The organism is Pseudomonas sp. FFPRI_1, from assembly GCF_055384485.1.
Window position 1 is genome coordinate 6,890,469 of the sequence record NZ_AP029168.1, and the last position, 113,800, is coordinate 7,004,268.

Annotated in this window: 112 protein-coding genes and 2 pseudogenes (1 of these 114 running past the window's edge); 51 read left to right on the plus strand and 63 right to left on the minus strand. The window is 62.1% G+C overall.

Annotated features, from left to right (window positions below):
* Positions 1–52 precede the first annotated feature (52 nt).
* From eutH to ACZ5BO_RS31000, 14 genes are all read left to right on the plus strand, one after another.
* Positions 53–1,333 carry an ethanolamine utilization protein EutH gene (eutH, locus tag ACZ5BO_RS30935; protein ID WP_464697357.1) on the plus strand — a complete coding sequence of 427 codons (1,281 nt, stop codon included), beginning with the start codon at positions 53–55 and terminating at the stop codon, positions 1,331–1,333.
* 25 nt (positions 1,334–1,358) lie between these two features.
* Positions 1,359–2,789: an ethanolamine ammonia-lyase reactivating factor EutA gene (locus ACZ5BO_RS30940; RefSeq protein ID WP_464697358.1), complete on the plus strand. Its 1,431-nt coding sequence runs from the start codon at positions 1,359–1,361 to the stop codon at positions 2,787–2,789.
* A gap of 27 nt (positions 2,790–2,816) precedes the next feature.
* Positions 2,817–5,012 carry an ethanolamine ammonia-lyase gene (locus ACZ5BO_RS30945; protein ID WP_025129321.1) on the plus strand — a complete coding sequence of 732 codons (2,196 nt, stop codon included), beginning with the start codon at positions 2,817–2,819 and terminating at the stop codon, positions 5,010–5,012.
* Positions 5,013–5,063: 51 nt separating this feature from the next.
* Positions 5,064–6,458, plus strand: a complete 1,395-nt coding sequence (locus tag ACZ5BO_RS30950; protein WP_025129322.1) for an ethanolamine ammonia-lyase subunit EutB — start codon at positions 5,064–5,066, stop codon at positions 6,456–6,458.
* A gap of 11 nt (positions 6,459–6,469) precedes the next feature.
* Positions 6,470–7,294 (plus strand): ethanolamine ammonia-lyase subunit EutC, encoded by an 825-nt coding sequence (eutC, locus tag ACZ5BO_RS30955; protein ID WP_025129323.1) that lies wholly within the window; start codon positions 6,470–6,472, stop codon positions 7,292–7,294.
* A gap of 106 nt (positions 7,295–7,400) precedes the next feature.
* Positions 7,401–7,859 (plus strand): GNAT family N-acetyltransferase, encoded by a 459-nt coding sequence (locus ACZ5BO_RS30960; RefSeq protein WP_025129324.1) that lies wholly within the window; start codon positions 7,401–7,403, stop codon positions 7,857–7,859.
* 371 nt (positions 7,860–8,230) lie between these two features.
* Complete coding sequence (locus tag ACZ5BO_RS30965) at positions 8,231–8,887, plus strand: DedA family protein (protein WP_025129325.1); 657 nt, start codon at positions 8,231–8,233, stop codon at positions 8,885–8,887.
* 4 nt (positions 8,888–8,891) lie between these two features.
* Positions 8,892–9,704, plus strand: coding sequence for a M90 family metallopeptidase (locus ACZ5BO_RS30970; protein ID WP_464697359.1), 813 nt, complete (start codon positions 8,892–8,894; stop codon positions 9,702–9,704).
* Between the two features lie 238 nt (positions 9,705–9,942).
* Positions 9,943–10,470, plus strand: coding sequence for an inorganic diphosphatase (gene ppa / locus ACZ5BO_RS30975; protein WP_011063696.1), 528 nt, complete (start codon positions 9,943–9,945; stop codon positions 10,468–10,470).
* Positions 10,471–11,026: 556 nt separating this feature from the next.
* Positions 11,027–11,476, plus strand: coding sequence for a hypothetical protein (locus tag ACZ5BO_RS30980; RefSeq protein ID WP_464697361.1), 450 nt, complete (start codon positions 11,027–11,029; stop codon positions 11,474–11,476).
* Positions 11,428–11,991: a GTP-binding protein gene (locus ACZ5BO_RS30985; RefSeq protein ID WP_464701412.1), complete on the plus strand. Its 564-nt coding sequence runs from the start codon at positions 11,428–11,430 to the stop codon at positions 11,989–11,991. The genes ACZ5BO_RS30980 and ACZ5BO_RS30985 overlap by 49 nt, the downstream gene beginning before the upstream one ends.
* 66 nt (positions 11,992–12,057) lie before the next feature.
* A complete protein-coding gene (locus ACZ5BO_RS30990; protein ID WP_464697362.1) occupies positions 12,058–12,819 on the plus strand; it encodes an adenylyl-sulfate kinase in 762 nt (253 codons plus the stop codon).
* The gene (locus ACZ5BO_RS30995) at positions 12,749–12,901 is read left to right on the plus strand and encodes an adenylyl-sulfate kinase (protein WP_464697363.1); all 153 of its coding nucleotides are present in this window, start codon (positions 12,749–12,751) and stop codon (positions 12,899–12,901) included. The genes ACZ5BO_RS30990 and ACZ5BO_RS30995 overlap by 71 nt, the downstream gene beginning before the upstream one ends.
* Positions 12,876–12,998 (plus strand): hypothetical protein, encoded by a 123-nt coding sequence (locus ACZ5BO_RS31000; protein WP_464697364.1) that lies wholly within the window; start codon positions 12,876–12,878, stop codon positions 12,996–12,998. The genes ACZ5BO_RS30995 and ACZ5BO_RS31000 overlap by 26 nt, the downstream gene beginning before the upstream one ends.
* Here the strand turns inward: ACZ5BO_RS31000 and ACZ5BO_RS31005 are convergent.
* From ACZ5BO_RS31005 to ACZ5BO_RS31035, 7 genes are all read right to left on the minus strand, one after another.
* The gene (locus ACZ5BO_RS31005; protein ID WP_464697365.1) at positions 12,978–14,483 is read right to left on the minus strand and encodes a mannose-1-phosphate guanylyltransferase/mannose-6-phosphate isomerase; all 1,506 of its coding nucleotides are present in this window, start codon (positions 14,481–14,483) and stop codon (positions 12,978–12,980) included. The genes ACZ5BO_RS31000 and ACZ5BO_RS31005 overlap by 21 nt on opposite strands.
* Positions 14,484–14,655: 172 nt before the next feature.
* Entirely contained in the window at positions 14,656–16,263 is a 1,608-nt protein-coding gene (locus tag ACZ5BO_RS31010; protein ID WP_464697366.1) for an FAD-binding protein, read from the minus strand.
* Positions 16,264–17,529, minus strand: coding sequence for an SDR family oxidoreductase (locus tag ACZ5BO_RS31015; RefSeq protein ID WP_464697367.1), 1,266 nt, complete (start codon positions 17,527–17,529; stop codon positions 16,264–16,266).
* On the minus strand, positions 17,526–17,939 hold the full coding sequence (locus ACZ5BO_RS31020) for a GtrA family protein (RefSeq protein ID WP_464697368.1): 414 nt from the start codon (positions 17,937–17,939) through the stop codon (positions 17,526–17,528). Before ACZ5BO_RS31020 ends, ACZ5BO_RS31015 begins: the two co-directional genes overlap by 4 nt.
* Entirely contained in the window at positions 17,939–18,730 is a 792-nt protein-coding gene (locus ACZ5BO_RS31025) for a methyltransferase domain-containing protein (RefSeq protein ID WP_464697369.1), read from the minus strand. The genes ACZ5BO_RS31020 and ACZ5BO_RS31025 overlap by 1 nt, the downstream gene beginning before the upstream one ends.
* Positions 18,727–19,728: a glycosyltransferase family 2 protein gene (locus ACZ5BO_RS31030; protein WP_464697370.1), complete on the minus strand. Its 1,002-nt coding sequence runs from the start codon at positions 19,726–19,728 to the stop codon at positions 18,727–18,729. The genes ACZ5BO_RS31025 and ACZ5BO_RS31030 overlap by 4 nt, the downstream gene beginning before the upstream one ends.
* A gap of 38 nt (positions 19,729–19,766) precedes the next feature.
* Entirely contained in the window at positions 19,767–20,066 is a 300-nt protein-coding gene (locus ACZ5BO_RS31035) for a hypothetical protein (RefSeq protein ID WP_464697371.1), read from the minus strand.
* Between the two features lie 411 nt (positions 20,067–20,477).
* Between ACZ5BO_RS31035 and ACZ5BO_RS31040 the strand changes: the two are divergent.
* The 3 genes and pseudogenes from ACZ5BO_RS31040 (at position 20,478) to ACZ5BO_RS31050 (ending at position 22,845) form a co-directional block, all read left to right on the plus strand.
* A pseudogene (locus ACZ5BO_RS31040) lies at positions 20,478–21,634 on the plus strand (IS3 family transposase).
* Between the two features lie 378 nt (positions 21,635–22,012).
* Positions 22,013–22,384 carry a hypothetical protein gene (locus ACZ5BO_RS31045; RefSeq protein WP_025129340.1) on the plus strand — a complete coding sequence of 124 codons (372 nt, stop codon included), beginning with the start codon at positions 22,013–22,015 and terminating at the stop codon, positions 22,382–22,384.
* An 11-nt stretch (positions 22,385–22,395) separates the two neighbouring features.
* The gene (locus ACZ5BO_RS31050) at positions 22,396–22,845 is read left to right on the plus strand and encodes a DUF3828 domain-containing protein (protein ID WP_025129341.1); all 450 of its coding nucleotides are present in this window, start codon (positions 22,396–22,398) and stop codon (positions 22,843–22,845) included.
* A 276-nt stretch (positions 22,846–23,121) separates the two neighbouring features.
* Here the strand turns inward: ACZ5BO_RS31050 and nirK are convergent, their stop codons facing one another.
* The 7 genes from nirK to ACZ5BO_RS31085 all read right to left on the minus strand — a co-directional run bounded on the left by nirK (position 23,122) and on the right by ACZ5BO_RS31085 (position 34,777).
* Complete coding sequence (gene nirK / locus ACZ5BO_RS31055) at positions 23,122–24,213, minus strand: copper-containing nitrite reductase (protein ID WP_464697372.1); 1,092 nt, start codon at positions 24,211–24,213, stop codon at positions 23,122–23,124.
* 193 nt (positions 24,214–24,406) lie between these two features.
* A complete protein-coding gene (locus ACZ5BO_RS31060; RefSeq protein WP_025129343.1) occupies positions 24,407–25,225 on the minus strand; it encodes a YfaP family protein in 819 nt (272 codons plus the stop codon).
* 3 nt (positions 25,226–25,228) lie between these two features.
* Entirely contained in the window at positions 25,229–26,872 is a 1,644-nt protein-coding gene (locus tag ACZ5BO_RS31065) for a DUF2300 domain-containing protein (RefSeq protein WP_025129344.1), read from the minus strand.
* A 1-nt stretch (position 26,873) separates the two neighbouring features.
* Entirely contained in the window at positions 26,874–31,436 is a 4,563-nt protein-coding gene (locus ACZ5BO_RS31070) for an alpha-2-macroglobulin family protein (protein WP_464697373.1), read from the minus strand.
* A gap of 155 nt (positions 31,437–31,591) precedes the next feature.
* Entirely contained in the window at positions 31,592–32,251 is a 660-nt protein-coding gene (locus ACZ5BO_RS31075) for a DUF1175 domain-containing protein (RefSeq protein ID WP_464697374.1), read from the minus strand.
* Positions 32,236–33,948 (minus strand): DUF2138 domain-containing protein, encoded by a 1,713-nt coding sequence (locus ACZ5BO_RS31080; RefSeq protein ID WP_464697375.1) that lies wholly within the window; start codon positions 33,946–33,948, stop codon positions 32,236–32,238. Before ACZ5BO_RS31080 ends, ACZ5BO_RS31075 begins: the two co-directional genes overlap by 16 nt.
* Positions 33,949–33,985: 37 nt before the next feature.
* Complete coding sequence (locus ACZ5BO_RS31085; protein WP_025129347.1) at positions 33,986–34,777, minus strand: YfaP family protein; 792 nt, start codon at positions 34,775–34,777, stop codon at positions 33,986–33,988.
* A gap of 617 nt (positions 34,778–35,394) precedes the next feature.
* Between ACZ5BO_RS31085 and ACZ5BO_RS31090 the strand changes: the two genes are divergently transcribed.
* The 9 genes from ACZ5BO_RS31090 (at position 35,395) to ACZ5BO_RS31130 (ending at position 48,217) form a co-directional block, all read left to right on the plus strand.
* A complete protein-coding gene (locus ACZ5BO_RS31090) occupies positions 35,395–36,993 on the plus strand; it encodes a BCCT family transporter (protein ID WP_464697376.1) in 1,599 nt (532 codons plus the stop codon).
* Positions 36,990–38,291, plus strand: coding sequence for an OprD family porin (locus ACZ5BO_RS31095; protein WP_464697378.1), 1,302 nt, complete (start codon positions 36,990–36,992; stop codon positions 38,289–38,291). Before ACZ5BO_RS31090 ends, ACZ5BO_RS31095 begins: the two co-directional genes overlap by 4 nt.
* Positions 38,292–38,350: 59 nt before the next feature.
* On the plus strand, positions 38,351–40,360 hold the full coding sequence (locus ACZ5BO_RS31100) for a CocE/NonD family hydrolase (RefSeq protein WP_464697379.1): 2,010 nt from the start codon (positions 38,351–38,353) through the stop codon (positions 40,358–40,360).
* 78 nt (positions 40,361–40,438) lie between these two features.
* A complete protein-coding gene (locus ACZ5BO_RS31105) occupies positions 40,439–41,377 on the plus strand; it encodes a LysR substrate-binding domain-containing protein (protein WP_025129351.1) in 939 nt (312 codons plus the stop codon).
* A 21-nt stretch (positions 41,378–41,398) separates the two neighbouring features.
* Positions 41,399–42,682 carry an MFS transporter gene (locus ACZ5BO_RS31110; protein ID WP_464697381.1) on the plus strand — a complete coding sequence of 428 codons (1,284 nt, stop codon included), beginning with the start codon at positions 41,399–41,401 and terminating at the stop codon, positions 42,680–42,682.
* Between the two features lie 376 nt (positions 42,683–43,058).
* Complete coding sequence (locus ACZ5BO_RS31115; protein ID WP_025129353.1) at positions 43,059–43,301, plus strand: exodeoxyribonuclease VII small subunit; 243 nt, start codon at positions 43,059–43,061, stop codon at positions 43,299–43,301.
* Positions 43,298–44,185, plus strand: coding sequence for a (2E,6E)-farnesyl diphosphate synthase (gene ispA, locus ACZ5BO_RS31120; RefSeq protein ID WP_025129354.1), 888 nt, complete (start codon positions 43,298–43,300; stop codon positions 44,183–44,185). The genes ACZ5BO_RS31115 and ispA overlap by 4 nt, the downstream gene beginning before the upstream one ends.
* A gap of 111 nt (positions 44,186–44,296) precedes the next feature.
* On the plus strand, positions 44,297–46,198 hold the full coding sequence (dxs, locus tag ACZ5BO_RS31125; protein WP_464697382.1) for a 1-deoxy-D-xylulose-5-phosphate synthase: 1,902 nt from the start codon (positions 44,297–44,299) through the stop codon (positions 46,196–46,198).
* Positions 46,199–46,318: 120 nt separating this feature from the next.
* Positions 46,319–48,217, plus strand: coding sequence for a TonB-dependent receptor plug domain-containing protein (locus ACZ5BO_RS31130; protein WP_464697383.1), 1,899 nt, complete (start codon positions 46,319–46,321; stop codon positions 48,215–48,217).
* 71 nt (positions 48,218–48,288) lie between these two features.
* Here the strand turns inward: ACZ5BO_RS31130 and ACZ5BO_RS31135 are convergent, their stop codons facing one another.
* The 12 genes from ACZ5BO_RS31135 to nrdR all read right to left on the minus strand — a co-directional run bounded on the left by ACZ5BO_RS31135 (position 48,289) and on the right by nrdR (position 56,963).
* Entirely contained in the window at positions 48,289–49,086 is a 798-nt protein-coding gene (locus ACZ5BO_RS31135) for a cobalamin-binding protein (RefSeq protein ID WP_025129356.1), read from the minus strand.
* A complete protein-coding gene (locus ACZ5BO_RS31140) occupies positions 49,086–49,505 on the minus strand; it encodes a hypothetical protein (protein WP_025129357.1) in 420 nt (139 codons plus the stop codon). The genes ACZ5BO_RS31135 and ACZ5BO_RS31140 overlap by 1 nt, the downstream gene beginning before the upstream one ends.
* Positions 49,502–50,119 carry a GTP cyclohydrolase II gene (ribA, locus tag ACZ5BO_RS31145; RefSeq protein ID WP_025129358.1) on the minus strand — a complete coding sequence of 206 codons (618 nt, stop codon included), beginning with the start codon at positions 50,117–50,119 and terminating at the stop codon, positions 49,502–49,504. The genes ACZ5BO_RS31140 and ribA overlap by 4 nt, the downstream gene beginning before the upstream one ends.
* 113 nt (positions 50,120–50,232) lie before the next feature.
* On the minus strand, positions 50,233–50,991 hold the full coding sequence (locus ACZ5BO_RS31150) for a substrate-binding periplasmic protein (protein ID WP_025129359.1): 759 nt from the start codon (positions 50,989–50,991) through the stop codon (positions 50,233–50,235).
* A 10-nt stretch (positions 50,992–51,001) separates the two neighbouring features.
* Positions 51,002–51,505: a phosphatidylglycerophosphatase A family protein gene (locus ACZ5BO_RS31155; RefSeq protein WP_464697384.1), complete on the minus strand. Its 504-nt coding sequence runs from the start codon at positions 51,503–51,505 to the stop codon at positions 51,002–51,004.
* Positions 51,502–52,467 (minus strand): thiamine-phosphate kinase, encoded by a 966-nt coding sequence (gene thiL, locus ACZ5BO_RS31160; RefSeq protein WP_464697385.1) that lies wholly within the window; start codon positions 52,465–52,467, stop codon positions 51,502–51,504. Before thiL ends, ACZ5BO_RS31155 begins: the two co-directional genes overlap by 4 nt.
* A gap of 18 nt (positions 52,468–52,485) precedes the next feature.
* Complete coding sequence (gene nusB / locus ACZ5BO_RS31165) at positions 52,486–52,986, minus strand: transcription antitermination factor NusB (protein WP_025129362.1); 501 nt, start codon at positions 52,984–52,986, stop codon at positions 52,486–52,488.
* Complete coding sequence (ribH, locus tag ACZ5BO_RS31170; protein WP_011063735.1) at positions 52,983–53,459, minus strand: 6,7-dimethyl-8-ribityllumazine synthase; 477 nt, start codon at positions 53,457–53,459, stop codon at positions 52,983–52,985. Before ribH ends, nusB begins: the two co-directional genes overlap by 4 nt.
* 91 nt (positions 53,460–53,550) lie before the next feature.
* Complete coding sequence (gene ribBA, locus ACZ5BO_RS31175) at positions 53,551–54,642, minus strand: bifunctional 3,4-dihydroxy-2-butanone-4-phosphate synthase/GTP cyclohydrolase II (protein ID WP_025129363.1); 1,092 nt, start codon at positions 54,640–54,642, stop codon at positions 53,551–53,553.
* Between the two features lie 16 nt (positions 54,643–54,658).
* Positions 54,659–55,321: a riboflavin synthase gene (locus tag ACZ5BO_RS31180; RefSeq protein ID WP_011063737.1), complete on the minus strand. Its 663-nt coding sequence runs from the start codon at positions 55,319–55,321 to the stop codon at positions 54,659–54,661.
* Positions 55,322–55,368: 47 nt separating this feature from the next.
* Complete coding sequence (gene ribD, locus ACZ5BO_RS31185; protein ID WP_464697386.1) at positions 55,369–56,502, minus strand: bifunctional diaminohydroxyphosphoribosylaminopyrimidine deaminase/5-amino-6-(5-phosphoribosylamino)uracil reductase RibD; 1,134 nt, start codon at positions 56,500–56,502, stop codon at positions 55,369–55,371.
* Positions 56,499–56,963, minus strand: coding sequence for a transcriptional regulator NrdR (gene nrdR / locus ACZ5BO_RS31190; protein ID WP_025129365.1), 465 nt, complete (start codon positions 56,961–56,963; stop codon positions 56,499–56,501). Before nrdR ends, ribD begins: the two co-directional genes overlap by 4 nt.
* 129 nt (positions 56,964–57,092) lie before the next feature.
* On the opposite strand from nrdR, the gene ACZ5BO_RS31195 reads away from it, so the two are divergent.
* The 3 genes and pseudogenes from ACZ5BO_RS31195 to trxA all read left to right on the plus strand — a co-directional run bounded on the left by ACZ5BO_RS31195 (position 57,093) and on the right by trxA (position 59,165).
* Complete coding sequence (locus ACZ5BO_RS31195) at positions 57,093–57,551, plus strand: hypothetical protein (RefSeq protein ID WP_025129366.1); 459 nt, start codon at positions 57,093–57,095, stop codon at positions 57,549–57,551.
* Positions 57,548–58,198 (plus strand): annotated as a pseudogene (locus ACZ5BO_RS31200) (class I SAM-dependent methyltransferase); the annotation flags it as partial. The gene ACZ5BO_RS31195 and the pseudogene ACZ5BO_RS31200, both read left to right, overlap by 4 nt.
* Positions 58,199–58,292: 94 nt before the next feature.
* The gene (gene trxA / locus ACZ5BO_RS31205; protein ID WP_464697387.1) at positions 58,293–59,165 is read left to right on the plus strand and encodes a thioredoxin; all 873 of its coding nucleotides are present in this window, start codon (positions 58,293–58,295) and stop codon (positions 59,163–59,165) included.
* Between the two features lie 110 nt (positions 59,166–59,275).
* Here trxA and ACZ5BO_RS31210 read toward each other — a convergent pair whose 3' ends face one another.
* Positions 59,276–59,617 (minus strand): hypothetical protein, encoded by a 342-nt coding sequence (locus ACZ5BO_RS31210; protein ID WP_025129369.1) that lies wholly within the window; start codon positions 59,615–59,617, stop codon positions 59,276–59,278.
* 132 nt (positions 59,618–59,749) lie between these two features.
* Here ACZ5BO_RS31210 and ACZ5BO_RS31215 point away from each other — a divergent pair, with 132 nt between their 5' ends.
* The 5 genes from ACZ5BO_RS31215 (at position 59,750) to ACZ5BO_RS31235 (ending at position 63,822) form a co-directional block, all read left to right on the plus strand.
* The gene (locus ACZ5BO_RS31215) at positions 59,750–60,358 is read left to right on the plus strand and encodes a DUF2796 domain-containing protein (RefSeq protein ID WP_464697388.1); all 609 of its coding nucleotides are present in this window, start codon (positions 59,750–59,752) and stop codon (positions 60,356–60,358) included.
* Positions 60,359–60,423: 65 nt separating this feature from the next.
* A complete protein-coding gene (locus ACZ5BO_RS31220; protein WP_025129371.1) occupies positions 60,424–61,134 on the plus strand; it encodes an ABC transporter ATP-binding protein in 711 nt (236 codons plus the stop codon).
* Position 61,135: 1 nt separating this feature from the next.
* On the plus strand, positions 61,136–62,401 hold the full coding sequence (locus ACZ5BO_RS31225) for an ABC transporter permease (RefSeq protein WP_025129372.1): 1,266 nt from the start codon (positions 61,136–61,138) through the stop codon (positions 62,399–62,401).
* Positions 62,402–62,423: 22 nt separating this feature from the next.
* Entirely contained in the window at positions 62,424–62,945 is a 522-nt protein-coding gene (locus ACZ5BO_RS31230; RefSeq protein WP_464701414.1) for a DUF3299 domain-containing protein, read from the plus strand.
* Positions 62,946–63,123: 178 nt separating this feature from the next.
* Entirely contained in the window at positions 63,124–63,822 is a 699-nt protein-coding gene (locus tag ACZ5BO_RS31235; RefSeq protein WP_025129374.1) for an OmpW/AlkL family protein, read from the plus strand.
* Positions 63,823–63,881: 59 nt separating this feature from the next.
* On the opposite strand, the gene ACZ5BO_RS31240 is transcribed toward ACZ5BO_RS31235, so the two are convergent.
* Positions 63,882–64,811, minus strand: coding sequence for an NAD-dependent epimerase/dehydratase family protein (locus tag ACZ5BO_RS31240; RefSeq protein WP_464697389.1), 930 nt, complete (start codon positions 64,809–64,811; stop codon positions 63,882–63,884).
* Positions 64,804–65,688 (minus strand): sugar nucleotide-binding protein, encoded by an 885-nt coding sequence (locus tag ACZ5BO_RS31245; protein ID WP_043274583.1) that lies wholly within the window; start codon positions 65,686–65,688, stop codon positions 64,804–64,806. The genes ACZ5BO_RS31240 and ACZ5BO_RS31245 overlap by 8 nt, the downstream gene beginning before the upstream one ends.
* A gap of 291 nt (positions 65,689–65,979) precedes the next feature.
* Between ACZ5BO_RS31245 and ACZ5BO_RS31250 the strand changes: the two genes are divergently transcribed.
* The gene (locus ACZ5BO_RS31250) at positions 65,980–70,260 is read left to right on the plus strand and encodes a DEAD/DEAH box helicase (RefSeq protein WP_464697390.1); all 4,281 of its coding nucleotides are present in this window, start codon (positions 65,980–65,982) and stop codon (positions 70,258–70,260) included.
* 213 nt (positions 70,261–70,473) lie between these two features.
* Here ACZ5BO_RS31250 and ACZ5BO_RS31255 read toward each other — a convergent pair whose 3' ends face one another.
* On the minus strand, positions 70,474–72,576 hold the full coding sequence (locus tag ACZ5BO_RS31255; RefSeq protein ID WP_464697391.1) for a mechanosensitive ion channel family protein: 2,103 nt from the start codon (positions 72,574–72,576) through the stop codon (positions 70,474–70,476).
* Positions 72,577–72,777: 201 nt separating this feature from the next.
* Here ACZ5BO_RS31255 and ACZ5BO_RS31260 point away from each other — a divergent pair, with 201 nt between their 5' ends.
* Positions 72,778–73,989 carry an MFS transporter gene (locus tag ACZ5BO_RS31260; protein WP_464697392.1) on the plus strand — a complete coding sequence of 404 codons (1,212 nt, stop codon included), beginning with the start codon at positions 72,778–72,780 and terminating at the stop codon, positions 73,987–73,989.
* A gap of 86 nt (positions 73,990–74,075) precedes the next feature.
* On the opposite strand, the gene ACZ5BO_RS31265 is transcribed toward ACZ5BO_RS31260, so the two are convergent.
* Positions 74,076–75,026 (minus strand): GlxA family transcriptional regulator, encoded by a 951-nt coding sequence (locus ACZ5BO_RS31265; RefSeq protein ID WP_371261314.1) that lies wholly within the window; start codon positions 75,024–75,026, stop codon positions 74,076–74,078.
* A 159-nt stretch (positions 75,027–75,185) separates the two neighbouring features.
* On the opposite strand from ACZ5BO_RS31265, the gene ACZ5BO_RS31270 reads away from it, so the two are divergent.
* On the plus strand, positions 75,186–75,734 hold the full coding sequence (locus ACZ5BO_RS31270; RefSeq protein WP_464697393.1) for a cysteine hydrolase family protein: 549 nt from the start codon (positions 75,186–75,188) through the stop codon (positions 75,732–75,734).
* A gap of 363 nt (positions 75,735–76,097) precedes the next feature.
* Here ACZ5BO_RS31270 and ACZ5BO_RS31275 read toward each other — a convergent pair whose 3' ends face one another.
* Entirely contained in the window at positions 76,098–76,271 is a 174-nt protein-coding gene (locus ACZ5BO_RS31275) for a hypothetical protein (RefSeq protein WP_157838097.1), read from the minus strand.
* A 228-nt stretch (positions 76,272–76,499) separates the two neighbouring features.
* Between ACZ5BO_RS31275 and ACZ5BO_RS31280 the strand changes: the two genes are divergently transcribed.
* The 13 genes from ACZ5BO_RS31280 (at position 76,500) to ACZ5BO_RS31340 (ending at position 93,446) form a co-directional block, all read left to right on the plus strand.
* Positions 76,500–78,383, plus strand: a complete 1,884-nt coding sequence (locus ACZ5BO_RS31280; RefSeq protein WP_464697394.1) for a 3-dehydroquinate synthase — start codon at positions 76,500–76,502, stop codon at positions 78,381–78,383.
* Entirely contained in the window at positions 78,380–79,264 is an 885-nt protein-coding gene (locus ACZ5BO_RS31285) for a UbiA family prenyltransferase (RefSeq protein ID WP_029978464.1), read from the plus strand. Before ACZ5BO_RS31280 ends, ACZ5BO_RS31285 begins: the two co-directional genes overlap by 4 nt.
* A complete protein-coding gene (locus tag ACZ5BO_RS31290) occupies positions 79,261–80,028 on the plus strand; it encodes an EboA domain-containing protein (RefSeq protein WP_464697395.1) in 768 nt (255 codons plus the stop codon). Before ACZ5BO_RS31285 ends, ACZ5BO_RS31290 begins: the two co-directional genes overlap by 4 nt.
* 51 nt (positions 80,029–80,079) lie before the next feature.
* Complete coding sequence (locus tag ACZ5BO_RS31295; protein WP_025129384.1) at positions 80,080–80,964, plus strand: TatD family hydrolase; 885 nt, start codon at positions 80,080–80,082, stop codon at positions 80,962–80,964.
* Complete coding sequence (eboE, locus tag ACZ5BO_RS31300; protein ID WP_464697396.1) at positions 80,961–82,199, plus strand: metabolite traffic protein EboE; 1,239 nt, start codon at positions 80,961–80,963, stop codon at positions 82,197–82,199. The genes ACZ5BO_RS31295 and eboE overlap by 4 nt, the downstream gene beginning before the upstream one ends.
* Positions 82,189–83,634, plus strand: a complete 1,446-nt coding sequence (locus ACZ5BO_RS31305; RefSeq protein WP_464697397.1) for an alkaline phosphatase family protein — start codon at positions 82,189–82,191, stop codon at positions 83,632–83,634. Before eboE ends, ACZ5BO_RS31305 begins: the two co-directional genes overlap by 11 nt.
* Complete coding sequence (locus ACZ5BO_RS31310; protein WP_025129387.1) at positions 83,613–84,800, plus strand: hypothetical protein; 1,188 nt, start codon at positions 83,613–83,615, stop codon at positions 84,798–84,800. Before ACZ5BO_RS31305 ends, ACZ5BO_RS31310 begins: the two co-directional genes overlap by 22 nt.
* A gap of 12 nt (positions 84,801–84,812) precedes the next feature.
* On the plus strand, positions 84,813–87,242 hold the full coding sequence (locus tag ACZ5BO_RS31315) for a hypothetical protein (protein ID WP_464697398.1): 2,430 nt from the start codon (positions 84,813–84,815) through the stop codon (positions 87,240–87,242).
* Between the two features lie 66 nt (positions 87,243–87,308).
* On the plus strand, positions 87,309–88,250 hold the full coding sequence (locus tag ACZ5BO_RS31320; protein ID WP_464697399.1) for a hypothetical protein: 942 nt from the start codon (positions 87,309–87,311) through the stop codon (positions 88,248–88,250).
* A gap of 13 nt (positions 88,251–88,263) precedes the next feature.
* Positions 88,264–89,544 (plus strand): hypothetical protein, encoded by a 1,281-nt coding sequence (locus tag ACZ5BO_RS31325; RefSeq protein WP_025129390.1) that lies wholly within the window; start codon positions 88,264–88,266, stop codon positions 89,542–89,544.
* 3 nt (positions 89,545–89,547) lie between these two features.
* Positions 89,548–91,407 (plus strand): hypothetical protein, encoded by a 1,860-nt coding sequence (locus ACZ5BO_RS31330; RefSeq protein ID WP_464697400.1) that lies wholly within the window; start codon positions 89,548–89,550, stop codon positions 91,405–91,407.
* A 32-nt stretch (positions 91,408–91,439) separates the two neighbouring features.
* The gene (locus tag ACZ5BO_RS31335; protein WP_464697401.1) at positions 91,440–92,492 is read left to right on the plus strand and encodes a hypothetical protein; all 1,053 of its coding nucleotides are present in this window, start codon (positions 91,440–91,442) and stop codon (positions 92,490–92,492) included.
* 69 nt (positions 92,493–92,561) lie between these two features.
* Positions 92,562–93,446, plus strand: a complete 885-nt coding sequence (locus tag ACZ5BO_RS31340) for a hypothetical protein (protein WP_464697402.1) — start codon at positions 92,562–92,564, stop codon at positions 93,444–93,446.
* Positions 93,447–93,517: 71 nt separating this feature from the next.
* Here ACZ5BO_RS31340 and ACZ5BO_RS31345 read toward each other — a convergent pair whose 3' ends face one another.
* Together ACZ5BO_RS31345 and ACZ5BO_RS31350 are read right to left on the minus strand one after the other, a co-directional pair.
* Positions 93,518–94,027 carry a single-stranded DNA-binding protein gene (locus ACZ5BO_RS31345; RefSeq protein ID WP_011063767.1) on the minus strand — a complete coding sequence of 170 codons (510 nt, stop codon included), beginning with the start codon at positions 94,025–94,027 and terminating at the stop codon, positions 93,518–93,520.
* Positions 94,028–94,036: 9 nt separating this feature from the next.
* Entirely contained in the window at positions 94,037–95,431 is a 1,395-nt protein-coding gene (locus ACZ5BO_RS31350) for an MFS transporter (protein ID WP_464697403.1), read from the minus strand.
* A 178-nt stretch (positions 95,432–95,609) separates the two neighbouring features.
* On the opposite strand from ACZ5BO_RS31350, the gene uvrA reads away from it, so the two are divergent.
* The gene (uvrA, locus tag ACZ5BO_RS31355; RefSeq protein ID WP_025129395.1) at positions 95,610–98,444 is read left to right on the plus strand and encodes an excinuclease ABC subunit UvrA; all 2,835 of its coding nucleotides are present in this window, start codon (positions 95,610–95,612) and stop codon (positions 98,442–98,444) included.
* 118 nt (positions 98,445–98,562) lie between these two features.
* Here uvrA and bfr read toward each other — a convergent pair whose 3' ends face one another.
* The 29 genes from bfr to rplC all read right to left on the minus strand — a co-directional run.
* The gene (bfr, locus tag ACZ5BO_RS31360; protein ID WP_025129396.1) at positions 98,563–99,027 is read right to left on the minus strand and encodes a bacterioferritin; all 465 of its coding nucleotides are present in this window, start codon (positions 99,025–99,027) and stop codon (positions 98,563–98,565) included.
* A gap of 155 nt (positions 99,028–99,182) precedes the next feature.
* Positions 99,183–100,631, minus strand: a complete 1,449-nt coding sequence (locus ACZ5BO_RS31365) for a catalase (RefSeq protein WP_464697404.1) — start codon at positions 100,629–100,631, stop codon at positions 99,183–99,185.
* Between the two features lie 176 nt (positions 100,632–100,807).
* Entirely contained in the window at positions 100,808–101,194 is a 387-nt protein-coding gene (gene rplQ / locus ACZ5BO_RS31370; protein WP_007924175.1) for a 50S ribosomal protein L17, read from the minus strand.
* Positions 101,195–101,236: 42 nt separating this feature from the next.
* Positions 101,237–102,238: a DNA-directed RNA polymerase subunit alpha gene (locus tag ACZ5BO_RS31375; protein ID WP_007970428.1), complete on the minus strand. Its 1,002-nt coding sequence runs from the start codon at positions 102,236–102,238 to the stop codon at positions 101,237–101,239.
* Between the two features lie 22 nt (positions 102,239–102,260).
* The gene (gene rpsD / locus ACZ5BO_RS31380) at positions 102,261–102,881 is read right to left on the minus strand and encodes a 30S ribosomal protein S4 (protein WP_464697405.1); all 621 of its coding nucleotides are present in this window, start codon (positions 102,879–102,881) and stop codon (positions 102,261–102,263) included.
* Positions 102,882–102,899: 18 nt separating this feature from the next.
* Complete coding sequence (gene rpsK, locus ACZ5BO_RS31385) at positions 102,900–103,289, minus strand: 30S ribosomal protein S11 (RefSeq protein ID WP_007924177.1); 390 nt, start codon at positions 103,287–103,289, stop codon at positions 102,900–102,902.
* Positions 103,290–103,319: 30 nt separating this feature from the next.
* Positions 103,320–103,676 (minus strand): 30S ribosomal protein S13, encoded by a 357-nt coding sequence (rpsM, locus tag ACZ5BO_RS31390; RefSeq protein WP_003186020.1) that lies wholly within the window; start codon positions 103,674–103,676, stop codon positions 103,320–103,322.
* A gap of 130 nt (positions 103,677–103,806) precedes the next feature.
* Positions 103,807–103,923: a 50S ribosomal protein L36 gene (gene rpmJ / locus ACZ5BO_RS31395; protein WP_002555468.1), complete on the minus strand. Its 117-nt coding sequence runs from the start codon at positions 103,921–103,923 to the stop codon at positions 103,807–103,809.
* A gap of 24 nt (positions 103,924–103,947) precedes the next feature.
* Complete coding sequence (gene secY / locus ACZ5BO_RS31400) at positions 103,948–105,276, minus strand: preprotein translocase subunit SecY (protein ID WP_007924182.1); 1,329 nt, start codon at positions 105,274–105,276, stop codon at positions 103,948–103,950.
* Complete coding sequence (gene rplO / locus ACZ5BO_RS31405; protein ID WP_025129399.1) at positions 105,277–105,711, minus strand: 50S ribosomal protein L15; 435 nt, start codon at positions 105,709–105,711, stop codon at positions 105,277–105,279.
* A 3-nt stretch (positions 105,712–105,714) separates the two neighbouring features.
* The gene (gene rpmD / locus ACZ5BO_RS31410) at positions 105,715–105,891 is read right to left on the minus strand and encodes a 50S ribosomal protein L30 (protein WP_003176408.1); all 177 of its coding nucleotides are present in this window, start codon (positions 105,889–105,891) and stop codon (positions 105,715–105,717) included.
* A 2-nt stretch (positions 105,892–105,893) separates the two neighbouring features.
* The gene (rpsE, locus tag ACZ5BO_RS31415; protein WP_007924184.1) at positions 105,894–106,394 is read right to left on the minus strand and encodes a 30S ribosomal protein S5; all 501 of its coding nucleotides are present in this window, start codon (positions 106,392–106,394) and stop codon (positions 105,894–105,896) included.
* Positions 106,395–106,397: 3 nt separating this feature from the next.
* A complete protein-coding gene (rplR, locus tag ACZ5BO_RS31420; protein ID WP_003186037.1) occupies positions 106,398–106,748 on the minus strand; it encodes a 50S ribosomal protein L18 in 351 nt (116 codons plus the stop codon).
* Positions 106,749–106,758: 10 nt separating this feature from the next.
* Positions 106,759–107,292 (minus strand): 50S ribosomal protein L6, encoded by a 534-nt coding sequence (gene rplF / locus ACZ5BO_RS31425; RefSeq protein WP_025129400.1) that lies wholly within the window; start codon positions 107,290–107,292, stop codon positions 106,759–106,761.
* Positions 107,293–107,304: 12 nt separating this feature from the next.
* Positions 107,305–107,697 (minus strand): 30S ribosomal protein S8, encoded by a 393-nt coding sequence (gene rpsH, locus ACZ5BO_RS31430; protein WP_011063773.1) that lies wholly within the window; start codon positions 107,695–107,697, stop codon positions 107,305–107,307.
* A gap of 207 nt (positions 107,698–107,904) precedes the next feature.
* The gene (gene rpsN, locus ACZ5BO_RS31435) at positions 107,905–108,210 is read right to left on the minus strand and encodes a 30S ribosomal protein S14 (RefSeq protein WP_003228726.1); all 306 of its coding nucleotides are present in this window, start codon (positions 108,208–108,210) and stop codon (positions 107,905–107,907) included.
* A gap of 13 nt (positions 108,211–108,223) precedes the next feature.
* Complete coding sequence (rplE, locus tag ACZ5BO_RS31440) at positions 108,224–108,763, minus strand: 50S ribosomal protein L5 (RefSeq protein WP_003210069.1); 540 nt, start codon at positions 108,761–108,763, stop codon at positions 108,224–108,226.
* A 20-nt stretch (positions 108,764–108,783) separates the two neighbouring features.
* Positions 108,784–109,098, minus strand: coding sequence for a 50S ribosomal protein L24 (rplX, locus tag ACZ5BO_RS31445; protein WP_007896770.1), 315 nt, complete (start codon positions 109,096–109,098; stop codon positions 108,784–108,786).
* 11 nt (positions 109,099–109,109) lie between these two features.
* Entirely contained in the window at positions 109,110–109,478 is a 369-nt protein-coding gene (gene rplN, locus ACZ5BO_RS31450; protein WP_002555479.1) for a 50S ribosomal protein L14, read from the minus strand.
* Positions 109,479–109,501: 23 nt separating this feature from the next.
* Positions 109,502–109,768 carry a 30S ribosomal protein S17 gene (gene rpsQ, locus ACZ5BO_RS31455; protein WP_003194644.1) on the minus strand — a complete coding sequence of 89 codons (267 nt, stop codon included), beginning with the start codon at positions 109,766–109,768 and terminating at the stop codon, positions 109,502–109,504.
* Between the two features lie 2 nt (positions 109,769–109,770).
* Entirely contained in the window at positions 109,771–109,962 is a 192-nt protein-coding gene (rpmC, locus tag ACZ5BO_RS31460; RefSeq protein WP_002555481.1) for a 50S ribosomal protein L29, read from the minus strand.
* Positions 109,962–110,375: a 50S ribosomal protein L16 gene (rplP, locus tag ACZ5BO_RS31465; RefSeq protein WP_003228729.1), complete on the minus strand. Its 414-nt coding sequence runs from the start codon at positions 110,373–110,375 to the stop codon at positions 109,962–109,964. The genes rpmC and rplP overlap by 1 nt, the downstream gene beginning before the upstream one ends.
* A gap of 12 nt (positions 110,376–110,387) precedes the next feature.
* Positions 110,388–111,074, minus strand: coding sequence for a 30S ribosomal protein S3 (gene rpsC / locus ACZ5BO_RS31470; RefSeq protein WP_007924192.1), 687 nt, complete (start codon positions 111,072–111,074; stop codon positions 110,388–110,390).
* Positions 111,075–111,087: 13 nt separating this feature from the next.
* Positions 111,088–111,420, minus strand: coding sequence for a 50S ribosomal protein L22 (gene rplV / locus ACZ5BO_RS31475; protein ID WP_003103908.1), 333 nt, complete (start codon positions 111,418–111,420; stop codon positions 111,088–111,090).
* A 13-nt stretch (positions 111,421–111,433) separates the two neighbouring features.
* Entirely contained in the window at positions 111,434–111,709 is a 276-nt protein-coding gene (gene rpsS, locus ACZ5BO_RS31480; RefSeq protein ID WP_002555486.1) for a 30S ribosomal protein S19, read from the minus strand.
* 16 nt (positions 111,710–111,725) lie between these two features.
* Complete coding sequence (gene rplB / locus ACZ5BO_RS31485; RefSeq protein ID WP_011063775.1) at positions 111,726–112,550, minus strand: 50S ribosomal protein L2; 825 nt, start codon at positions 112,548–112,550, stop codon at positions 111,726–111,728.
* A 14-nt stretch (positions 112,551–112,564) separates the two neighbouring features.
* Positions 112,565–112,864, minus strand: a complete 300-nt coding sequence (gene rplW / locus ACZ5BO_RS31490; protein WP_002555488.1) for a 50S ribosomal protein L23 — start codon at positions 112,862–112,864, stop codon at positions 112,565–112,567.
* Positions 112,861–113,463: a 50S ribosomal protein L4 gene (gene rplD / locus ACZ5BO_RS31495; protein ID WP_007924200.1), complete on the minus strand. Its 603-nt coding sequence runs from the start codon at positions 113,461–113,463 to the stop codon at positions 112,861–112,863. The genes rplW and rplD overlap by 4 nt, the downstream gene beginning before the upstream one ends.
* A 12-nt stretch (positions 113,464–113,475) precedes the next feature.
* Positions 113,476–113,800: the 3' portion of a 50S ribosomal protein L3 gene (gene rplC, locus ACZ5BO_RS31500; RefSeq protein WP_007924205.1), read on the minus strand. Its footprint extends 311 nt past the window's final position; only the last 325 of its 636 coding nucleotides appear in the window; the start codon falls outside the window, past its right edge; the stop codon is at positions 113,476–113,478.

Here is a 113,800-nt window from a genome sequence, read left to right on the forward strand (position 1 = left end):
GTGCACAAGGCCCAAAGAGGCTGCTGAAAAACAATAACAAGGGACGCTCCCAATGGATCAGATCGGCAACTACGTGCTCTACCTCATCATGCTCTGCGCCGTACTCGGCGCCTTCGCCGCTATCTACGACAGCGAGCGCGGACTGGGCAAGGAATTCATGGAAGGCATCCATGCCACGGGCTACATCTTCGTCCCGGCGGCGGGGATCATGGCCTCCATCCCCTACCTGACCGTGGTCATCGAGACGGTCTTCGGTCCTTTCTTCAACTCCCTGGGTGCCGACCCGGCCCTGGCGGCGACCATGATCATCGCCTCGGACATGGGCGGCTATCAGTTGGCCTCGGCCCTGGCAGCCAGCAAGGAAGCGCTGGTGATGGCACTGATCACCGGCTTCATGGGCGGCGCCACCATCGTCTTCTCGATCCCCATGGGCCTGGCGATGCTCGACAAGCGCGACCACAAATACATGGCCCTGGGCATCATGTCCGGGATCCTGACCATTCCGGTCGGGGTCATGATCGCCAGCCTGATCCTGGCCTTCAGCAACCCGGTGGTGCGTGAACTGGTGACCACCAACGGTGAAGCCAGCTACCAACTGGCCCTGGGCCTGGGCAGCATCTTCGCCAACCTGCTGCCGATCCTGATCTTCGTCGTGGCTCTGGCCCTGGGCCTGCGCTTCTTGCCGGACATGATGATCAAGGGCTTCATCATCTTCGGCCGGGCCATGGACGCCGCGATCAAACTGGTGCTGGTGTTCTCCATCGTCGAATACTTCACCGGGGCGTTCTCCGCGGTGTTCGGTGGCTGGGGCTTCCACCCGATCATCGCCGACGCCGAGGACCAGACCCGTGCCCTGGAAACCGCCGGCTACATCGGCATCATGCTGGCCGGTGCCTTCCCCATGGTCTACCTGCTGCGCAAGTACCTGGGCAAACCCCTGGAGAACCTCGGCGGCAAGATCGGCCTCAGCGCCGTGGGCAGTGCCGGCATGCTGGCGACCATCGCCAACATCCTGGCCATGTTCCGCCTGGTGCGCTTCATGCCGCCCAAGGACAAGGTGATCAACATCGCCTTCGGTGTCTGCGCGGCGTTCCTGCTGGGTGACCACCTGTCCTTCACCGCCAACTTCCAGCCGACCATCATCCTCCCGGTGCTGATCGGCAAGATCAGCGCCGGTTTCGTCGCGGTGGGCCTGGCCTATTGGCTGTCGGTGCCCAAGGCGCTGCAACTGGAAGCTCAGGATCGGGCCGCCGGGATCATCGCCGAAGGCGAATACCTGGGCGGTACGGCGGTGGAGTCCCCGGTACCGGCCGGGCAGAAGGCCACGGCCTGATTCCGGCGCGGCGAGGAACGCCTGCATGCAAGCCAACAGCCATGGCACCCAGGTCCTGCTGCTGGGGCTGGACTTCGGGTCCACCACCAGCAGCGCGCTGATCGCCCAGGCCAGCCTCAGCAGCCATTGCATCACCGGACGCATGGCCCTCAATGAACCTCGGGTACTGTTTCGTGGCGACCCGGTGTTCACCCCCTTCGAGGGCGAGGTCATCGACGAGGACGCCATCCGCGGCCTTATCCAAGCCTGGCTCGACCAGGCTGGCGTGCGCCCGCAACAGCTGTTTTCCGGCGGCGTGATCATCACTGGCCTGGCGGCCCGGCGGCGCAATGCCCAGGCCCTGGCACGGCTGGTAGGCCAACTGATCGGCAATGCGCTGATCACCCGTGCCGATGACGGTGGCCTGGAATCCTGGCTGGCGTTCATGGGCAGTTGCTCGGCCCTGAGCAGGTTCCACGCCGAGCAGCCGATGCTCAACCTGGATATCGGTGGCGGCACCACCAATGCCGCCTGGGGCCTGGCAGGCAACGTACAGGCCAGCGGTTGCCACTTCATCGGCGCCCGGCACCTGCAATTCCAGCCGGGCAGCTACCAACTCAGCAGTGTCTCGGAGTTTGGCCAGGCATTGCTGGTGCACCTGGGCATCGACAAAGTCTCAGGGCAACACCTCGACAGCCGGGAGCTGCACGCCGTGGTCCGCTGGTACGTCGAGGCCCTGGTGGCCATTGTCGACGGGGATCGGGGGTTCTTCGCCAATCCCCTGGGACAGGCGACCGAACAGTTGCCGCTGATCCTGCCCCGCCACCCTGTGCCCGTGGCCCTGACCTTTTCCGGCGGTGTCGGCGAACTGCTCTATCGCCACCTGCAGGGCGAGGCCTTGCCCGGCACTACACATTACGGCGATCTGGGGATCGAACTCGCCCGAGCCATCGCCGACCATCCACGCCTGGTCCGGGATGCCTCGCGCCTGGTTCCGGAAAACCGCGGTCGGGCCACGGTCTACGGCCTGACCCTGCACAACACCGAAATCTCCGGCAGCACCCTGTTCCTGCCCCAGCCCGAGGTCTTGCCCCTGAAAGACCTGCCCATCGTCGCTCGCCTCTCCATCCGCGCATCCCAGCAACAGCTGGACGATGCCCTGGCCCTGGCCCTGAGCAGTCGTGATGGGGCCTGCCTGCAACTGCTCGATGGCGGCCAGGCACCACGCCTGGAAGAGATTCGCCAACTGGGCGCTCGCCTGTCCCGGGGGCTGGCCCAGGCTCGGCCCCAATGGCCACTGGTGCTGCTGCTGGAGAGCAATATCGGCAAGGTCCTGGGCAACTACGCCACGGATTGGGGGCGCAGTTCTTGCAATCTGATCGTCATCGACGAAGTGCGTGAACGCTCGGCGCACTTCATCAATCTGGGAAAACCCCACCAGCACATCGTGCCCGTCGCCTTCTACGGCGTGCACTGACCGATGCCGGCCAAGGAGAGTCTTGCCATGTCACTTACCCCGCTGCCGCAGATCCGCTTGCCCGCCATCCCCGGCGAACGCCCCTACAGCACCCGGGTGCTGGATCGCGAAATCCAGTTCGCCAGCCTCAAGGCGGTGCTCGGCGCAGCCGATATCAGCAAGGCCGGCGATCGCGTGGCCGGCCTGGCGGCGGCCGATGAAATCACCCGCGAAGCCGCGCGCAAGGTGCTCTCCGAACTGACTCTGGCGCATTATTTCCAGCACCCGCTGACTGATCGCCAGGGCCGTATCGACAGCGTCATGCAGGTCAACTACGACATTGACCACGAAGTCTTCAGCGAGATTGCCGAACTGCCCCTGGGCGCCCTGAAAGATCGCCTGCTGCGCAGCCATGGCACTGAAATACGTCGCATCGGTAGCGCCCTGACCGGGGTGATGGTGGCGGCACTGACCAAGCTGCTGGACGTGCACGAGCTGATCCTGCTGTCGAAGAAGCTCAAGAGCGGCGCGGCCGCCAAGGCCCGGACCCTGGTGGGCCTGCCCGGCACCCTGTCGTCACGGCTGCAGCCCAACCACCCCACCGACAACCTCAGTGGCATCACCCTGCTGGTCTACACCGGCCTGAGCATGGGCTCGGGGGACGCCCTGATCGGCCTCAACCCGGCCATCGACACCGTCGACAACATCAGCGCCACCCTGCGCCACCTGGACAAGCTGCGCCGGGAAACCGGAGCCCCCACGCAGATCTGCGTGCTCTCGCACATCAAGACCCAACTGGCCTGCCTCGACCAGGGCGCCCCGGTGGAAATCATGTTCCAGAGCCTGGCAGGCACCGAGCGCACCCTGACCGACGAATTCGACGTCACCGTGGCGCTGCTGGACCAGGCCTGGCAGACCATGGCCGAACGCGGTCCGCTGCGGGACGTCGCGGAAAACTTCATGTACTTCGAGACCGGCCAGGGCAGCGAGCTGACCTACGGCAAGCACGAAGGCCTCGACATGACCACCTGCGAGGCCCTGTGCTACGGGCTGGCACGGCGCTACCGGCCGTACATGGTGAACAACGTCACCGGCTTCATCGGCCCGGAAACCCACCTCGACAACTTCGAGATGACCTATTCCTGCCTGCAGGACCAGTTCATGGGCAAGCTGATGGGCCTGCCCATGGGCATGGCGCCCTGCTACACCCTGCACTCCCAAGTGACCCTAGAAGGCCAGCAGATGGCTACCGAGCTGCTCACCGCGGCCGGGGCCAACTTCTTCATGGACGTGTACCTGAGCACCGACCGCATGCTCGCCTACTTCGACACCAGCGCCCATGACAACCAGACCCTGCGGGAAGTCCACGACCTGTCGCCGGCCCCGGAGTACCTGCGCTGGGCCTTGGGCCGGGGGATTTTCGAGGAGGATGCCCACGGCAACGTGCAGCGCGGGCCGAACTGGGGCAACCCGCGGATCTTCTGCGAGTCGGACATCGACTTCCAGCGCCTGCTGGAGTCCACCCCGGCCACCTACGGCTTCGACAACGCCGGGCCACGCCCGGCCAACAGCGTCTCGCGCACCGTGCGCGCCAACCTGGCGGTAGCCCGGGAGGCGATCTACGTCGACCTGCGCCCGGCCGAGATCGGCGAGATTCCCCTGCGAGAACTGCACACCGCCGCCCCCGACAAACTGGCTCACCTGCAAGACCCGGAGCTGGGCGCGCGGCTCACCGAAGAAGTGCTCAAGCACCTGCAGCCGGAATACAACGACGTGCAGATCGTGATCTCCGACGGCCTCAGCGCCGAAGCCATCCACCACAACATCCCCGAGCTGCTGCCCGTGCTGCTCGACGGCCTGCAGAGCCGTGAGCTGCGTATTGGCCAGCCGATCCTGGCGCCCTATGGCCGGGTCAAGCTGGCGGAGTCGGTGGGCGAGGCCCTGCAACCGCAACTGATCATCGTGCTGATCGGCGAACGCCCCGGCGGTGATGCCCTGGCCTCGCGCAGCATGTCCGCCTACATGGGCTACCGCCTGCCGGACGAAAAGGCTCGCCAGGCCGCGGCGCAGTTCAGCGGCAACCCGCAGATCCGCTACGAATACACAGTGATCTCGAACATCTACAGCGGTGGCCTGCCGCCGCTGGAAGGCGGCAGTCTGGTGGCGGAAAAGGCCTTTGCCATTCTCCAGCACCGGGCTGCCGGCAACCGTCTGGAAAACCTGCTGAAAAAGGTGGCATCCTGATGATCCGCCAGCATTCGGCAACGCCCCTACATCGTTGAAACGGAGACTGAGATGGCCCAATTTTCCCACAGCGTAGGTTCTCAGACCTATCGCTTCGACAGCCTCAAGGAAGTCATGGCCAAGGCCAGCCCGGCCCGTTCCGGCGACTTCCTGGCCGGGGTCGCCGCCCTCAACGACGGCGAACGGGTCGCCGCGCAGATGACCCTGGCGGATATTCCCTTGAAGCACTTTCTCGAAGAAGTGCTGATCCCCTATGAGTCCGACGAAGTCACCCGGTTGATCATCGACAGCCATGACAAGGACGCCTTTGCCACCGTCAGTCACCTCACTGTCGGCGGCTTTCGCGACTGGCTGCTCAGCGACGCCGCCGACGAACTGAGCCTGCGGGCCCTGGCCCCGGGCCTGACCCCGGAAATGGCCGCCGCGGTGTCGAAGATCATGCGCGTGCAGGACCTGGTGCTGGTGGCGCAGAAGATTCGCGTGGTGACAAAGTTTCGCGGCACCCTGGGCCTGCGCGGACGCCTGTCCACCCGCCTGCAGCCCAACCACCCCACCGACGAGCCGGCGGGCATCGCCGCGAGCATTCTCGACGGCCTGCTGTATGGCAACGGCGACGCCATGATCGGCATCAACCCGGCCACCGACAGCATCGCCTCGATCTGCGCCATGCTGGAAATGCTCGACGCCATCATCCAGCGCTACGAGATTCCCACCCAGGCCTGCGTGCTGACCCACGTCACCACCTCGATCGAGGCAATCAACCGGGGCGTGCCCCTGGACCTGGTGTTCCAGTCGATTGCCGGCACCGAGGCGGCCAATGCCAGCTTCGGCATCAACCTCAATGTGCTGCAGGAGGGGTACGAAGCGGGCCTGAGCCTGAACCGCGGCACCCTCGGGCAGAACCTGATGTACTTCGAGACCGGCCAGGGCAGCGCCCTGTCGGCCAACGCCCACTTCGGCATCGACCAGCAGACCTGCGAAACCCGCGCCTATGCCGTGGCCCGGCACTTCAAGCCGTTTTTGGTGAACACCGTGGTCGGCTTCATCGGCCCTGAGTACCTGTACAACGGCAAGCAGATCATCCGCGCCGGCCTGGAAGACCACTTCTGCGGCAAGTTGCTGGGCGTGCCCATGGGCTGCGACATCTGCTACACCAACCACGCCGAGGCCGACCAGGACGACATGGACACCCTGCTGACCCTGCTGGGGGTGGCCGGGATCAATTTCATCATGGGCATCCCCGGCTCCGACGACATCATGCTCAACTACCAGACCACCTCGTTCCACGATGCGCTCTACGCCCGCCAGACCCTTGGCCTGAAACCTGCACCGGAGTTCGAGCAATGGCTGGCCAGGACCGGGATCTTCACCCAGGCCGACGGCAAAGTGCATTTCGGCAACAACCTGCCGCCGGCGTTCCGCCAGGCGCTGGCCCAGTTGGGATAAGGAACAGGTTCATGCAAAAACATCCAACCGACCCACAAAACCCCTGGCTGGAACTGCGCCGCCTGACCCCGGCACGCATTGCCCTGGGCCGCACCGGTACCAGCCTGCCCACCGGCGCCCAACTGGACTTCCAGTTCGCCCACGCCCAGGCCCGGGACGCTGTGCATTTGCCCTTCGACCATCCGGGCCTGAGCCGTCAGTTGGCCGAGCGCGGGCGAGACAGTCTGCTGGTGCATAGCGCCGCCACCGATCGCCACAGCTACCTGCAGCGCCCCGACCTGGGGCGCCGCCTCAGCGATGAGTCGGCCCAGGCCCTGCGCGACTACGCCAGCGCTCATCCGGGTGGCGTGGATCTGGCCGTGGTAGTGGCCGACGGCCTGTCCGCCCTGGCGGTGCATCGCCACACGCTGCCGTTTTTGGCGCGCATGGAAGAGCAGACCGCAGCTGAAGGCTGGTCGCTGTCGCCGGTCATCCTGGTGGAACAGGGCCGAGTGGCGGTGGCCGACGAGGTCGGCGAACTGCTGGGGGCGAAGATGACCGTGATCCTGATCGGCGAACGCCCGGGCCTCAGCTCCCCGGACAGCCTGGGGCTGTATTTCACCTATCAACCGAAGGTCGGGCTCACCGATGCCTACCGCAACTGCATCTCCAACGTGCGCCTGGAGGGCCTGAGCTATGGCATGGCCGCCCATCGCCTGCTGTACCTGATGCGCGAGGCCTGCCGCCGGCAATTGTCGGGGGTGAACCTCAAGGACGAAGCGCAAGTGCAGACCCTGGACAGCGACTCGCCGGCGGATATGAAGGGCAACTTCCTCCTGGGCCCGCCCCAAGCGTGATTTTGCAAGAAGATTGCGCTTTTTCGCCGCTTTGGGCAGCATCGGAACACGGCTGCCCGAGTCATCCAACCTGTGCCGTCACATCCACTTGAAGTTGAGAGCCACCATGCGGATTACTCAAGCAACCCTCGAGCACCTGGATCTGTTGACCCCTTTATTCGTCAAATACCGCGAATTCTATGGCGCCCTGCCCTACCCGGACTCCTCCCGCTCCTTCCTGGAGAAACGCCTGCGGCGCAAGGAATCGGTGATCTACCTGGCCCTGGCCGATGACGACAGCAACAAGTTGCTGGGCTTCTGCCAGCTCTACCCGAGCTTCTCTTCCCTGTCCCTCAAGCGTGTGTGGATCCTCAACGACATCTACGTCGCTGAAGACGCCCGGCGCCAACTGGTGGCCGACAATCTGATGCGTACTGCCAAGAAGATGGCCAAGGAAACCAACGCCGTACGTTTGCGGGTATCCACCAGCAGCAACAATGAAGTGGCAAAGAAAACCTATGAATCCATGGGGTTTCGCGAGGACAGCGAATTCAAGAACTACGTACTGCCCATCAGCGAAGACTGACCCGACAGGCAGCGGCCCCCGGGCCGCTTTGTCATTGCCCGTGACTCAGACACCTTCACGCTCCAAGCCCCTGGGCGCGCGACCACCTAGCACTCACGCCCCTCTGGAACCGGGGATCAGGCCCGCATCGAGCCCGTGTTCAGTGCGCGGCCGGACAGCAGCTTGTCCCGTCGTGAGCGGCGCGGACCTGTCCTCTAGCTGAACAGCTTTCAAGCCGAAACGCCCCGCTACAATCTGAACACGCATTTCACTTACCACCCTTTATAATGCCGACCTTTTCGGATCATAAGAAAAGCTACACCCCCCTGTAGTCCTTTTCTCCGAGTCATTGCACAGGCCTGCCGAGCCAGGCTGTCACCACAGGTGCCCCAATGGATTTCAACCCGATCGACCTAATCCTCCATCTCGATGTTTATCTCGACATGCTGGTGACCAACTACGGGCCCTGGATCTACGCCATCCTGTTTCTGGTGATTTTCTGTGAAACCGGCCTGGTGGTAATGCCCTTCCTGCCGGGTGATTCGCTGCTGTTCATCGCCGGCGCGGTGGCCGCAGGCGGCGGCATGGACCCAGTCCTGCTCGGAGGGCTGCTGATGCTCGCGGCGATCCTCGGCGACAGCACCAACTACGTAATCGGCCGAACAGCGGGAGAACGGCTGTTCAGCAATCCCGACTCGAAGATCTTCCGCCGCGACTATCTGCAAAAGACCCACGATTTCTATGAAAAACACGGTGGCAAGACCGTCACCCTGGCGCGCTTCCTGCCAATCATCCGCACCTTTGCGCCCTTCGTTGCCGGCGTGGCCCGGATGCCCTATCCACGGTTCTTCGCTTTCAGCGTGGCCGGCACCATCCTCTGGGTTGGCGGCCTGGTAACCCTGGGCTACTTCTTCGGCAACGTGCCTTTCATCAAGAAAAATCTCTCGCTGCTGATAGTGGCCATCATCCTGCTGTCCCTGGTGCCGATGATCATTGGCGTCCTGCGCAGCCGTTTTGGCCATAACGCCGAAAAACCTGAAACTCGCTAGCACCATGTGGTCCCTCAGTGCCTGGCGCCGCAAGCGCCGGCTGGCCAAGCATCCGGTCAGCGATGAAACCTGGCAGCGGGTGCGCCAGCACCTGCCCTTCCTCGACGGCATCAGCGCCGCCGAGGACCAGTGGCTGCGCGAAGCCAGCGTGCTGTTTCTCGACGACAAGCACCTGACCGCCCTGCCCGGGGTCGAACTGCATCAGGAACAGCGCCTGTTGCTGGCGGCCCAGGCGCAACTGCCGCTGCTGCACCTGGACGACCTCAACTGGTACCAGGGCTTCCACGAAATCATTCTTTACCCCGACGACTTCCTCAGCCCCCAGCGCCATCGCGATGCCAGCGGCATCGAACACGAATGGGACGGCGAACACAGCGGCGAAGCCTGGCAGCAGGGGCCGATCATCCTGGCCTGGCCCGGGGTCCTGGCCAGCGGTGGTTGGGAAGCCTACAACCTGGTGATCCATGAGCTGGCCCACAAGCTGGACATGCTCAACGGCGACGCCAATGGCCTGCCGCCGCTGCACAGCGACATGCGGGTCAGCGACTGGGCCCAGGTGATGCAGGACGCCTACGACGACCTCAACCGCCAGCTCGACATCAATCCGGATGCGCACACTGCCATTGATCCCTACGCCGCAGAAAACCCGGCGGAGTTCTTTGCCGTCACCAGCGAATACTTCTTCAGTGCCCCGGACTTGCTAGTGGCGGCCTATCCGAAAGTCTATGAACAGTTGCAGCTGTTTTATCGGCAGAATCCATTGGCCAGGCTGCAGCAACTTCAAGCGGAAGATCCGGTCTATCAAACGCACCACTAATGTCTTGCCGGGTTATTACGTTGTTCATCTGATGGTGGATTAAACGACAACTCCCGTGCTCACCGAGCAGCGGCAAACCGCCGGTCGCCCGGCTAGCCCGGGCAGGCCTGCGGGACAGTACGCCCAAGGTTCTACGACCCTTGGCACGTGGCATCGGTAGCGGAGTGTGTCTATAATCGCCGCCACTTTTTGGTCAATCCGGCCAAGTCATTTGGTCAACTAACGGGGGCAACGCCCAATGAGCTACAGCAAGATTCCGGCGGGCAAAGACCTGCCGAACGACATCTACGTCGCTATCGAAATCCCGGCCAACCATGCGCCGATCAAGTACGAAATCGACAAAGACAGCGATTGCCTGTTCGTTGACCGTTTCATGGCCACCCCGATGTTCTACCCGGCCAACTACGGCTTCATCCCCAATACCCTGGCCGACGACGGCGACCCCCTCGACGTGCTGGTCGTGACCCCATACCCAGTAGCGCCAGGCTCGGTGATCCGTGCTCGTCCAGTGGGCATCCTGAACATGACCGACGACGGCGGCGGCGACGCCAAAGTGATCGCGGTACCACACGACAAGCTGTCCCAGCTGTACGTCGACGTGAAGGAATACACCGACCTGCCAGCCCTGCTGCTGGAGCAGATCAAGCACTTCTTCGAGAACTACAAGGATCTCGAGAAAGGCAAGTGGGTGAAGATCGACGGTTGGGGCAACGCTGATGCAGCCCGTGCCGAGATCCTGAAGTCGGTTGCAGCCTATAAAGGCTAAGAAGCAGCGGCAAGCTTCAAGCAACACGCCTCAAGAGAAAGCCCCGAGTGATCGGGGCTTTTTTATTCCCGCAGCTTTCACCCTTTACCGTAGGAGCCGGCTTGCCGGCAAACCTCACGCATCCAGCAACAAATTCCCCGCACTTTCTGCCGCTTCAAGGCCTCTGGATCGCGCTTCGCACTGGGAATTCCCGACGAATATGCGTATGCTGCGCCCCACATTTGCGCATCGACCCTCCCTGCGGTCAGATCGCCCGACGCGGCAGATGATTTTCTCGCCAAGTCCCACAGCCAGCCGCAAGAGCTGGGTGTACGTTTTGAAGGCTGGTGCGGTTTACCAAAAATGAACCAAGCCAGTCCCCGAGAAGCCGGCCACAAGCCGGCTTTTTAATGCCTGAAACAATCCCACCGAACGAGAAACATGCCAGTCACCCAGGCATGCTTGCAGAGCCCTTGAATCACCCAATCCGGGGGTGTTTCCCGCCTCCCTCCAGTGTTTGCCTGCCCCGCCACACAGAACTTCGATCTCCGCCCCCAAAAATCACACTCAACCCAAGTTGTCGCATATTGCTTTACTTGGGGGAAAATACGTCCAGATTAATCTTCAAGGTCAAAAAAACAGGTCAAAATTGAAGATTAAGCATTTTACGAAAAGCACTGCTCTTGAATTGCCGAGTCTCAATAGTGGGCACGTGTGGGATACCGAACTCGCCTTCGAACACTTCAAGGCCATGGGCGAGGCTGATACCAAACGCACCACGGAATGCCGCCTGCACGCACTGCACCTGCTACCCAAAGCATTGTCAGAGCACGAGCGACGGGATGAGCGCGACCAATCGACGAATCGAGTAGTGCTGAGCTGGGCCATCAACCAGGCGCGCAAGCGGCGTGACCGCGTACTGCTTGCACAAGTCAGCCCCTTGCCCGGTGGCCAGCAAGTCCTGCAGGCCGCTCCTTTATCGCGGCGGACGCGCCTGGACACGAGCAATACACCCCAAACAGGGTGAGCGGGACATCCAATGCCGATGTTGCCGTGCTAGTGGTGGATGCCAAACAAGGCATAGGTACACAAACGCGCCGGCATGCCTGCCTGGTGTCATTGTTGGGCATCCGCCACCTGCTCCTGGCCATCAACAAAATGGACCTGGTGAACCATGATCAACGAGTGTTACGTGCCATCCAGAGCGATTTCCAGGCCACGACACTGGCTTTGGGGTTTGAGAGTGTCACGGCGATTCCCATATCGGCCCTCAAAGGGGACAACCTCACCACAAGATCGGCCCGTCCCCCCTGGCACACTGGCCCAACCCTGATCGCTTGCCTTGAGGCTATTGAAGTCCAGCGCGCCAGCGACGCCAAAGTGGTATTCCCGGTGCAATGGATCAACCGTCCTGATGCAGGCTTTACGGCCTCAGCGGCACGCCTGTATCCGGCGAGATTGCAATGGGCGACAAGATTCGCGTTACCGCCTCGGGGCAAACCGCCAACGTGGCTCGGCTTGTTACTGCCGATGGCGACCTGACCAGGGCCAAGGCCGGTGATGCCGTGACTCTGGTGATGGAACAAGAGATAACGGCCGCCCGGCGATGTGATTGCCCTGGCAGATAAGCCATTGCAGATGACAGACCAGTTCGAGGCCCCCCTCGTCTGGATGGTTAACGACGCCTGGCTCATCGGCCGGAGCTACGAAATAAAGCTGGCCAACCAGTGGGCCAATGCCAGCATTACCACACTGAAATACCGAGTGAATGTGAACACTCAAGCCCATGAGGCCTGCCGTCAACTCGGGCTCAACGATATCGCCGTGGCCAACCTGGCATTGAACCAGCCACTGGTGTTCGCACCCTACACCGAGTCGCAGACACTGGGAGGCTTCATCCTGATCGATACCTACAGCCATGCCACCGTGGCCGTCGGCATGATTCGTCATGACCTGCGCCGGGCGCAGAATGTACATCGCCAGGCATTGAGCATCACCCGCGAAGATCGCGAACGACTCAACGATCACAAAGGCAAGGTCATCTGGTTTACCGGCCTGTCGGACTCCGGCAAGTCAGCTCTTGCCAACGCGTTGGAGCAGGAGCTCCACGCCCAGGGCAAACGCACCTACATACTGGATGGCGACAACATTCGCCAGGCCCTCAACAAGGACCTGGGCTTTACCGACTCCGACCAAGTGGAGAACATTCGTCGTGTGGGCCGAAGTCGCCAAGCGGATGATGGATGCAGGGCTTGTCGTGATGTCGGCCTTTATCAGCCCCTTCAGGGCCGAATGCTAGATGGCGCGACAATTGATCGGCGAAGCAACCTTCATCGAAGTGTTTGTCGATACGCCACTCGATGTCTGTGAGCAACGCGCCCCCAAAAGGCCTCTACAAAAAAGCGCGGAGTGGGCTGCTGCCGAACATGACGGGCATAAACAGCCCATATGAGGCACCCGAACAGCCCACTCTCAAGCTGGACACATCGCACTTCGACATAGTGACGACCATCCAGCACCTGTTGAGGTTATTGCTCAATAAGGACTGAGTCCGATCCGACCGTTTCCAGAACATGGACGGGTGTGCGCCCATAGTTATCCTCGAGACGGACAATATCGTCCTCTCCCAGATAGCCTCCCGACTGCACCTCGATGATCTCGAGCTCCACCTTGCCGGGATTGTGCAAGCGATGACGCTCCCCCAGCGGGATGTAGGTGCTCTGGTTTTCAGTGAGCAGGAACACCCGATCACCACAGGTGATCTCGGCAGTTCCCTTGACCACTGTCCAGTGCTCGGCACGATGATGGTGCAGTTGCAGACTCAGGCTGGCACCGGGCTTTACACCGATGCGCTTGACTTGAAAGCGCTCGCCCTGATCAAGACTGTCATACCAGCCCCAAGGTCGGGCTACCCGACGATGCAACAGCGCTTGGGCGACCTTTCGCTCCGCCAGTTGGCCGACTACGGACTTGATATCTTCGGCACGGCTCATCGGCATCACCAATACAGCATCGTCAGTGTCCACAATGCATACATCATTGAGCCCCAGGGCCACCACGGGGCGCCGGCCGGCCGCGTGCACATAGGTATGCTGGCAGTCGAACAAATGGGCGTCCCCCTGGCTGCTGTTGCCCTTGTCATCGGCAGTGCTCAGGTCGGCCACAGCATTCCAGCTGCCGACATCGCTCCAGGCGCCATTGAAAAGAACAGTGCAAATAGGACGATGATGTTCCATGACGGCATAATCGATGCTTTGCGAACGACAGGCGTCGAAAGACGGCGCGTGCAGGGCAATCGATTGCACCGCGGTCTGGCCACTGTGCGTAATCACCGGCGCTGCCGCGTTGTTGAGAGCGCTCTTGCAGGCCGCAAGAATATCGGGGGCATGCAACTCAAGTGCTCGCCGCCATTGCGAAGCCAACCCCAGGAAAATCCCGGCATTCCAATACACGTTCCCCTTGAGCAACAGCTCGGCAGCCTGGGCGCCCGAAGGTTTTTCAATGAAGCGCTGTACAAGCAACGCACCAGAATCCTGCCACGACTCGCTCGCCTCAATGTAGCCATAGGCACTGCTCGGGTGAGTAGGGAATACACCGAAGGTCACCAGCGCGCCCTCCAGCGCTGCCGCCTGAGCCTGGCGTACTCGCTCGACAAACGCCGGAGCATCGGGAATGTAATGATCGGCCGGGCAAAACAGCAGCAGGGCATCATCCTCGGCATGCAGGACAGCCACGGCAATAGCGGCAGCAGTGTTGCGAGCACAGGGTTCAAGCAGCACCTGGCCATTTAGCTGGCATTGCTCAAAAGCGTCGATGACCAGGAAACGATGGTCAGTCGATGCCACGCACCACGGATGGGAACTCAAGCCGCTCACCCGTTCGAGGGTGAGTGCCAGCAAACTGCGCCCACCCAGTAGCGGCATGAACTGCTTGGGATAGCTCTGACGGCTCAATGGCCATAGCCGTGTTCCCGAGCCCCCGCACAGAATAACGGGTTGAATCGTGGTGCTACTTGTTGATCCGAGCGATGACATTGGCAAAAAAATCCATTATTTAAAGTACATTGACCGTCTGCAAATACTGGCTGAGCGCGTTACTGCAGCCAGAATCCTCCAGCCGTCCACACTCGCAAACCCAGCAGCGCGTCCTCCAACCTGGCGCAACGTCGGGCTTGGCCACAACCATCGTAACCACGCACCTTCGGCTCTAAGCAGCAGACTCAACTGACGCCAGTATTTTTGCCAGATGTTTTCCAATTCGATCTGCATTAGCCATGATTGTCAGTGTGTGGGACTTGGCTGGCAGGGAGGACAGACTTGCTCCATCCACCACATGAATACCGGAAACGCCCGCCAACTCCCCATACCGATCAGTCTGGCCAAGTGCAGGCTTGGCACGCATCGGCAAGGATGCCGCGTAATGAACATCAGCCCCAGGGAGCCCCACTTTAAAGCTAGTCGGGATCAACACCGCGCCCAGCTGTCGGAAGCTTTTGCGCAGCAGGCGTTGGGCCTCTCTCATCAATGGAGCGACTTCGTCACGGTAGGTTCCTCGAACAATGAGCCGGTCATCGGCATCAAGACTCAGGCTTGTATCAGTCATCGCTCCAGGAAGGAACAGATTACCCACCACACAAGCGGGCAGTAGTGATGTGAGTAAATCCACCCCATAACGCTTGCCGAACGGCATATGACGGGCAAATTCGGTGACGGGCACTCCTGCGGCATTGAACAGCGAACCAAATGCCCTTACCTCGCGGGCAAGATCCAGAACGAACGACAACTGTCCCAGACCAAATGCCGCCTCCGGGGCCTGCCCAAGATGACGGGGCAACCACAACATAAATGCCGCCGTCGGACAGGACTGCATCGACACCGGAGCCCGGTGATCGATGGCTTGCAACGCCAGCCGCGTGGATGCCAGCGTTCCTGCCGCCAACAGCACACGTCGGGCCCGAATTACTCCGCCCCCTTGCTCATCGGTACCTTCGATAGTCACACCACCATCTTTTGCGGTGACTCGTGTCACCACAAAACCGGATTTGTAGTGAAACCCTAGTCGACCAAGCAGGGACCGCAGATCCTCGGTCGCGGAGTAAAGCGCACGGCGCTCGCAGCCCCAGAGGCAGTTACCAGAGCGATCACATGCACGACGCTCGGCTCTCGGCATAGTAAGGACCGCCACCCGGGATCTCCCCAAATGAAAGCCGCTTTGCCGCAAGGCATTGCGACGCTTTGGGTAACCCGCGAGCAGGCTTGCATGCAACGAGTCAAGCGCGACCGGAGCATCCGACCATTCATCCAGCCCGAAGAACTCGGATAAATCGTCATTCCTCTCGCCACTTACGCCAATTCGCATCGCCACATCTCGGTACGAGCTACGCATGTCGCTGAGCGCTACCGGATACGCCGCCAGTTCATCATCGGTCAGGCTTGCCACGCCGCAGCCCCAGGCGTTGGACAGGCCACCCGGTGCGAGCGACCCCACGGCAACGAATTCATCCGCAGCTATTCGGTTAGCGGCCCCGAAACCATCGAAAACAGCAGCATGGGTTGGCACCCGCATCTTGGGCGAGACCGCATCAGACTGGCGCAGGGCGTGGAAATCCTGCCCAATCATCCAATGCCATTGGCTGGTGTCATGTCGGCGCAGGTCAAGAAAATGACCGCTGGGCGGAGCCAGTCGAGCGGTGCTTCCCCCATCGACCATCAATACACGCAACCCGGCTTCGAGCAGAGGAAATGCCGACGAGACCCCGGCAGGACCACTTCCAACGATTATCACGTCGAAATCGACCTGAGACTGTCCAATCATCTAATACACTCCTCGCCGCCCAATTCGGGTTAAAAAAGGCCACAAGATAAGTTGCACAACACGACGAATGGCTTCCACCAAGACGGCTCTCACGATACCCAGAGCTCGCCACGGCCAGCCGGTCGGCCGATTGAGCCCCAGAAAACGACAGGCTCCCTGGGGACTCGCTTCAGCCACCATCAGGGCAGCCTCAAGACGCCAAGCCAATTCACGCCGGTAGGCAACAGCGATACTTCCCGCGCCATCGAGCAGCCCCAACAAGACCGGCATGCGGCGAACCGGCCCCGGCAGCGATAAAGCACGCCCCGTGCCAAGGGTCTCGATGGCCCTGACATATCGCCGCATCAGGCTGCCCGCAGGCTGATCCCGCAGAACATAAGCCAAAAACACGCGTCCTTCGGCAAGGAGCCCTCGCCGCCCACGCCCAGAGCGAGTCATACCCGCGTCAAGCGGGCGCAAAGTGATCGACGCTCGCAGCAGATCGTCAGCGGTATCCATGGGCCTTAGTGCAAAAAGAGAAAGCAGCCGGTCCAGGCCGAGCCTTGCGCTCAAGCCCGCTCCGAGCAGCTTGGCCACTGCACGGACCAAGAGGGTGGGTACAGGAATGCTGATATGCCGGCGAGTGGTCCGCCCTCGGGCAATGGCCTGCAAGAATGCGGTGAAACCGACTCCTTCCGATGCCGCAATGCTCATTACCGACGATTTTGCCTGAGTCGGGCAGGCAAGCAGCGCAGCCACAAGATCATCCACATGCACCGGTTGCACCAGCGGAGCCGGAATAAAGGCTGGCAGCACCGGCAGACGCCTCACCAAACTGCACAGCAGACCGAATAGTCCCTGTTCGGGCCCACCGTATACTTGTCCTGGACGAACCACCCAGCCACCCGCAGCCAAGGTCGTACGTTCGATCTGCCACTTGATTCGGCCATAGGCGGTAGGCGCATCATTACGGGCCGTCTGACTGGAAACAAAAACAAAACCGGCTTTCACAGCAACAGCCGCCTCGATGAGCCGCTGTGCCGCATCCTCCTCATCCTGTTCCGCATCAGGATCGTGCTGCGTTTTGGCCGCCAAATGAAAGACCATGGCAATGTCTTCGGGCAGCGCTAGCGGCAGCTTGTCTGAAAAGTCAAAAGCCTGCCAAACCACGCCGGGCTCATCCAATGGACGCCGTGACAGGGCCAGCACTTCATGGCCTGCAAGTCGTGCAGCACGGATCAGGCGCTGGCCGATATAACCGGTTGCTCCGGTGATCGCGATCCTCACAGTCCGCACCTGTCATCAGCAGCTTTGCTCTTAGGGGTATCACAACCCTGAAAAATAAATCGCTTGCTCAGAAAATAGTTGAAGAACACACAGATGATGTCAGCGATGAACTTGGCAACAATTGTCATTGGAATCAGCCACAACATGGCACTCAGCACCAGTGCCGAAAGAGGGATGTTCAGCGCCAGTACTGCAAAGTAACGCACGGCCTGCTGCAGGGTTCCTCCAGCCTCCGCCATACCGAAAGTGAAGCTGCGATGAGCAATGAACGCGAATACCCCGGCCAAGATCTTGCTGACCATGTTGGCCAGCAGTGGATCAAGGCCAAAATGGGTGAACAGCAGCACAAACCCGCCCATATCCAGGCCATAAGCCAGAACCTGGACCAGCAAGTAGCGCACGAAACGCATCAACCCGCCCTCCGAATGACCACTACGTGATGCAGGCCGAGCCAGCGATTCAGTGGCTTCAACAGGCGCTGGATCAGCGAAAGAAGGGGCCTGGCCCAATTGGGCCACAGCTGACGGAAGTTGAGTCCGCCGGATAGAAGATAGGCAAGGTAATTGTCACATACCTCCTGATGTACGATGTTCAACTGCGGAAAACGCTGCTCGAACTCGGCTCGGTCCCGCTCGAAGACGATATAACTCAGTGCCTGGTTAGCCCCATTCATCGGACCCGATATAGGGGTTTCCCAAGATGGAAAGTCCTTGTCGTACCCCTCTGTATGGAACATCCGACGGAACAGAAAGGCCGCGAACGGTCCATGGTAAGGCTCAAGGAGAATCACCCCACCACCAGGCACCAGAACCCGTTCAAGCTCTTCGAAAAAGCGGTTGGGATGGGGGAAGTGATGGAAGCAGTTCTGGCCGAAAATCACCCTTACCGAACTATCCGGCAAGTCCATTTGCTCTGCATCCAGCACACGATCCAGCCCAGGCCCAGGAACAATATCGGTCGCCAGTACATCGGGATAGGAATTGCGAATCGGTGATACCCCAGCACCAAGTTCGACACGCTCGCCAGTACCCGACAAGAATTGCTTGTCGAGGCGCTCAAACATGTGGTGAAACCCGGTGAAGACCTCTTTCAACATGGGTTTTTGAGCAAGCATGCGGCCATGCACAAGCAAGCGATCCCCTCCATCCACGTCGATGTTCTTGACACTTGGGTCTCTCAGCCAATCGGCAAGCCAATTCATACAGTTGCTCCACTGTTGTTGACGCCCGGCTTCCGAATATTCCGATGAAGGGGACGAGTGGGAACAGAAGCCACATCGTACCCAACAAAGCCCAACAGGAACTGGATGCCGGCAATGATGGGCAGCGCAGACATCATTACAGTGCCGGCAGGAGTAGGCACGCCGGTCTGGGCAGAGCTCATCCAGTGGTACCCGCCAAATACCAGACCGAAACCAAGAAACAGCAATCCAAGTGGCAACTCTATGGAGGCGACAGACATATTTCGCAAGTAATAGCTGTAAAAAATACGCTTGCTGAAGTTGCGGATATGCTTACCCAAGAACTCGCCAATGATCTGGGAAATCTTAAGGTTACTCACCTCATCAACATATTTCGCATTCATAGGCACATCTACGACCACTGCACGGATTGTATTCAAACGAAACAACATATCCGTCTCGAAAAAATAGCGCTGGCTGATCTTCTTGAATGGCAAGTGTCGCGCCACTGCCACATGAATTGCAGTGTAGCCATTGGTCGGATCGAATAGATCCCAATACCCCGACGACAACTTGGTCATGAATGACAGGATGGCATTGCCGAATAGGCGCATGCGGGGCATTGCGCGAATCTCTTCCAGATCAAAAAAGCGATTGCCTTTAGTGTAGTCGGCCTCACCGGCGAGAATCGGAGCAATGAAGTCGGGGATCAAGCTTGGGTCCATCTGACCGTCGCCATCGACTTTAACGATCACCTCCATGCAGTCCTCGATGGCGGCTTTATAACCCGACATCACCGCGCCACCAACGCCTTGATTCTTGGCATGGCGCAAAACACTCACTCGCTCATCCTGGCAGTTGGCTTCGATGAAATCACCGGACCCGTCAGGGCAGCAATCGTCGACAGCATAGATACGCACCACTTCCGAGCCGATGCCACCAATCACACTCAAAATATGACTTTTAACTTTGTAGCAAGGAATCACCACTGCAACTTTTGGTTGAAAATCGTTCGTCATGGTAATTATCTATCCGCTTATAAATATGAAACCGACCATTAGGCCTCAAGTATTGCACGGGTATCGTCTTCGGACCCTTCGTCGGAAGCCCACACCTGCCAGTTGGAATAGTTCTGAGCCTCAAAAGAAGCTAATTGTTCAGCCAAATAACGCTGACCGTAATAAATGCGCAACAGAATCGCCACGTTGGGTAGATCGGTCCCCATACTCACATCCCGACTTGCGTCGGCACTCGGCAAGTCCCCCAAAGAGTTTGATTCGTTGACCAGCTGGACTTTCAACAAATTATCGCCCGAATTGGCATCAACACTTGAGTTTGACCGATTAAGCTTGGGCATCCACTCGCCTTGAATGTGAAAACAACTAACTCACAACGCAAAAAGCACCATCCATGGCGCCCGTTTTTTTAAGAGGATGGCGACACAAGAATCCAGGCGCCACCACACCACTACTTCGAAATTCTATGGGAGTTTACTCCCCACCCTGAGGTCCGACAATGATTGCTCCTGGCCAGTCACAGTTCGAATAATGTCAAGAACCGCAAGCCCAAATACCACTGAATAGACACGTAATTCTGCCCTATCCCCCTCAGAGCATCAGTTCGGTCGTTTTCCTATCGAGCAGATCTGCCACGTTTCGCAAAACCTTACTCCGGACTTCAACACTCCCTACAGGAAACACAAATGTAGTGGTCTAATGATTCCGGCCCCCCCATTTTGGCGAGAATGCTCGCCAGATAGAGGTGTCTGATGATCAAGCAACGCCGCTCCTTTTCCACTGAATTCAAACGAGAGGCCGCAAGCCTCGTACTTGACCAAGGCTATAGCTACATCGAAGCCTGTCGTTCACTTGGAGTTGTCGAATCTGCGCTACGTCGCGGGGCTAACCAGCTTCAGCAAGAGCGTAATGGAGTGACTCCGCAAAGCAAAGCGTTGACGCCCGAGCAGCAAAAAACCCAGGAACTGGAAGCCCGAATCAATCAGCTGGAACGGGAAAAATCGGTCCTAAAAAAGGCTACCGTACTCTTGATGGCCGAGGAACACGAGCGTTCGCGTTAATTGATCAGCTTCGCTCTGAAGAACCTGTTGAGCTGTTGTGCTCGGTAGTTGAAGTCACCCGATCTTGCTATTACGCGCACTGCCGCAAGCGTCGACCTCCGAACGTTGAGCGGCTGATCTTGCGCAGCCGTGTGAACGGGCTGTTCACCCAAAGCCGCAGCGCGGCGAGCAGCCGAAGCATCATGTGCATGATGCGGGAGAACGGCATAAAAATTGGGCGATTCAAGGTGCGCAAGCTGATGAGCGAGATGGAACTGATCAGCAAGCAAACCGGCTCACATACCTATAAAAAAGCGACGGTGGAGCGGCCGGGCATTCCGAACGTGCTGGGTCGGGAGTTCACTGTGTCTGCGCCGAATGAGGTTTGGTGCGGTGATGTCACTGATGTCTGGGCTGAAGGTCGCTGGCACTATGTGGCGGTTGTAATCGACCTTTCACTCGCCGCGTAGTGGGCTGGGGGCATCGAAGTCCGATGCCGACCTGGTAATCAAGACTTTGGACATGACTTATGAACAGCGTGGTCGCCCCCAGAATGTACCGTTTCACAGCGACCAAGGAAGCCAATACGGCAGCCGAAGCTTTCGCCAACGACTGTGGCGTTATCGCTTCATACAAAGCATGAGCCGGCGTGGAAACTGCTACGACAATGCACCGATGGAACGGTTGTTTCGCAGTCTGAAAACGGAATGGATACCGAGCGTGGGCTACATGAGCGCATCACTGGCACAGCAGGATATCGGTCGTTTTTGATGCAGAGGTACAACTGGCAACGGCCACATCAATTCAACAGCGGGCTGGCACCCGCCGTGGCCGAGGAAAAACTTAACGCAGTGTCCGGGATTAGTTGACCACTACAGTGAAAGCCTGATTGCTGGAAGTAAGCTCTGAATACCTGAATAAAAGGCTCCACCTCTTATCACTGCCCCTCGACGCAGCCAGTCGAATGGAAGGCCGCACTTACCGTATCAGCTATCCAAAACGACAAGCTGCCCTCCTAACCCCCCTGCCTTCCGCCATCTGATAACACCCATCTGAGCTTGGTAGAGCCTGGAACACCGGGCAAGGTTCCCCCGGATTCAATCTCGATTATCAGACTCATTATTCTACTGGGTGAATAACTGTGACTGACCGCCCAAAGCCCCACAACAAGGCACTTAGCCAGTATTCCCGGCGCGACCAAAGCCCGAATAAAATCCCCTCTCTCCAGGACTCACGGATGACAGGGAATGTGGAATAAAGAAGCCGCTATCAGTCACTTGAACAGCCACGCCCATGCGGGCAGCACCGGGCGCTGCGCCGCCTATACCCGGCAGGCGATCGAAGCCGGTGGGGGTGGCGTGATTCTGCACAGGAAGCACTCGGCCAAGGACTTCGGCTCATCATTGACCTCCGCCGGTTTTATCGAACAACCGGCCGGGCAGACGCCCGCAGCAGGCGATGTGGTCATCATCCAACCCATCCCCGGCCATCCCCACGGGCACATGGCGATGTTCAACGGCACGCTCTGGGTGTCAGACTTCAAACAGTTGCATGGTTTTTACCCGGGGCACTCCTATCGGGTTAAGAAACCTGACTACAAAATCTATCGCCATCCGTAAGGGGTTCCCCCATGAGAATGCTTTTCTGCTCGCTGCTGGCGGCCGTCGCGCTGCACCAGTCGGTCGCCCTGGCCGATTGCGCCAGTTCGCCCAAGCCTGCAACCCAGGCCTTTTACAGTTGGTACCTGCAAACTTTCAGCGAAGACAAGGACCCGCTGACTGACAACCTGCCGGAGATGAAGAAGTACGTATCGGACTCGCTGATCACCAAGATCAAAAAGCAGATGGCCAGCCCTGATGGGCTGGAAGAGGACTATTTCATCAAGGCTCAGGACTACATGGATGAGTGGCTGACCCAGATCAAGGTCAGCGACCCCCAGGTCCAGGGCTCCACCGCCAAGGAGCAGGTCACCCTGGGCAACACACCCGATACCACCCAGGTCGTCGACGTAAGGATGATCAAGGACAAGGGCTGCTGGAAGATCGACGAAGTGATTTCCACTGCCGACCAGAGCGACTGATCCCTTGCTTCCCCGCCACGGCGCCAGCCGTGGCATGGGCGCAGGCCGCTGAGAAGAACCAGCCAGGGATGCCGGCGTTCAGCACCGAGGGCTGCGACGACCTTGGTGCGCAGGCCCATCGGCAGGGTGCCTCGCAAGGTAGCTCGTGCCTGATCGCCGAATACCTGCAGCAGTACCGCTGCGCGCTGTTGCAGCCCCCTCCCCGGCCGCGCCGCGATTATCGATCCGCCACGCCAACCCTGCTGTGCCCAGGCCCGGCGTGGCGGGTTTCGTCCTCTATTGCTTGGCTGGCGTTATCGGGCCTGGAGCCTTTACCTGAGTCATCAGGTCATCGTCCCACTGCCCCTCGACCTTGACTTGGGCCAGGGCCCCCAGTTCCATGGCCTCGATCAGGTTGTGGTTGAGGTACACATAGGTGCCCGGCTGCTTGAAGGTATAGAGCGCCGCCAGGGCCGAACCGCCCGGGAGGAACCAGGTCTCCAGGTTGCGCTGGGGCGCGTTGGCGAACTTGCCGGTGGTCCAGACCCAGTCGCCGTGACCGCCGATCAGGTGCGGACGGCTGTCGCGATTGGCCTGGGAATGAATGAACAGTACGCTTTCACCGACCTTGGCGGTCAGCGCATTGGCACCGGTCAAGGCACCCACCCGACCATTGAACACCACATGGCTCGGGGTCAGCGTGCGCATCACTTCACGGGTGTCCTGATAGCTTGAGGCGAGGGTCGGGTAGTCCTTGTAATGCCCGTCCTTGTCTTTGGGAATGTACAGGTCGAACTCGCCGATGGTGTAGGCGCGGTCATAGTGCAGGGGTTTGCCGGCAGGGTCCTTCAGACCCTCGCGAGGCAGCACCATCAAGGTACCGCTCATGCCCGACACCACGTGCCAAGGCACCATTCCGGAAGGTGCACAGTGATAGACAAAGGTACCGCTGCGGTCGGCCTTGAAGCGCAGCACCACTTCCTGCCCTGGCACCACCTGGGTCAGGGCTGCCCCGCCCAGCGCACCGGTAGCCGCATGGAAGTCGATGTTGTGGGGCATGCTGTTGCTGGCGGGGTTGCTCAGGGTCAGCTCGACGTAGTCTCCCTCATGCACCACCAGGGTCGGGCCGGGCATCGAGCCGTTGAAGGTCATGGCCTGGAGGGTGGTGCCCTGCTCGTCCACCACCATTTTTTTCTCTTCCACACTCATGTGGAACTGCATCACCTTCGGCGGCCCGGTGACACTCTGCTCATGGGCGTGCACCTGGGGAGGGGTCACCAGTTCCACCTTGACCCGCTGCAGCCCGTCGGCACCACCCGCCAACGCCAGACCGGATGCACAGCCGCCGGCCACCACACACCATTTCAACCACGATTGAAGAGCTCCCATGCTTTGCGTTTCCATGCCAATGAAGGTGATTCATTGCAAAGCAAGCGAAGGCAAATCGTATTGCCTCAGGGCAATAAACGGCTGCGCCTCATGGGCAAATCCTTGACCCCGATCATGTACGCCTCAATGTCCTCCAATACCGTGTCACCGGATCGCCTGGCAGCTCGGCCTAGGAGTCCGAGGCGCGCACCCTTCATGGGTAGCTGAAGCTGCGCACCAGGGTCAGTTCCCCTGGCGCGCGCATCGGCACGATGAACGACTCGCTCTTCTCGTCCACCGTGCCTTCCTCGGTGATCACCGTCACCTGGGCCGTGGTCAGCGGCTGCACGGCGTTTTCCTGGCCGCCATCCTCGTCGTCATCGCTGCGATAACCGCCGCCGTAGTAGTTCACGTACACCAGGTACTGGCCCTTGAGCGGTGCCGGCATGGAGAAGATTTCAGGCCCGTAGCCCGTGGTCACGTCCACGTCCAGAGTCGCGCCATTGGGTGCCACCCGGTCGCCGTACCAGATGTGCGCGCCGTCCGGGGTCACCAGGTGCAGGTCCAGGTCAGTGTTGTCGCTGTCCCAGGACAGCAGCACGCGCAACTTGGGCGGGGTCACGCCACCACCGCTGTTGAGAAACTGCACGCGCTTGCGCTGCTGGCCGTCCGGGCTGCGCACTTCGACGCTGTTGCTGCCGTTGGGGAAGGAGTAGGGCCGGTCGAAGCTGCCTTGTTCATCGAACTTGAGCGGCATGCTGACGCCGTTGACGATCAGCTTGCCCGGCTCCTTGCTGGCCTTGGGGGCGCCCTTGATCTGCCCGCGAATGCGCGCGGTATCGGCCTGGCCCTGGGGGGTATTCACCGAGGAGGCCGGGTAGTTGACCTCCTGAATGTACTGTTCGCCATCGATAGCACGGGTGCGCCACCCCCCCTTGGGGGTGTCGAGCTGGATGCCGCCCTCGGCCAGGGCCATGGGCAAGCTGAACATTCCACAAAGGAACAGGAGGACCGGGGGAGCAGGAAATTTCATGGCCTATTCCAATAAAAGATGACGGGCGAGCCCTTCGATGTAGGTTTCATCCTGGCCGTTGGGATGAGCTTCAAAGGCCAGGTGCAGGTATTCGTGAGTCAGGTCGAGACGGTCTTGCAGCGAGAGCACGCCCCGCACATAGATGCGTTGCCGTTCGCGGTCGACATAGGGCCGGCCAAAGCTCAGGCGGCAGACGGCGAACTGGCTGATTTCGTTATAGCCGACCTCCTGCTGCAACGGCCGGCGCCAGCGCGGCCGCTGCTTCAGCAACCAGTCCTGGGCCGCGGGCAAGGGTTCGCAGGAGGCCACCGGGTTGTCCCAGCGGCTGAGGCTGGCCCGTGGATAGGCATGCAGCAGGATGGCGTCATAACGCTGGCCCGAACCGGCCTGTTCCACTGCTTGCTGCCAGGACAGCTTGTCCGGGGCAATCAGGTCCGAGTGGTAGGTGACTTGGGTGCCGGCCAGCACCAGGTCGCTGGTCCAGGCGGCAATGGCCCGGGCCTCGGCGGTGGCCGGACGCGGCGCGACCCGCTGACGGTTGCTGCTGTCGTCGATGCTCAGGCATTCGCCGCTGCGTCCGGCGTTCTGCAGCAAGTAGGTGCGAATCGCCACGGCCAGGGCCTTGGCCGCCTCTACCGGCTCGCTGCTGGCCTCGCGTTGCAGCACCCGCGCTACGTATTCCTCACGGTCCAGGCGCGCCACCAGCCGCTGGGCCGCGGGGTCACGCTGCAGAAAGAGTTCGCCAGCGCTGTGGATATCCAGCTGGTTGCCGTTGGCAAACTCCACCCGGTAATCCCCTTGCAAGGCACCCGGCTTGGCAAGTTGGCCGTTCTGGCTGACGCTTTTCAGCGGATAGCGGGAAAACAGGCTGACCTCCACACAGCGGCCTTTATCCACAGGCGGGTTGTCCGGCAGCACCTGGTTCAGGGCCTGGGCGTAGTCCTTCAACACCCGCTGGCTGGTGCCGCGCCCGCCCACCCACAGCGGTGTGCCGTCCACTAGCCAGCCGGCAAAGCCACCCTGGCGCGACTGTGGGTCCTGTTCCGCCAGCCAGCTCCAGGTCTTGACCCGCAAACGCCCGCCCAAGGCGCCCACGACAGCGCCGTCGCCAGCATTGAGCACCACGTCCAGCAGCACGCGCCGGGCGGTGTCCCGGGCCGGCAACAGCGCCAGCACCTGCAGCAACTCCACCACCGGGACCCGAGTCTGGGGTTGCAGCTGGTTTAGGTCCTGCAGCCAGCCGGGAGCGTTGCGGGCTTGCCAGTAATGGCGCCAGTCAGCCGCAGACAGTTGCAAGCGCTGGGGCTCGAAATACAAACCGCAGGAACGTACCAGCGCCTGGTCCCGGGCGATGCTGGCGCCCACCGAGCAGCAGTAGACCTCTTCCTTGGACTTGCCCTGGCAGGCATAGGCCGGCTCCTGGGCACCGGTGTCCACCAGCCAGGCATAGACGAAGAGTTTCCAGACACTGCCCAAGGGCGCCTGCAGATCCGCCGGCAACGGCTCGCGAGCCAGCACCTGAGTCTTGCTCAGGCTCATCAGCTCGCTGTCCGGGGCGGCTTTCCAGGCCAGGCGCAACGGCTCCTCCTGGGCCATCACCAGCCCAGGAAGCAAACACAGGCACAACCAGGCCCAACGCCGCGTCATGTTATTTGACCGTGACCTGACCCAGGGCCGGGGTACGTTCCTGAGCCTGGTGCTCAGGCGCATACACCTGATAGAAGCGCGCCGGCGGCAGGTTGAACTGGCCTTTCTGCGAGAAGCGGATCAGGTGGCGCAGGCGCACTTCGCTGCTGTCGTTCAGCGCTTCCAGCGGTACCGCGTAGCTCATCTGCCCCGGCTCGAAACGAGCCTTTTCCAGGGAGGCCGCCTCGGTGCCCGCAGGCCCGGCCAGCTTGATCCCCCAGGTGGTGCGCTCAACATCGGCACCCGGCGGCAGCGGCACTTCGAGCATGCCGTACAGCAGCGGGCGATTGCCCTGGTTGGCGATGATCACCTCATCCAGGTACAGCCCGTCGCTGGCAATCGGCTTGTTGCCCACCGGTTCCAGCTTGAAGGTGAACGCCTCATCCCCTGGCACCAGGCGCAGCAGGCGACGGCTAATGTTCACCGGTGCCGGCGTGCCCGGTTCCTGCTTGCTCAGGTAGCTCAGCGAAGCCCGCAGCGGACGCTCCGGCACGCTATTGAGCGTCAGCACGCTTGGCACCTGCGGCCCTTGCCACTGCCAGTAGCTTTCACCGCTGGCACCCTGCTGCGGTTGCCAGCCCTGCCCCGGGTTCAGAACCACGGCCGGTGCCGACTGCGCCACACTGCGCTGCAGCCAGGTCAGGGCCAGGGCCCGCTCCAGGGTCGACTGCGAAGGCAGCAGGCGTTGCAGCAAGGCTCGCGCCGCCGCTCCGTCGAAAGGTTTCAACGACAGGCTCAAGGCCTGGGTGAAGGGCTGGGAACTGACCTCGACCTGTTGCTGGGCGGCATCCAGTTGCGCGACAAACGCCGGCGGCGGGGTGACCTTGGCCTCCCGCGCCAGGGCGGCCGTCAGCACCCGAGCGCTGGCCAGGCCCAGGGCCGATTGCGGATCGTCCATCACCAGGCTGACACTGCTGCTGTCGTCCATGCTGGCGTCCGGGCCGGCACCGGCCTTGGCCAGATCGTCCATCAGGCCGCTGACCAGGGTATTGATCGGTAGCTTCATTTCACGGGCAAAGGACAGGATCAGCGCCCGCTGCAGCAACGGCGTGTTGCCGGCCTGCTTGGCGTAGACCTCGAGCACCCGCTGCCAGTGCTCCGGCGGCAGGTTCAGGTCCATGACCTTGCTCGCGTTCCAGTCGGCGTAATAGGCATAGGCAGTGAGGAAGGCATCCGGCTCGGCATCCTCGCCCCACCAGGTGAACGCCGCTTCCGGCCCGGCCATGTGCACCAGGCGCAGGCGGCTGTTCTGCATCATCAGGCGCAAGCGGTCGCGGATCTGCGGATTGCTGGCCAGTGCCGGGTAGGCCACGCTCAGCGGCAACAACTGGCTGGCAGTCTGCTCGACGCCGCCGTAGGGGTATTCCAGCAAATCATCCAGGGCCGAACGGAACAGCGCCTGCGGGCTGTCGTCCAGGCGCAGGCGGATCTCGCCGGCATCCGCAGGCAGGCCCAGCGGCGTGCTGGTGCTGACCACGTCCAGGCTCTGGGTCTGCACCGCCTGCCAGCCGCCAGCACTGCTCACCAGGCGCACCGCCAGGGCATCCACGGTCTTGCCGCCCTGCATCAGCTCGGCGGTCCACTCGCCATTGCCCGGGGCAATGGCCGGCAGGGCCACATAGTTGATGCCGCTGTTGAGGGTCAAAGGCAGGCGCTGGGATTCGCCGGCGTAATGGATCACCAACTCGGCCTTGGCCGGCTGCTCGGACTGACTGAAGGCAAACACCCCCAGGTCCGGCTTGTCGCCACTGCGGAAACGGGTCGGACCGCTCCATTTCAGGTACAGGGCCTTGTCGGAACGCACGAACTGCTTCTTCTGCCCCACCTGGCCATCGTCGGCGATGGCCCGGGCGGTGATGCGCCAGCGGGTCAGGGAGTCCGGCATGCGAAAGGTGAAACGCGCCTTGCCGCTGCCATCGGTCACCAGTTCCGGCTGCCAGGCGGCGGTATCGACATCTTCACGGCGCGGGCGCTCCAGCACCTTGACTCCACGCTCGCTGCGGTTGGCCTTGCCCGGAGCCGTGGGGCTGCCCGGCAGGGCCACGTCGTAGCTGATGAACGACAGGCTGGCGCTGGTGCGCACATTGTTGCGCCGTGGGTGATAGAAGAACTGATCGATGCTCGGGGCCACTTCCGGCTGCAGGGCGTAGACCATTTCGTCCACCACGCTGACCGTCAGGTGGGCCGGTATCGGCTTGCCGGCGAACTGGGTGGACAGGTCCACGGTGACCATGTCGCCGGGCTGGTATTTCTCCTTGTCGGTGCTGATGGCCACATCGATCTGCGGCGTCAGTACCTTGATGCCGGCGTTCTGGAAGCTGTACTCGCCCCCTTTGGTGTAGAGCACGGAGAAGGTCAGGTTCGGCGCAAAGCCGTCTTTCACCGGCACTCGTGCGCGGTACTGGGTGGGGCTGAGCTTTTCCACTTTCAGCCAGTCGCCGCCCTTGGACAGCAGTGCAGTGGCCTCGACCTTGTCCCGCTCAAGGGACAACAGCGCGTCGTTGACCGGTTCCGGGAAGGTGATCAACGCCAGGGCTTCGTCGCCGGCCTTGTACTCGAGCTTGTCGAGGACAATTTCCACGGTGCCCGGCACGGCTTTCACGCCATCGCCAGTGACCGAGTGGCTGGTGCCGCCGAGCACTCGGTCATGCTCGTCCTTCAAGGTCAGGTTGTAGGTACCCGGGCGTTCGAAGGCCAGGGCAAAACCGCTGTCGCCGGCGGCCAGCTTGCCGTCGCCGGTGGACTGGTCTTCCAGGCGCACCCAGCTGTAGCGGCTCGGCTTGACGTTCTTGCTCTGCTCGCTGGAGTTCTGGTTGGCGTAGCTGAACTGCACCTTGTCACCGGCGGCGCTGAAGCGTTGCGGGGCGCTGAGGCTGAAGCTCGCGGCGCCACGCTCGATGAGGATTTCCTTGGTGGTCTTGACCCGATACGCGGCGCCGTCGCTGGCGAACACGGTGAGCATGTAACGGCTCGGTTTGTCCGCCGCCGGCAGGTCGAGGGTGGCGCTGCCCTTGGAATCAGTGGTCAGCTCGGCGCTGGTCAGTTCCACCGGGAACTGCCCCATGTACTGCAGCTCGTTGTCCACCATGGACAGTTGCTGGGCCCGCAGGCTCAGTTGCAGACGCGCGTTGGCCACCGGCTTGCCGTCCGGGTAGAGCAGCACCAGGTTGCCCTTCACCGGTTCGCCGGTCTTGAAGTCGGTCTTGGCCAGGGCCAGGGAAATCTCGAAATGCGGCTTGATGTACTCGGCCACGCGAAAGGCGCTGCTGTAGACCTGGTCCTTGTAGCCGAAACGCAGCTCATAACCGCCGGCCACGGCGTTGTCCGGCAGTTGGAAGCGGCCCTGGGTACCGGACTTGGAGTCCAGGTTCAGGGTCAGGTTCTGCAACGCGGTGCCGGCGGCATCGAGCACGCTGACATTCACCGTGCCAGCACCGGGCTGCACCGAGTCCCGGGCATTTTTGAACTCGCGACCGACGATCTTCAGCGACACCCAGTCCCCCGGACGGTACAGCGGCCGGTCGGTAAAGGCGTAGAGCTTGGTGTCGTAGATTTCGCTGTCGTAGTAGAAGTTCTCGGAGACGAACACTCCGCCTTCCTGGTCTTCACCGATCACGTAGGAACGCTCGGGGCTGACGTGTTTCAGGCGCACCAGGCCCTGCTCGTCGGTGGCGCCGCTGTTCATCACGCCGAGGCCATCGGTCCACAGCACATTGACCTTGGGCACCGAGTTGCCTTCATGCTTGCCCGCGGCCCAGACCAGCAGCTCGTCGCCGGCGATCTTGCTCACCGCCACGGTGTTGGAAACGAACACCATGGTGGTGGCGCGGTACTTGCCCACCAGGGCCTCCACCAGGTAAAGGCCCGGCTTCAACTGTCCCAGGGGGATATAGACGTTGCCCGGAGCAACGTTGATGAACTGGCTGGAAGAGCCCGACAGATCCACCCCGGCCGGCGGCTGGATCGGCTTGGCCTGCCACAGCGGATAGCGGAACTGGGTCACCAGGGGCAGCCCCGGGATCAGGGCGAATTGCGGCTGGGCGTCATACGGCGTCGGCGCCAGCATGGAGTTGCCCACCTTCAGTTCCGGCACCTGCTCGGTGACCTGCTTGCGCGACTCGTAGGAGAAGGCGCGCTGCATCACCCGGCGGGATTTGCGGTACCAGTTGTCCCACAGGTAAGCCAGGGTGTTGGACAGGCCCTCGCCCTTGAACTGGCCGTCGCTGACCACCCGGTGCAGGTTCTTCTGGCGCTTGAGAAAGTCCAGCGGCTGGTCGATCCGGTACACCCGGATGTCCGCACCGCCATAGGGCTCCATGCGAAAGCGCCGGTAGTCGCGGCCCGGGGCCTCGAGGCGCACCATGGCCTGTTCGTCACTGGCGAAACTGCTGTCGGCCAGGAGGAAGAAACTCTCGCCGGAGACCGCCGCATAGTCGCTGGACGGCACCGAGTCTTCGGCGTTGACCAGGGTCACGGGGGTGAGCAGGGTCAAGGCCAGGGTCAGGCGAAACAGAAAACGGGACATAGGCAAGCCGCGTGAAGACGTCGCGAGGGAAGGCAAGACAAGGCGAAAACCGGCGAGGAAGCGCAGTTTACTGGCTGTAAATGAGCATTCCGAGCCCGTTTTCAACGCAGTATTGGCGAACGCAGCAGTCTTCACGCAGCTTGCATGGGATTCGTTCATTGGGTGAGGAAGTTCAGGCGATAGATGCCGATGAAGTTGGGGTTGGCTGAGTCGGGTATCCATCGAGTGTCCTTCCATGTCATCAGTTGCTGCACGCTAGCCGAGCGCATGCCGTTGTCGGTGGGAGTGGTGGTGCCGGTGTGATAGGCGATGTTGCGGCCCATCCAGATCATCAGGTGCTGGTCGTCGCCCTGGTCGAAGAACAACAGGTCACCGGGGCGCGCCTGGCCCAGGTCACGGCTCACCAGGTGGCTGTTGAACTGGATCAGCTTGATCGCGTTGACGTAGGGCCCGGTCTGGCCGCCGCCCTGCTGCCACTGCTGGGCCAGGCCACGCTGGCCTTCGCTCAGTTGCAGCTCCGGCGGCAGGTAGCGATTGCTCAGGCCGTTGGCCCGCAGCCATTTGTTGTCGTGAACCTTGAGCGCTTCGTTGGCGGCAAAACGCACCAGGCCCGCGCAGTCCTGCTGATACCAGCGGGGGCTCGGGCCCTGGCTCAACTGCTCCTGGGCGATGCGCACGAACCAGGCACGGAACACCTGGGACTGCTGCACGTCCAGGGGCGGAGCCTGGGTCGCGCCCACCGCACCGCTCAGCAACAGGGCCAGCAGGCCGAGGCAGGTCAGGCTTTTGCGCACTGCACTCACAGGGCACGCCATTGCAGGGGCAGCCATTGCCAGTGACCGTCGGGCTTGCTGCCTTCGGGCAGGGTCAGGGCGTACTTGCCATAACCGCCGAGGGTGCGCAGCTTGGGCACCAGGTAGGTTTGCGCGGCGTTGTTGAACACCGGTTCCATGTCCTGGGGCAGGCTGTCGAAGGTTTCCTGCTGGATCAGCTGGGCCAGGGACTGCGGGCCCAGGTACACCGGCATCAGTACATCCTTGGGCACCACGTCCGCCAGGGGCGGGAAGCGCTTGTCCAGGGTACCCAGGGCCTTGTTCACCAGCTTGTCATCCAGGGAGAACACCAGGGTCGAGCCATGGCGGGCCAGGCTGACCTGCATGAAGGCGCGGCCGGTGATGGTTTGCGGGTCCTTGGCTTCCTTGGCCGGGTACTGGCCGAAGTTGGAACTGACCTGGCGCTGCCACTGGTGCACGTCGCCGTTCTGCTGCTCGACCACCGGGAAGATGCGCTCCGCCACCTTGCTTTCCCGGGTGCCGACCATGGAACCGAACAGCTTGCCCAGATCGGCGTCGAGCTTGGCGTTGTCCTTGTCCTTGAGGCTGGCCACCAGCAACGGCGTGTACAGCCGCGAGTCGGCATACCAGCACAGGCCGGCAGTCCCGGCCATGTGCTCGGTCAGGGTGCTGGCCACCGCTTCTTCGGCACCCAGCTTGACCAGCAACGGCTTCTGCTGCTCCGCCGCCAACGGCAAGGCCACACAGGCGCTGGCGCCCATGGGCATGGCCTGCCAGATCGGCTTGAAGTCGAGGTCCGGCTGGTCGTCCTGCTCTTCCATGGCCAGGTAGCTGTGCCAACCCTTGTCATCCATGTCGAAGCGCAGGCCGGCGAAGCTGGGGATGAAGCGCTGGTAACCCATGGCCAGGACACTGGCATTGACCGCCAGCCGTTGCTGCACCTCGGGTTTGCGCGCCTCAAGGCCAAAGGCCTCAGGGAACAGCTTGTCGCCATTGAGCAAGGCTTCCAGCGCGGTGGTGGACACCGCGCCATGCTCGTCATCAGCCCCGGTGCTCGGGTCATACAGCTTGGCCGGGTTGGACAGCACCACCAGCTTGTCGCCGTGGGAAGCGAACAGCAGGGATTTGCCAGCGTTGTAGTTCAGTTGATAGAGCGCCACGGCGTCGCCGCCGACCTTGAGCTCCGCCAGTTTGCTCAACTGGGTGTCATCCAGGGCCACCTTGGCCAGAGGTTCCAGCAGCTTGGCCAGGCCACCACGGTCCATCACCAGCAGGAAGTCCTTGAGGCGCCCATCCAGGCCGCGCCACAGCGCCACATCCGCAGGCTGGTCGAACAGTTGCTCGATCAGGCTGTCCTGCAGTTTCAGGTCATGCTCGTAGATGATCCGCCGCAGGCTGCCAATCAGGCCCAGGCGGTCGGCGTGGGTCTGGTAATAAAAGACGAAGTCCTCGGTCAGGGTTTCCTTGAGAAACGGCACCGCCAGCAGGTCCTTGGGTAACTGCGCCAGGGAATGGGTCTCCAGCAACCCATCGGGACGGCTCAGGCCCAGCTTGTCGCCAGCCAGTTCCGCCACCGGGGTCTTGGGCTTGCAACCCACCACCGTGATCGCTGCAGCCACCAGGCACAGGCCCATGACCAGGACCGGCCAGCGGCGCTTGCTGCCGGGTTGTTCAGTGCCGGGGACGCCGGCCACCGGGGATGCTGTGTTTTCGCTCATGATTCACAAAGCCCAATTCATCCGTGGTGCGGGATGTTCAATAGTTGAAAGACTTGACCAGCAACAGGTCGCCGATGGCCCGCATGGGCACGATAAAGGTCTCGCGTTTCTCATCGACGGTGTTTTCGTTAAGGATCAGGTTGATCTGCGAGGTGATCACCTCATTCTGATTGCTGCCTTCGTCGAAATTGTACCCGCCACTGCCGTAGTTGCCCCAGTAGTTGACGTAGATCAGATAGGTGCCCCGCAGCGGCGCGGTCATGGTGAACATTTCCGGGCCCGGCCCGTCGACCCCGTCCGGGTCCAGGCCGCCGCCATTGGTCAGGCCGGGATGGCCGAAGAAAGCGTGCTGGCCGTCGGGGGTAATGATGTGCATGTCCAGCTCGGCCTTGGGATCGTCCCAGCCCAGCACCACGCGGATCCGCGGCGGTGTCTTGTTCTGATTGGCCTCGTAGAACTGCACGCGCTTGAGAGACTTGCCTTCGGAGCTGCGCACTTCAACGCTGTTGGAACCGGCGCCAAAGGCATAGGGCCGGCCGAAGCGGCCCTGTTCGTCGGTGTAGAGGTTCAACGGATTGCCGTTGACCGACAGGCTGTGGGGCTGGCGCAGATGACCGATGGCCTTGAGCTGGCCCTCGATCATGGTGCGGTTGCGCTGGATGCCGCGGTCGATCGGTGGCGTCGGGTAGGCCACCCGGTCCTGTTCGGTGCGGTCGAGCAGTCCGGAATAGCGCCAGCCGGCCAGGGGCTCCTGCAGCTCGGCGGAGGGTTCGGCGAACGCCGTCCCGGCCATCAGCAGGGGCAGCAGAAAAGAGAAGAATGCGCGCATGTACTGCGTCCTGCCATGCATGGGGGAAACCCTGGCGCCAGATCCTCGGCGCGGCTGCAAACACGTGAAAAATCGCCCGGCGAAATGGGCGTTGGAAAGGCCGCAGATTAGCGACTTGGCGACGGTTGCACAATTGGCCAACGGGGTTTTTGCGAGGGAATTGGCACGCTCCTGAAACCCACGCGCAAAGTGCCATTATGGCGACATCATCGACCAGCCCCCCTAGCCTGCAAGCGGCGGTTGCCGCCCCGCTCCTGCCCCCATCAAGAGGCCCTGGTTCGAGTCCCCATCCGCCGGAAAACAGCCCATCAGCCCAAGCTTGCCAGCGCGTTGCCAATGCCCTTGCACAGGCGCTCGAAAGAGCCCTGGCAAGCTCTCTGGAATGCCTCTTTGGCGGCAATGAGCAGGGGCGGAACGAAGCGTCCGAGCCGGCGTTTGGCACGCTGCACATTCCCCCAGGGAATGACCCCATACCTATTCATCGATTGCTTCGCCGCGCCCGGAAACGCTTATCTAGGGACGCCGCAGGATTGCACATGACGCTGACCGACCCACCGCTCAGTGCTGTGACGCCTCGCCTGGCCATAAAAAATATAATCAACGGGAGCGCCTCACTCATGAAGTATCCGTTACGGCCGCTGGTCTTCTGGCCCACCTTTCTGATTCTGCTGGCCGCAGTGATTGCCAGCTACCTTGATCTGCAGGCCTTCCTGGCCGTGAGCAAAACCCTCAATCGGATGATCCTCGACAACTTCTCCTGGTTGTTCAGCGCCAGTTCGTTCTTGCTGGTGGTACTGACCGCGATCGTCTACTTCTCGCCCCTGGGGCGGGTGCGCATCGGCGGTGAAGACGCCCAGCCACTGCTGAGCAAATGGCGCTGGTTCATGGTGGCGCTGTGCACCACCCTGGCGGTCGGCGTACTGTTCTGGACCACCGCCGAGCCGCTCTATCACCTGTATGGCCCGCCCAGCAGCCTGAAGATCGCGCCCGGTAGCCCCGAAGCCACCAGCTTCGCCATGTCCACCATGTTCCTGCACTGGACCCTGACGCCCTATGCCATCTACCTGGTGCCGTCGCTGGTGTTCGCCCTGGTGTTCTACAACCTGCGCAGCAACTTCTCCATCGGAGCCATGCTCCAGCCGCTGATCGGCGCCGAGCGGGTCAAGCGCTATGCCGGGCTGATCGACACCCTGGCGATGTTTGCCCTGGTGGCCGGCATGGCCTCGTCCCTGGGCACCGGCGCGCTGACCCTGTCCGGCGGCCTGAGCCAGTACATCGGCGGCGAGACCACGCCCCTGCGCCTGGCCCTGATCATTGCGGTGATCGTCATCACCTTCGTCGCCTCGGCCGCCAGCGGCCTGCAGAAAGGCATCGTCAAGCTCTCGACCTTCAATACCTGGATCATGCTGGCGCTGGGGCTGTTCGTGCTGGTCAGCGGGCCGACCCTGTACATGCTCAGCCTCGGCGTCGAGTCCATCGGCCTGTACCTGCAGACCTTCTTCAGCCGTAGCCTGTTCACCGGTGCCGCCAGCGGCGACAACTGGCCCCAGAGCTGGACGGTGTTCTACTGGTCAGTGTGGTTTGCCTGGGCCCCGGTGAGCGCGCTGTTCCTCGGCAAGATCGGCCGGGGCTACACGGTGCGCGAGTTCATCCACACCAACATGCTCTACCCGGCCCTGTTCACCGCCCTGTGGATCTGCATCTTCTCTGGCTGCAGCCTGTACTTCGACGCCCAGGGTTCCGGCGCGCTCAACCGCGTGCTCAATGAGCAGGGGGTGGAGCACGTGCTGTACCAGATGTTCCAGCAACTGCCGGCCTCTGGCCTGATGATCGCCTTCCTGCTGTTCATCGCCTTCATCTCCTTCGTCACTGCGGCCGACTCCAGCACCGACGTGATCGGCAACCTGTGCAGCCGCGGCGTCACCGCCGACTCGGACCTGGACGGCAGCCCGCTGCTCAAGGTGGTCTGGGGCGTGATCATCGGCAGCGTGTCCTGGGTCATGGTGGCCTTCGTCGGCATCGACGGGGTCAAGATGCTCTCCAACCTCGGTGGCCTGCCCGGTATGCTCATCGTCCTGCTGGCCAGCAGCGCGCTGATCATCTGGCTGAAGAATCCCGCCCTGCTGGCCCAGCCGACGGCCATGCAAGAGCCGTCGACGCCGCCCCCGGCCGCCGTCTCGACTCCGGCTCATCCGGCCCTGGAGCCGACCCCATGAAAATCCGTCATCTCGCCCTGCAGGGCGCGGGCCTGGCACTGTGCTGCCCGTTGCTGGCAGATGCCGGCCAGGAGGCAGCCCGGGGCTTTATCGAAGACAGCCGGATCAACGCTCTGGTGCGCAACTACTACCGCAACAACGACTATCGCGACCGCGACAAGGATGGCCGCGAATGGGCCCAGGGCCTGCAGTTGGACTACCGCTCCGGCTACACCCCGGGCCCCCTGGGCTTTGGCCTGGACGCCCACGCCTACTTCGCCACCAAACTCGACAGTGGCGGTGGGCGGGCGCGCACCCAGTTGCTGGTCAGCGACGGGGCTGGCCACAGCCGCGATGAGTCGGCCACCGCCGGCGCAGCGCTGAAAATGCGCTGGTCCAATACCGAGCTCAAGTACGGCGACCTGCGCCCGCAGAACCCGGTGCTGGCCCTGGCGGACAGCCGCATCATGCCGGCCACCGCCAGCGGTTTCGCCTTCACCAGCCGCGAGGCCGAGGGCCTGCTGCTGGAGGGCGGCCATTTCACCGCCGCCAGGGACTTCAACCAGACTGGCCATCGCGGCGGCTTCTACGCCGGCTATGCCGGAGTCGAAGGCGGCGACGTGGACTATCTCGGCGGCACCTACCAGGTGCATCCCCAAATCGGCCTGAGCCTCTACAGCGCACGCTACGAAGACCTGTGGCGCCAGCACTACGTCAATCTCAACCTCGACCAGCCATTGGATGCCGAGGCGTACCGCAGCTTGAACCTGGACCTCAACCTCTACCGTTCCCTGGATGACGGCCAGGCCCTGGCCGGGGATATCGCGACCACTGCCTGGTCGGCGGCGCTGGCCCTCAAGAGCGGGCCGCAGACCTTCACCCTGGCCCACCAGCGCATTCACGGAAACCAGCCGTTCGACTACCTGGCCCTGGGCGGGGGCGGCTTCCACGACTCGATCTACCTGGCCAACTCCTCGCTGATCGCCGACTTCAACGGCCCGGGCGAGCGCTCCTGGAGCCTGGGCTACAAGCTCGACTTCGCGCCGCTCGGCATGCCCGGCCTGTCGCTCAACACCCGCTACATCCGCGGCAGCCACGTGGACGGTCGACGGGTGCCGGTGGGCAGCCCCTACCGCTACTACGCCGACAACGAAAAGCACTGGGAACGGGATATCGACGTGCGCTACGTGCTACAGACCGGCCCGGCCAAGGACCTGTCTCTGACCCTGCGCCAGGGCACCCATCGCATCCGCGGGACCTCGGACGGCAACGTCGATCACATCCGCCTGATCACCGAATACCCCTTCAGCCTGCTTTGATCGCCCCGCTCGCCGCCCGGCCAATCCGGGCGGTGGCCTTTTATCGACTGGAGTGTCGAATGGACGTTATCCACGATTTCCCCCACCCGATCCGCGAGATCGAGCACTGCCTGATCCCTCTGCGGGACGGCACCCACCTGGCGGCGCGCATCTGGCTGCCGGCCGACGCCCGTGATGCAAAACCCTATCCGGCGATCCTCGAGTACCTGCCCTACCGCAAGCGCGACGGTACCGCGGTACGCGATGCACTGAGCCATCCGTGGATGGCCGGCCAGGGCTATGCCTGTGTGCGGGTGGACATGCGCGGCAACGGTGAATCCCAGGGCCTGATGGCCGACGAATACCTGCCCCAGGAACAGGAGGACGCCCTCCAAGTGCTGGACTGGCTCTGCGCCCAGCCCTGGTGCGACGGCAACCTGGGGATGATGGGCATTTCCTGGGGCGGCTTCAACAGCCTGCAGGTGGCGGCTCGCCAGCCTGCGGCGCTGAAAGCCATCATCACCCTGTGCTCCACCGATGATCGCTACGCCGACGATATCCATTACAAGGGCGGCAATCTGCTGATGGAGAACCAGGGCTGGGCCGCAACCATGCTCAACTTCAGCGCCGCAGTGCCGGACCCGCTGCTGGTGGATGACTGGCAAGCCCTCTGGCAGCAGCGCCTGGACGCCATGCCGATGCTCGCCGAAACCTGGCTGCAGCATCAGACCCGCGACGCCTACTGGCGCCAGGGCTCGGTGTGCGAGGACTACGCGGCAATCAAGGCGGCGGTGTACTGCGTTGGCGGTTGGGGTGATGCCTACAAGAACACCGTGCCGCGGCTGATGCAGCACCTGAGCGCTCCCAAGAAGGCCATGCTCGGCCCCTGGATCCACAAGTACCCGCACTTCGCCGTGCCCAACCCGGCCATCGGGTTCCTGCAAGAGGCCAAGCGCTGGTGGGACCACTGGCTCAAGGGCATCGACAATGGCGTGATGGACGAACCGGCCTGTGCTTTCTACCTGCAAGACGCGGTCGCGCCCAAGGGCAGCTACGCCGAGCGCCCGGGCACCTGGGTGCAGACCGCAGGCTGGCCCGATCCCCAGGTGCAATGGCAGGACTTCAGCCTCGGCGACTCTGGGCTGCTGGCCGGCGAACAGGCCCTGGGCCAGGAGCGCAGCATCTGCTCGCCCCTGACCACCGGCCTACACCAGGGCGAATACTGCGCCATCTGGTTCGGCCCGGACGGCCCCACCGACCAGCGCCGGGATGACGCCCACTCGCTGTGCTTCGACAGCCCGCCGCTGGACGCGCCACTGGCCCTGCTGGGGGATGTGCGCCTGGACCTGCGGCTGAAGTCGGACAAGCCTTGCGGGCAGATCGTCGCCCGGCTGAATGCCGTGGCACCGGATGGCCAAGTGGCGCAGATCACCTATGGCACCCTGAACCTCAACCTGCGGGACGACTTCGCCGTGGCCAACCCGCCAGTGCCCGGCGAACCCTTGCAGGTCCGCCTGAGCCTGGATCATGTCGGCTACCGCCTGCCCGCCGGCTATCGCCTGCGCCTGGCCCTGAGCACCGCAAGCTTCCCCCTGCTGTGGCCCAGCCGCGAGCTGGCCACCCTGACCCTGCTGCCCGAGCTGCAGAGCGTGCAACTGCCGGTGTTTACCGGCGAGGCGGTGGAGTGCCCGTTCGAGGCGCCGCAGAGCGCGCCACCGGCCAACCTGGAAATCATCCGCGCGGCGGCGCCCAAGCGCACCCTCAACGAAGATGTGGGCAGCGGCGAAGTCTGTGTGCGCATCGACGATGACCTGGGCGCCATGCGTTTCCTCGATCACGGCCTGTGGGTCGACCAGCGTTGCACCGAGCAATACCGCACGCTGCCCTGGGACCCACTGTCGACCCGGGCCGACATCCAGTGGAGCTACCGCGTCGGCCGCGACGCATGGTCGGTAGAGGTGGACAGCCGGCTGCACCTGCACGCCGACGCCCAGTGGTTCTACCTGGAGGCCGAACAGGTGGCGCGTTGCGATGGCCAGCAGACCCATCAGCGCCAGTGGCAGCGACGGATCGCCCGATCCACCCTGTAAAGCGTGGCAGGATGCCCTATCTCTGAGACATGGCGGGCGGCTGAAGACAGCGCCCGCCCCCTGCAGTCGGGTACCCCTATGTCACGTCGAAACGTCGATCTCCCGCCCCTCAACTGCCTGCAGCCTTTCGAGGCGGTGGCCCGCCACCTGAGCTTTACCCGGGCCGCCCAGGAACTGAACCTGACCCAGAGCGCGGTGAGCCGCCAGATCAAGCGGCTGGAGGAAAACCTCGCGCGCCCGCTGTTCCACCGCCACAGCCTGGGCATCAGCCTGACCCCGGCCGGCGAGCGCTATTTTCGCACCATCCAGCGCCTGCTGCGGGAACTGGATCGCGAGTCTGCCGAGCTGCGCCGACGCGGCGCCGAACGCCAACTGACCCTGGCCAGCACCCCGACCATCAGCTCGATCTGGCTGGCGCGCCTGCTGCCGCATTTCCAGCACCTGTTCCCGGACCTGGACATCCGCATCCTGTGCAGCGAAAGCCCCTTGCACCTGGACGTCAGCGAGTACGACCTGGGGCTGTTCTATCACCTCGACGAACTGCCGGCGCCCCTGGGGCTGGAGCTGACCCCGGTGTTTGCCAGCGAACAGGTGATCAGCGTGTGCAGCCCGGACTACCTGAGCCGCAAGGGACCGATCCGCGACTCGCAGCACCTGCTGGAAGAACACCGCCTGCTGATCGTCGAAGACCACTATCACGACTGGCTGACCTGGGCCGACTGGTTCAGCGCCGTGGGCGCCACCTACCATTCGCCGCGACACGCCCTGCGCACCAACAGCTACCAGCTGCTGATGCAGTCGGCAGTCATGGGCCAGGGCGTGGCCCTGGGCTGGGAAAGCCTGCTGCAGGGGGAACTCGCCGCCGGGCGCCTGCAACGGGCGCTGCCCGATCGCATGCCCAGCCGCGGGCGGCTGAACCTGATGCAACCGCACCATCGCAATCCGCCACCGGCCGTCCGGCGCTTTCGCCAGTGGCTGCTGGACCACACCTCCCCTGCCAATGAAGCCGGTCCCTGACCGAACGTACCTGACGACCTCATGAACCTGACTCTGCTGACCTTTCCCGCGCTGTATTGCGCCACCATCCTGATGCTGACCGGCAACGGGTTGTTCTTCAGTTTTATCGGCCTGCGCCTGGCCAGTGACGGTGTCGACGAACTGTGGATCGGCGGCCTGACCGCCGCCTACTACGCCGGCATGGTCTGTGGCGCCAAGTTCGGCCACCAGATGATCGCCGCCGTCGGCCACATCCGCTCCTACGTGGCCTGTGCCGGCGCGGCCACCATGATTGTCCTGCTGCATGTGCTGTTCGAAGACCTGTGGCTGTGGCTGGCACTGCGCTTCATCACCGGCCTGGTGATGATGAACCAGTACATGGTGATCGAGAGCTGGCTCAACGAGCAGGCGGACAACAACCAGCGCGGCGCAGTATTCGCCGGCTACATGGTGGCGGTTTCCCTGGGCCTGATCCTCGGCCAGAGCGTATTGATCTGGCGCCCGGAACTGGACTTCAAGCCGCTGCTGATCGTCGCCCTGTGCTTTGCCGCCTGCCTGCTGCCAGTGGCCCTGACCCGACGCCTGCACCCGGCCAAGCTGGTGGCGGCTCCGTTGCAGATCGGTTTTTTCTGGCGGCGGGTGCCGCAAGCCTTGAGCACGGTATTCATCACCGGCCTGATGGTCGGCTCCTTCTACGCCCTGGCACCGGTGTTCATTACCCTGAGCGGCCTGGATACGGCCCAGGCCGGCACCTTCGTCGCCGTGGCGATCCTTGCCGGGCTCTGCGGCCAGTGGCCGATCGGCTGGCTGTCGGACCGCATCGACCGTTCGCGGCTGATTCGTGCCTGCGCCTTGACCCTGTGCCTGGTGGCGATCCCTTTGTGGGGGCAGCTCGACCTGTCGTTCAGCGTATTGCTGTTGTTCGGTTTTCTCAGCGGCCTGCTGCTGTTCACCCTCTATCCGCTGGCGGTGGCCCTGGCCAACGACAACATCGAGCAGCCCCAGCGCGTGGCCCTGAGCGCCATGCTCCTGGCCACCCATGGCGTGGGCGCCTGCCTCGGGCCGCTGCTGTGCGGGGCACTGATGAAGCTTTACGGCCACAACGCCTTTTACCTGGTGTTTTCCCTGTGCGCCCTGCTGTTGGCCTGGCGGGTACAACCAAGTCGAGTCACCGGGGAGTTTCTGGTCGAGGGCGCGCCCTTGCAGCACGTGGCCATGCCCGAGCATCCGATCAGTGTGCTGGCCGCCACCCTGGACCCACGGGTCGACGAAGTGCCCGAGGAATTAGTGATCAACGAAGCGCCCCTGGAAGAACAGGCGCGTTGAGCACGGCCCGAGTGGGGCTGGGCGTCAGGCCGCTGGGAATCTCCTGCGGCGTCCTTTTCGGAGCAGAGGCTTGAACCTCAGGCTCCAAGGTTTCTGGAGCCCGCCCAAGCTGGCCACCAGACGCCCGGCGCCGTTATGACGAGCCGGTGCAGCGCACTTTCAGTGCGCCGCCCTGCACCAGGATGCCGCCATCCCGCAGGCTCTGGCCCCGCTCATCATCAACCTGGCCATTGCCTTGGCGGCCAAACCCTGCCGGTAGCCGCGAGACATGGGTTTTTCCAGGGCCCCGGGCGTTCTCGGAGGGCACCGCTCATTTGCCCGAAACCCCGGTGTCTGCTAGTGTCGCGCCGGTTTAACGTCAACCGGGATAGCCACCATGGCCCGCAAAAAAGCTGCCTTAGATTTCGAACAATCCCTCGCCGACCTGCAAACCCTGGTCGAGCGTCTGGAGAACGGCGAGCTGTCGCTGGAAGACTCGTTGACCGCCTTCGAACAAGGCATCGGCCTGACTCGCGACTGCCAGGCCGCCCTGGCCCAGGCCGAACAGAAAGTGCAGATCCTGCTGGAACGCGATGGCGAGCTGGCGGAACAGCCTTTCGACGCGGAACAAGCAGAATGATCAGCGCCTATCAGGCCGCCAGCCAGGCCCGCGTCGACGCAGCCATGCAATCCCTGTTCAGCGCCCCGAGCCCCGAGCTTGCCCGCCTCTATGAAGCCATGCGCTACAGCGTGATGAATGGCGGCAAGCGCGTGCGCCCGCTGCTGGCCTATGCCGCCTGCGAGGCCCTCGGTGGCCAGCCGGAACAGGCCAATGGCGCCGCCTGTGCGGTGGAGCTGATTCACGCTTACTCCCTGGTGCACGACGACTTGCCGGCCATGGACGATGACGATCTGCGTCGTGGCCAGCCCACCACCCACAAAGCCTTCGATGAGGCCTGCGCGATCCTCGCCGGCGACGGCCTGCAGAGCCTGGCCTTCAGCGCCCTGCTGGACCCGAGCCTGAGCGACGCCAGTGCCGAGATCCGCCTGCGCATGGTCACCACCCTGGCCCAGGCCGCAGGCCCGGCGGGCATGGTCGGCGGCCAGGCCATCGACCTGGGCTCGGTAGGCCTCAAGCTCGATCAGCAAGCCCTGGAGTACATGCACCGGCACAAGACCGGTGCCTTGATCGAGGCCAGTGTCATCCTCGGTGCCCTGGCCAGCGGCCTGGCCGAGAAGGACGAGCTGAAATCCTTGCAGACCTATGCCCGGGCCATCGGCCTGGCGTTCCAGGTGCAGGACGACATCCTCGACGTCGAGAGCGATACCGCGACCCTGGGCAAGCGCCAGGGAGCCGACATTGCCAGGGACAAGCCTACCTACCCGGCCCTGCTGGGTCTGGAGGCTGCCAAGGACTACGCCCTGGAGCTGCGAGACCAGGCGCTGCATGCCCTGCGGCCGTTTGACGCAGCGGCAGAGCCGCTGCGCGAGCTGGCGCGGTATATCGTCGAGCGCCGCAGCTGATCGGCGGTCCGCGACAGACCGCATATCGGCCAAGTTCGGCGCTCTGCGTGGGCAGCTTGCGATGCATAAGGTAAACTGCCGCCTCTTTCTATACCTATAACGATTCGCCTGATGCCCACGACGTTTCATGAGATTCCCCGCAAACGCCCGACCACGCCGCTGCTCGACCGTGCCCAGACGCCGGACGGCCTGCGCCGGTTAGGTGAAGCCGAGCTGGAAACCCTGGCCGATGAGTTGCGCCTGGAATTGCTCTACACGGTCGGCCAGACCGGTGGGCACTTCGGTGCCGGCCTCGGGGTCATCGAGCTGACCATCGCGTTGCATTACGTGTTCGACACCCCGGACGACCGGCTGGTGTGGGACGTGGGTCACCAGGCGTATCCGCACAAGATCCTCACCGGGCGCCGCGAGCAAATGGCCACCTTGCGCCAGAAGGACGGCCTGGCCGCCTTCCCTCGGCGCTCTGAGAGCGAGTACGACACCTTTGGCGTCGGCCACTCCAGCACGTCCATCAGTGCCGCCCTGGGCATGGCGATTGCCGCCCGCCTGCAGCACAGCGAGCGCAAGGCCATCGCGGTGATCGGCGACGGCGCCCTGACCGCGGGCATGGCCTTCGAGGCCCTGAACCACGCGCCGGAAGTGGACGCCAACATGCTGGTGATCCTCAACGACAACGACATGTCGATCTCGCGCAATGTCGGCGGCCTGTCCAACTACCTGGCCAAGATCCTCTCCAGCCGTACCTACGCCAGCATGCGCGAAGGCAGCAAGAAAGTACTGTCGCGCCTGCCTGGAGCCTGGGAGATCGCCCGTCGCACCGAAGAATATGCCAAGGGCATGCTGGTCCCCGGCACCCTGTTTGAAGAGCTGGGCTGGAACTACATCGGCCCCATCGACGGCCACGACCTGCCGACCCTGATCGCCACCCTGCGCAACATGCGTGACCTTAAAGGCCCGCAGTTCCTGCACGTGGTGACCAAGAAGGGCAAGGGCTTCGCTCCGGCGGAGGTCGACCCGATCGGCTACCACGCCATCACCAAGCTCGAACCCCTGGACGCTCCGGCGGCCGCACCGAAGAAGGCCGGCGGACCGAAGTATTCCGGGGTATTCGGCGAATGGCTGTGCGACATGGCCGCTGCCGACCCGCGCCTGGTGGGCATCACCCCGGCGATGAAGGAAGGCTCGGACCTGGTGGCCTTCAGCGAGCGCTTCCCGCTGCGCTACTTCGACGTGGCGATCGCCGAGCAGCACGCGGTGACCCTGGCGGCCGGCATGGCCTGCGAGGGCGCCAAGCCGGTGGTGGCGATCTATTCGACCTTCCTCCAGCGTGGCTATGACCAGCTGATCCACGATGTCGCGGTGCAGAACCTCGACGTGCTGTTTGCCATCGACCGCGCCGGCCTGGTGGGTGAAGACGGTCCGACCCACGCCGGCAGCTTCGACCTGTCCTACCTGCGTTGCATCCCCGGCATGCTGGTGATGACCCCGAGCGACGAGAACGAACTGCGCAAGATGCTCAGCACCGGCCACCTGTACAACGGCCCGGCCGCCGTGCGCTACCCGCGCGGCACCGGTCCCAATGCACCGATCGACAAAGACCTGGAGCCGATCGAGATCGGCAAGGGCGTGATCCGTCGCCAGGGCCGGCAAGTGGCACTGCTGGTGTTTGGCGTGCAATTGGCCGAAGCCCTGCAAGTGGCCGAGAAACTCGATGCCACCGTGGTCGACATGCGCTTCGTCAAACCCCTGGACGAAGCCCTGGTGCGCGAGATTGCCGCCAGCCACGAACTGCTGGTGACCGTCGAAGAGAACGCCATCATGGGCGGCGCCGGCGGCGCGGTCAGCGAGTTCCTGGCTCGCGAAAGCCTCCTCAAGCCGATCCTGCACCTGGGCCTGCCAGACGCCTACGTCGAACACGCCAAGCCAGCGCAGATGCTTGCCGAATGCGGCCTCGACGAAGCCGGCATCGAAGCCTCGGTACGCCAGCGCCTACAGCTGCTGGGCCTGGCCTGACCCACAGCGGCTAGCTGTACCGCTGCTGCACGCCCGCCATGCGGGCGGTGCTTTCCAGCCGTCCCTTTCCCGGCCTCTCATACCTTGCGGCGAAGGCCGAGCCGCGCTAACGGAATAGCCATGAAACTTGCTCGCCTGGCCCTGCCGCTTTGCCTTCTGCCCTGCGCTGAACTTTTTGCCGACACCCCCGACCGCGATCAGGCGCTGAAACTGCCCGAGATGCTGATCAGCGCCAACCGCCAGGTCGAAGCACGCAACGACAGCAGCGCCGCCAACACGGTGTTCACCCGGGAAGACATCGACCGCCTGCAACCCAGCAGCCTCACCGACCTGCTGCAACGGGTGCCCGGCGTGCAGATCGCACGCAGCGGTGGCCGCGGCAGCCTGCCGGGCATCTACCTGCGCGGCACCGGATCGGCCCAGAGCCTGGTGCTGGTGGATGGCCAGCGCATCAGCAGCTCATCGTCCGGCGACAGCAACCTGCAATACCTGAATGTCCAGCAGATCGAACGGGTGGAAGTGCTGCGCGGCTCACGCTCGGTGATCTATGGCAGCGACGCGATTGGCGGGGTGATCCAGATCTTCACCCGCCGCGGCGCCCAGCAAGGGCTGCAAGGGCGCATGCATGTGGGATTCGGCAGTAACCAGACCTGGGAGCGCAGCCTCGGCCTTTCCGGCGGTGATGAGCGTACCCGCTTCAGCCTTGGTGCCAGCCTGGATGAAACCGCCGGGATCGATTCGACCCGGGAGTCCTATCCCAGTGACAAGGACCATGACGCCTACCGCAATCAGTCTCTGAGCCTGAGCCTGAGCCACTCCTTCAATGAGGATGTGGAGGCGGGCCTGAACCTGCTGGACAATCGCGGGCGCAGCGAATACGACAGTCCTTTCGGGCGTTATGTCATGGCCACCGGGCGGAGCGTAGAACAGCAGCCCTATACCGACTTCACAGTCAGCAGTGTCAGCAGCTTTATTGATGCGCGGCTCAACGAGCACTGGCAATCGCGCGTGGAAATCGGCCACGCCGAGAATCGTGACTTCAAGCACGACAAGCTCAGCGACGAACGTGCCGCGTTCAATACCTACCGGGATTCGCTGAACTGGCAAAATGACCTGACTCTGGACGAGCACAACAGCCTGATCCTGGGTGCCGACTGGTACGAGGACCGGGTCAATGCCAGCACCGCCTACGATGAGGACAGCCGCTGGAACCGAGCGGCCTTTATCCAGCATCGCTTCCAGGGCGACAGCTTCTCCACGGAGCTGGGGCTGCGCCGCGACCAGAACCAGCAATATGGCAGCCAGAACACCTGGAGCGGCACCTTCACCCTGCCGCTGAACCCGGACAATGATGTACTGCTGTCCTACAGCGAAGGCTTCCGCGCCCCCACCTTCACGGACCTGTATTACCCGGAGAACGGCAGCCCCAACCTCAAGCCCGAACACTCCAAGAGTTATGAGCTGCAATGGCGCAGCCAGCTGACGGCAAGCAGCCGCCTGGAAACCTCGCTGTATCGCACCGACATCGACCAGGCGATTCTCTACAACAATGAAGTACGGCACCCGGAGAACATCGCCTCTGCTCGCATCAATGGTTTTGAAGCGACGTTGAAACAGGAACTGTTCGGCTGGCAGAGCAATCTGGGGCTGGCGATGATCGATCCCCGTGATCGCAAGACCGGGAAAACCCTACAACAACGAGCGCGCCGAACCCTGAGCCTCGACCTGGATCGGCGCTTCGATCGCCTCGCCCTGGGGGCTAGCTGGCAGGCCGTAAGCAGCAGTTACGGGGAGAGGGACAACAAAAAGCGCCTGGGTGGGTATGGACTGCTGGGCCTGCGCAGCAGCTGGACACTGACCTCCGAGGTGGAGCTGTCGCTGAAAGTCGACAATGCCCTGGACAAGACCTATGCCCGCACGCGGTACAGCCACTTGGACCCAGGCTTTCAGAACAACCACAACTACCGCGAAGAAGGCCGCACCTGGATGCTCGGCGTGACCTGGACGCCTGAGCTGTAAGGTCCGCCGCCTTCGCTGGCAAGCCAGCTCCTACACCGACCCCGTAGGAGCCGGCTCGCCGGCGAAGGGGCTCAGCGCTCAGGCGCGAGCAGCGCACACAGCTTGGCGGTTGCCGCGATCATCTGCCCGCTGGGCCGTTCCAGGCCCTTGTCGTTTACCAGCAACAACCGCCCCTGCTGCACTGCCGCAATCTGCGGCCAGGCTTTCCAGGCATCCAGCTGCCCCTGGGCGGTGGCGAGGATCGCCTGCGGATTGCGCTGCAACACCGATTCGATACTGACCTGGGGCGCCGGCAGTGGCTGCTCGGCAAACACGTTGCGCGCACCGCAGACGCTCAAGGCGTCACTGATGATCTGCCCACCGCCCACGGTGTACAGCGGCTGGTCCCAGACTTGATAGAACACGGCCAAGGGGGGCTCGCGGTGATAGCGCGCGCGCAACCGACTCAATTGCCGACTCAACTGCGTCGCTAGTTGCTGCCCAGCTGCAGGCCGCCCCAGACGCTCGCCGAGCTCGGCGATCTGCGCAATCAGTTGCTGAAGGTCATGGGGTTCGGCGACGTAGATGGCAATCCCCAGGCGTGACAGCTGTTCGCGCTGGGCCGGGCCCACACTGCCCGGCCAGAGCAGCAGCAAGTCGGGCTTGAGACTGAGCAGCCGCTCCATATCCAATTGGCCATAGCGTCCCACCGAAGGCAGACCGGCGATCTGTGGCGGGCGCTCGCCGGCATCCAGCACGCCGACCAGCAGCTCGGCGGCGCCTAACTCCACAACGATTTCCGAGAGCGATGGCGCCAGGCTAATCACCCGCGGTGCCGCCAGGGCGGGCACGCTGGCCAGCAGGCACAGGAGCGCCAGCCAACGCAGCATCAGGCGAGTTGACGCGGGATACGGTAAAGGTAGAACAGCACTGCGCTGGACAGCGCCAGCAGCATGAGCGGCACGGCTTCCAGGCCGACGAATACCGCCAGGGCACCGATCCAGGCCGGCAACGAGGCTGCCAGGAAAGCCGCGCGACGCCGAGCTGCCAGGGTGATCCAGGCAGCCGGCTCTTCAGGGGTGTCGAGGGCTTTACCGGTGGCGATCAAGGCATGCTTGTAGCCGTTGAAGAAACGCAGGCTGACGAACATCGAGGCCGTGCCGGCGATAAAGAACGGCATCGCCAGCACCGGCATGATCGCTTCGCCCTTACCGAACACCGCATTGATCACGAACAAAGGCAGCAAGGCCAACGCCAGGTATTGCCACCAGCTGACGGTCAGGCGCCGCCGTACTTGACCCCGAGTCACGCGCGGTCGACCTCGCCCTGATGCTCGTTGCCCATCATGTGGTCGAGCTTGCTGGCCTTGGTCGCCAGGTAGAGCTTGTTGTGAGGGTTATGCCCGGTGTGCAGCGGCACGCGCTCGGCCACCTGGATGCCCATCTCGGTCAAGGCCCTGACCTTGCGCGGGTTGTTGGTCATCAGGCGCAGGGACCTGACCCCCAGGTGCTCGAGCATCGGCAGGCACATGGCGTAGTCACGCTGGTCGGCGGCAAAGCCCAGGCGCTCATTGGCTTCCACGGTATCGGCGCCGCCATCTTGCAGCTCATAGGCCCGGACCTTGTTCAGCAAGCCGATGCCGCGGCCTTCCTGGCGCAGGTAAAGAATGACGCCGCGCCCTTCTCGGGCCACGGCCTGCATGGCCGCTTCCAGTTGCGAACCGCAGTCGCAGCGCTGGCTGAACAAGGCATCGCCGGTCAGGCATTCGGAGTGCAGACGGCCGAGCACCGGCGCGCCGTCGGCAATATCGCCGAGGCTGAGCACGACGTGCTCGCGGCCGGTGGCTTCATCGAGAAAACCATGCATGGTGAATTGCGCAAAAGGCGTAGGCAGCTTGCAAGCGGCAACAAAAACGACGGGCACTGTTGTGCTCCTGATCTGTATGAGGGCTCAAGATTAGTAGAGGCGGCATTGTAACAGCAGCCTCCACTGGGTGCTTAGGCTGAATTATCGGAGATAAAGATCGATAAGTTTGATCAACGGACCGCCGGTTGCGGCTCTCCGTCAAACGGATAGGGCTGCTTCCAGCGCAGGAAGATCGGGCGTAGGCTGCCGCTTTTCACCAACTGTTCCATGCGCTGGTCGTACAGGGAAAGCAGGGCACGGCCCCGGGGCGTGTCGGCGAACCCCAGGTACAGAGGCAGCTCGGTCAGGTGGGTACGCTTGAACTGGGCCGGGTCCCGGGCCTGGCCGAGCACGTAGTCGATCTCGGTCCGGGCATCGATGTAGTAGTCGGCACGGCTGTACAGCAACATCGGCAGGATGCCGACCCGGCGCCGGATCTCGTTGTAGCGCTGAACATTGGGCAGGTAGTCCTGGTATTTGTAGCCACGCACCCAGACCAGCCGGTAACTGCCCAGGGTTGCCAGGGTCAGCTCGGGATTGCTCGCCAGGCCCAATGAGTAGATATGGTCGGTGTCGTAGTTCCATTGCGGGTAGAGCACCCCGGGGGACTCGTCACGATAAGCCCCGACCTGGGCGTCCACTTCACCGCGCTGTACCAGGCCGACCGAGCGGGTGTAGGGCATGCTGCTGCGCTCGACCCGGACGCCCTGCACCTCGAAGACCTCCCGCAGGATGTCCCAGGCCAGGCCTTCGCCATCGGCTTCGGTGTACTGGCTCCACTCTTCACTGGCAATGCGGATCTGCTGGGGCAGTAGCGGCTGCTCGCCGGCCTGGGCGCCAAGAGCGTTCCAGAAAACCAGCAATACCAGCAGCCCGCGGCTGACACCCATGCCTGTCTCCTCAGCTAAAACACCACACCAGGCCTTGCATCGACAACCAGGCAAACACCCCGGCCAATACGTCGTCGAGCATGATGCCGACCCCACCGTGGACATGCCGGTCGACCCAGCGGATCGGCCACGGCTTGAGAATGTCGAAGAAGCGAAACACCAGGAACCCCGCCAGCAGCCAGTACCAGCCCTCGGGCACCAGCCACAGGGTGATCCACATGCCGACCATTTCGTCCCAGACGATGCCTTCGTGATCATGCACCCGCAGATCGTCGGCGACCTTGCCGCACAGCCAGAAGCCGAACAGCATGGTCACGCCGAGCATCAGCCAGTAGCCCCAGTCCGGCAGCATCTGCCACAGCGGGATAAAGGGTAGCGCAACCAGCGACCCCCAGGTGCCCGGTGCCTTGGGCAAGGTGCCGGAGCCAAAGCCGAACGCGAGGAAATGCCAGGGATTGCGCCAGACCGACGGCGGGACGAACTCCGCCGGGACCTGTTTGGGATGATCTGTCACGGTGTCTCCGCAAAGTGTTGATAACCCCGGGTACCGGGGGTGATGTCCTGCCCGTCGGCATCCCGCAGGGTAACCCCCTGCCCGGCCACGACCCGTCCCACCACATGCACCGGCCAGCCCGCCGCCAACAGGGGCGTCAGCTCGGCCGGGGGCAAGGTGAAGGCCAGTACATAGTCGTCGCCACCACTCAAGGCCGCGGTGCGAGCCTCTTGCCGGCCGAGGAAGCTCAGCAAGGCTGGCGACAAGGGCAACTGCTCGACGTCCACCTGCAAGGCGACTGCCGACGCCGCAGCGATGTGCCCGCAGTCGGCCAGCAGGCCGTCGGAGATATCCAGGGCCGCACTGGCCTTGCCGCGCAGGGCCTGGCCCAGGGCCAGCTGTGGCTGCGGCGACCAGTAATGGGCCAGCAGGGGATCGGCCACCGCCGGTTCAGCATCGCGCTGCCCCAGCACCAGGGGCAAGGCACCGGCGGCATTGCCCAGCTCGCCGCCGACACACAGCAGGTCGCCCGCCCGAGCACCGCTACGGGTCAGGGCCTGCCCCGCCGGGACACGCCCGAACACGGTCAGGGTCAGGGTTAGCGGGCCGCGAGTGGTATCGCCACCAATCAGGCGCACGCCACAGCTCTGGGCCATGGCGTTCAAACCACGGGCGTAGGCCTGCAGCCAATCGGCACTGATCGTCGGCAGGGTCAGGGCAAGGGTAAAGGCCAGGGGCGTGGCGCCCATGGCGGCCAGGTCGCTGACGGCCACCGCCAGGGAACGTTGGCCTAGAAGAAAGGGGTCGCAGGGGTCGGCGAAATGTACGCCGGCCACCAGGGTGTCGGTGGAAACGGCCAACTGCTCCCCGGGAGGAACAGCCAGCAAGGCACAGTCGTCGCCGATCCCCAGGGCAACACCCTCGCCGCCTTGCGCACAGGGCGCGGCAGCGAAGAAGTTGCGGATCAGCTCAAACTCGCCCATGGCAGCTGCAAGCGCGGATCAGCGCTTGAACGCCTTCACTTCAGCTTCACGCAGGCGCGGGGCCAGTTTGTCGAGCACACCGTTGACGAACTTGTGGCCATCGGTGGAACCGAAGACCTTGGCCAGTTCGATACCCTCGTTGATCACCACGCGGTACGGCACGTCGACGCGCTTGAGCAGCTCCCAGGTGGACAGGCGCAGAACCGCCAGCTCAACCGGGTCCAGTTCGTCGATGGCCAGGTCCAGGCAAGGCACGAGGGCGTTGTCGATCTCGTTCTTGTTGGCCGGAACCCCGTGCAGGATTTCACGGAAGTAGGCACCGTCGACGTCGGTGAAATCGTTGTCGACCCGGAACTGCGCTTCGATCTCGTTCAGCGAATGCTTGGCCATGTGCCATTGGTACAGCGCTTGGGTCGCGAGCTGACGGGCTTCACGACGCTTGGCGCTCTTGGATGGCTTGCCGGCATCCGCAGGCTTGGGATCGCGCGGGTTGAAACGATCGCTATCATCGCTAATCACTTGGCCTCCAACTGCGCCAGCAGGCTGACCATTTCCAGGGCGGACAAGGCAGCTTCAGCCCCTTTATTACCGGCCTTGGTGCCGGAACGCTCGATGGCTTGTTCGATCGAGTCCACGGTCAGTACGCCGAAGGCCACTGGCACGCCGAACTCCATGGACACCTGGGCCAGGCCCTTGGTGCACTCGCCCGCCACGTATTCGAAGTGCGGAGTACCGCCACGAATGACCGCGCCCAGGGCGACGATCGCCGCGAACTCACCCTTCTGTGCAACTTTCTGCGCAACCAACGGAATTTCGAAGGCGCCAGGAGCACGGATGATGGTGATATCGCTTTCGCTCACACCGTGGCGAACCAGGGCGTCAACCGCGCCGCTGACCAGGCTTTCGACGACGAAGCTGTTGAAACGGCCGACCACCAGGGCATAGCGGCCTTTAGGGGCGATGAAGGTACCTTCGATGGTCTTCAGGGTCATTCGACAAATCTCTTAAAGAGCCAGAGCGTGTCTAGTACACGCTCTTCAGTGATATTTGAACCGCGAATTTCAAGCCACAAACGACCGGCTTTTATTCGGAGGGCACGTATTCTACAACTTCCAGGTCGAAACCGGATATCGCATTAAACTTCATCGGCGCACTCATCAGGCGCATTTTGCGTACGCCCAGGTCGCGGAGGATCTGCGAACCGGCACCGACAATGCTGTAGGTGGTCGGTTTCTTCGCCGGCTGCTGGTCGGCCGTCTCGCGAATATGTGCCAGCAGCACGTCACCATCCAGTGGGTGGCCGAGCAACAGCACCACGCCGCTGCCAGCCTCGGCCACGGTGGCCATGGCCGCCCGCAGGCTCCAGCGGCCCGGCTGCTTGACCATCAGCAGGTCGCGCAGCGGGTCCATGTTGTGCACCCGCACCAGGGTCGGTTCTTCGGCACAGATCTCGCCCAGGGTCAGGGCCATGTGCACGTCGCCTTCCACCGAATCACGATAGGTCACCAGGTTGAACTGGCCCAGTTCGCTGTCCAGGGGCTGCTCGGCAATCCGCTGAACGGTACGTTCGTGGATCATCCGGTAGTGGATCAGGTCGGCAATGGTGCCGATCTTGATGTTGTGCTCGGCGGCGAAGGTTTCCAGCTCGGCGCGACGGGACATGGTGCCGTCGTCGTTCATCACCTCGCAGATCACCCCGCTCGGCTCGAACCCGGCCATGCGCGCCAGGTCGCAGGCGGCTTCGGTGTGGCCGGCGCGGGCCAGGGTGCCACCCGGCTGGGCCATCAGCGGGAAGATGTGGCCCGGGCTGACGATGTCTTCGGCCTTGGCGTCCTTGGCGGCGGCCGCTTGCACGGTGCGCGCCCGGTCGGCGGCGGAGATGCCGGTGGTCACGCCTTCGGTGGCCTCGATGGACACGGTGAACTTGGTACCAAAGCCCGAACCGTTGCGCGGCGCCATCAGCGGCAGCTTCAGCAGCTCGCAACGCTCGCGGCTCATGGGCATGCAGATCAGGCCCCGGGCGTGCTTGGCCATGAAGTTGATGTGCTCGGGCTTGCAGCACTCGGCGGCCATGATCAGGTCGCCTTCGTTCTCGCGGTCTTCGTCATCCATGAGGATGACCATCTTGCCTTGGCGGATGTCTTCAACCAGTTCTTCGATGCTGTTGAGCGCCACTCGGCACCCCCTTGGGTCAGGATTTGAGATAGCCGTTAGCGGCCAGAAAACTTTCGGTGATGGTGCCGCCCGTGGCCTCGGCCGCCTTGTCGCCCAGCAGCAGGCGCTCCAGGTAGCGTGCCAGCAGGTCGACCTCGAGGTTGACCTGCCGACCCGGCCGGTAGTCGGCCATGATGGTTTCCGCCAGGGTGTGGGGCACGATGGTCAGCTCGAACTCGGCACCGTTCACCGCGTTGACGGTCAGGCTGGTGCCGTCGACGGTGATCGAGCCTTTATGGGCGATGTACTTGGCCAGCTCCTTGGGGGCACGGATGCGGAACTGGATGGCCCGGGCATTTTCTTCCCGCGCCACGACTTCACCGACACCATCGACATGGCCGCTGACCAGGTGACCGCCCAGGCGGGTGGTCGGGGTCAGGGCCTTTTCCAGGTTGACCCGGCTACCGGCCTTCAACTGATGGAACGCGGTGCAGTCCAGGGTCTCGCGGCTGACATCGGCCCAGAAACCATCGCCCGGCAGCTCGACGGCGGTCAGGCAGACGCCGTTCACCGCAATGCTGTCGCCCAGTTTGACGTCGGCCAGATCAAGCTTGCCGGTTTCTACATAGACCCGCACATCTCCGCCTTTTGGGGTCAATGCGCGAATGCTGCCGATGGATTCGATGATGCCGGTGAACATGGAGTCCTCCTCGAGAACAGGGCCGCCGGGTAGGCGAAAGTCGGGAATTATACGCTCGCTGGCGGGGCCGGGATGGCAGTGACTCGCCAGTCATCGCCCACCGCACGCATTTCAATGATCTTGAGCAAGGGCGCCTCGCTCATCTGCGCCAGCGGCCAGTCCAGCAACGGCCGGGCCGAGGAACCGAGGAACTTGCCGGCGATGAAGATCTGGTACTCGTCCACCAGGCCCTGCTGGGCAAAGGCGCCGGCCAGTCGCGGGCCGGCTTCCACCAGCACTTCGTTGACGCCACGGGCGGCCAGCTCCAGCAGCAGGCGGCGCAGGTCCACCTGGCCGTCGGGGCCGGGCACGATCAGGCACTCCGGACCGTTGGCGTATTGCTCTTCCACTGCCGCGCAGGTGGCCACCAAGGCCGGACCAGCCTTGAAGAACGGCGCATCGAGGGGCACCCGCAGGCGGCCATCGATCAGCACTCGCAGCGGTGGACGGCTCATGGCCAGCGCCGTCTGTTCGGCGTCCAGCCCCAGCTCGGCAGCACGTACCGTCAACCGGGCGTCATCCGCCAGTACCGTATCGGCGCCGGTCAGCACCACGCTGGATTCGGCCCGCAGGCGCTGCACCGCGGAACGTGCGGCAGGTCCGGTGATCCACTGGCTCTCGCCACTGGCCATGGCGGTACGACCGTCCAGGCTCATGGCCAGCTTGACCCGCACATAGGGCAGGCCCTGTTCCATGCGTTTCAGGAAGCCCTTGTTGATCGCGCGGGCCTCAGCCTCCAGCACTCCGCTGTGAGTGGCGATGCCGGCCTGGGCCAGGCGCTGCAGGCCACGCCCGGCGACTTCCGGGTTGGGGTCCTGCATGGCCGCCACCACCCGCGCCACTCCGGCATTCACCAGGGCATCGGCGCACGGCGGGGTGCGGCCATGGTGGCTGCAGGGTTCCAGGGTCACATAGGCGGTGGCGCCTCGGGCCAGGTCGCTGGCGGCGCGCAGCGCATGTACTTCAGCATGGGGCTCGCCAGCCCGGACATGCCAGCCTTCGCCCACCACCTGGCCGTCGCGCACGATGACGCAACCGACACGGGGATTGGGATGGGTGCTGTACAGCCCCTGGCGCGCCAGCTCCAGGGCCCGGGCCATGTAGTGCGCATCGAGTACCGCTTGTTCCGCAGGCTGGCTCATTGCTTGACCGGCTCGCGGGCGAGACGGTCGATCTCTTCGCGAAATTCGTTGAGGTCCTGGAAGCGCCGGTAGACCGAGGCAAAGCGGATGTAGGCGACTTCATCGAGCTTCTGCAGCTCGGTCATCACCAGTTCACCCACGACCAGGGACTTGACTTCCCGCTCGCCGGTGGCCCGCAGCTTGTGCTTGATGTGCACCAGAGCCGCCTCCAGGCGCTCGACGCTCACCGGGCGTTTTTCCAGGGCGCGCTGCATACCGGCGCGCAGTTTTTCTTCGTCGAAGGGCTGACGGCTGCCGTCAGTCTTGATCAGGCGCGGCAACACCAGTTCGGCGGTTTCGAAGGTGGTGAAACGCTCACCACAGGCCAGGCATTCACGCCGGCGGCGCACCTGTTCGCCCTCGGCGACCAGACGCGAGTCGATGACCTTGGTGTCGTTGGCACCGCAGAAGGGACAGTGCATGGTGGCAGGCAACAAAAAAAGGGAGGGCCATGGTAGCGCATCCCACTGGCAAGACAAGCCATAGCCTTTACGGTATACAGACCGACTATTATGTTTCGCACACGGAAATTCGCCTTGTTGGAGCTTCAGATGCCGCTCAGACCGCTTGTTTTGCTCAGTCTTGTCAGCCTGCTGGTCGCTTGCAGCAGCGATGCTCCAAAACCTGCGGCCCCCGCCTCTGCCCCGCAGCAGAGCGTGAAAAAAAACCAGGAACCCGCCGACCTCGGCCCGTTGCCAGCCTATCAGCGCGAGCTGAGCGGTACCCTCGACGGCATACCGGCCGGTGCCGACGTCGAGCTGGCGCTGTTAGTGATCGATGAGCGCGGGCGTCCGCAACGCCTCCTGGCCAGCAGCAACCTGACCGGCACCAACCAGGCCCTGCCGTTTCGTCTGCGCTTCGCTCCCGAAGCCTTCCCGGCCGGCGCCCGGGTCGAACTGCGCGGTCGTGCCAGCCAGTCCGGCCAGTTGATCCTGCATCTGCCGGCACAGCGCATCGCCCAGCCCACCACCCAGGCCGTGGGACAACTGCAATTCGTCAAAGCCCCATGAATGTACCGCTCGACCTGCAAGACGCCCTCAGCGAGCTGCTCGGGGATGCGCAACTGGTAGCCTGCGAACTGCCCGACACTCGCCTGAAACTCTGGCTGATCGACGCCGACAACATGGACCGCGCCTTCACCCCGGAAGAGACCCGGCGCATCCTCCACGAGCCGCCCTACTGGAGTTTCTGCTGGGCCAGCGGCCTGGCCATGGCCCGCTACCTGGCGGAGCATCCGCACTGGGTGCAGGGCAAACGCGTCCTGGATTTCGGGGCCGGCTCCGGCGTGGCGGCGATTGCCGCGGCCAAAGCCGGTGCCCTGGAAGTGGTGGCCTGCGACCTCGACCCACTGGCCATTGCCGCCTGCCGGGCCAATGCGCAGCTCAACGGCGTCGAACTCAGCTATTCCACGGATTTTTTCGCCGAGGCCGATCGCTTCGACCTGATCCTGGTGGCGGACGTATTGTATGACCGGGCCAACCTGCCGCTGCTGGACGAGTTCCTCAGCCGTGGCCGCGAAGCCCTGGTGGCGGACTCCCGGGTCAGGGACTTCCAGCACCCGCTGTACCAGCGCCTGCAAGTGCTCAATGCCCTGACCCTGCCGGACCTGGCAGAGCCCTGGGAATTTCGCAACGTGAGCCTGTATCACGCCCAGCGATCAAACGCTGCCGTAGCGCCTGCCGTAGCGGCGATGGCGATCCACCCCGACCAGCCTTTATAGTGGCTCCATTGCCGCTTACTCGAGATACCCCATGAGTCAGGAAACGCCGTACATCTTCGACGCCCACACCGCTGATTTCGACCAGTCGGTGATCGAGAACTCCTTCCACAAACCGGTCCTGGTGGACTTCTGGGCCGAGTGGTGTGCCCCCTGCAAAGCGCTGATGCCGATGCTGCAACAGATCGCCGAGAGCTATCAGGGCGAGTTGCTGCTGGCCAAGGTCAACTGCGATATCGAACAGGACATCGTCGCCCGCTTCGGCATCCGCAGCCTGCCCACCGTGGTGCTGTTCAAGGACGGCCAGCCGGTGGACGGCTTCGCCGGCGCGCAGCCTGAATCGGCGGTGCGAGCCATGCTCGAACCCCATGTGCAAATGCCGCCACCACCCGCCGCCGATCCACTGGAACAGGCCGAAGCGCTGTTCGCTGAAGGGCGTATCGGTGATGCCGAAGCCCTCCTCAAAGTGCTGCTGGGTGAAGACAACAGCAATGCCAAGGCACTGATCCTGTATGCCCGCTGCCTGGCCGAGCGCGGCGAACTGGGTGAGGCCCAGACCGTGCTCGACGCGGTCAAGAGCGATGAGCACAAGGCCGCCCTGGCCGGCGCCAAGGCGCAGATCACCTTTCTCAAGCAGGCGGCGGACCTGCCGGATGCCGCAGAGCTCAAGGCGCGCCTGGCCAAGGACCCGCTGGACGATGAGGCGCTGTACCAGCTGTCAATCCAGCAACTGGCGCGCCAGCAATACGAAGCAGCGCTGGAAGCCCTGCTGAAACTCTTCATGCGCAACCGCAGCTACAACGAAGGCATAGCCCACAAGACCCTGCTGCAGGTATTCGACCTGCTGGGCAATGATCACCCGCTGGTGACCGCCTACCGCCGCAAACTGTTCGCCGCGCTGTACTGAGCCTGATGCGCCAGCGCTGGTGTAGGTGCTGGCTTGTGTAGGAGCTGGCTTGCCAGCGAATGCGCTCTGACAGACAGAGCCCTTTCGCCAGCAAGCTGGCTCCTACAGGATTACTGTACCCAGCTGTAGAGCGGCGTATCGGCGCCGCTGACCACCTTGACCTCGGCGCAGTGGCGCAAGCGCACCAGCAATCGCTTGCCCGCCGCCGCGCTACCGGTCAGCCCCTCCAACTGTTCCAGCAACTGCGGCCCGCTGATCTGGCCCGCCTTGCGCAACAGATCCTTGGCGGTCTGCCACAGGGCATCGTCCTGGCTGGCCGGCCTGGCCGTCGGCGCCGCCGCTTCAGGTTTGGCCGCCTGCAACTGCGCCGCCAGTTGTGCCCAGTCGCCCTCGTCCAGCTCCAGGGTCAAATCCACCGGCCAATCGCCGATGCTTCCACGAATCCGCAACATGAGAGTGCTCCCGATTTTTCTGACGAGCATGCTCCCACGCGTCTTGCGCAACGCCAAGCGGGCAGTCAAACTCCGCCGAGCATTGTTATAAGATCACATAACATTTATTTCATCTTCACCCGGAGACTTGCCATGCGTCGTCTGCTATTCGCCCTGCCGTTCGCCCTGCTGCCGCTGGCCGCTGCCCAGACGGCGCTAGCCCATGAGCATGAACATGAACACGGCAGCCTCGGCGCCCACGAACATGGCGTTGCCCGACTCAACGCCGTACTCGACGGCCAGGCCCTGGAGCTGGAGTTGGAAAGCCCGGCGATGAACCTGGTCGGTTTCGAGCACGCCCCCAGTACCGACGCCGACAAGGCCAAGGTCGCTGCCGCCCGCGCCCAGCTGGAACAGCCCCTGGTGCTGTTCAGCCTGCCCAAGGCCGCCGCTTGCGTCGTGAGCAAACAGGAGCTGGAAAGCCCGCTGTTCGGCGACAAGCCCGAGGCCGACGAGCATGACGATGACGACCACGACGAAGATGCCAAGGGCGCCGATGGCCATGAGCATCACCACGAACACAGCGAAATTCACGCCCACTACCAGTTCACCTGCGCCAAACCGGACGCCTTGAGCAACCTCGACCTGGGGACAATCTTCAAGACCTTCCCCGCCACCCAGAAAATTCAGGTACAACTCATTTCGCCCAGTGGCCAGCAAGGTGTCGAAGCCACCGCCAAGGCCGCCAGCCTGAAATTCTGAGCGCCGTCCCCTGTAGCCGCAGCCTCCGGCAGCGGCTGCAAAACCCACTCCATGATCGGCTCGACATGACCCAAGCACTTATCGAACTGTCCGACCTGAGCTTCAACTGGCCCGGTCACCCACAGTTGCTGGATATCCCGGCCTTTCGCCTGGAAGCCGGTGAGACGCTGTTTCTCAAAGGCCCCAGCGGCAGTGGCAAGACCACTCTCCTGGGGCTGCTGGGGGGTGTACAGAAGCCCAGCCAGGGCAGCATCCGCCTGCTGGGCCAGGAACTGACCGAGCTGTCTGCCGGGGCCCGCGATCGTTTTCGCGTGAATCACACCGGCTACATCTTCCAACAGTTCAACCTGCTGCCGTTTCTCTCGGTGCGCGAGAACGTCGAACTGCCCTGCCACTTCTCCAGGCTGCGGGCCAGCCGCGCCGCCGAGCGCCACGGCAGCGTCGACCGGGCTGCGGCCACCCTGCTGGCTCACCTGGGCCTGAAGGACCCCGAGCTGCTCAAGCGCCGCGCCGACTCGCTGTCCATCGGTCAGCAACAGCGGGTCGCCGCGGCCCGGGCGCTGATCGGCCAACCGGAGCTGGTGATCGCCGACGAGCCGACCTCGGCCCTCGATCATGACGCTCGGGGGGCCTTCCTTCAGTTGCTCTTCGCCGAGTGCCGCGAGGCTGGGGCCAGCCTGCTGTTCGTCAGCCATGACCAGAGCCTGGCGCCATTGTTCGATCGCAACCTGTCGCTGGCCGAACTCAATCGCGCCGCCAAGCCTGCAGAGGTCTGAGATGTATCTGTTCCGTCTAGCCATGGCCAGCCTGGCTAACCGCCGCTTCACGGCGATCCTCACGGCCTTCGCCATTGCCCTCTCGGTCTGCCTGCTGCTGGCGGTGGAGCGGGTGCGCACCGAAGCCCGAGCCAGCTTCGCCAGCACCATCAGCGGTACCGACCTGATCGTCGGCGCCCGCTCCGGCTCGGTGAACCTGCTGCTGTATTCGGTGTTTCGCATCGGCAACGCCACCAACAACATCCGCTGGGACAGCTTCGAACACTTTGCCAACAACCCGAAGGTGAAATGGGCGATCCCGATTTCCCTGGGCGACTCCCATCGCGGCTACCGGGTGATGGGCACCACCGACGCCTACTTCCAGCACTACCAGTACGGCCGCCAGCAGAACCTGCAACTGGCCGTGGGCCGGGCCTTCGCCACGGATCCCTTCGAGGTGGTACTCGGGGCCGAAGTGGCCGACGCCCTGCACTACAAGCTGGGGGACCAACTGGTGCTAGCCCACGGCGTGGCAGCCATCAGCCTGGTCAAGCACGACGACAAGCCCTTCACCGTGGTCGGCATCCTCAAGCGCACCGGCACTCCGGTGGACCGCACCCTGCATATCAGCCTGGGCGGCATGGAGGCGATCCACATCGACTGGCACAACGGCGTGCCCGCCCGTGGCGACGGCCGCATCAGCGCCGACCAGGCCCGCAACATGGACCTGACGCCCCAGGCCATCACGGCCTTCATGCTCGGCCTCAACAGCAAGATCTCGACCTTCGCCCTGCAACGGGAGATCAACGAATTTCGCGGCGAGCCCATGCTGGCGATCCTTCCCGGGGTCGCCCTGCAGGAGCTCTGGAGCCTGATGGGCACCGCCGAAAAGGCCTTGTTCGTGGTCTCGCTGTTCGTGGTCCTGACCGGCCTGATCGGCATGCTCACGGCCATTCTCACCAGCCTCAATGAACGTCGCCGGGAGATGGCCATTCTGCGTTCGGTGGGCGCCCGTCCCTGGCACATCGCGACCCTGCTGGTACTGGAGGCGTTCGCCCTGGCGCTGTTCGGCGTGCTGGCCGGGCTCGGCCTGCTGTACCTGGGCATCGCCCTGGCCCAGGGCTACGTGCAGTCGACCTACGGCCTGTACCTGCCCCTGGCCTGGCCGAGCCAGTATGAGTGGACGCTGCTGGGCGGTATCCTGATTGCCGCGCTGCTGATGGGCAGCGTGCCGGCCTGGCGTGCCTACCGGCAATCCCTGGCCGATGGCCTGTCGATTCGTTTATGAGCACCGGTTTATGAGAGCTGATCTGCTGCGTCACCTGCTTGCCCTGTCGCTGCTGGTCGCCACTCCCCTGTGGGCGGCCACGGCGCCAAAAGACCTGACCTGGTCGGAAATGATCCCGGCGGACGCGCCAGCGGAAGTGCCGAACATGAAGCCCCTGCACGACCTGTCGCAAATGAGCGACGCGCTGGCTGCGGAGTCGGCTCCCGCGGCCAAGCAGGACCTGCCCAATGCACCGGTGGTCAAGAGCCTCGACGGCCAGTCGGTTCGCCTGCCCGGCTACATCGTGCCACTTGAGGTGAATGAAGAAGGGCGCACCACGGACTTCCTGCTGGTGCCCTACTTCGGAGCCTGCATCCACGTGCCGCCACCGCCATCGAACCAGATCGTCCATGTCACCAGCGAGGTCGGGGTCAAGCTCGATGAGCTGTATCAACCTTACTGGATCGAGGGCGACATGCAGGTCAAGCCTTCCAGCAGCGAGCTGGCGGATGCCGGCTACCAGATGGCGGCGCAGAAGATCTACATCTACGAACTGCCGGAGTAAATGCCCTGGCAGGAGCCGGCTTGCCGGCGCAGAAGGCGAACACCAAAAGAACGCGGGGCAAAAGAATAGTTCAGCACCGAAGCCGGGGTCTGCCATTTCATTGAGCTGAGTCAAGGTGGTCAACTTGACGATCCTTACCATTGGACATAGCCAATCTGAATCGTCCTTTGGAGCTCCCATGCACAAGTCCCTGCTTAGCGCTTCCCTGATCGCGCTCGCACTCGCCGCCCCCCTTGCCAACGCTCACGAAGCTGGTGACATCATCGTTCGTGCCGGTGCGATTACCGTCAAACCCAAGGCCAACAGCTCCGACGTCAAAGTCGACAGCGGCCCCCTGGCCGGTGCCAACCTGGGCGGCAAGGCAACCATGAGCAGCGACACGCAGCTGGGCCTGAACTTCGCCTACATGCTGACCAACAACATCGGTATCGAACTGCTGGCCGCGACCCCGTTCGAACACGACGTGAAGATCCGCAACACCTCCCTGGCTCCGGCCAACGGCAAGCTCGGTACCCTCAAGCACCTGCCGCCAACCCTGAGCGTGGTGTACTACCCACTGGACCACAAGTCGGTGTTCCAACCCTACGTCGGTGCCGGTATCAACTACACCTGGATCTACGACGAACACGTTGGCAGCCGCGCCCAATCCGAAGGTTTCGACAACTTCCGCGCCAAGAACTCCTGGGGCCTGGCCTGGCAGATCGGTGCCGACTACATGCTGACCGACAACATCATGATCAACGCCCAGGCACGCTACATCGATATCGATACCCGCGCCTACGTGGACAACAACGCGCTGGCCGCCGGCACTCGGGCCAAGGTCAATGTCGACGTCGATCCTTGGGTCTACATGGTTGGCCTGGGCTACAAGTTCTAAGCCCGCCAGTTACAAGAAAGGCGCCTCTCAAGGCGCCTTTTTCATGTCCGCGATAAACCTCAGCGTCCCATCAGCCGGGCCAGGCCGACACTCATCGGCGTGGGCTCGGGGAAGTTGAAGCGCTGCAGCAACCGCTGGTTGTTGGCCCGCGAATGACGAATATCACCGGCCCGAGCCGGACCGTAGCTGATGGGTGGCAGGTCGCCGACCACCTCGGCCAGGGCCGCAAGCATCTGCTTGAGGGTGGTGGCCTGGTTCAAGCCGACGTTGACCGCCCCCACTTCCAGTTGCGCTGCTTCGATGGCCTGCACCAGCACCTGCACCAGGTCGCCAACATAGAGGAAGTCCCGGGTCTGCTCGCCATCACCGAACACGGTGATCGGCAGGCCTTGCTGAGCCCGCTCGGTGAAAATGCTGATCACCCCGGAATACGGCGAAGACGGATCCTGGCGCGGGCCGAAGATGTTGAAGAAGCGAAAGATCGCCGGCTCCAGAGCATGCTGGCGCCGGTAGAAGTCGAAGTAGTATTCACTGGCCAGCTTGTCCGACGCGTAAGGCGTCAGCGGAGCCTTGGCGGTGTCTTCGTCAATCGACTGGCCTTCGCCATTGTTGCCATAGACCGCCGCGCTGGAAGCGAACAGCACCCGCTTGACGCCATGCTCGCGCATGGCCTCGCAGACATTCAGGGTGCCGATGAAATTGCTCTGGTGGGTCTGGACCGGGTCGTCCACCGAGGCCTGCACCGAGGCTACCGCCGCCAGGTGCGCCACGGCGCCGCAGCCGCGCATCGCCCGGCTCACCAGGGCCGCATCGGCGACGTTACCCTCGATCAACTCCAATCGTGGGTTGTCCAGTGGCAGGTTGCTGGGTTTGCCGGTGGACAAGTCATCCAGGACGCGCACCGCGTACCCTTTGGCCAGCAACGCATCGGTGAGGTGCGAACCAATAAAACCGGCACCGCCGGTGATCAATACAGGGCCATCAACCATGACGGTAGAACCTATCCAGTAATGCCGGGAGTGCGGCGCGCCAGGCACGCGGCTTGATCCCGAAGGTGTGAAGGATTTTCTTGCAGGCCAGCACCGCGTGCTGCGGCTCTTCGGCGGCATCGGCACTGGCCGCGTGAGCCTGGGCAGTGGGTGCCTCGATGGCCAGCGGATGCAGCTGTCGCGCCTCGGTCAGTATCGCCTGCCCCAGGGCCAGGGGCGTGGTCGCTTCCTGCCCGGCGTAGTGATAGGTGCCCCACAGGGGCGCCGCGCAATCAAGCTGCTTGAGCACCGAGATGATCACCCGCGCCGCATCGTCCACCGGGGTCGGATTGCCCCGGCGGTCATCCGCCATGAGCAGTTCTTCCGAGGATTCGGCACGGGCCAGGAAGCGCCCGAGAATGCCCTCGGCGCTGTCATCGAGCAGCCAGCCAAAACGCAGCAGCACGTGTTGCGGGCAGGTCGCGCGAACGCTCTGCTCGATCCGCCACAGCGCCTGGCCGCGCAGCCCCAGGGGCACTGGTTCGTCTTTCTCGCTGTAGGCCGTGGCCCGCGAGCCGTCGAACACCCGGTAGCTCGAAGGCTGCACAAGAATGATGTTGTGATGCTGACAAAGCTCCGCCAGCCGCTCTACCGCCCGTTCCTGACCGCTCAGGCGCGCTTCGCTCACCGTCTCCGCCTGAAACCAGTCGAAGTAGTAAGCCAGGTTGATCAAGGCATCCGGACGGGTGTCGTCGAGCAGTTGCGTCAGGCTCGCGGCGTCCCAGCCGTCTTGCGGCGGACGGGGGGCGAGGAAACCGATGTCTTCCTCCGCACCCAGGCGAATCAGCGCCTGCCCAAGGGCATTTCCGCCGCCCAGTAACATAAGGCGCATTCGCATAGAGTCAGCAGGCCCAATCTGTTCAGAACGATGGTTTGGATTGGCCAATCCCGGGGATTGGCCGTCAATAATTGTCAGAATCGTTGCATTTTGCGGGTTTGTGGCGCAACCGTCACTGAGAAACTATCAGCGTGACCTGACGTCATCCCTGTCCAGGCCTCACCCGCCGGCCCCCGTGGCGAAAGCTTGGCATTCATTGCCCTGCCTGCCTCTCCCGAACGCGACCCGGTCCTGCAGCGATATTAAGCGCAGTGCTTGCAAGTTGCCCCGGGCGGCCGCATTAATTTGCCCATGAACCTTACCCAATCCGCGAACCTCGAGCTGGACGGTTTCCATCCCGCCGTCAGCGCCTGGTTCAAGCGCACCTTTACCGCAGTGACCGCTGCCCAGGCCCGTGCCTGGCCGCTGATCGCCCGACGCCGCTCGACCCTGATCGCCGCCCCCACGGGCTCGGGCAAGACCCTCACCGCCTTTCTCGCGGTGATCGACGACCTGGTGCGCCAGGGGCTGGCCGAAGGCGGCCTGCCGGACGCGACCCTGGTGGTGTATGTCTCGCCGCTCAAGGCCTTGAGCAACGATATCCAGATCAATCTGCAGGAGCCGCTGGCCGGTATCACCGAGCAATTGCGCCTGATGGGCCTGCCACAGCTGTCGATCCGCACGGCGGTACGCACCGGCGACACTGCGCAGAAAGACCGCAACGCCATGCGCAAGCGTGCGCCGCAGATTCTCGTCACCACCCCGGAATCCCTCTATGTGCTGCTGGGCTCGGACTCTGGGCGAAAGATGCTGGCCAGCACCCGCAGCGTGATCGTCGACGAAATCCATGCCCTGGCCGGCAGCAAGCGCGGCAGCCACCTGGCCCTGAGCCTGGAGCGCCTGCAGGCCCTGTGCGCCGAGCCGCTGTTGCGCATCGGCCTGTCCGCCACGCAAAAGCCGATCGAGGCCGTTTCACGCTTCCTGGTGGGCCAGGGACGCCCCTGCGAAATCGTCGATATCGGCCATGCCCGGCCCCGAGACCTGGATATTGAAGTGCCGCCCGTGCCCTTGTCGGCGGTGATGGCCAATGATGTCTGGGAATTGCTCTACGAGCGCCTCGCCAGCCTGGCCCGGGAACACCGCACCACGCTGGTGTTCGTCAACACCCGGCGCCTGGCCGAGCGCCTGGCCCGGCACCTGAGCGAGCGCCTGGGCAAGCAGGCGGTGGCCGCGCACCACGGCAGCCTGGCCAAGGAACAGCGGCTGGAAGCCGAACAACGGCTCAAGGCCGGGGACCTGCAAGTCCTGATCGCTACCGCGTCGCTGGAGTTGGGGATCGATATCGGCGATGTCGAGCTGGTGTGCCAGATCGGCTCCCCGCGCTCGATTTCGGCGTTCCTGCAGCGGGTCGGCCGCTCCGGCCACCAAGTCGGTGGCACGCCGAAGGGCCGCCTGTTCGCCCTGACCCGGGACGACTTGATCGAATGTGCCGCCCTGCTCGATTGCGTGCGCCGGGGTGAGCTGGACAGCTTGCTGATCCCCCGTGCGCCGCTGGATGTGCTGGCCCAGCAGATCGTCGCCGAAGTCAGTTGCCAGGAATGGTCGGAGGCGGATCTGCTGGACATGCTGCGCCGGGCCTCGCCCTACGCCGAGCTGGACCCAGCCCATTACCAGGCGCTGCTGCAGATGCTTGCCGAAGGTTTCAACGGCCGCCAGGGATTGCGCAGCGCCTACCTGCACCGCGATGCACTGAGCCACACCTTGCGTGGGCGGCGGGGCGCCAAGCTGACGGCAGTCACCAGCGGCGGGACCATTCCCGACAACGCCGACTACAGCGTGCTGCTGGAACCCCAGGGCCTGAACATCGGCAGCGTCAACGAAGACTTTGCCGTGGAGAGCATTGCCGGTGACGTATTCCAGCTGGGCAACACCTCCTATCGCATCCTGCGGATCGAGACCGGCAAGGTGCGGGTCGAGGACGCCCAGGGCCAACCTCCGAATATTCCTTTCTGGCTGGGTGAAGCCCCGGGCCGCAGCGCCGAGCTGTCCAGCGCCGTGGCACGCTTGCTGGCTCAACTGGATGCGCTGCTCGGCGCCACGCCGGGCGATCTGCAAGCCGCCATCCATTGGTTGCAACAAACACTGGGGCTGAACCTCGCCAGCGCCGAGCAAATGGTGGACTACCTGGCCCCGGCCCGCCTGGCCCTGGGCGCCCTGCCGTCCCAGGACACGCTGATCATGGAGCGTTTCTTCGACGAGTCCGGTGGTACCCAACTGGTGATCCACAGCCCTTTGGGCAGCCGTATCAATCGCGCCTGGGGCCTGGCCCTGCGCAAGCGTTTCTGCCGCACCTTCAATTTCGAACTGCAGGCCGCCGCCAGCGAGGACGCCATTGTCCTGTCACTGTCCACCAGCCACAGCTTTGCCCTGGACGACGTCTGGCGCTACCTGCACAGCAACAGCGCCGAGCACATCCTGATCCAGGCCCTGCTGGATGCACCGCTGTTCGGTGTGCGCTGGCGCTGGAACGCCGGCGTGGCCCTGGCGCTGCCGCGCTACAGCGGCGGGCGCAAAGTGCCACCGCAGATCCAGCGGATGAAGAGCGAAGACCTGATCGCCAGCGTGTTTCCCGATCAGATCGCCTGCCTGGAAAACCTTGCCGGCGAGCGCGAGATTCCCGACCACCCCCTGGTGGAGCAGACCCTCGACGACTGCCTGCACGAGGCCATGGACAGCGAAGGCTGGCTGAACCTGCTGCGGCGCATGGAGCAGGGCCAGGTGCGCCTGCTCAGCCGCGACTTGCCCGCGCCTTCGCCATTGGCCGCGGAGATTCTCAGCGCCAAGCCCTACACCTTTCTCGACGATGCGCCCCTGGAAGAGCGCCGTACCCAAGCGGTGCTCGCCCGGCGCTGGAGCGATCCCACCGCCACCGACGACCTCGGTGCCCTGGACGCCGAAGCCATCGCAGCAGTAGCCGCAGAGGCCTGGCCGAACCCGACCCATGCCGATGAAATGCACGAAGCGCTGATGAGCCTGGCGGTTATCAGCCAGGCCGAAGCCGAGGCCAACCCGCAGTGGCTCGAATGGCTGGCAACCCTGGCCAGCCAAGGCCGCGCCGGCCTCTTGCAGGCAGCGCCCGAGCACGGATTGTGGCTGGCCCTGGAGCGTCTCAACTGCCTGCGGGCGCTGTATCCCGAGGCGCCGCTGCAGCCCGCCCTGCAGGCGGTGCCCGGTTTTGATCAGGCCTGGGAAACGCAACCCGCGCTGGTGGAAGTGATCCGCGCCCGGCTCAGCGGCTTCGCGCCCCTGACCCTGGCCCAGATCGCCGCCCCCCTGGCCTTGCCCCCTGAGCAGATCAGCCAGGCCCTGATCCAGCTCGAAACCGAAGGCTATGTGCTGCGGGGCCGCTTCCACCCCGGCGGCCAGGAAGAACAATGGTGCGAGCGACACTTGCTGGCGCGCATTCATCGCTACACGGTGAAACGCCTGCGGCGGGAGATCGAGCCAGTGGCGCTGCAGGACTTCATGCGTTTTCTGTTCGACTGGCAGCACCTGTCAGCGAGCACCCAGGGTCAAGGCAGCGCCATGCTGGCGCAGCTGGTCAATCAGTTCGAAGGCTACCCGGCCGCAGCCTCGGCCTGGGACAGCGACTTGCTGCCAGCCCGTATCAAGGACTACTCACCCGCCTGGCTGGACGAGTTGTGCCGCAGCGGCAAAGTCGTCTGGAGCCGGATCAGCAACGGCAAGAGCGCCGGCAATGCCTTGCGCAGCACGCCGATCGTGCTGCTGCCACGGGCCCAGGCCGCCCTCTGGAACAGCCTGACCTCCTCCGCCCCCCACAGCGAACTGTCACCCAAGGCACAGAAAGTCCACGCTGTGCTGAGCCAGCAGGGCGCGCTGTTTTTCGATGAGCTGCTGCATGAAGCCCATCTGCTACGCAGCGAACTGGAAACGGTGCTGCAGGAGCTGGTGGGAGCCGGGCTGGTGAATGCCGACAGCTTCGCCGGACTGCGGGCCCTGATCACGCCGGCGAGCAAGCGCCAGAATCGCAGCAGCCGGCGCGGGCGCGGGGCCTTTGTCGGCGGCATGGACGATGCCGGACGCTGGGCCCTGCTGCGGCGCGCTGCGCACCCGGATCCTGCGGCCACCCTGGAGCAGGTCGCCATGACCCTGCTACGACGTTACGGCGTGGTGTTCTGGCGCCTGCTGGAGCGTGAGGCGGAGTGGCTGCCCAGCTGGCGCGAACTGCTGCGCACCTTCCATCGGCTGGAGGCCCGCGGCGAGATTCGTGGCGGACGCTTTGTCAGCGGCCTGGCGGGAGAGCAATTCGCCCTGCCGGAAGCCATCCCGCTGTTGCGCGAAGTGCGGCGCCGTCCTTGTGACGGCAGCCTGGTCGCGGTCTGCGGCGTCGACCCGCTGAACCTGGCCGGCACCCTGCTGCCCGGGCCCAAGGTGCCGGCACTGAGCGGCAATCGCCTGGTGTATCGCGATGGCCTGCCGGCGGCTGCCGACATCGGCGGCACCCAGCACCTGTGGCTGGAGCTGGAACCCCAGGCCGCCCAGGCCCTGCGCAACAAGCTTATCCGGCACTGACCTCCCCCCGTAGGAGCCGGCTTGCCGGCGAAAGGGCCCGAAGCCCTGCGCCACATCCAGCGGCCTCTTCGCTGGCAAGCCAGCTCCTACACAGGCAGCAGGCGCCCTTCCAGACAACCCACGCCCACCCTCGTAGGAGCCGGCTTGCCGGCGAAGAGGCCCATGAGCCGTGCACCAGACCCAGCGGCCCTTACGCTGGCCGTCGTTGCGCAATCATTGCGGGCGTGGGGATTCGGGGAGCAGCAGCGCCGAGTCGTCCCGTTCCGGTTCGTCTTCATGCACCCGCCGCGCCGGTAACACCACCTGCTGTGGATAAGTCTGGGCGAAATGCACCCAGGGCGAGTTATCCACAAGCTTCTTCAAGCGCTGGTTGAACGCCCGATTCACCGCGTACTGACCTCCGGAAACGGTGCGGAACTGCGCCGTCAGGACCACGCCGTTGAGGTCCATCTTGTCCACCCCGAACACGTCCAGGGCGCCTTGCAGGTTGTACTTGAGAAAGGCGTCTTCGCTGATGGAGCGCCCGGCCTCGCGAATCAGCTCGATGGCCTGGTCGATGTCGGTGTCGTAGGTGAACTGCACCGAGAAGAAGGCATAGGCAAACTGCCGCGACTGGTTGGTGACCGCCTTGATCTGGCCGAACGGCACCGAATGCACGAAGCCCTTGCCGTCCCGCAGGCGCAAGGTGCGGATGGTCAGGCCCTCGACCGTGCCGGCATGGCCGGAGTCCAGTACCACCCAGTCGCCGATGGAGAGCGTGTCCTCGATGATGATGAACAGCCCGGTGATCACGTCCTGTACCAACTGCTGGGAACCGAAGCCTATGGCCAGGCCGACCACCCCGGCCCCCGCCAGCAGGGGGGCGACGTTGATCCCCAGGTTGGCCATGGTGGTGATGGCGCAGATCACCACCAGGATGATTTTGATCGCATTGCGCAGCAGCGGCAGGATGGTCTTGACCCGAGTGCTGGGCTGGCGCGCGGAGCGCTTGTTGACCGGCGGTTTCAGGGCCTCCTGGATCGCCGTGTCCAGCACCACCCACAACAGCCAGGTGACCAGGAAGATCAGGCCGATGCGGCTCAGGGAGTCGCTGATGGCCCGGCCCACGGTATTGCGCTGGGCAAACTCGAACAGTGAAAGCCCCCAGATGCGCCCGAGGATCTCGATGAAGGCGATGGCCATGACAATCCGCAGCACCGCATGCAACAGGCTCAGGAAGCGTTCCTTGTAGGCACTGCTGCGCTGGATCGACTGGGCGCTGCGGGACTTGAACAGATGCTGCAGCAGCGTACTGAGGAACACCGTGGCAATCAGCAGCACGGTGGTCAGCAAGGCGCAGCGCAAGGCTTTCTGGCTGTCTTCGCCGGCACCGATCAGGTTGATTGCCGAGACCAGCACCATCAGCAGGATCGGCCAGTACCAGAGCCCGGAAAAGATCCGCAAGGACTCCTGCAACGCCGGTTGCCTGAGGCGCTGGGACAAGGACCGATTGCGGATCAACTGTGCCACCGGTCGACGCAGGCGAATCACCAGCACGGCGAAGATCACCGAGGCCAGCAGGCCGGTGAATACCGCCACGCTACTGGTGATGTTGCCCCCCAACTGACGCGCGATCTGTGGGCTGGTCAGGGCATCGCTGAGGGCCGCAAGAAAGCCGATGAGAAACAGCGGCTTTGGGCAGTAGTCGCGGATGATCTGCACCGCCCGGCGCTTGTGCCCGAGGTTGAACATCACGATCAGGCACAGCAGCACCGAGGTCGAGACAATCCCGCTGCTGGTGGCATAGGCCAGGCACAGCGCCAGCGCCCGGCCCACCGACGCTTGCAGGGAATGGCTGACGTAGAGGGTCAACGGCAGGCAGATCAGCGCCGGTACCGTGTACGGCAACAGGTACTCCAGCAATCCCTGGGCCCGTGGGCGAGCGTTCAGCCAGCGTTGCCGGCTCAGGTAGCGCGCGCCCAACCCACCCAGCACCGTGAGCAGGGCAAAACCGCCGAGCCAGGTGCCGGACAGGGTCAGGAAATCTGCGGCGATGCTCCAGCCCGAACGCTGCGAAGGCTGATTGACCAGCCGCCCCACCTCATCTGCCGCGCGGTCGGCCCGCAGGCGCCAGGCATCGATCAGGCTCTGATTGAGGTCGAGCTTTTCCTGGACTTCATCGATGCTCGAACTGATGGCGCCGAGCAGTCCGCCCTCGACCAGCAACTCGGGTTTTTCCGCCGGCGCGGCGGTGGTTGGTGCGGTGGCGGCGTCCAGCTCGCTGCTGCCCAGACAGAGCAGCACCCCAAGCAAGATCGCGGTCTTGAAATTCAACACAACGCGGAGCTCCTTCAGCAGGGTCTGTAAGGAACTGATCAGCAAATGCCGGGCAAGTTCGCTTTGCCTGCAGGATGCTGCCGTCTGGCCCAGGGCTATCTTTGACCTGCAGGCAAATATCTTGTGTCGACAGGCCTATTTTTCCGCAAAAGCCGACAGCCGACACTGCGCGCCAACCTTCCCCTCACCGGAGTCGCAGTGATGCCCATTGCCTTGCTCGCGCTGACCCTCAGCGCTTTTGCCATCGGGACGACCGAGTTCGTCATCGTCGGCCTGTTACCCACCATCGGCAGCGACCTTGGGGTCAGCCTGCCGTCCGCCGGCCTGCTGGTCAGCCTCTACGCCCTGGGAGTCGCCATCGGTGCACCGCTGCTTACTGCCCTCACCGGCAAGGTTCCACGCAAGCTGTTGCTGCTGTCGCTGATGGTCCTGTTCACCCTCGGCAACCTGCTGGCCTGGAAGGCGCCGGGCTACGAATCCCTGGTACTGGCGCGGATTGTCACCGGCCTCGCCCACGGGGTGTTCTTCTCCATCGGCTCGACCATCGCCACCAGCCTGGTGCCCAAGGACAAGGCCGCCAGTGCGATTGCCATCATGTTCACCGGGCTGACCGTGGCCCTGGTCACCGGAGTGCCCCTGGGGACCTTGATCGGCCAGCATTTCGGCTGGCGGGAGACCTTCCTCGCCGTGTCCGCCCTGGGGGTGATCGCCTTCATGGGCAGCCTGCTCTATGTGTCGAAGACCATCGCCCATAGCCCGCCGGCCTCGCTGCTTGAGCAACTGCAGGTGCTCAAGCAGCCACGCCTGCTGCTGGTGTACGCCATGACCGCCGTCGGCTATGGCGGCTCGTTCATCGCCTTCACCTTCCTCGCGCCGATTCTCCAGGACATCTCCGGCTTTGGCGCCAGCACTGTCAGCCTGGTGTTGCTGGTGTACGGCGTCTCGGTGGCGCTGGGCAATATCTGGGGCGGCAAGCTGGCGGACCGCCGCGGTCCGATCGGCGCGCTGAAGCTGATCTTCGCCCTGCTGGCCGCCGTGCTGCTGATGCTCAGCTTCACCGCCAGCAATCCTTGGCTGGCGCTGCTCACCGTGCTGCTGTGGGGCGCCGTGGCCTTCGGCAACGTGCCGGGCCTGCAGGTCTATGTGGTGCGCCAGGCCGAGCACTACACGCCCCAGGCGGTGGACGTGGCCTCGGGACTGAACATCGCGGCCTTCAACCTGGGGATCGCGGGGGGCGCCTGGCTGGGGGGATTGATCGTCACTCACCTGGGGCTGATCCACACCGCCTGGATTGGTGCCCTGGTGGTGCTGGTGGCCCTGGCACTGACCGCCTGGAGTGGGCGCCTGGATCGCCTCGGCCCGGTGTTCGCCGAGCCTGCCGCCGGCAACCCCCGTGTAGTGCCCGGGCACTGATTACAGCCTTTCTTATCTGCAGCTACCGGCACTGCACCGCGTGACCGGCCCCAAAGGCCGGCACCGGCCAGACTGCAGAAGCGGGCCTAGGGGCTTATTGCCCCTCGGCTTGGCGCAGCAGGGGCGACACCAAAGCGGTTGCGGTATTCACTGGGGGCCAGGCCGGTGATTTTCCGGAACAGGCTGCGAAAGGTTGCCGGGTCCTGGTAACCCACGGTCCAGGCGATGTGGTCGATGGTGCCGTTGGTGAACTCGAGCAGTTCCCGGGCCTTGCCCACTCGCAGGTGCTGGCAGTACTGCGTCGGCTTGAGGCCGGTGGCGGCGCGGAACCGGCGCAACAGGGTGCGCTCTTCAAGCCCCGCCTGTTGCGCCATCACCGGTAGCGATACGTCCACCGCGCCATTGGCTTGCAGCCAGTGCTGCAACTTGAGGATTGCCGCGTCGCCGTGATTGAGGATGGGGGCGAAGTTGCTGCCGCATTGGCTGGCGCTGTCACTGTGCTCCATCACCAGAAAGCGCGCAGTGGCACTGGCAATGCCCGGGCCCAGCAAGCGGTCCACCAGGCGCAGCCCCAACTCGGCCCAGGCCATCAGGCCGGCCGTGGTGATCAGGTCGCCGTCATCGACTATGGGTTTGTCGGCCTCGAGCCGCACCTGTGGATAACGGGCGGCAAAGGCCTGCGCCGAAGTCCAGTGAGTGGTGGCGCCGCGCCCATCGAGCAGGCCGCTTTCGGCCAGCAGGATCGAGCCGACACAGACCCCGCCCAAGGTGGCGCCAGCCGCATGCTGCTGACGCAGCCAGGTCACCACGGCGGCAGATGACTGGCTGGCGGAAAAACCTTCCAGTGACGGTGGAATCACCACCGCCAGCAGGCTCCCGGGCACTCCCGCCCGGCTGTCGTAGATTCGCCTCGGAGCCTGTTCGCCAGCCGCCTGCCAATGGCTGACCCGCAACTGCGGCAGTTGCGCCTGGGGCTGCTCGCTGGCCATCCGATTGGCCACCTCGAACAGATCGGTCAGACCGTGCACCGCGGCCATCTGCACCCCTGGATAAAGCAGTACGCCCAGTTCAGCGACCGTGCCTTGAATGCCCACTGTCAGTTTTCCCCTCGTTAATGTCGGTGCAGCCAATCCTCCCGGGAGTGGCTGGCATCGATACTGGCCCCCACGTTACCCACTCACTTGGAGGCACCACCCATGGCCAAACAGGCGCTCATCGTAATCGATATCCAGAACGACTACTTCGCCGGCGGCAAGTGGCCGCTGGTCGACGTCGACGCCGCCGCAGACAACGCCGCAAGGCTGATCCAGGCCTTTCGTCAGCAGGGGCAAGCGGTGGTGCACATCCGCCACGAATTCACCTCCGACAGCGCGCCGTTCTTCACCCCGGGCTCCGAAGGGGCACGCCTGCACGCCAAGGTACTGAACCGTCCGGACGAGCCGGTGGTGCTCAAGCATTTCGTCAATTCGTTCCGCGAAACCTCCTTGCAATCGATCCTTCAGGAACAGGGCATCGACGCACTGGTCATCATTGGCAACATGAGTCACATGTGCGTGGAAGGCACCGCCCGGGCCGCCGCCGATCTCGGCTACCCGGTGACGGTGATCCACGACGCCTGCGCCACCCTCGACCTGGAGTTCAACGGCCAACAGGTAGCGGCTGCACAGGTTCAAGGCGCGGTGATGTCAGCCCTGGCCTTCGCCTACGCCAGCGTCCTCTCCACCGAGGCGTTCCTGGCTGCCTGAAGAGTCGCAGAAACCTGAACACTGCGGTGGGAGCGGCCCACCGCAGCCTTGGCATCAGCTGGCATCGTTCGCGGCGGATGAATATCCAGGCACGCATGAGGTGCAACTTCATCCAGTATTAGCGGAGCAACTTTTACCCTGAATAAAACACGAATGATTCTTATTATTTAAACAAAATAAAACCAACACAAACCCAACGAGCCGACAAATAATCACGCCCCATAAATAGCACTACTGGCAAGCCAGCTATTCAATAGCTGACTAATAGATATTGTCGACCACCTTATTATTTCAATTTCTACTTTGACGTTTACAAGGTCCCGGACCAGGCCTCATAACATCGCCTCTTATAAACCCCGCCCATTAGTTCTTAATATTCAAAAAAACCATATAGCCAAAGCTAATATTATTTATAGCAAAATTTAAAAAGCTCCCTGACTCATCGACAACCACCCCGTATTCATTGGCGGAAAAGCCACACGGCAAAGCCAGCCCGGCAACTTCCCCCGGTCCTCCCAAGCGCAGCAACACCGTCAAGCCATACTTTCCCAACGCGCCACAAAACCGCCTTGCAAGCCACTTCTACAAGGCTTACTTGCAAAAGCTCCGGCCTTGACTAAGTTGATAGCTACTCGCCACTGAAGTGCTCTTCAGCTGCCAGAAAACCAATAATATCGTCGAGGAACTCAATAACCGAACGCCCTCCCAGCCCCACCCAGCTGACACAGACATGGAATGAGTCATATCAATCAAGAGGGACGCTTGATGAAGCGCAGCTTGTTGCCTCGTGCCTTCTCGCTAAAGGGTACAGCCGAAAACTACTGGCTTTCGTTATTGCTGTTCTCGGTCCTGGTGGTCGCCAGTTTCCTGCTGTTTGAACAGCAGATCCAGGCACTGCTGAATCAACTGGGCAGCTTCCTCCCGACCGACCCCGTGCAGCGCCTGAGCCTGGCCCTGCTGCTGGTGGCCTTGCTGGCGCTGGACGTACTGCTGCCAGTGCCCTCCAGCCTGGTGGCACTGCTGGCCGTCGCGGCCCTCGGAGCCCTGGGCGGCTACCTGGTGATCTTTATCGGCCTGTGCCTCGGCGCCTGCCTGGGCTACTGGCTCGGGGCCGGCTACTTCCGCCTGCTCTCCAGCTGGCTGGGGCTCAGGACCTGGCAACCCGGGCAACTGGCCTACCGCCTCAGTACCTTGTCGCTGATCTGCCTGCGCGGCGTTCCGGTACTGGCGGAGACCTCGGTGCTGGCGGCCGGCATGCAACGCTATCCACTGCGCCAGTTCCTGCTGGTCACCACCCTGGCCAACGCCGGGCTGGCCCTGGCCTACGCCGCCATCGGCAGCCTCCTGGTGGAACAGAACGCCCTGCTGGCGACCCTGCTCGCCAGCATGGTCCTGCCGGGCCTGCTGCTGGGGGCCCGGAGCCTGTTCAAACCTCGCATCGTGCAACCCGAGCTTGATCAAGCCCGCCCTCTGGAGGGCCGCTTCGAGGTGAGCTACCACTACCCGGTGCTGTTCACCGATCACCTGTTCCAGGTGGCCAACCCTTGCCTGCACCAGCAACTTACCCAGCAGCACCCGGGGCGCACCACCGTGCTGGTGTTTGCCGATGAACAACTGCTGCTGTGCTCCCCAGGTTTGCCGCACCAGATAAACGCCTACTTCAGCGCCCATGCCAGCGACCTGCACCTGCAAGCCGCACCGATCCCGGTACCGGCGGGGGAGCTGAGCAAGACTCCGGATGTGCTCCAGCAGCTGTACGCCCACATGCTGGAACACGGCCTGGATCGACACTGCTACGTCCTGGCCCTGGGCGGCGGCGCGGTGCTGGACGCCGTGGGCTACGCCTGCGCGACCTTCCACCGGGGGATGCGCCTGGTCCGCATCCCGACCACAGTGCTGGCCCAGAACGATGCCGGCATCGGCGTGAAGAACGGCATCAACGCCTTCGCCCAGAAAAACCTGCTGGGGGCCTTCTATCCGGCCACGGCAGTGATCAATGACTTCCAGTTGCTGCTCAGCCTGTCCCCCCGGGACCAGATCGCCGGCCTGGCCGAGGCGGTGAAGGTCGCCGTGATCAAGGACGGTGCGTTCTTCCAGTGGATGGAACAGCAGGCCGAGGCCCTGGCGTCGTTCGAACACAACGCCAGCCGCTACGCCATCCGCCGTTGCGCCGAGCTGCACCTGGGCCATATCACCGGCGCCGGCGACCCCTTCGAGCGCGGCAATGGCCGGCCCCTGGACTACGGCCACTGGGCCGCGCACAAACTGGAAAACCTCAGCCAGCACCGCTTGCGCCATGGCGAGGCCGTGGCGGTGGGCATGGCCCTGGATGCGCTCTACGCCAACGCCACCGGCTTGCTGTGCAACGCACAGACCCAGCGCCTGCTGCAACTGCTGGACAAGCTCGGCTTCAACCTGTGCCCGCCGGAACTGGCGCTCAAGGACAGCCAGGGCCGCTCCCTGCTTCTGCTCGGGCTGGAAGAGTTTCGCCAGCACCTGGGAGGCCAGCTGTCGATCCCGATGCTCAATCGCCTGGGCCAGTCCATCGATGTGCACCACATCGACACGCCGATGATGGAGCAGGCATTGCTGCGACTGGCCAGCTTTGGCGGACCGGACTTCGTCTGGGGCGAGGGCTGCACACAATGAGCCCCTCTGCCCTGAACACCTGGCTGACCCTGGGTCGGGTCTCCAACCTGCCGACGGTCTGGACCAACGCCCTGGCGGCCGCCCTGCTGGCCAGCAGCGCCACCACCCTGGCTCCGCCCTCGCCGCTGGTCTGGACCTTGCTGCTGCTGGCGCTCTCGGCGTTGTACCTGGCAGGCATGCTGCTCAACGACCTGCTGGATGCCGACTGGGACCAGCAACATCACAACCCGCGGCCCATTGTCCTGGGGCTGGTCAGCCGCACTCAGGTGAGCCTGGCCACCGCCGCTCTGCTGCTGTTGGCGACGCTCTCGGTGCTGGGCCTCAGCCACCTGATCGCCCAGCCCCACTGGCTGCTGGCCAGTGCCGGGTTACTGCTGCTGTTCATCCTGGCCTACAACCTGCTGCACAAGAAATATCCCCACAGCGTCTGGCTCATGGGCGGCTGTCGCTCGGCCCTGTACCTGACCGCCGCCGCCAGCCTGGCCATGCCGCCACAGCCCTTGTGGCTGTGCGCCGCACTGCTGGGCGTGTACATCGCCGGCCTGACCTATCTGGCCCGCCTGGAACACCGCAACCAGTTGCTCAGCCGCCTGCCGCTGCTGCTGATGCTCAGCCCCCTGCTCCTGGCCGCCTATGCCGACAACAGCGTGTTCTGGCTGGTACTTCTGCTGTGGCTGGGCTGGCTCGGCTGGCATTACTGGCGCCACCTGGCCAACCCGCAGCAGCGACAGATCCGCGCCTTCATCGGCGCCGGACTGGCCGCCCTGCCACTGTTCGACGCCCTGGTGCTGGCCCTGGCCCACCAGCCCCTGGGCAGCCTGCTGTGCGTGCTGGTGTTCTTCCTGCTTCCCCACCTTCAACGCTGGATCAAGCCGACATGAGCATGGACCTCGCCTCTACCGCCGCGCCTTCACTGACCCTGCGCCACCAGGCCTTTGTCGAGCGCCAGCGCCTGCTCGACCGGCAGTTGGACGACGACACTCGCCGCTGGTGGCAAGAGCGCCTCGAACAACTGGCCCAGCAGCCTAGCGCCAACACCCTGATGCTGCTCAGCAGCCAGTGCAAGCGCCGCCTCGGTGACACGCCGCTGGCCGAGGCCCAGGGGTGGAACCGCACCCAGCTGGCGCGGGCGCTGTTGCTGGCAGGGCTGCTCGAACAACAGGCCGGCGCCGAACAACTGCCGCTGCTGCGGCAGTTGTTTCTCTGGGGCGACGACCAGGAAAAAAGCGTCCTGCTCAAGGTCCTGGACGACCTGGACACACAAGGGGCCAGCCTCGACCTGGCACTCCAGGCTGGGCGCACCAACAACCGCGAGGTGTTCGCCGCCATCGCCCTGGACAACCCCTTCCCCGCTCGCCACTACCAGGACCGGGCCTTCCACCAACTGGTGCTCAAGACCCTGGGCATGGGCCTGGACAGCAGGCGCATCAGCGGTCTGGCCCAGCGCCAGAGCGTCGACCTCAACCAACTGGCCCTGGAACACATGGAGGAGCAATTGGCGGCGGACCGCAGCGTCAGCGACAGCCTGCCCCGGGTCATTGCCTTCGAGCTACTGAGCCAGGCCCAGCGCCAGCGCCTGCGCGGCCTGTGCCAGCAGCAGCGCCTGGCGTCGCACTGGCTCCAACACTTCCCGCCCGAGGCCTGAAAAACCCCGGGCCGGGCCCAGTCGTATCCACTACCCCATCAGGAACTCATCATGCTGAAGTACTTCGACCCGCACATTCATATGGTCAGCCGTACCACCGACGACTATCAGAACATGGCCGCCGCCGGCATCACCGGGGTGATCGAGCCGGCATTCTGGCAAGGCCAGGCGCGTACCAGCGTCGGCAGCTTCATCGACTACTTCGATACCCTGCTGGGCTGGGAACGCTTTCGCGCCAGCATGTTCGGCATCCACCATTTCTGCACCATCGGCCTGAACCCCAAGGAAGCCAACGACCTGTCGGTGGCCAACGAGGTGCTGGAGATCCTGCCGCGCTACCTGATCAAGGACGGTGTCGTCGCCGTGGGCGAGATCGGCTACGACGACATCACCCCGGAGGAAGATCGCTTTCTCGCCGCGCAACTGGAGCTGGCCAGGCAGTTCAACCTGCCGGTGCTGGTGCACACCCCGCACCGGGACAAGATCGGCGGTACCAAACGCACCCTGGCAGTGATTCGCGAGGTGGGCATCGCCGAGCACCTGGTGATCATCGACCACCTCAACGAACTGACCTTGCCGCTGGTACTCGACAGCGACTGCTGGCGCGGCCACTCCATCTATCCCAACACCAAGATGTCCGAGCAACGCATGGTGGCCCTGCTCCAGGAGTACGGCACCGAGAAGATGGTGGTCAACAGCGCCGCCGACTGGGGCATCAGCGATCCATTGAAGGTGCCCAAGACCGGCCAGGCGATGCTCGCCGCCGGCTTCAGCGAGGCCCAGGTGGAACAGGTGCTGTTCCACAATCCGGTGGACTTCTTCGCCCAGAGCGGGCAGTTGGACAAGCAGTTGGTAAGCTCCCCGCTGCCCATCGACCAGCGCCGCCAGTGGCAGGACAACTCTGCCCTGCGGGGCCAGGAACCGGTGATCAAATGAGTGCCCGGGGCGGTTGGAGCGCCGCGCAGATCGGCTATTGCAGCAACGTGCACCCGGCCCGTGACGTGGCCGGCCTGCAGGCATCGATCCAGGAACACTTCCAGGGCGTGCGGCGCCAGCGTGGGCTGGCGGTCCAGGACAGTGGGTTGTGGATCAGCGCCCAGGCGGCTGCCGAACTGCAGCAACCGCAAGTGCGCGAAGCCCTCCTCGGGACGCTGCACGACTGCGGAGTGCGCCTGACCTCCCTCAACGGTTTTCCCTATGGCCAGTTCCACCAGGGCGCGGTGAAGGCCGAGGTCTACCAGCCGACCTGGGCCGAGCCGCAGCGCCTGGAGTACAGCTTGCAGCTGGCGCACTTTCTGGCCCTCGCGCTGCCCTTGGACTGCCAGCAAGGGGTGATCTCCAGCGTGCCTTTGGGCTATGCCGCGACCTGGGACGAGGCCCAGCAGCAAAGAGCCGAAGAGCAGTTGCGGCAACTGACCGCCGAGCTTGCCAGCCTGCACCGGCACAGCGGCAAGAAGATCCTCCTGTGCCTGGAAATGGAGCCTGACTGCGTACTGGAAAACACCGACCAGGCCCTCGCCTTTTTCAAGCGCTGGCAGGCCAGTGATCCCCATCACGCCTACCTGGCGCTGTGTTTCGATGTCTGCCACCAGGCGGTGGTTTTCGAGGACTGCTATCAGTCCCTGCAACGGCTGCTGGAAGCGCGGGTGCCGGTGGGCAAGATCCAGCTGTCCAACGCCCTGATCTGCCAGTTGCCCCTTGCCGACCGCCAGCGCCGCGAACAGGTGCTGCAGGCCCTGGGCAAGTTTGCCGAGGCCACCTACCTGCATCAGGTGAAAGCCCGGGATACCCGCGGACAACTGCTGGCCTGGGCCGACCTGCCCGCCGCGCTGCAGGCGATCGAGCCGGCACAGGGACAATGCCCCGAACTGCGGATTCACTTCCATGTGCCGTTGTTCAGTGAGCAGTTCCTGCTGGCCGAGCTCAGTGGCAGCCAGCAGGCCCTGATGCGCACCTTCGACTTTCTGGCCCGACACCCGCACTTCCAACCGGTGCTGGAGGTGGAGACCTACAGCTGGAACGTACTGCCCGGCGCCCTGCGCCCGGACACCGAACAGGCGCTGCTGCACGGCATCGCGGCCGAGTTGCAATGGGTCGAGGCGCAACTGCACCAGCGGCATCTGCTGCGCACCCTGCACTCCTCCCTGGAGGCGTCCGCCCATGCCCTCTGAGCCCCTGCGCCAACCCTTGCTGCTGATCAATGTGGTCGGGCTGACCCCAAGCCTGCTGGGGCCGGCCACGCCACGGATCAACGCCCTGCTGCAGCGCGCCCGCATGGCCAGTCTGCGCCCGGTATTTCCCGCCGTGACCTCGACGGTGCAGGCCTCGATCCTCACCGGCCTGCCGCCTTCGGGGCACGGCGTCGTCGGCAACGGTTGGTATTTTCGCGATCAGGCCGAAGTGCGCTTCTGGCTGCAGCCCAATGCCCTGATCCAGGGGGAAAAGGTCTGGCAGACCTTGCAGCGGGAAATCCCCGGCCTGCGCTGCAGCCAGCTGTTCTGGTGGTTCAACATGTACGCCGAGGTGCAGGCGGCCATTACCCCCCGGCCTCACTACCCGGCCGATGGGCGCAAGATGTTCGGCCTGTACTCGTCCCCGATGGACCTGCACCAGCGCATCGAGCAACAGATCGGCGAATTCCCCTTTCCGAGTTTCTGGGGACCGGCGGCAGGTATTGCCTCCAGCCGCTGGATCGTCGACTGCGCCATCGCCGAGTTCCAGATCAACCGGCCCGACCTGCAATTGATCTACCTCCCGCACCTGGACTACAGCCTGCAGCGCCTGGGACCGGAGCACCCGTCCATCAGCGACGAAGTGCGGGCCATCGATCACCAGGTCGGGCGCCTGCTGGACTTTGCCCAACAGCAAGGCGCGGCGGTGATGCTGGTCTCCGAATACGGCATCGAAGCCGTGCAGCAATCGATCTCCATCAACCGCTTGCTGCGCGAGCAAGGCCTGCTGCAGGTACGCCGCTCCCTGAGCTGGGAATTGCTCGACCCCGGCGCCAGCGCGGCCTTTGCCGTGGCCGACCACCAGATCGCTCACATCTACGTGCGCCGCCCCGAGGACATTGCCCAGGTCAAGGCGCTGTTGCAGCGCCAGCCCGGCATCGAGCAGGTACTGGACAAGAGCGAACAGCGCGCCTGGCAGCTCGATCACCCGCGCAGCGGCGAGCTGGTGGCCGTGGCGGCCGCGGGCTTCTGGTTCGATTACTACTACTGGTTCGACGACCGACTGGCCCCGGACTTCGCCCGTACCGTGGATATCCATCGCAAGCCAGGCTACGACCCGCTGGAGTTGTTCATCGACCCGGCGATCCGTTTTCCCAAGCTGCGGGTCGCCCGCCGCCTGCTGCAGAAGAAGCTCGGCTTTCGCTACTACATGGACCTGATCCCCCTGGACACCCGACTGATTCGCGGCAGCCATGGACGCTTGCCGAGCAACGAGCAGGTCGGCCCCCTGCTGATCACCGATTGCGATTTACCACTGCCGGCCACCCTGCCGGTCACGGCGGTAAAGCACCTGCTCCTAGAGCATTTCCTAGGGCGCCCCTATGACGATACGGCTCAGGCCAAGGAGATTCCATGCGGCGAACCATCCCTATAGTCGTGCTGAGTGTGTTGAGCGGACTTGCTCAGGCACAGGGCTCGAACAACGTTGAGTGCAACAATTTCCTCAGCTTCGCGAACGACCCCAGCGGCACCCTGGCCACCTTCAAGCAGAACCCGGAGGCCATGGCCTGGAACTGGTTCGTCTGCCTCAACCGGCAGGATGCCAGGCAAGGCAGCTATCGGGTCTGGGAGACCTTCAAGCCAGACGATCAGGTCTACCTGTTGAAAGGCGCCGAACCACTGCCCTACAGCTCTCGGGAGAACTTGCCGAGCCAGGTGACACAACTGGCGCAACAGCAGGGCATGGATCCCCAGGGGCTGTTCCAGTTTCTGGGCAATGACACCCCCGGCAGCCCACAGAACGGTATCCAGCAGGTCGATGGCCTGGCCTTGAAGATGAACCCCAACCCGCCGGTTCCGCCCTCGGACAAGGAACAGCTGGTGCGCTTTCACCTGATGATGGGCGAGGACACCTTCAACTACATCGTCACAAACAAGATCTACAACCGCGATGGCCTGGCCAAACTGACCAGCAACCTGGACTTTCCGGCCACCGCCTGGGAACTGAAGACCTCCTGGTTCTGGATCGGCACCAATCAGGGCTTCAAGTCCCAACTGGCCAAGGACGGGTATTACATCTCCCAAGCCTATTACGTGAACAGCACCGGCCAGTATCAGGTGGGCTATGCCGCCCTGAGCGGCATGCACGTGATCAACAAGCTGACCCCGGACTGGGTCTGGACCACCTTCGAAAACCGCAACAACCCCAAGTACACCGTCACCAACGACTCGCCACCCAAGGCCATGACCAACACCACCGGCCCCACCGAGGCGGCCAAGCCGGTGAACAGCAGTTACCAGCAGCAGTACCCGGAACTGGCCCAGTACGAATTGATCGGCGTGCAGTACGACCACACCCTGCCCGATCCCAAACTGCTGGCCAACTCCCAGCTGGAATCGGCCTTCCAGGGCACCTCTTCGTGCCTGGCCTGCCACAGCACCGCGGCCTATTCGACGCAGAAGAACAACTTCTTCTCGTTCAACCTCGATAACAGCGGCGGAATCCTCTACCCCACCAGCGTGCTGCCGGACAAAGACTTCATCGGTTATCAAAAACTGGACTATGTCTGGTCGCTCAAACGCGCCCAGTGGAAACGCTAAGGAGAGCAGCTCATGAGCGTCTTGAATTTTCCCCGGATCTACCTCAACGGTTTCATGTTCTGGAACCCGCCGACCTTCAACAACAACGATGTGCTACCGCTGTACGACGCGGTGAAGATGCAGATGAACTGGCGCTTCCTGAACAAGTACGAGATCAACGACAAGAATGCGCCACAAACGCTGATGCCCTGGGCCATCGCCCCGCTGCCCTACAACAACGTACCGGACTACGTGTTGCAGGTGCCCACCAATGGCGATGCCGACAACTACCCGATGATTCCCGCCGAGTGGGACCTGTTCGGTGACAACGCCTGCGGCACCGTGGACTACCAGCAATTGCGCTCGGTGATCATCGGTGGGGAATCCAAGGTCGACAGCTACATCGACAACGACCCGCTGATCAACAAGTCGTACCAACTGCTGGGCAACTCGTTCGGCAACCCGACCCCCACCGCGGCACGCTTTGTCGACGTCAGCCCCTGGCAGAACACCTTCACCGCGCTGTACTTCGAAAAGATAATGCTGGGCGACACCACCTGCGGGGTGACCCTGAACAAGGGCTGCCGCATGCTCAACCGCTTCCTCGATTTCAACTGGGGGGCGTTCGGCGGCCTGGTCTACGTGACCTGCACCTGGCAGACCTGCTTTACCAAGGATCAGGTGGACTGGGTCATCGGCGGTTCGCAACTGCTGCAGAACCTGAAGGACGAAATGGAGCGCAACAGTGACGCCCAGGGCCTGATGCTCAGGTTCACCACCTACCTGACCGTCTATGACAAGAACGGCCTGTTCAACGACTTCAAGATCGTCAACACCCACTCCCAGGCCCCCTGGGACATGTCCAGGGTGCAGATGCTCTATCAGATAGGCCTGGACAACCCGACCGAACTCTTCTTCAACCCGGCCTACAGCCGCACCGCCGGCACCCTGGGCCTGTGGCTTAACAATGAGTTCCCCACCGCCCCCGCCGGCCAGCGCCTGGCGCCCAAGGACCCGGTGCCTTTCTACAAGACGGTGCCGGGAGATGCGCAGATCCATGCCAAGAAACAAGTGGTCAACCTCGGCGTGCTCAGCGCCGAGCTCCACGACTCCACGCTGTCGCTGGATCTGGGCAATACCTTCCCACTCTACCCAGCCGTCCATACCGGCCCGGCCGCCCCCAATCTCGATGGCCGCAACAACGGGATTCCGGTCGCCGCCAAGTTCCACGTCGGCGACTATGAGCTGGGGGTCCAGCAGGGCAACAACTTCGAACCCCTGACCAGCATCGGCTTCGACCAGTACCAGCAATCGGCCTTTGACAAGCGCTCCGGCCTGTTGGACCTGCCCCTCGACGCCAGTGCCCAGGCCCTGCTGAAAAACGGCAACCTGGCGTTGCGGCTCAAGGGCACCGACACCATCGCCGCCCAACAGCAGATGTGGACCGCGGAAGTCATCGAGAGCGGCAGCTTCATCGACGTCGGTGACTGCCGCACGCTGAACATCATGGTGCAGTACAACGGCAAGCCCGCACCGCCCGGAACCACCTTGTGGGTCGCCGAATACAACAACGCCTTCATGCTGACCACCAGCAACTACTACCTGGCGTTCAGCAACCCGGCGGATTTCGTGCTGATCAACGACTTTCCGGAAGATCGAAAAAACAATAAGCCGGGAATGCCCCAGTTCGCCGATGCCTCGCAGCATCCCAGCCTGCCCAGGGAGGGCAGCGGCAGGCGCCTGAGCGCCATGCTCATCAGGACAGCCAAGGACGAAGACCCGCCAAGCACCCCCATCAACTATCAGGACTATCTGAAGACCCCGGCCGCTGTCGATCTGGGACCGTGCCTGAAATTCGACCAACCACAATCAATGAGCGGGAAACTGGATGGCACCGTCGGCCTGGGCGCCACCGTGGACTACAGCCTGGCCCGCATCCAGACCAATGCCGACGGCATTGCCCAGGTGACGGTGCATGCCAAGGCGCCGGGGTTCCCCACCCTGCGCTTTTTCATCCAGGACGATCCGACGGGTATTCCGTTCAGCTTCTCCTACACCGACGCCTTCACCGACTTCCTGTCGCCGCTGCGGGTGCTGCCGCAAGAGCCGCAGATGCTCAAGGACTTCATCGACAGCTGGAACCGGATGTGCACGGCCGACAACGCCAACGTGCGGATCTGGAACGAGTTCATCTACCCGCGAATCCTCCAGCCCTTCTATTACCTCTACCCGATCATGAACAAGTTCATGCCCCTCAACTCCCTGCAACGCATCGAGGGCGCGATCGAGCAGTTCATCAGACTGATCAGCAAGGAGTATCAGGAGGCCAGCACCCTGGCCATGCCCATCACCCGGGACCTGCCCCAGAGCCGTCGGCAGGTGCTGGAGATCTGGGCCAAGGACCTGGTGAGCACGGGTTATCCACCGCGTCCGCTGAACCTGGGCAACTACCAGAACGGCTGAGCCGCAACCGCCAGGCAATGGAACCCCGGGCGCCCCGTGGCGCCCGGCTTTGCAAAGGAGAGTCAGATGAATATCCATACCTTCAGGCGCCTGCTGCTGGCCGCCTTCCTGCTGTGCAGCAGCCAGGTGCTGTGGGCCCAGGACTATCCCGACAACGTCTACTTCAACATGGGCGTGCACAACACCAAGGGCTGCGACGCCAAGAACAACAACTGCGTCATCAAGCGCCAGCCCGGCGAGCCGGCCGATCCTCAGTTTCCTGCAACCTGGGTCAGTGACTGGACCATGTATCGGGTCACTGCCAACTACGCGAAGAACCCACCGCCCTACAGCAGCCCGCCCAGCACCCTGAAGCCTTCCGACTACACCGTGTCCCAAGGCACCAGCTACTACGACAACGACTATGTACCCGCCGACAAGGACGGCACCGGGGCGATGATGGAGCACTACGAGAAGTACTGCCTGCCGATCTTCCCGATCAAGGACAACAACTACACCTGCTCCTTCGTCTCCCTGGGCAACAAGGCCTACTTCCTCACCTACCCCGAGGACCGGCCCAAGGACATGCCGGCCTGCTGCCTGTTCTCGCCGATGAACCACCCACCCCGCCAGGACTTCATCAAGCACCTGCCCTATAGCGCCGCCCGCAGCCAGCACCTGGACGGCAGTGTGCAAGCCTATGCGCTGGAGATCCCGGTCAAGCCGAGCCCGATCCTGTTTGGCTATGCCTTCTACAAGAAAGCCAGCAGCGACGGCCCGGGCCAGCCGGCCTATCAGCATCCGCAGTCGTTCTACTTCTCCGGCGATGCCAGCGTCGCTGACGCGCCCATCGTCAGCCAGAACTATCGCAACTGGAGCAACGCCAAGCCGGACCCGGCAAAGACCTGGGACCAGGTGGCAAAAATGTGCCCGACCAACCCGCCGGACTGCCAGCTCTTCACTCCACCGCCGTCGTTGAAGAACGGTGCGCGGCCGCAGTGGAACCAACTCTCGCCCCCCGCACAGTGACAGGAGCCGCCTCATGAATTCTTGGAGCCGTTTCACCGCCCTGCTGTTACTTGGCCTGGGCTGCCAGCAGGCCAGCGCCTTGCAGCCCAGCGCGCCGGGGCCGCAGACCACTTGTCCGCCCAATGCCGTGGTGCCTGCTGCCGATGCATCGCAGCAGGCTTTCGATCAGTACAGCTGGCAGGTGTTCATCAACCTGAACTGGCCGGCCAAGGTCGGGGAACGCGGGGTCGCCGATTGCAGCAAACCCCTGGGCAGCCCGGGCGATACCGTGTGGCAGAGCTACAAGGGCGTGAATGAGATCTTCCTGCCACAAGGGCAGGACCCCGGCCCCTGGAATTCGGCACCGATGGCCAAGGTCCTCAAGCTGATCAATATCGCCGGGCGCAAGAACACCGCAACGGCCAACGACAACCAGGCCGTTGGCGGTTGGCTGATCGACCAGAGCGGCAATCCCACCTACTACCAGATTGCCGCCAACCAGGTGTCCTACGACTACATCGTCAACCACCAGTTCTACAACGCCGATGTCGTGGCCAAGGCCCGCAACATTCAGTTCCCCAATGCGACCAACGAGGTCAAGTCCAGCTGGCGAATACTCACCTCAAAGGATGACCTCAACCGCTACCTGCACATGCAGGCCCAGATCACCACGTTCGACGCGCAAGGCGTGGCCAACGGTACGGCTTCAGCGACGCTGGGCCTGGTGGGGTTGCATATCATCAACAAGGTCGAGGGTTTTCCACAGTGGATCTGGTCGACCTTCGAGCAGGTCGACAATGTGCCGCCCAAGGTCAAGCAGGGGAACCAGTGGGTCAATCAGCCACAGCAAGGGATTGCATACTCCTATTTCGATGCCAAGGCGCCCGCCGACCAGCTCAACCAGACGCCCTGCAACTGGACCCTGCAAAATGGCCACATGACCTGCACGCCGAAGCCGGGAATGAGCTTCACCACCCCCAATCCCCTGGACCGCTTCACCCCCTTGACCGAGGCCACGACCAGGCTCAACAGCCAGTACCAGTCGCAGCCACAGGTCCAGGCGTCGGTCTTCAAGTACTACCAGTTGATCACCACCCAGTGGAGTACCACGCCCAATCCAGGCGCGCCCACAGGCCAGACGACACCTGAACTCTCGGCCAACGTGACCATGGAAAGCTACATCCAGCCCAACAGCAGCTGCACCAACTGCCACTCCATGGCGACACCGGTCGACAGCCTGCAAAAGGCCGACTTTTCCTACCTGTTCAAGTTCGCCAAGTCGCCCAATAGCCCCAGCACCCAGAGCAAGGAGTGAATCATGAGTATTCTCAACGGCCCACGGCTGAATTTCTGGGGCGGGATCGAGGCCAACGTCAGCCTGCCCAACAACTCGCCCACCATTCCCAGCGACCCCAGCAATCCCGACAGCGAGGAGACACTTTCACTCTTCGACCTGACCACCTCGACCCTGTACCCCCAGGCAGAGGTGTACAGCGATGACGAGTTGACCCAGATGATCAATGCGCCGACCGGCGTTTACTACACCGCAGGGGGATGGAACCACTATGGCCAGCATGTCGTCACCCTGGACAAGGTTGCCATCAGCTCCCAGGGAACGCCGGGCAACATCAGCACCCAGGGGGATCTTGTCGGCGAACCGTTCTACCTGCTGGGGTCGGTGGACCCAGTCACCGGCGCGGCACCGGTAACCGGCCCGATGATGGTCGACCTGGACCCGACCGGCACCATCAGTTCGCAGATTTTCCTCGGCGGCCTGCAGATCGGCAACAGCACGCCCCCGCAATTGCTGATCAAGGGCAATACGGTGTGCAGCAGCTACGACGTGGCAATCCGGATTCTCGACCCGGAACCGGATGCACCAGGCTCCAACCGTATCAGCGGCAGCTTCCAGGTCACTTTCTCTCGCGAGCAGATCGTCAGTTACAACCAGGACAACCCGCTCTTGCGCGCCATCATCGAGGCCCCCGGCGCCACCGGTATCGTCGTGCGCTTCGTCATGTTCGAGATGTGCCCGCGAATGACCACGGCGCAACTGGACGCCGACTACGCCGCTCACCAGTACACCTCCAACCCGAGCATTGGCCGCGTGGTCGGCACCCTGGCTCCCGCCTTTGCCAACGAACCCCTGATCGTCACTGCCGGGCGCCAGTTGATCAATCCAACCACAGGTAGTGCAGGCTACGCGAGCGTGCTCGAAAACAACCTGTTGAGCATCGACATGCTCAACATCATCCCCAAGCAGGCATTTCGCAGTGTTCGAACCGATAACACCTCGCCCATTGGACCCAATGCGAACTTCGGTATTGTCTCAATCAACCTCGGTACCAAAACGCTCACGACCCTGGACCCGTTGCAAACTCCGCTGTCTGACTACTACCTGTATGGCGGCATTGTTGACTTGCCGCTGACGCCTGAACAACGCCAACTGGCCAGCCAAGAGGCGATTGCCATCAAGGCACCACTGACGCACAACTTTCCCTCCCAACCCAAGCCGCGGGAGATCCGTGTCAACGCCCTTGAGCAGACCTATCGCCTGAGTTCCAACCAACGCAATCTGTATCTTGAGGATTACCCCCAGGGCCTCGAGATCACCTTGAACCTGAGCCAACGGGGCCAACCCGTGACCAAGGACACCGTGATCACAATCAGCCCCGGCCCCTCAAACAGCGGTTCGGATGCCCCCTACATAGCCCCTGAGTTCTGGGACTTTCTGCTGTTCGAACCCAAGCAAACGGTCAAGGCTGGCCAGTCCAGCGTGAGTTTCAAGGTCAGCCTCAAGCCCGGCTCCGCAGCTCAGGCCGGGTTTGTCACCCTGACCTGCGCGGTCGAAAACAGTAAGGACAACGGTTTTTTCATCAACCTGCGCAAATCCGCCATCACCGATTTCGGCATTGCACCGGGCAGCGCCGTCACCTGGGACCAGGTGTACAAGCACGTGCTGCGTTTTCACTACCTGGCCTTCCCCGCCATGTCCCGCTACATCGCGCTCAATCAGCAGGATGCCGTCTGGGGAGCAGGCCAGATGATCCTCGCACGCACCTCACCGCAGTACCTCGGCACGACCTTGTACATGCCGGTGGTGCGCTCGATGTCCGCCAGCCAGCGAGCTCTGCTCAAGTGCTGGCTCACCAGTGAACCCTGGCAGCCACTGCAGTGACGGGACCGTTCCAATTGCGAGGAAAAACCCCTATGCCAATTGCATTCTTTATCCCCGGCCAACCGCAGGAAGACCTGCGTCCCAGCAAGCTCATCGCCGAGGGGCTGTTGAATCCCCGTGGCCTCTGCCTGCAAGCCGATGGCAGCCTGCTGCTGGCGGAAGCCGGCTCGGGCCTTGCAGACCAGCCGTTCAGCGGGCGCATCAGTCGCCTGTGCCCGGACCCTGAGCAGCCGGGTGCCTATCTGCCGCCGCAGATCCTGGCCCAGGGCTTTCGTTCGATGAACATGCAGGCGCGCATGCTGCGCGACGAGATCATGGGACTGTCGGACATCGCCTTCGGTGCCGGGCGCTACCTGGCCAGCCAGACCGACTACGTGGCCGGCTCGAAGCTTCTGGACCTGCAATACAGCCCGCCCGAGCCACTGTTCCACAGCCGCGGCAACCTCAACTCGCTGTGCTATCACCCCTCACGCCGAAGCTGGATGGCGGTCAAGCCCGATAGCAACCAGCTGGTGGAGTTCACCCAGGACGGCGAGCAGGTCCTGGCCCAGTTGCCCGACCTGGACCAGGGCCAGGAAGCGGTCCCGGTGACCCTGGTACACGAGCCGCAGACCGATGCAGTGCTGATCAGCCTGTTCTCTGGCGAGCTGCGCCGCGACCCGGCGCGCCTGGGTATCGATTTCGCTGACAAGGCCGGCCAGGTGATCCGGGTGTGGCCTGCCAGCGGCAGGATCGAGGTGTTGATTCGCGGCCTGCAACTGCCCACCGGGCTGGCACTTACTGCGCAGGGCCAGACCCTGGTGCTGGAGCTGTGCGACCGGCTGCTGCAGCCTTTGCCTCCCGAGTGGGCAGGCGAGCCCCTGCACGGCGGATTCGCCCGTTTCAGCGGACGGCTGCTGCGCTGCGACCTGCAGCAGCGCAATGTGCAGGTGCTTGCCACAGGCCTGGATACGCCCTCCAACCTGTGTTGCATCGAAGGGGCGGTGTTGGTGAGTGAAGGGATGGGGCTGAGTGGACGACTGATTCCTGCAGCGGATCATCAAGTGGTTGCGTTGAGCGGACGTCTGCGCCGGGTAACCCTTTGAAACATCAGGTCCGGTCAACCTGCTGCCCCGGCATGACGACGAGCCAAGCCCTTCTGGAGACGCAATCACATGATGCAATCGTTCGATGCTGTTGCCTTTATCGAAGAGGGCCAGGAGCGCCCCCTGGATCCAGGCTCAACACCTTTTCTCTACAACGACCACGGGCTGGCGCGCTTTTACTCAAATCCACGAGGACGTTGCATCAGCCTGGTGGAAAAAGACCCGCACCAGCTACTGGGCACCCGATACGACAACGTCAGCAGCCATGCCAAAAAGATTGCGACCCACACCGGGTCCTATGCCATCACCGAGTTGGTGTTTGGCAGCCAACCCGAAGAAGTTGTGTACCAGCCCCTCTGGGCCACGGCCGAAACGGCGCGGGCCTTTGGCATGACCCTGCTGCAAAGTGGCGAGAGCATTGGCTTTGAATATCACAACCTGGTCCTGGGCCAGTTCACCTATGGCAAGTGGGCGGGTCACCAGTCCCCCTACCTTGGCCCGGCACGCCAGCGCGAACTGCTGACCTACAATCCCACGGACTTGGAATTCCACGATTTCGCCCACGTGTTCCTGGCTCGCCATGGGCGCTTGCCGCTGGTCATCAGCGTTGCCCGCTGGCTGCCTGATAGGGGCCAGATCCACATGGCAGACTTGTGGCTGAAGCCGGGAGATGCCCTGGTGCTGCCACCGCAGCGCATGCCCGAGAAAAGCGCCTCGCAAAGCGCAGGCCCTCCCAGGGTCGTGGACTTGCACGGCAACCGCAATTCGGCACTGGCCTGCTGGTTCACCGACGGCGAACACAGCCTGCAGACCGAAACCATCCTCGCCGATCGCCCCACCATGAGCTCCGAGGCCCATGGTCCCCACTACCACCAGCAACAGACCCCGACACGCCACAGTCCGCCCCAGGGTTGGCCCAGCCTGGACGGCGAAGGCTTTGGCAGCGGCCAGTAAAAAGCGGCATAAAAAAACGGGGCCATTGGCATGGCCCCGTTTTTATCGATGCTGAACGCGAAGGTATGCGATCAGAACGGAATATCGTCATCAAAGCTGTCGAAGTCCGGAGCCGGCTGCGGAGCGGCCTGTTGTGGCGCTGGACGCGACTCACGCTGTGGCTGCGGAGCAGGACGGGACTGCTGAGGGCGTGGTGCCGAGTTGGACATGCCGCCCTGGCCTTGCTGGTCGCCCTGTGGACGGCCACCCAGCAGCTGCATGGTGCCCTGCATGTCGACGATGATTTCGGTGGTGTAACGCTTGATACCGTCTTTTTCCCACTCGCGGGTCTGCAGTTTGCCCTCGATGTAGACCTGCGAACCCTTGCGCAGGTACTCGCCAGCAATCTCCGCGACCTTGCCGAACATCGACACACGGTGCCACTCGGTGCGCTCGACCTTCTGACCGGTCTGCTTGTCGGTCCACTGCTCACTGGTGGCCAGACTCAGGTTGGTCACGGCGTTACCGTTAGGCAGGTAGCGAACTTCGGGATCCTGGCCGCAAGTACCGACCAATATGACTTTGTTAACCCCACGGGCCATAACGTTCTCCTAGGCTTCGCGCGGCGACGGCGCTGAGTTGACCAACTGCTCGAGCGTCGCGCGATCCAATAATTCGGTGTCCAATTTGATGTAAATGGCAGCCTCTTCGGCCACCACCACGGCATCTGTTACTCCAGCGACGGCTTTCAGGCGCTCGACCAGACCGGCTTCGCGGATCGCTTCGGGCGATAACGGCAAGCGCAGGCTCGTCACATATGGAGGCTCGCGCATGGTAACAGCAAAGGCCAGCCAGAGTGCAGCCAGACCTGCGCATCCCAGGAACACAACCGACAAACCGCCATGCTGGAACAACCAGCCGCCGAGAATGCCACCCAGTGCCGAACCAAGGAACTGGCTGGTGGAATACACCCCCATCGCCGTGCCCTTGCCTCCTGCCGGTGAAACCTTGCTGATCAGCGACGGCAAGGACGCCTCCAGCAGGTTGAAGGCGGTGAAGAACACCACGGTGCCGATCACCAGCGCACGCAAGCTGTCGCCGAACTCCCAGAAGAATAGCTCGGTGAGCAGCAGCGTACTGACCGCGCCGAGCAGAACTCGTTTCATCTTGCGTTTTTTCTCGCCATAGATGATGAACGGGATCATGGCGAAGAAGGAAATCAGCAGCGCGGTGAGGTACACCCACCAATGCTGCTCCTTGGGCAGGCCGGCTTTTTCCACCAGAGCCAGGGGCAAGGCGACGAAGCTCGACATCAGCATCGCATGCAACACGAAGATGCCCAGATCCAGGCGCAGCAGATCGGGATGCTTGAGGGTCGGGAGCAATGCCTGGCGCGCCACCCCGGACTCACGGTGCTGCAGCGGTCCGGTGGAGCGCGGCACCATGAAGGCGACGATAAGAATGCCTACCAGGGCCATCGCCCCGGTTGCCAGGAACAACCCGGAGAGCCCGAAGCCACGAGTCAGCAGCGGCCCCACCACCATGGCCACTGCGAACGACAGGCCGATGGTCATGCCGATCATGGCCATGGCCTTGGTCCGGTGCTGCTCGCGGGTCAGGTCCGACAAGAGCGCCATCACTGCGGCGGAAATCGCCCCGGCGCCCTGCAGGATACGCCCGGCGATCACGCCCCAGATCGAGTCGGCATTGGCGGCCAGCACGCTGCCCAGAGCAAATACGATCAGCCCCAGATAAATCACTGGACGGCGACCGATGCGGTCGGAAATGATGCCGAAGGGAATCTGAAAAACCGCCTGGGTCAGGCCATAGGCACCAATCGCCAACCCGATCAGGGCCGGGGTCGCCCCCGCCAGATCCATTCCATAGGTCGCCAGGACCGGCAGTACCATAAACATGCCAAGCATACGGAAGGCGAACACCAGGGCCAGACCGCTTGCCGCGCGGGTCTCGCTGCCACTCATGCGTTCGCTGTGGGGATCGTGCATGGATAAACCTCATGTGAACCGGCGGCGATTCTACCAGTCCGATCGATTGAGGGGGTATATGGCGACGCTTTGCCGCGCAGCCCTCGCCAGCGTTCGAAAAAGCACCGCTGGATAGTGTGCATCCATCCAGTGTTTAGTTTTATACTCCTGCCTTTACGCCCGCCGATCGAGGCCACTTTTGGACAAGATTCTGATTCGTGGGGCCCGTACCCACAACCTGAAGAACATCGACCTGACCCTGCCACGGGACAAGTTGATCGTCATCACCGGGCTGTCTGGGTCCGGCAAGTCGTCCCTGGCGTTCGACACGCTTTATGCCGAAGGCCAGCGTCGTTATGTCGAGTCGCTGTCGGCCTATGCCCGACAATTTCTGTCGATGATGGAAAAGCCCGATGTCGACACCATCGAAGGGCTGTCGCCGGCAATTTCCATCGAGCAGAAATCCACTTCGCACAACCCGCGTTCCACCGTCGGCACCATCACCGAGATCTACGACTACCTGCGCCTGCTCTACGCTCGCGTCGGCACCCCACGCTGCCCGGATCACGACATCCCGCTGGAAGCCCAGACCGTCAGCCAGATGGTCGACCTGGTGCTGGCCCAGCCCGAAGGTAGCAAGCTGATGTTGCTGGCGCCGGTGATTCGCGAGCGCAAGGGCGAGCACCTCTCGGTCTTCGAAGAACTGCGGGCCCAGGGCTTTGTTCGCGCGCGGGTCAACGGCAAGCTGTTCGAGCTTGACGAGTTGCCGAAACTGGACAAACAGAAAAAGCATTCGATCGATGTAGTGGTCGACCGCTTCAAAGTCCGCAGCGACCTGCAGCAGCGCCTCGCGGAATCCTTTGAGACCGCCTTGAAGCTGGCGGACGGTATTGCCCTGGTGGCCCCGATGGATGACGAGCCGGGCGAAGAGATGATCTTCTCGGCGCGCTTTGCCTGCCCGATCTGCGGCCACGCCATCAGCGAGCTGGAACCCAAGCTGTTCTCCTTCAACAACCCGGCCGGCGCTTGCCCGACCTGCGACGGCCTGGGGGTCAAGCAATTCTTCGACATCAAGCGCCTGGTCAATGGCGAGCTGACCCTGGCCGAAGGTGCCATACGCGGCTGGGACCGGCGCAACGTCTATTACTTCCAGATGCTCGGTTCGCTGGCCGCCCACTACGGCTTCAGCCTCGAAGTACCGTTCAACCAACTTCCGGCGGATCAGCAGAAGGTCATCCTGCACGGCAGCGGCACCCAGAATGTCGACTTCAAGTACCTCAACGACCGGGGCGACATCGTCAAGCGCTCCCACCCGTTCGAAGGGATAGTGCCAAATCTGGAGCGTCGCTACCGGGAAACCGAATCGGCCACCGTGCGCGAGGAGCTGGCCAAGTTCCTCAGCACCCAGCCCTGCCCGGATTGCCGGGGCACCCGTCTGCGCCGCGAGGCACGGCACGTCTGGGTAGGCGAGAAAACCCTGCCGGCGGTCACCAGCCTGCCCATCGGCGATGCCACGGATTATTTCGCTACCTTGACCCTCACCGGACGCCGTGGAGAGATCGCCGACAAGATCCTCAAGGAAATCCGTGAACGCCTGCAGTTTCTGGTCAATGTCGGGCTCGACTACCTGACCCTGGACCGCAGCGCCGATACCTTGTCCGGTGGCGAAGCCCAGCGTATTCGCCTGGCCAGCCAGATCGGCGCCGGTTTGGTCGGCGTGATGTACATTCTCGACGAGCCGTCCATTGGCCTGCACCAGCGAGACAACGATCGCCTGCTGGGGACCTTGAAGCACCTGCGGGATATCGGCAATACGGTGATCGTGGTCGAGCACGATGAAGATGCCATCCGCCTAGCCGACTATGTAGTGGATATCGGGCCGGGGGCCGGCGTGCACGGCGGGCGGATCGTCGCCGAAGGCACAGCGGCGGAAGTCATGGCGCACCCCGACTCCCTGACTGGCAAATATTTGTCTGGCCGGGTGAAAATTGTGGTGCCGGCCAAACGTACCCCGCGCAACAAAAAGCTTTCCCTGACCCTCAAGGGTGCTCGCGGCAACAACCTGCGCAACGTTGACCTGGAGATCCCCATTGGCCTGTTGACCTGCGTGACCGGCGTCTCCGGCTCAGGCAAATCGACCTTGATCAACAACACCCTGTTTCCTCTCAGCGCTACCGCTCTGAATGGTGCAACAACCCTCGAAGCAGCGCCTCACGACAGCATCAATGGCCTGCAGCACCTGGACAAGGTAGTGGACATCGACCAGAGCCCAATCGGTCGCACGCCGCGCTCCAATCCGGCAACCTACACCGGGCTGTTCACGCCAATCCGCGAACTGTTCTCCGGTGTTCCGGAGTCCCGCTCACGGGGTTATGGACCTGGGCGCTTCTCCTTCAACGTCAAGGGCGGGCGCTGCGAAGCCTGCCAGGGCGATGGCCTGATCAAGGTAGAGATGCACTTCCTGCCAGACATCTACGTGCCCTGCGATGTGTGCAAGAGCAAGCGCTACAACCGCGAAACCCTTGAGATCAAGTACAAGGGCAAGAACATCCACGAAGTCCTGGAAATGACCATCGAAGAAGCTCGTGAGTTCTTCGATCCGGTACCGGCACTTGCGCGCAAACTGCAGACGCTGATGGACGTAGGCCTGTCCTACATCAAGCTCGGCCAATCGGCCACCACCCTGTCTGGCGGCGAGGCCCAACGGGTCAAGCTGTCCCGCGAGCTGTCCAAGCGTGACACCGGAAAGACCCTGTATATCCTCGATGAGCCAACCACAGGCCTGCATTTCGCGGATATCCAGCAGCTGCTGGACGTTCTGCACCGCCTGCGCGACCACGGCAACACCGTGGTGGTGATCGAGCACAACCTAGACGTGATCAAGACGGCTGACTGGATGGTGGATCTGGGGCCAGAGGGTGGCTCCAAAGGCGGGCAGATCATCGCTGTCGGCACTCCGGAGCAGGTGGCAGAGATGCCCCAGTCCCACACCGGGCACTACCTCAAGCCGCTGCTGACCCGCGATCGCGCCTGAGGCCCATGAAAAAAGCCCCTGTCACCTTTCGGTGACAGGGGCTTTTTAACATCTACGAATATTCGCGCCATCTATCGCAACGAGACATCTCGTGATCCGGCGGCAACGCCGGCAGCCGTCAGAATTGCGACTGCAGGTAGTTCTCCAGGCCGATGGACTTGATCAGGCCCAGCTGCTTTTCCAGCCAGTAGGTGTGATCTTCTTCGGTATCCGCCAATTGAATGCGCAGGATATCGCGGCTGACGTAGTCCTTGTGCAGCTCACACAGTTCGATGCCTTTGCACAACGCCGCGCGGACCTTGTATTCCAGCCGCAGATCGCTGGCCAGCATATCCGGCACGGTGGTACCGGTGTCGAGATCGTCGGGACGCATGCGCGGCGTGCCTTCGAGCATCAGGATGCGACGCATCAGGGCATCAGCGTGTTGCGCCTCTTCTTCCATTTCATGATTGATACGCTCGTAGAGCTTGGTGAAGCCCCAGTCTTCGTACATACGTGAGTGGATGAAATATTGGTCACGTGCTGCCAGTTCGCCCGTCAGCAACGTGTTGAGATAATCGATTACGTCCGGGTGACCTTGCATCGCCCTACATCTCCCTGCTTGAAAGTGGATAGTTTGAACCAAGCTGACTTGCAGGTCACTTAGAAATAACTGAAAAAGTGAAGAATATCCGAGAAAAGCAGTATAAATAACGCAAAAACCGCCCAAATGAGGGCGGTTCTGCTTCTTATTTAGACTTACTTGAGCGATACGCCCAATGCCTTGGCGATACCTTCCCCATAGGCTGGGTCGGCCTTGAAGAAGTGTTGCAACTGACGCTCAACAACATCCCCGCTCACACCGGCCATTGCTCCGGAGATATTGCTGATCAGCAAGGCCTTCTGCTCATCGTTCATGAGGCGGAAAAGAGCACCCGCATGGCTGTAGTAGTCCGTGTCCTCACGGTGGTCGTAGCGATCTGCTGCGCCGCTGAGAGCCAGAGCCGGCTCGGCATAGCGTGGAGCCTGTTTTGGTGCATCAGCGTAGCTGTTGGGCTCGTAGTTCGGGGCCGCGCCACCGTTAGGACCGAACGCCATTGAGCCATCGCGCTGATAGCTGTTCACCGGGCTCAAAGGAGCGTTCACCGGCAGTTGCTGGTGGTTGGTCCCCACGCGATAGCGGTGAGCATCTGCGTAAGCGAATACCCGACCCTGAAGCATGCGGTCCGGTGACAGACCTACACCCGGCACCATGTTGCTTGGACCAAAGGCTGCCTGCTCGACTTCAGCAAAGTAATTCTGCGGGTTGCGATTGAGCTCCAACTCACCCACTTCGATCAGCGGGAACTCTTTCTGCGACCAGGTCTTGGTCACGTCGAAGGGATTCTCGTAATGAGCCGCTGCTTGAGCTTCGGTCATGATCTGGATGCAGACACGCCACTTCGGAAACTCGCCGCGCTCGATTGCATCGAACAGGTCGCGCTGGGCGTAATCCGGATCAGTACCTGCCAGACGGGCAGCGTCTGCCGGAGCAAGGTTTTTGATCCCCTGCTTGGTTTTGTAGTGCCACTTGACCCAGTGCCGCTCACCCTTGGCGTTGATCAGGCTGTACGTGTGACTGCCAAAGCCGTGCATATGACGATAGCCATCCGGAATCCCCCGATCAGAGAAGAGAATAGTTACCTGATGCAGCGCCTCGGGCGAATGCGACCAGAAATCCCACATCATCTGCGCACTTTTCAGGTTGCTCTGGGGCAGACGCTTCTGGGTGTGGATGAAATCGGGAAACTTCAACGGATCGCGGATGAAGAACACCGGGGTGTTGTTGCCAACGATGTCCCAGTTGCCTTCTTCGGTGTAGAACTTGAGGGCGAAACCCCGTGGGTCGCGCTCGGTATCTGCCGAGCCACGCTCACCGCCCACCGTGGAGAAGCGCAGGAAGGTCGGCGTCTGCTTGCCGACTGATTCAAACAGCTTCGCGCTGGTGTATTGGGAAATATCGCGAGAAACAGTGAAGGTACCGTAGGCGCCCGATCCCTTGGCGTGTACACGGCGCTCAGGAATATTCTCGCGGTTGAAATGGGCAAGCTTTTCGATCAGGTGAAAATCTTCGAGAAGCAAAGGGCCCCGAGGGCCGGCAGAACGGGAGTTCTGGTTATCAGCGACAGGAGCGCCACTAGCGGTAGTAAGAGTTTTGGTTTGGCTCATGCTCAATCTTCCTCTGTCAGTCCGTGAAACTGCCGGCTAATCGGCTGAGGAAGAGTATTGACCAACAGTGTTACAAGATCCAATGCATTACATATTCGCTAACGATAGAAATATCTAATACATACAGCAACAAAAAACCGGGCACTAGGCCCGGTTTCTTGTTTCAGACTGACGTCTTACTCAGCGGATACAGCTTCACCGCCGACAGCACGATCAACCAGTTCAACGTACGCCATAGGAGCGTTGTCGCCAGCGCGGAAACCGCACTTGAGGATGCGCAGGTAGCCACCCTCACGGGTAGCGTAACGCTTGCCCAGGTCGTTGAAGAGCTTACCAACGATGGCTTTCGAACGAGTACGGTCGAAAGCCAGACGGCGGTTAGCCAGGCTGTCTGTCTTGGCCAAAGTGATCAGCGGCTCGGCAACGCGGCGCAGTTCTTTAGCTTTCGGCAGTGTAGTTTTGATCAGCTCGTGCTCGAACAGCGACACCGCCATGTTTTGGAACATGGCCTTGCGGTGCGAGCTGGTGCGGCTCAGGTGACGCCCACTTTTACGATGACGCATGGTTCATTCCTTACCAAACACAACGTTCGGTGATTACGACGATCAGGCAGTCGCCTTGTCGTCCTTCTTAAGACTTGCAGGCGGCCAGTTGTCGAGGCGCATGCCGAGGGACAGACCGCGGGAGGCCAGAACGTCCTTGATTTCAGTCAAGGATTTCTTGCCCAGGTTCGGAGTCTTCAACAGTTCTACTTCGGTACGCTGAATCAGGTCGCCGATGTAGTAAATGTTTTCCGCCTTAAGGCAGTTAGCCGAACGTACAGTCAGTTCCAGATCGTCAACCGGGCGAAGCAGGATCGGATCGATCTCGTCTTCTTGCTCGACTACCACTGGCTCACTGTCACCTTTGAGGTCGACGAACGCAGCCAACTGCTGTTGCAGGATGGTTGCAGCACGGCGGATAGCCTCTTCAGGATCCAGGGTACCGTTGGTTTCCAGATCAATAACCAGCTTGTCCAGGTTAGTACGCTGCTCGACACGGGCGTTTTCCACCACGTATGCGATACGGCGAACCGGGCTGAACGAAGAGTCAAGCTGCAAGCGACCAATGCTGCGGCTTTCGTCTTCATCGCTCTGACGCGAGTCGGCCGGTTCATAACCACGACCACGAGCTACTACGAGCTTCATGTTCAGGGCGCCGTTAGACGCCAGGTTAGCGATTACGTGATCGGGGTTAACGATCTCGACATCATGATCCAGCTGAATATCGGCAGCGGTAACCACCCCCGAACCCTTCTTCGACAAGGTCAGCGTAACTTCGTCACGGCCGTGCAGCTTGATAGCCAGACCTTTAAGGTTCAACAGGATTTCAATTACGTCTTCCTGTACACCTTCGATGGCGCTGTACTCGTGGAGCACACCGTCAATCTCGGCCTCGACTACTGCACAGCCGGGCATTGAGGACAACAGGATGCGGCGCAGCGCGTTGCCCAGGGTGTGGCCAAAACCACGCTCGAGAGGCTCGAGGGTGATCTTGGCGCGGGTTGGACTGACAACCTGCACATCAATATGGCGGGGTGTCAGGAACTCATTTACCGAAATCTGCATGGATGCACCTATTTTCTAGCCCTTACTTGGAGTAGAGCTCGACAATCAGGCTTTCGTTGATGTCGGCGGACAGATCACTGCGAGCTGGAACGTTCTTGAAAACGCCCGACTTCTTCTCAGTGTCTACTTCTACCCATTCTACGCGGCCACGTTGACCACACAGATCGAGAGCTTGGACAATGCGAAGTTGGTTTTTTGCTTTCTCGCGAACAGCAACCACGTCACCAGCACGAACCTGGAAGGACGGAACGTTAACGGTCTGACCGTTTACGCTGATCGACTTGTGCGATACCAGCTGACGGGATTCGGCACGAGTCGAACCGAAGCCCATGCGGTATACAACGTTGTCCAGACGGCATTCGAGCAGTTGCAGCAGGTTTTCACCGGTTGCGCCCTTCTTGCCAGCTGCTTGTTTGTAGTAACCGCTGAATTGACGCTCGAGTACGCCGTAGATACGACGAACTTTTTGCTTTTCACGCAGCTGGGTACCGTAGTCGGATTGACGACCACGACGCTGGCCATGGATGCCAGGAGCTGCTTCGATGTTGCACTTGGATTCGATAGCGCGCACGCCGCTCTTCAGGAAGAGATCGGTGCCTTCGCGACGAGCCAGTTTGCATTTTGGACCAATGTAACGAGCCATTCTTTACAATCTCCTGGATTACACGCGGCGCTTCTTCGGCGGACGGCACCCGTTGTGCGGGATTGGCGTCACGTCGGTGATGCTGGCGATCTTGTAGCCACAGCCGTTCAAAGCGCGGACTGCGGATTCACGACCTGGACCTGGGCCCTTGACGTTAACGTCGAGGTTTTTCAGGCCATATTCCAGCGCAGCTTGACCAGCACGCTCAGCAGCTACTTGAGCAGCGAACGGGGTGGACTTGCGAGAACCGCGGAAACCCGAACCACCGGAGGTTGCCCAGGAAAGAGCGTTACCTTGACGGTCGGTGATGGTCACGATGGTGTTGTTGAAAGACGCGTGGATGTGGGCGATGCCATCAACCACTGTCTTTTTAATCTTTTTACGAGGACGAGCAGCAGGTTTTGCCATGACTAAATTCCTGTCGATTCGCTGGTGCGATTACTTGCGGATCGGCTTACGCGGACCTTTGCGAGTACGCGCGTTGGTCTTGGTACGCTGACCGCGCACTGGAAGACCACGACGATGGCGCAGACCGCGGTAGCAGCCCAGATCCATCAAGCGTTTGATTTTCATGTTGATTTCGCGACGCAGGTCACCTTCAGTGGTGAACTTCGCCACTTCGCCACGCAGCTGTTCAATTTGCTCGTCGCTCAGATCCTTGATCTTCGCAGCTGGGTTGACCCCAGTCACCGCGCAGATTTTCTGCGCAGTAGTGCGACCAACACCATAGATGTAGGTCAGCGAGATAACAGTATGCTTGTTATCTGGAATGTTAACGCCTGCAATACGGGCCATTCAGTGGGACTCCAATTGACAGCTACCTACGCCCCGGAAGCCAAGAAATAGGGCGCGAGATAATATCGCTGTAATAACAAATAATCAACCCGGCAGCGCACTAGCTGCCGGGCTTGAAGCACAATCACACTCAGCCTTGGCGCTGTTTGTGACGCGGTTCCGCGCTGCAAATTACTCGAACAACACCTTCGCGGCGAATAATCTTGCAGTTACGGCACAGCTTTTTCACCGATGCACGAACTTTCATCACCAACTCCTCGAACCTTATGGATTAGCGCAGCATGCCGCTGCCGTAACCCTTCAGGTTGGCTTTCTTCATCAGGGATTCGTACTGGTGGGAAACGAGGTGCGATTGTACTTGGGACATGAAGTCCATAACAACCACGACCACGATCAGCAACGAGGTCCCGCCAAGGTAGAACGGAACGTTTGCAGCAACCACCAGGAACTGGGGCAACAGACAGACGGCCGTCATATATAGAGCACCGAACATGGTCAAGCGGGTCAGAACGCCATCAATGTAGCGCGCAGACTGCTCACCTGGACGGATGCCCGGAATAAAGGCACCGGACTTCTTCAGGTTTTCCGCTACGTCTTTCGGATTGAACATCAACGCCGTATAGAAGAAGCAGAAGAAAATAATCCCTGCACTAAACAGCAGAATATTCAACGGCTGACCAGGAGCGATCGACTGCGAGATGTCCTGCAACCAGCCCATACCTTCAGACTGACCGAACCAGGCACCCAACGAAGCCGGAAACAGCAAAATGCTGCTCGCGAAAATAGCAGGAATAACACCGGCCATATTCACTTTCAGCGGCAAGTGGCTGGTCTGCGCAGCAAACACCTTACGGCCCTGCTGACGCTTGGCGTAGTGAACAGCAATACGACGCTGACCACGCTCAATGAACACCACAAAACCGATAATCGCTACTGCCAGCAAACCGATCGCAACCAAGGCGAAAATATTGATATCACCCTGACGTGCAGACTCGAAAGACTGCCCGATCGCTCTCGGAAGACCGGCGACGATACCTGCGAAAATCAACATCGAGATACCGTTGCCAACACCACGCTCAGTAATCTGCTCACCCAGCCACATCATGAACATCGCACCAGCCACAAAAGTGGATACCGCGACGAAATGGAAGCCAAAGTCACCAGTGAACGCAACGCCCTGCCCGGCCAGACCAACGGACATGCCGATAGCCTGAACCAGAGCGAGGACGACAGTGCCGTAGCGGGTGTACTGGCTGATCTTGCGACGGCCAGCTTCACCTTCCTTCTTCAACTGCTCCAACTGCGGGCTGACGGCGGTCATCAGCTGCATGATGATCGATGCCGAAATGTACGGCATGATCCCCAGTGCAAAAATGCTCATCCGCTCCAGCGCGCCGCCGGAAAACATGTTGAACAAGCTAAGAATGGTCCCCTCATTCTGTCGAAACAGGTCTGCGAGTCGGTCCGGGTTGATACCTGGAACCGGGATGTGTGCGCCTATTCGGTAGACGATAATCGCCAGGAACAGAAAACGCAGACGAGCCCAGAGTTCAGACATACCGCCTTTGCCGAGCGCAGAGAGAGCACCTTGCTTAGCCATTTATTCCTCGAACTTGCCGCCAGCTGCTTCGATAGCCGCACGCGCACCTTTGGTGGCGGCGATACCCTTGATGGTCACAGCGCGAGTAACTTCGCCGGACAGCATGATTTTCACACGCTGAACGTTGACGTTGATCACGTTGGCATCTTTCAGGGACTGCACGGTAACGATGTCGCCTTCCACTTTAGCCAGCTCGGACAGACGCACTTCTGCGCGGTCCATGGCTTTCAGGGAAACGAAACCGAACTTCGGCAGGCGACGATGCAGCGGCTGTTGACCGCCTTCAAAGCCTGGAGCAATGGTGCCACCGGAGCGGGAAGTCTGACCTTTGTGACCACGGCCACCAGTCTTACCCAAACCACTACCGATACCACGGCCCGGACGATGCTTTTCGCGACGGGAACCCGGCGCTGGACTCAGATCATTGAGTTTCATCGATTAACCCTCGACACGCAGCATGTAGTAAGCCTTGTTGATCATCCCGCGATTCTCGGGAGTATCCTGGACTTCTACAGTGTGACCGATGCGACGCAGACCCAGACCCTTAACGCACAGTTTGTGGTTAGGGATGCGGCCGGTCATGCTTTTGATCAGCGTTACTTTAACGGTAGCCATGATCAGATAATCTCCTGGACGCTTTTGCCACGCTTGGCGGCAATGGATTCAGGGGACTGCATTGCCTTCAAACCCTTGAAAGTGGCGTGAACCACGTTTACTGGGTTAGTCGAGCCGTAGCACTTGGCCAGAACGTTCTGAACGCCAGCAACTTCGAGGACAGCACGCATAGCGCCGCCAGCGATGATACCGGTACCTTCAGAAGCAGGCTGCATGTAAACCTTGGAAGCGCCGTGGGCGGACTTCATGGCGTACTGCAGAGTGGTGCCGTTCAGATCAACTTGGATCATGTTGCGACGAGCAGCTTCCATTGCCTTCTGGATCGCAGCAGGCACTTCACGCGACTTGCCACGGCCGAAGCCAACACGGCCCTTACCATCACCAACCACGGTCAACGCGGTGAAAGTGAAGATACGGCCGCCTTTAACGGTTTTGGCTACGCGGTTAACTTGAACCAGCTTCTCAATGTAGCCTTCGTCGCGCTTTTGGTCGTTATTTGACATAACTTAGAACTCCAGCCCAGCTTCACGAGCAGCATCAGCCAGCGCCTTGACGCGGCCGTGGTACTTGAAGCCAGAGCGGTCGAAAGCCACCTGCGAGACGCCAGCGGCTTTAGCACGCGTAGCGACCAGCTGGCCAACCTTAGTGGCCGCGTCGATGTTGCCAGTGGCGCCATCACGCAGTTCTTTATCCAAAGTCGAGGCACTTGCCAGGACTTTGTTGCCGTCGGCCGAAATGACCTGGGCGTAGATGTGCTGCGAAGAGCGGAACACGCAGAGACGCACGACTTCGAGTTCGTGCATTTTCAGGCGTGCTTTGCGAGCGCGACGCAGTCGAGTAACTTTTTTGTCGGTCATTTGCTATGCCCTACTTCTTCTTGGCTTCTTTACGACGGACGACTTCGTCCGCGTAGCGCACACCTTTACCTTTGTAAGGCTCTGGTGGACGGAAGTCGCGGATCTCAGCGGCCACTTGACCTACCAGCTGCTTATCGATGCCCTTGATCAGGATATCGGTCTGGCTAGGAGTCTCAGCGGTGATGCCTTCCGGCAGTTCGTAATCCACTGGATGCGAGAAGCCGAGGGCCAGGTTCAGCACTGTGCCTTTTGCTTGTGCCTTGTAACCAACACCGACCAGCTGGAGCTTGCGCTCGAAGCCTTGGCTTACGCCTTGGACCATGTTGTTTACCAGAGCACGAGTGGTACCGGCCATTGCACGCGTTTGTTGGTCGCCATTGCGAGCAGCAAAACGCAGCTCACCAGCTTCCTCAACGATTTCAACGGACGAGTGAACGTTCAGTTCGAGAGTGCCCTTGGCACCCTTCACCGAAAGCTGTTGGCCGGCGAATTTAACTTCGACACCAGCTGGCAGCTTAACGGGGTTCTTAGCGACGCGTGACATGCTTATCCCCCCTTAGAACACAGTGCAAAGAACTTCGCCGCCGACACCGGCAGCGCGCGCAGCACGATCAGTCATCACACCTTTGTTGGTGGAGACGATAGACACGCCAAGACCGCCACGTACTTTCGGCAGTTCTTCAACGGACTTGTACTGACGCAGGCCTGGACGGCTAACGCGCTTCACTTCTTCGATGACCGGACGGCCTTCGAAGTACTTCAGCTCGATGGACAGCAGAGGTTTGATTTCGCTGCTGATCTGATAACCCGCGATGTAACCTTCGTCCTTCAGGACTTTTGCTACAGCCACCTTCAACGTGGAAGACGGCATGCTTACGACGGACTTTTCAGCCATCTGGGCATTACGGATTCGAGTTAGCATGTCCGCTAACGGGTCCTGCATACTCATGGGCTAGATGCTCCTGATACAAAAAGAATTAGCCTTGCGGCTACAACTGTCGCCGAGAAATTCCGGGCAAAAAACACGGGCTCAGGCGAGCCGGTCATTCTAGACACACCCCAGAAATGAATCAAGCCCCAAAAGGGGCTTGATTCATGTTCAAGGCCACCGGTTATCGGCTTCTTGCGAACCCGACAACCGCGACTTTGATAGCTATTACCAGCTGGCTTTAACCAGACCTGGTACGTCACCACGCATGGCAGCTTCACGCAGCTTGTTACGGCCAAGGCCGAACTTGCGGTAAACGCCGTGCGGACGACCAGTCAGGCGGCAGCGGTTACGCATGCGCGAGGCGCTTGCGTCACGTGGCTGCTTCTGCAGAGCTACGGTAGCTTCCCAACGAGCTTCTGGACTTGCGTTCAGATCCACGATGATAGCTTTCAGCGCTGCACGCTTGGTGGCGTACTTGGCAACGGTGAGCTGACGCTTCAGCTCACGGTTTTTCATGCTCTTCTTGGCCATTTTCCTACTCCAATCAGTTGCGGAACGGGAATTTGAAAGCACGCAGCAGAGCGCGGCCTTCATCATCGTTCTTGGCAGTGGTGGTCAGGGTAATGTCCAGACCGCGGAGAGCATCGATCTTGTCGTAATCGATTTCCGGGAAAATGATCTGCTCTTTCACGCCCATGCTGTAGTTGCCACGACCATCGAAGGACTTGGCATTCAGGCCGCGGAAGTCGCGGACCCGAGGCAGGGAGATCGACAGCAGACGATCCAGGAACTCGTACATACGCTCACGGCGCAGGGTCACTTTGACGCCGATCGGCCATCCTTCGCGGACTTTGAAGCCAGCGATGGATTTACGAGCGTAGGTCACAACGACTTTCTGGCCGGTGATCTTTTCCAGGTCAGCAACAGCATGCTCGATGACTTTTTTGTCGCCGATAGCTTCGCCCAGACCCATGTTCAGGGTGATTTTGGTAACGCGCGGAACTTCCATCACGTTCGAAAGCTTAAGTTCTTCCTTAAGTTTCGGAGCGATTTCCTTCCGGTAAATCTCTTTTAGTCGTGCCATGGTCTTCTACCTAGCAGTGTTCAAGCATCAACCGCTTTTTGGGTCGACTTGAAGACACGAATTTTTTTGCCGTCTTCTACTTTGAAACCAACGCGGTCAGCCTTGTTGGTTTCGCCGTTGAAAATGGCGACGTTGGAAGCGTGCAGTGGCGCTTCTTTCTCGACGATACCGCCCTGTACGCCCGACATCGGGTTAGGCTTGGTATGACGCTTGACCAGGTTCAGGCCACCGACAACCAGACGGTCATCAGCCAGAACCTTAAGCACCTTACCGCGCTTACCTTTGTCTTTGCCGGCGATCACGATGATCTCGTCGTCACGACGAATCTTTTGCATGTCGGATCTCCTTACAGCACTTCTGGGGCGAGCGAGACGATCTTCATGAACTTCTCAGTACGAAGTTCACGGGTCACTGGCCCAAAGATACGGGTGCCGATCGGCTCTTGCTTGTTGTTCAACAGAACAGCAGCGTTGCCATCAAAGCGGATGATGGAGCCGTCAGCACGACGAACGCCATGGCGAGTGCGGACTACAACAGCAGTCATCACTTGGCCTTTTTTCACCTTACCGCGAGGAATTGCTTCCTTGACGGTAACTTTGATGATGTCACCGATACCAGCGTAACGACGATGGGAGCCACCCAGCACCTTGATGCACATAACGCGGCGAGCGCCGCTGTTATCGGCCACATCGAGCATGGATTGAGTCTGAATCATATAATTTCTCCGACCCCTAGCCCTTAGACTTCCACAGCGCGTTCGAGAACATCAACCAGGGCCCAAGACTTGGTCTTGGCCATCGGACGAGTTTCACGAATAGTGACTTTGTCGCCGATGTGGCACTGGTTGGTTTCGTCGTGCGCGTGCAGCTTAGTCGAACGCTTAACGTATTTACCGTAGATAGGGTGCTTAACGCGACGCTCGATCAGAACGGTGATGGTCTTGTCCATCTTGTCGCTGACAACACGGCCAGTCAGCGTACGGACAGTTTTTTCGGCTTCAGCCATGATTACTTACCTGCCTGCTGGTTGAGCACAGTCTTCACGCGAGCGATGTCACGCTTAACTTGCGAGAGCAGATGAGACTGCCCCAACTGGCCAGTTGCTTTCTGCATGCGCAGATTGAACTGGTCGCGCAGCAGGCCGAGCAGTTGCTCGTTCAGCTGCTGTGCGGATTTTTCACGAAGTTCATTCGCTTTCATCACATCACCGTCCGTTTAACAAAGGAGGTGGCGAGCGGCAGCTTTGCAGCAGCCAGGGCGAAAGCCTCACGCGCCAGCTCTTCAGAAACACCCTCGATTTCATACAGGACTTTGCCTGGCTGAATCTGGGCAACCCAGTATTCGACGTTACCCTTACCTTTACCCATCCGAACTTCGAGTGGCTTCTTGGAAATAGGCTTGTCCGGGAATACACGGATCCAGATCTTGCCGCCACGTTTTACGTGACGGGTCAGAGCACGACGCGCTGACTCGATCTGACGAGCGGTGAGACGACCACGAGCAACAGACTTCAGCGCGAACTCGCCGAAGCTGACTTTGCTACCGCGCAGTGCCAGACCACGGTTGTGACCGGTCATCTGCTTGCGGAACTTCGTACGCTTTGGTTGCAACATTTGGCGTACCCCTTACTTAGCAGCTTTTTTACGAGGCGCAGGTGCTTGTGGCTTCAGTTCTTCTTGGCGACCACCAATTACTTCGCCTTTGAAGATCCAAACCTTCACACCGATCACACCGTAAGTGGTGTGAGCTTCGTAGGTGGCATAGTCGATATCAGCACGCAGGGTGTGCAGTGGCACACGACCTTCGCGATACCATTCAGTACGTGCGATTTCTGCACCGCCGAGACGACCGCTCACTTGGATTTTGATGCCTTTGGCACCAATGCGCATGGCGTTCTGTACGGCGCGCTTCATAGCGCGACGGAACATTACGCGACGCTCCAGCTGCTGAGCTACGCTCTGCGCAACCAGCATACCGTCGAGCTCCGGCTTTCGGATCTCTTCGATATTGATGTGCACAGGCACACCCATTTGCTTGGTCAGGTCCTGACGCAGCTTCTCAACATCTTCACCTTTCTTGCCGATCACGATGCCGGGACGAGCGGTGTGGATGGTGATGCGTGCAGTTTGAGCCGGACGATGGATATCGATACGGCTTACGGACGCGCTTTTTAGTTTGTCTTGGAGATACTCACGCACATTCAGATCTGCGAGCAAATAGTCCGCATAAGTCCGACCGTCTGCGTACCAGACGGAGGTGTGCTCCTTGACGATTCCCAGGCGAATGCCAATGGGATGTACTTTCTGACCCATCTCTTCGACTCCGTTACTTGTCAGCAACCTTGACAGTGATATGGCAAGACCGCTTGACGATGCGATCAGCACGGCCTTTGGCACGTGGCATGATGCGCTTCAGCGAACGCCCTTCGTTGACGAAAACGGTGGAGACCTTCAGGTCATCAACGTCTGCGCCTTCGTTATGCTCGGCGTTGGCTACGGCCGACTCCAGCACTTTCTTCATGATCTCGGCGGCTTTCTTACTGCTGAAAGCCAACAGGTTGAGCGCTTCGCCCACCTTCTTCCCGCGGATCTGGTCGGCGACCAAGCGGGCTTTCTGGGCGGAGATTCGAGCGCCCGACAACTTAGCGGCTACTTCCATCGTTCCTTACCCCTTAACGCTTGGCTTTCTTGTCAGCCACGTGCCCGCGATATGTACGGGTACCGGCGAACTCGCCCAGTTTGTGGCCGACCATGTCTTCGTTCACGAGAACTGGAACATGTTGACGACCGTTATGCACAGCAATGGTCAGACCGACCATTTGTGGCAGGATCATGGAACGGCGCGACCAGGTCTTAACTGGTTTGCGATCGTTCTTTTCCGCCGCCACTTCGATCTTCTTCAGTAGGTGAAGATCAATAAAAGGACCTTTTTTCAGAGAACGTGGCACTGTCGTATCCCTCTATTTACTTGCGACGACGGACGATCATTTTGTCGGTACGCTTATTACCACGAGTCTTCGCGCCCTTAGTCGGGAAGCCCCATGGCGATACCGGATGACGACCACCAGAGGTACGACCTTCACCACCACCATGTGGGTGGTCAACCGGGTTCATGGCAACACCACGAACGGTTGGGCGAACGCCACGCCAGCGTTTGGCACCAGCTTTACCCAGCGAACGCAGGCTGTGCTCGGAGTTCGAGACTTCGCCCAGGGTCGCACGGCACTCAGCCAGCACTTTACGCATCTCACCAGAACGCAGACGCAGGGTCACATAGACACCCTCACGAGCGACCAGCTGAGCCGAAGCACCAGCCGAACGAGCGATTTGCGCGCCTTTACCTGGCTTCAGTTCGATGCCGTGTACGGTGCTACCAACTGGAATGTTGCGCAGTTGCAGAGCGTTGCCCGGCTTGATCGGTGCCAGAGCACCTGCAATCAGCTGGTCGCCAGCGCTCACGCCTTTAGGGGCGATGATGTAGCGACGCTCGCCATCTGCGTACAGCAGCAGAGCGATGTGAGCAGTACGGTTTGGATCGTATTCGATACGCTCGACAGTGGCAGCGATGCCATCTTTGTCGTTGCGACGGAAGTCGACCAGACGATAATGCTGCTTATGACCACCACCAACGTGACGGGTGGTAATGCGGCCATTGTTGTTACGACCACCAGACTTCGACTTCTTCTCGAGCAGCGGTGCGTGAGGAGCGCCTTTATGCAGCTCCTGGTTGACCACCTTGACCACAAAACGGCGGCCAGGGGAAGTCGGTTTGCATTTAACGATTGCCATGATGCACCCCTTCCTTACTCAGCACTGCTGCTGAAATCGAGATCTTGGCCTGGCTGAAGGGAGATAACTGCCTTCTTCCAGTCATTACGCTTGCCCAGACCGCGAGCGGTACGCTTGCTCTTACCCAGAACATTCAGGGTAGTAACACGTTCCACTTTCACGCTGAACAGGCTTTCGACGGCCTTCTTGATTTCCAGCTTGGTTGCATCAGTAGCAACCTTGAAAACGAACTGGCCTTTCTTGTCTGCCAGAACCGTAGCCTTCTCGGAAACGTGCGGGCCAAGCAGAACTTTAAATACGCGTTCCTGGTTCATCCCAGCAGCTCCTCGAATTTCTTCACGGCCGACACAGTGATCAACACTTTGTCGTATGCGATCAGACTAACTGGATCGGAACCTTGCACGTCACGTACATCAACGTGTGGCAGGTTGCGAGCAGCCAGGTACAGGTTCTGATCAACAGCGTCCGACACGATCAGAACATCGGTCAGGCTCATGTTGTTCAGCTTGCCCAGCAGATCTTTGGTTTTCGGAGTTTCAACAGCGAAATCCTGAACCACGACCAGACGATCAGTACGCACCAGCTCAGCAAGGATGGAACGCATTGCTGCGCGATACATCTTCTTGTTCAGCTTCTGGGAGTGATCCTGAGGACGAGCTGCGAAAGTGGTACCGCCGCCACGCCAGATTGGGCTACGGATAGTACCGGCACGAGCACGGCCAGTACCTTTCTGACGCCATGGGCGCTTGCCGCCACCGGAAACGTCGGAACGGGTCTTTTGCTGCTTGCTACCTTGACGGCCGCCGGCCATGTAGGCCACGACTGCTTGGTGAACCAGCGTCTCGTTGAATTCGCCGCCAAATGTCAGTTCGGAAACTTCGATCGCTTGAGCGTCATTTACATTTAATTGCATGTCAGCTTCCCCTTAACCGCGAGCCTTGGCCGCCGGACGTACAACCAGGTTGCCGCCAGTAGCGCCAGGAACAGCACCCTTGACCAACAACAGATTGCGTTCAGCGTCGACGCGCACTACTTCCAGGGACTGCACGGTCACGCGCTCAGCGCCCATATGACCGGACATTTTTTTGCCCTTGAATACACGACCAGGAGTCTGGCACTGGCCAATAGAGCCCGGGACGCGGTGGGAAACGGAGTTACCGTGGGTGTTATCTTGACCGCGGAAATTCCAACGCTTGATGGTACCGGCGAAGCCTTTACCTTTCGACTGACCGGTAACATCTACCAGTTGG

Bases quoted from the DNA above. Each gene is read 5' to 3' on its own strand.
- eutH (WP_464697357.1), top strand. From the start codon at position 53: ATGGATCAGATCGGCAACTACGTGCTCTACCTCATCATGCTCTGCGCC.
- ACZ5BO_RS30940 (WP_464697358.1), top strand. From the start codon at position 1,359: ATGCAAGCCAACAGCCATGGCACCCAGGTCCTGCTGCTGGGGCTGGAC.
- ACZ5BO_RS30945 (WP_025129321.1), top strand. From the start codon at position 2,817: ATGTCACTTACCCCGCTGCCGCAGATCCGCTTGCCCGCCATCCCCGGC.
- ACZ5BO_RS30950 (WP_025129322.1), top strand. From the start codon at position 5,064: ATGGCCCAATTTTCCCACAGCGTAGGTTCTCAGACCTATCGCTTCGAC.
- eutC (WP_025129323.1), top strand. From the start codon at position 6,470: ATGCAAAAACATCCAACCGACCCACAAAACCCCTGGCTGGAACTGCGC.
- ACZ5BO_RS30960 (WP_025129324.1), top strand. From the start codon at position 7,401: ATGCGGATTACTCAAGCAACCCTCGAGCACCTGGATCTGTTGACCCCT.
- ACZ5BO_RS30965 (WP_025129325.1), top strand. From the start codon at position 8,231: ATGGATTTCAACCCGATCGACCTAATCCTCCATCTCGATGTTTATCTC.
- ACZ5BO_RS30970 (WP_464697359.1), top strand. From the start codon at position 8,892: ATGTGGTCCCTCAGTGCCTGGCGCCGCAAGCGCCGGCTGGCCAAGCAT.
- ppa (WP_011063696.1), top strand. From the start codon at position 9,943: ATGAGCTACAGCAAGATTCCGGCGGGCAAAGACCTGCCGAACGACATC.
- ACZ5BO_RS30995 (WP_464697363.1), top strand. From the start codon at position 12,749: ATGGCGCGACAATTGATCGGCGAAGCAACCTTCATCGAAGTGTTTGTC.
- ACZ5BO_RS31000 (WP_464697364.1), top strand. From the start codon at position 12,876: ATGACGGGCATAAACAGCCCATATGAGGCACCCGAACAGCCCACTCTC.
- ACZ5BO_RS31005 (WP_464697365.1), bottom strand. From the start codon at position 14,483: ATGTCATCGCTCGGATCAACAAGTAGCACCACGATTCAACCCGTTATT.
- ACZ5BO_RS31010 (WP_464697366.1), bottom strand. From the start codon at position 16,263: ATGATTGGACAGTCTCAGGTCGATTTCGACGTGATAATCGTTGGAAGT.
- ACZ5BO_RS31020 (WP_464697368.1), bottom strand. From the start codon at position 17,939: ATGCGTTTCGTGCGCTACTTGCTGGTCCAGGTTCTGGCTTATGGCCTG.
- ACZ5BO_RS31025 (WP_464697369.1), bottom strand. From the start codon at position 18,730: ATGAATTGGCTTGCCGATTGGCTGAGAGACCCAAGTGTCAAGAACATC.
- ACZ5BO_RS31030 (WP_464697370.1), bottom strand. From the start codon at position 19,728: ATGACGAACGATTTTCAACCAAAAGTTGCAGTGGTGATTCCTTGCTAC.
- ACZ5BO_RS31035 (WP_464697371.1), bottom strand. From the start codon at position 20,066: ATGCCCAAGCTTAATCGGTCAAACTCAAGTGTTGATGCCAATTCGGGC.
- ACZ5BO_RS31045 (WP_025129340.1), top strand. From the start codon at position 22,013: ATGTGGAATAAAGAAGCCGCTATCAGTCACTTGAACAGCCACGCCCAT.
- ACZ5BO_RS31050 (WP_025129341.1), top strand. From the start codon at position 22,396: ATGAGAATGCTTTTCTGCTCGCTGCTGGCGGCCGTCGCGCTGCACCAG.
- nirK (WP_464697372.1), bottom strand. From the start codon at position 24,213: ATGGGAGCTCTTCAATCGTGGTTGAAATGGTGTGTGGTGGCCGGCGGC.
- ACZ5BO_RS31060 (WP_025129343.1), bottom strand. From the start codon at position 25,225: ATGAAATTTCCTGCTCCCCCGGTCCTCCTGTTCCTTTGTGGAATGTTC.
- ACZ5BO_RS31065 (WP_025129344.1), bottom strand. From the start codon at position 26,872: ATGACGCGGCGTTGGGCCTGGTTGTGCCTGTGTTTGCTTCCTGGGCTG.
- ACZ5BO_RS31070 (WP_464697373.1), bottom strand. From the start codon at position 31,436: ATGTCCCGTTTTCTGTTTCGCCTGACCCTGGCCTTGACCCTGCTCACC.
- ACZ5BO_RS31075 (WP_464697374.1), bottom strand. From the start codon at position 32,251: ATGGCGTGCCCTGTGAGTGCAGTGCGCAAAAGCCTGACCTGCCTCGGC.
- ACZ5BO_RS31080 (WP_464697375.1), bottom strand. From the start codon at position 33,948: ATGAGCGAAAACACAGCATCCCCGGTGGCCGGCGTCCCCGGCACTGAA.
- ACZ5BO_RS31085 (WP_025129347.1), bottom strand. From the start codon at position 34,777: ATGCGCGCATTCTTCTCTTTTCTGCTGCCCCTGCTGATGGCCGGGACG.
- ACZ5BO_RS31090 (WP_464697376.1), top strand. From the start codon at position 35,395: ATGAAGTATCCGTTACGGCCGCTGGTCTTCTGGCCCACCTTTCTGATT.
- ACZ5BO_RS31095 (WP_464697378.1), top strand. From the start codon at position 36,990: ATGAAAATCCGTCATCTCGCCCTGCAGGGCGCGGGCCTGGCACTGTGC.
- ACZ5BO_RS31100 (WP_464697379.1), top strand. From the start codon at position 38,351: ATGGACGTTATCCACGATTTCCCCCACCCGATCCGCGAGATCGAGCAC.
- ACZ5BO_RS31105 (WP_025129351.1), top strand. From the start codon at position 40,439: ATGTCACGTCGAAACGTCGATCTCCCGCCCCTCAACTGCCTGCAGCCT.
- ACZ5BO_RS31110 (WP_464697381.1), top strand. From the start codon at position 41,399: ATGAACCTGACTCTGCTGACCTTTCCCGCGCTGTATTGCGCCACCATC.
- ACZ5BO_RS31115 (WP_025129353.1), top strand. From the start codon at position 43,059: ATGGCCCGCAAAAAAGCTGCCTTAGATTTCGAACAATCCCTCGCCGAC.
- ispA (WP_025129354.1), top strand. From the start codon at position 43,298: ATGATCAGCGCCTATCAGGCCGCCAGCCAGGCCCGCGTCGACGCAGCC.
- dxs (WP_464697382.1), top strand. From the start codon at position 44,297: ATGCCCACGACGTTTCATGAGATTCCCCGCAAACGCCCGACCACGCCG.
- ACZ5BO_RS31130 (WP_464697383.1), top strand. From the start codon at position 46,319: ATGAAACTTGCTCGCCTGGCCCTGCCGCTTTGCCTTCTGCCCTGCGCT.
- ACZ5BO_RS31135 (WP_025129356.1), bottom strand. From the start codon at position 49,086: ATGCTGCGTTGGCTGGCGCTCCTGTGCCTGCTGGCCAGCGTGCCCGCC.
- ACZ5BO_RS31150 (WP_025129359.1), bottom strand. From the start codon at position 50,991: ATGGGTGTCAGCCGCGGGCTGCTGGTATTGCTGGTTTTCTGGAACGCT.
- thiL (WP_464697385.1), bottom strand. From the start codon at position 52,467: ATGGGCGAGTTTGAGCTGATCCGCAACTTCTTCGCTGCCGCGCCCTGT.
- ribH (WP_011063735.1), bottom strand. From the start codon at position 53,459: ATGACCCTGAAGACCATCGAAGGTACCTTCATCGCCCCTAAAGGCCGC.
- ACZ5BO_RS31180 (WP_011063737.1), bottom strand. From the start codon at position 55,321: ATGTTCACCGGCATCATCGAATCCATCGGCAGCATTCGCGCATTGACC.
- ribD (WP_464697386.1), bottom strand. From the start codon at position 56,502: ATGAGCCAGCCTGCGGAACAAGCGGTACTCGATGCGCACTACATGGCC.
- nrdR (WP_025129365.1), bottom strand. From the start codon at position 56,963: ATGCACTGTCCCTTCTGCGGTGCCAACGACACCAAGGTCATCGACTCG.
- ACZ5BO_RS31195 (WP_025129366.1), top strand. From the start codon at position 57,093: ATGCCGCTCAGACCGCTTGTTTTGCTCAGTCTTGTCAGCCTGCTGGTC.
- trxA (WP_464697387.1), top strand. From the start codon at position 58,293: ATGAGTCAGGAAACGCCGTACATCTTCGACGCCCACACCGCTGATTTC.
- ACZ5BO_RS31210 (WP_025129369.1), bottom strand. From the start codon at position 59,617: ATGTTGCGGATTCGTGGAAGCATCGGCGATTGGCCGGTGGATTTGACC.
- ACZ5BO_RS31215 (WP_464697388.1), top strand. From the start codon at position 59,750: ATGCGTCGTCTGCTATTCGCCCTGCCGTTCGCCCTGCTGCCGCTGGCC.
- ACZ5BO_RS31220 (WP_025129371.1), top strand. From the start codon at position 60,424: ATGACCCAAGCACTTATCGAACTGTCCGACCTGAGCTTCAACTGGCCC.
- ACZ5BO_RS31225 (WP_025129372.1), top strand. From the start codon at position 61,136: ATGTATCTGTTCCGTCTAGCCATGGCCAGCCTGGCTAACCGCCGCTTC.
- ACZ5BO_RS31235 (WP_025129374.1), top strand. From the start codon at position 63,124: ATGCACAAGTCCCTGCTTAGCGCTTCCCTGATCGCGCTCGCACTCGCC.
- ACZ5BO_RS31240 (WP_464697389.1), bottom strand. From the start codon at position 64,811: ATGGTTGATGGCCCTGTATTGATCACCGGCGGTGCCGGTTTTATTGGT.
- ACZ5BO_RS31245 (WP_043274583.1), bottom strand. From the start codon at position 65,688: ATGCGAATGCGCCTTATGTTACTGGGCGGCGGAAATGCCCTTGGGCAG.
- ACZ5BO_RS31250 (WP_464697390.1), top strand. From the start codon at position 65,980: ATGAACCTTACCCAATCCGCGAACCTCGAGCTGGACGGTTTCCATCCC.
- ACZ5BO_RS31260 (WP_464697392.1), top strand. From the start codon at position 72,778: ATGCCCATTGCCTTGCTCGCGCTGACCCTCAGCGCTTTTGCCATCGGG.
- ACZ5BO_RS31265 (WP_371261314.1), bottom strand. From the start codon at position 75,026: ATGGCCGCGGTGCACGGTCTGACCGATCTGTTCGAGGTGGCCAATCGG.
- ACZ5BO_RS31270 (WP_464697393.1), top strand. From the start codon at position 75,186: ATGGCCAAACAGGCGCTCATCGTAATCGATATCCAGAACGACTACTTC.
- ACZ5BO_RS31280 (WP_464697394.1), top strand. From the start codon at position 76,500: ATGAAGCGCAGCTTGTTGCCTCGTGCCTTCTCGCTAAAGGGTACAGCC.
- ACZ5BO_RS31285 (WP_029978464.1), top strand. From the start codon at position 78,380: ATGAGCCCCTCTGCCCTGAACACCTGGCTGACCCTGGGTCGGGTCTCC.
- ACZ5BO_RS31290 (WP_464697395.1), top strand. From the start codon at position 79,261: ATGAGCATGGACCTCGCCTCTACCGCCGCGCCTTCACTGACCCTGCGC.
- ACZ5BO_RS31295 (WP_025129384.1), top strand. From the start codon at position 80,080: ATGCTGAAGTACTTCGACCCGCACATTCATATGGTCAGCCGTACCACC.
- eboE (WP_464697396.1), top strand. From the start codon at position 80,961: ATGAGTGCCCGGGGCGGTTGGAGCGCCGCGCAGATCGGCTATTGCAGC.
- ACZ5BO_RS31305 (WP_464697397.1), top strand. From the start codon at position 82,189: ATGCCCTCTGAGCCCCTGCGCCAACCCTTGCTGCTGATCAATGTGGTC.
- ACZ5BO_RS31310 (WP_025129387.1), top strand. From the start codon at position 83,613: ATGCGGCGAACCATCCCTATAGTCGTGCTGAGTGTGTTGAGCGGACTT.
- ACZ5BO_RS31315 (WP_464697398.1), top strand. From the start codon at position 84,813: ATGAGCGTCTTGAATTTTCCCCGGATCTACCTCAACGGTTTCATGTTC.
- ACZ5BO_RS31320 (WP_464697399.1), top strand. From the start codon at position 87,309: ATGAATATCCATACCTTCAGGCGCCTGCTGCTGGCCGCCTTCCTGCTG.
- ACZ5BO_RS31325 (WP_025129390.1), top strand. From the start codon at position 88,264: ATGAATTCTTGGAGCCGTTTCACCGCCCTGCTGTTACTTGGCCTGGGC.
- ACZ5BO_RS31330 (WP_464697400.1), top strand. From the start codon at position 89,548: ATGAGTATTCTCAACGGCCCACGGCTGAATTTCTGGGGCGGGATCGAG.
- ACZ5BO_RS31335 (WP_464697401.1), top strand. From the start codon at position 91,440: ATGCCAATTGCATTCTTTATCCCCGGCCAACCGCAGGAAGACCTGCGT.
- ACZ5BO_RS31340 (WP_464697402.1), top strand. From the start codon at position 92,562: ATGATGCAATCGTTCGATGCTGTTGCCTTTATCGAAGAGGGCCAGGAG.
- ACZ5BO_RS31345 (WP_011063767.1), bottom strand. From the start codon at position 94,027: ATGGCCCGTGGGGTTAACAAAGTCATATTGGTCGGTACTTGCGGCCAG.
- ACZ5BO_RS31350 (WP_464697403.1), bottom strand. From the start codon at position 95,431: ATGCACGATCCCCACAGCGAACGCATGAGTGGCAGCGAGACCCGCGCG.
- bfr (WP_025129396.1), bottom strand. From the start codon at position 99,027: ATGCAAGGTCACCCGGACGTAATCGATTATCTCAACACGTTGCTGACG.
- ACZ5BO_RS31365 (WP_464697404.1), bottom strand. From the start codon at position 100,631: ATGAGCCAAACCAAAACTCTTACTACCGCTAGTGGCGCTCCTGTCGCT.
- rplQ (WP_007924175.1), bottom strand. From the start codon at position 101,194: ATGCGTCATCGTAAAAGTGGGCGTCACCTGAGCCGCACCAGCTCGCAC.
- ACZ5BO_RS31375 (WP_007970428.1), bottom strand. From the start codon at position 102,238: ATGCAGATTTCGGTAAATGAGTTCCTGACACCCCGCCATATTGATGTG.
- rpsD (WP_464697405.1), bottom strand. From the start codon at position 102,881: ATGGCTCGTTACATTGGTCCAAAATGCAAACTGGCTCGTCGCGAAGGC.
- rpsK (WP_007924177.1), bottom strand. From the start codon at position 103,289: ATGGCAAAACCTGCTGCTCGTCCTCGTAAAAAGATTAAAAAGACAGTG.
- rpsM (WP_003186020.1), bottom strand. From the start codon at position 103,676: ATGGCCCGTATTGCAGGCGTTAACATTCCAGATAACAAGCATACTGTT.
- rpmJ (WP_002555468.1), bottom strand. From the start codon at position 103,923: ATGAAAGTTCGTGCATCGGTGAAAAAGCTGTGCCGTAACTGCAAGATT.
- secY (WP_007924182.1), bottom strand. From the start codon at position 105,276: ATGGCTAAGCAAGGTGCTCTCTCTGCGCTCGGCAAAGGCGGTATGTCT.
- rplO (WP_025129399.1), bottom strand. From the start codon at position 105,711: ATGAAACTCAATGATCTGAGTCCAGCGCCGGGTTCCCGTCGCGAAAAG.
- rpmD (WP_003176408.1), bottom strand. From the start codon at position 105,891: ATGGCTACCGTTAAAGTAACGCTGATCAAAAGCATGACCGGCCGCATC.
- rpsE (WP_007924184.1), bottom strand. From the start codon at position 106,394: ATGTCAAATAACGACCAAAAGCGCGACGAAGGCTACATTGAGAAGCTG.
- rplR (WP_003186037.1), bottom strand. From the start codon at position 106,748: ATGACCGACAAAAAAGTTACTCGACTGCGTCGCGCTCGCAAAGCACGC.
- rplF (WP_025129400.1), bottom strand. From the start codon at position 107,292: ATGTCACGCGTCGCTAAGAACCCCGTTAAGCTGCCAGCTGGTGTCGAA.
- rpsH (WP_011063773.1), bottom strand. From the start codon at position 107,697: ATGAGTATGCAGGACCCGTTAGCGGACATGCTAACTCGAATCCGTAAT.
- rpsN (WP_003228726.1), bottom strand. From the start codon at position 108,210: ATGGCCAAGAAGAGCATGAAAAACCGTGAGCTGAAGCGTCAGCTCACC.
- rplE (WP_003210069.1), bottom strand. From the start codon at position 108,763: ATGGCACGACTAAAAGAGATTTACCGGAAGGAAATCGCTCCGAAACTT.
- rplX (WP_007896770.1), bottom strand. From the start codon at position 109,098: ATGCAAAAGATTCGTCGTGACGACGAGATCATCGTGATCGCCGGCAAA.
- rplN (WP_002555479.1), bottom strand. From the start codon at position 109,478: ATGATTCAGACTCAATCCATGCTCGATGTGGCCGATAACAGCGGCGCT.
- rpsQ (WP_003194644.1), bottom strand. From the start codon at position 109,768: ATGGCTGAAGCCGAAAAAACTGTCCGTACGCTGACTGGCCGTGTTGTC.
- rpmC (WP_002555481.1), bottom strand. From the start codon at position 109,962: ATGAAAGCGAATGAACTTCGTGAAAAATCCGCACAGCAGCTGAACGAG.
- rplP (WP_003228729.1), bottom strand. From the start codon at position 110,375: ATGTTGCAACCAAAGCGTACGAAGTTCCGCAAGCAGATGACCGGTCAC.
- rpsC (WP_007924192.1), bottom strand. From the start codon at position 111,074: ATGGGTCAGAAAGTACATCCCATTGGCATTCGCCTGGGAATCGTCAAG.
- rplV (WP_003103908.1), bottom strand. From the start codon at position 111,420: ATGGAAGTAGCCGCTAAGTTGTCGGGCGCTCGAATCTCCGCCCAGAAA.
- rplB (WP_011063775.1), bottom strand. From the start codon at position 112,550: ATGGCAATCGTTAAATGCAAACCGACTTCCCCTGGCCGCCGTTTTGTG.
- rplW (WP_002555488.1), bottom strand. From the start codon at position 112,864: ATGAACCAGGAACGCGTATTTAAAGTTCTGCTTGGCCCGCACGTTTCC.
- rplD (WP_007924200.1), bottom strand. From the start codon at position 113,463: ATGCAATTAAATGTAAATGACGCTCAAGCGATCGAAGTTTCCGAACTG.